Origin of the sequence: Vibrio sp. V15_P4S5T153 (assembly GCF_963874485.1) — a bacterium.
In the GTDB taxonomy this organism is placed as follows: Bacteria; Pseudomonadota; Gammaproteobacteria; order Enterobacterales; family Vibrionaceae; genus Vibrio; species Vibrio anguillarum.
In genome coordinates this window covers 1-115,343 of record NZ_CAWNHR010000018.1, presented here as the reverse complement: position 1 = coordinate 115,343, position 115,343 = coordinate 1, and the positions used below count along the sequence as shown (strand labels likewise).

General features: G+C 46.0%; 98 protein-coding genes and 6 pseudogenes (1 of these 104 running past the window's edge). 73 read left to right on the top strand and 31 right to left on the bottom strand.

Annotation, left to right across the window (positions count from 1 at the left end):
* The 6 genes from AACT42_RS16055 to AACT42_RS16030 all read right to left on the bottom strand — a co-directional run.
* Positions 1-3,784 carry the beginning of a hybrid non-ribosomal peptide synthetase/type I polyketide synthase gene (locus tag AACT42_RS16055; RefSeq protein ID WP_094133872.1) on the bottom strand. 8,120 nt of this gene lie to the left of the window's left edge, so the window shows 3,784 of its 11,904 coding nt (coding positions 1-3,784); the start codon lies at positions 3,782-3,784; its stop codon lies off the left edge, out of view.
* A gap of 74 nt (positions 3,785-3,858) precedes the next feature.
* Positions 3,859-10,047 carry a non-ribosomal peptide synthetase gene (locus AACT42_RS16050; RefSeq protein ID WP_094133871.1) on the bottom strand — a complete coding sequence of 2,063 codons (6,189 nt, stop codon included), beginning with the start codon at positions 10,045-10,047 and terminating at the stop codon, positions 3,859-3,861.
* Positions 10,048-10,158: 111 nt separating this feature from the next.
* Positions 10,159-11,427, bottom strand: a complete 1,269-nt coding sequence (locus tag AACT42_RS16045) for an MFS transporter (RefSeq protein ID WP_094133870.1) — start codon at positions 11,425-11,427, stop codon at positions 10,159-10,161.
* 4 nt (positions 11,428-11,431) lie between these two features.
* Positions 11,432-13,375 (bottom strand): TonB-dependent receptor, encoded by a 1,944-nt coding sequence (locus tag AACT42_RS16040; protein ID WP_094133874.1) that lies wholly within the window; start codon positions 13,373-13,375, stop codon positions 11,432-11,434.
* A 373-nt stretch (positions 13,376-13,748) separates the two neighbouring features.
* Entirely contained in the window at positions 13,749-14,627 is an 879-nt protein-coding gene (locus tag AACT42_RS16035; RefSeq protein ID WP_017044472.1) for a helix-turn-helix transcriptional regulator, read from the bottom strand.
* A 261-nt stretch (positions 14,628-14,888) separates the two neighbouring features.
* Positions 14,889-15,869 carry a helix-turn-helix transcriptional regulator gene (locus tag AACT42_RS16030; protein WP_017044471.1) on the bottom strand — a complete coding sequence of 327 codons (981 nt, stop codon included), beginning with the start codon at positions 15,867-15,869 and terminating at the stop codon, positions 14,889-14,891.
* Between the two features lie 330 nt (positions 15,870-16,199).
* On the opposite strand from AACT42_RS16030, the gene AACT42_RS16025 reads away from it, so the two are divergent.
* The gene (locus AACT42_RS16025; protein ID WP_094132327.1) at positions 16,200-16,508 is read left to right on the top strand and encodes a hypothetical protein; all 309 of its coding nucleotides are present in this window, start codon (positions 16,200-16,202) and stop codon (positions 16,506-16,508) included.
* Positions 16,509-16,866: 358 nt separating this feature from the next.
* Here AACT42_RS16025 and luxN read toward each other — a convergent pair whose 3' ends face one another.
* The 4 genes from luxN to AACT42_RS16005 form a co-directional block, all read right to left on the bottom strand.
* A complete protein-coding gene (gene luxN / locus AACT42_RS16020) occupies positions 16,867-19,446 on the bottom strand; it encodes a quorum-sensing autoinducer 1 sensor kinase/phosphatase LuxN (protein ID WP_094132329.1) in 2,580 nt (859 codons plus the stop codon).
* On the bottom strand, positions 19,439-20,641 hold the full coding sequence (gene vanM / locus AACT42_RS16015) for an acyl-homoserine-lactone synthase VanM (RefSeq protein ID WP_094132331.1): 1,203 nt from the start codon (positions 20,639-20,641) through the stop codon (positions 19,439-19,441). The genes luxN and vanM overlap by 8 nt, the downstream gene beginning before the upstream one ends.
* Positions 20,642-20,903: 262 nt before the next feature.
* A complete protein-coding gene (locus AACT42_RS16010) occupies positions 20,904-21,752 on the bottom strand; it encodes a universal stress protein (protein ID WP_088733490.1) in 849 nt (282 codons plus the stop codon).
* A 10-nt stretch (positions 21,753-21,762) separates the two neighbouring features.
* Complete coding sequence (locus AACT42_RS16005) at positions 21,763-23,253, bottom strand: SulP family inorganic anion transporter (protein ID WP_094132332.1); 1,491 nt, start codon at positions 23,251-23,253, stop codon at positions 21,763-21,765.
* A gap of 294 nt (positions 23,254-23,547) precedes the next feature.
* Here AACT42_RS16005 and AACT42_RS16000 point away from each other — a divergent pair, with 294 nt between their 5' ends.
* From AACT42_RS16000 to trmY, 7 genes are all read left to right on the top strand, one after another.
* Positions 23,548-23,877, top strand: a complete 330-nt coding sequence (locus AACT42_RS16000) for a metalloregulator ArsR/SmtB family transcription factor (protein WP_094132334.1) — start codon at positions 23,548-23,550, stop codon at positions 23,875-23,877.
* A gap of 84 nt (positions 23,878-23,961) precedes the next feature.
* On the top strand, positions 23,962-25,020 hold the full coding sequence (arsB, locus tag AACT42_RS15995; RefSeq protein ID WP_094132336.1) for an ACR3 family arsenite efflux transporter: 1,059 nt from the start codon (positions 23,962-23,964) through the stop codon (positions 25,018-25,020).
* 351 nt (positions 25,021-25,371) lie between these two features.
* Positions 25,372-25,713, top strand: a complete 342-nt coding sequence (locus AACT42_RS15990; protein ID WP_013868027.1) for a metalloregulator ArsR/SmtB family transcription factor — start codon at positions 25,372-25,374, stop codon at positions 25,711-25,713.
* A gap of 21 nt (positions 25,714-25,734) precedes the next feature.
* Positions 25,735-26,736 carry an ArsJ-associated glyceraldehyde-3-phosphate dehydrogenase gene (locus tag AACT42_RS15985; RefSeq protein ID WP_094125353.1) on the top strand — a complete coding sequence of 334 codons (1,002 nt, stop codon included), beginning with the start codon at positions 25,735-25,737 and terminating at the stop codon, positions 26,734-26,736.
* Between the two features lie 12 nt (positions 26,737-26,748).
* The gene (locus AACT42_RS15980) at positions 26,749-27,246 is read left to right on the top strand and encodes a cyclin-dependent kinase inhibitor 3 family protein (RefSeq protein ID WP_094132338.1); all 498 of its coding nucleotides are present in this window, start codon (positions 26,749-26,751) and stop codon (positions 27,244-27,246) included.
* Positions 27,247-27,288: 42 nt separating this feature from the next.
* A complete protein-coding gene (arsJ, locus tag AACT42_RS15975) occupies positions 27,289-28,521 on the top strand; it encodes an organoarsenical effux MFS transporter ArsJ (RefSeq protein ID WP_094132340.1) in 1,233 nt (410 codons plus the stop codon).
* A gap of 79 nt (positions 28,522-28,600) precedes the next feature.
* Complete coding sequence (trmY, locus tag AACT42_RS15970) at positions 28,601-29,200, top strand: tRNA (pseudouridine(54)-N(1))-methyltransferase TrmY (protein WP_013868023.1); 600 nt, start codon at positions 28,601-28,603, stop codon at positions 29,198-29,200.
* Here the strand turns inward: trmY and AACT42_RS15965 are convergent.
* Positions 29,197-32,073: an HD domain-containing phosphohydrolase gene (locus tag AACT42_RS15965; protein WP_303396167.1), complete on the bottom strand. Its 2,877-nt coding sequence runs from the start codon at positions 32,071-32,073 to the stop codon at positions 29,197-29,199. The genes trmY and AACT42_RS15965 overlap by 4 nt on opposite strands.
* A gap of 189 nt (positions 32,074-32,262) precedes the next feature.
* Between AACT42_RS15965 and AACT42_RS15960 the strand changes: the two genes are divergently transcribed.
* Complete coding sequence (locus AACT42_RS15960) at positions 32,263-33,006, top strand: phosphatase (RefSeq protein WP_088733483.1); 744 nt, start codon at positions 32,263-32,265, stop codon at positions 33,004-33,006.
* Between the two features lie 97 nt (positions 33,007-33,103).
* Complete coding sequence (locus AACT42_RS15955; protein WP_013868020.1) at positions 33,104-33,490, top strand: cytochrome b562; 387 nt, start codon at positions 33,104-33,106, stop codon at positions 33,488-33,490.
* 46 nt (positions 33,491-33,536) lie between these two features.
* On the opposite strand, the gene AACT42_RS15950 is transcribed toward AACT42_RS15955, so the two are convergent.
* The 4 genes from AACT42_RS15950 to uhpT all read right to left on the bottom strand — a co-directional run bounded on the left by AACT42_RS15950 (position 33,537) and on the right by uhpT (position 38,621).
* On the bottom strand, positions 33,537-34,871 hold the full coding sequence (locus AACT42_RS15950; RefSeq protein ID WP_094132344.1) for an MFS transporter: 1,335 nt from the start codon (positions 34,869-34,871) through the stop codon (positions 33,537-33,539).
* Between the two features lie 19 nt (positions 34,872-34,890).
* Complete coding sequence (gene uhpB, locus AACT42_RS15945; RefSeq protein WP_094132345.1) at positions 34,891-36,426, bottom strand: signal transduction histidine-protein kinase/phosphatase UhpB; 1,536 nt, start codon at positions 36,424-36,426, stop codon at positions 34,891-34,893.
* The gene (gene uhpA / locus AACT42_RS15940) at positions 36,426-37,031 is read right to left on the bottom strand and encodes a transcriptional regulator UhpA (RefSeq protein WP_026028260.1); all 606 of its coding nucleotides are present in this window, start codon (positions 37,029-37,031) and stop codon (positions 36,426-36,428) included. Before uhpA ends, uhpB begins: the two co-directional genes overlap by 1 nt.
* 195 nt (positions 37,032-37,226) lie before the next feature.
* Positions 37,227-38,621: a hexose-6-phosphate:phosphate antiporter gene (gene uhpT / locus AACT42_RS15935; protein WP_017048964.1), complete on the bottom strand. Its 1,395-nt coding sequence runs from the start codon at positions 38,619-38,621 to the stop codon at positions 37,227-37,229.
* Between the two features lie 343 nt (positions 38,622-38,964).
* Here uhpT and AACT42_RS15930 point away from each other — a divergent pair, with 343 nt between their 5' ends.
* Positions 38,965-39,330: a hypothetical protein gene (locus tag AACT42_RS15930; RefSeq protein ID WP_176429113.1), complete on the top strand. Its 366-nt coding sequence runs from the start codon at positions 38,965-38,967 to the stop codon at positions 39,328-39,330.
* A 29-nt stretch (positions 39,331-39,359) separates the two neighbouring features.
* On the opposite strand, the gene gloA2 is transcribed toward AACT42_RS15930, so the two are convergent.
* Together gloA2 and AACT42_RS15920 are read right to left on the bottom strand one after the other, a co-directional pair.
* The gene (gene gloA2, locus AACT42_RS15925) at positions 39,360-39,743 is read right to left on the bottom strand and encodes an SMU1112c/YaeR family gloxylase I-like metalloprotein (RefSeq protein WP_088733477.1); all 384 of its coding nucleotides are present in this window, start codon (positions 39,741-39,743) and stop codon (positions 39,360-39,362) included.
* Between the two features lie 9 nt (positions 39,744-39,752).
* Positions 39,753-40,676 (bottom strand): LysR family transcriptional regulator, encoded by a 924-nt coding sequence (locus AACT42_RS15920; RefSeq protein ID WP_094132348.1) that lies wholly within the window; start codon positions 40,674-40,676, stop codon positions 39,753-39,755.
* Positions 40,677-40,851: 175 nt separating this feature from the next.
* Between AACT42_RS15920 and AACT42_RS15915 the strand changes: the two genes are divergently transcribed.
* Positions 40,852-42,048, top strand: coding sequence for a glycine C-acetyltransferase (locus AACT42_RS15915; protein WP_094132350.1), 1,197 nt, complete (start codon positions 40,852-40,854; stop codon positions 42,046-42,048).
* Positions 42,045-43,076 (top strand): L-threonine 3-dehydrogenase, encoded by a 1,032-nt coding sequence (tdh, locus tag AACT42_RS15910; protein ID WP_019281861.1) that lies wholly within the window; start codon positions 42,045-42,047, stop codon positions 43,074-43,076. Before AACT42_RS15915 ends, tdh begins: the two co-directional genes overlap by 4 nt.
* A gap of 336 nt (positions 43,077-43,412) precedes the next feature.
* Here the strand turns inward: tdh and AACT42_RS15905 are convergent, their stop codons facing one another.
* Together AACT42_RS15905 and AACT42_RS15900 are read right to left on the bottom strand one after the other, a co-directional pair.
* On the bottom strand, positions 43,413-44,048 hold the full coding sequence (locus tag AACT42_RS15905; protein WP_094132352.1) for a LysE family translocator: 636 nt from the start codon (positions 44,046-44,048) through the stop codon (positions 43,413-43,415).
* 79 nt (positions 44,049-44,127) lie between these two features.
* Positions 44,128-44,838 (bottom strand): type 1 glutamine amidotransferase, encoded by a 711-nt coding sequence (locus AACT42_RS15900; RefSeq protein WP_094132354.1) that lies wholly within the window; start codon positions 44,836-44,838, stop codon positions 44,128-44,130.
* Positions 44,839-44,944: 106 nt separating this feature from the next.
* On the opposite strand from AACT42_RS15900, the gene AACT42_RS15895 reads away from it, so the two are divergent.
* Positions 44,945-45,715: a helix-turn-helix transcriptional regulator gene (locus AACT42_RS15895; RefSeq protein ID WP_094132356.1), complete on the top strand. Its 771-nt coding sequence runs from the start codon at positions 44,945-44,947 to the stop codon at positions 45,713-45,715.
* A gap of 175 nt (positions 45,716-45,890) precedes the next feature.
* Here the strand turns inward: AACT42_RS15895 and AACT42_RS15890 are convergent, their stop codons facing one another.
* The gene (locus AACT42_RS15890; protein ID WP_088720794.1) at positions 45,891-46,346 is read right to left on the bottom strand and encodes an HPP family protein; all 456 of its coding nucleotides are present in this window, start codon (positions 46,344-46,346) and stop codon (positions 45,891-45,893) included.
* A gap of 98 nt (positions 46,347-46,444) precedes the next feature.
* On the opposite strand from AACT42_RS15890, the gene AACT42_RS15885 reads away from it, so the two are divergent.
* Positions 46,445-47,005 carry a TetR/AcrR family transcriptional regulator gene (locus tag AACT42_RS15885; RefSeq protein WP_088720793.1) on the top strand — a complete coding sequence of 187 codons (561 nt, stop codon included), beginning with the start codon at positions 46,445-46,447 and terminating at the stop codon, positions 47,003-47,005.
* A 329-nt stretch (positions 47,006-47,334) separates the two neighbouring features.
* Here the strand turns inward: AACT42_RS15885 and AACT42_RS15880 are convergent, their stop codons facing one another.
* The 5 genes from AACT42_RS15880 to AACT42_RS15860 all read right to left on the bottom strand — a co-directional run bounded on the left by AACT42_RS15880 (position 47,335) and on the right by AACT42_RS15860 (position 50,649).
* The gene (locus AACT42_RS15880) at positions 47,335-47,565 is read right to left on the bottom strand and encodes a hypothetical protein (protein ID WP_094132358.1); all 231 of its coding nucleotides are present in this window, start codon (positions 47,563-47,565) and stop codon (positions 47,335-47,337) included.
* A 446-nt stretch (positions 47,566-48,011) separates the two neighbouring features.
* Positions 48,012-49,235 (bottom strand): site-specific integrase, encoded by a 1,224-nt coding sequence (locus tag AACT42_RS15875; RefSeq protein WP_094132360.1) that lies wholly within the window; start codon positions 49,233-49,235, stop codon positions 48,012-48,014.
* Entirely contained in the window at positions 49,217-49,399 is a 183-nt protein-coding gene (locus tag AACT42_RS15870; RefSeq protein WP_094132362.1) for a hypothetical protein, read from the bottom strand. Before AACT42_RS15870 ends, AACT42_RS15875 begins: the two co-directional genes overlap by 19 nt.
* 13 nt (positions 49,400-49,412) lie before the next feature.
* On the bottom strand, positions 49,413-49,667 hold the full coding sequence (locus tag AACT42_RS15865; protein WP_094132364.1) for a hypothetical protein: 255 nt from the start codon (positions 49,665-49,667) through the stop codon (positions 49,413-49,415).
* Between the two features lie 268 nt (positions 49,668-49,935).
* Positions 49,936-50,649, bottom strand: coding sequence for a S24 family peptidase (locus tag AACT42_RS15860; RefSeq protein ID WP_094132366.1), 714 nt, complete (start codon positions 50,647-50,649; stop codon positions 49,936-49,938).
* Between the two features lie 75 nt (positions 50,650-50,724).
* On the opposite strand from AACT42_RS15860, the gene AACT42_RS15855 reads away from it, so the two are divergent.
* The 11 genes and pseudogenes from AACT42_RS15855 to AACT42_RS15805 all read left to right on the top strand — a co-directional run bounded on the left by AACT42_RS15855 (position 50,725) and on the right by AACT42_RS15805 (position 60,265).
* Positions 50,725-50,919, top strand: coding sequence for a Cro/CI family transcriptional regulator (locus tag AACT42_RS15855; RefSeq protein WP_094132368.1), 195 nt, complete (start codon positions 50,725-50,727; stop codon positions 50,917-50,919).
* A 31-nt stretch (positions 50,920-50,950) separates the two neighbouring features.
* Entirely contained in the window at positions 50,951-51,208 is a 258-nt protein-coding gene (locus AACT42_RS15850) for a hypothetical protein (protein ID WP_094132370.1), read from the top strand.
* Positions 51,208-51,372: a hypothetical protein gene (locus tag AACT42_RS15845; RefSeq protein ID WP_000532438.1), complete on the top strand. Its 165-nt coding sequence runs from the start codon at positions 51,208-51,210 to the stop codon at positions 51,370-51,372. Before AACT42_RS15850 ends, AACT42_RS15845 begins: the two co-directional genes overlap by 1 nt.
* Before the next feature lie 165 nt (positions 51,373-51,537).
* A complete protein-coding gene (locus AACT42_RS15840) occupies positions 51,538-52,506 on the top strand; it encodes a helix-turn-helix domain-containing protein (protein ID WP_094132372.1) in 969 nt (322 codons plus the stop codon).
* 63 nt (positions 52,507-52,569) lie between these two features.
* Positions 52,570-53,388, top strand: a complete 819-nt coding sequence (locus tag AACT42_RS15835; RefSeq protein WP_094132374.1) for a TIGR02642 family protein — start codon at positions 52,570-52,572, stop codon at positions 53,386-53,388.
* A 211-nt stretch (positions 53,389-53,599) separates the two neighbouring features.
* Positions 53,600-53,701, top strand: a pseudogene (locus tag AACT42_RS15830) (transposase); the annotation flags it as partial.
* Positions 53,702-53,833: 132 nt separating this feature from the next.
* A complete protein-coding gene (locus tag AACT42_RS15825) occupies positions 53,834-54,679 on the top strand; it encodes a hypothetical protein (protein WP_094133155.1) in 846 nt (281 codons plus the stop codon).
* On the top strand, positions 54,672-56,369 hold the full coding sequence (locus AACT42_RS15820; protein WP_000609063.1) for a terminase: 1,698 nt from the start codon (positions 54,672-54,674) through the stop codon (positions 56,367-56,369). Before AACT42_RS15825 ends, AACT42_RS15820 begins: the two co-directional genes overlap by 8 nt.
* Positions 56,366-58,441: pseudogene (locus AACT42_RS15815) on the top strand (portal protein). The gene AACT42_RS15820 and the pseudogene AACT42_RS15815 overlap by 4 nt, the downstream one beginning before the upstream one ends.
* Positions 58,442-58,601: 160 nt before the next feature.
* Positions 58,602-59,009 (top strand): LexA family protein, encoded by a 408-nt coding sequence (locus AACT42_RS15810; protein WP_094133154.1) that lies wholly within the window; start codon positions 58,602-58,604, stop codon positions 59,007-59,009.
* Complete coding sequence (locus tag AACT42_RS15805) at positions 59,009-60,265, top strand: Y-family DNA polymerase (protein ID WP_094133153.1); 1,257 nt, start codon at positions 59,009-59,011, stop codon at positions 60,263-60,265. Before AACT42_RS15810 ends, AACT42_RS15805 begins: the two co-directional genes overlap by 1 nt.
* A 300-nt stretch (positions 60,266-60,565) precedes the next feature.
* On the opposite strand, the gene AACT42_RS15800 is transcribed toward AACT42_RS15805, so the two are convergent.
* The 3 genes from AACT42_RS15800 to AACT42_RS15790 all read right to left on the bottom strand — a co-directional run bounded on the left by AACT42_RS15800 (position 60,566) and on the right by AACT42_RS15790 (position 63,638).
* Positions 60,566-61,195: a bifunctional 4-hydroxy-2-oxoglutarate aldolase/2-dehydro-3-deoxy-phosphogluconate aldolase gene (locus tag AACT42_RS15800; RefSeq protein WP_094133152.1), complete on the bottom strand. Its 630-nt coding sequence runs from the start codon at positions 61,193-61,195 to the stop codon at positions 60,566-60,568.
* Between the two features lie 10 nt (positions 61,196-61,205).
* A complete protein-coding gene (locus tag AACT42_RS15795; protein WP_094133151.1) occupies positions 61,206-62,162 on the bottom strand; it encodes a sugar kinase in 957 nt (318 codons plus the stop codon).
* A 69-nt stretch (positions 62,163-62,231) separates the two neighbouring features.
* Positions 62,232-63,638: a PTS transporter subunit EIIC gene (locus AACT42_RS15790; RefSeq protein ID WP_412767348.1), complete on the bottom strand. Its 1,407-nt coding sequence runs from the start codon at positions 63,636-63,638 to the stop codon at positions 62,232-62,234.
* A 285-nt stretch (positions 63,639-63,923) separates the two neighbouring features.
* Between AACT42_RS15790 and AACT42_RS15785 the strand changes: the two genes are divergently transcribed.
* The gene (locus AACT42_RS15785; RefSeq protein WP_094133149.1) at positions 63,924-65,123 is read left to right on the top strand and encodes an enolase C-terminal domain-like protein; all 1,200 of its coding nucleotides are present in this window, start codon (positions 63,924-63,926) and stop codon (positions 65,121-65,123) included.
* A gap of 36 nt (positions 65,124-65,159) precedes the next feature.
* Here AACT42_RS15785 and AACT42_RS15780 read toward each other — a convergent pair whose 3' ends face one another.
* Positions 65,160-65,876 carry a GntR family transcriptional regulator gene (locus AACT42_RS15780; protein ID WP_094133148.1) on the bottom strand — a complete coding sequence of 239 codons (717 nt, stop codon included), beginning with the start codon at positions 65,874-65,876 and terminating at the stop codon, positions 65,160-65,162.
* A gap of 478 nt (positions 65,877-66,354) precedes the next feature.
* Between AACT42_RS15780 and AACT42_RS15775 the strand changes: the two genes are divergently transcribed.
* The 45 genes and pseudogenes from AACT42_RS15775 to AACT42_RS15555 all read left to right on the top strand — a co-directional run.
* Positions 66,355-66,666 (top strand): phage holin family protein, encoded by a 312-nt coding sequence (locus AACT42_RS15775; protein ID WP_094133147.1) that lies wholly within the window; start codon positions 66,355-66,357, stop codon positions 66,664-66,666.
* 68 nt (positions 66,667-66,734) lie between these two features.
* Positions 66,735-67,253: a glycoside hydrolase family 108 protein gene (locus AACT42_RS15770; protein ID WP_094133146.1), complete on the top strand. Its 519-nt coding sequence runs from the start codon at positions 66,735-66,737 to the stop codon at positions 67,251-67,253.
* A 9-nt stretch (positions 67,254-67,262) separates the two neighbouring features.
* Positions 67,263-67,421 (top strand): hypothetical protein, encoded by a 159-nt coding sequence (locus AACT42_RS15765; RefSeq protein WP_176429089.1) that lies wholly within the window; start codon positions 67,263-67,265, stop codon positions 67,419-67,421.
* A 4-nt stretch (positions 67,422-67,425) separates the two neighbouring features.
* Positions 67,426-67,602, top strand: coding sequence for a hypothetical protein (locus AACT42_RS15760; protein WP_176429090.1), 177 nt, complete (start codon positions 67,426-67,428; stop codon positions 67,600-67,602).
* Between the two features lie 94 nt (positions 67,603-67,696).
* Entirely contained in the window at positions 67,697-67,918 is a 222-nt protein-coding gene (locus AACT42_RS15755; RefSeq protein ID WP_000835321.1) for a hypothetical protein, read from the top strand.
* A gap of 2 nt (positions 67,919-67,920) precedes the next feature.
* The gene (locus tag AACT42_RS15750) at positions 67,921-68,499 is read left to right on the top strand and encodes a hypothetical protein (protein ID WP_094133145.1); all 579 of its coding nucleotides are present in this window, start codon (positions 67,921-67,923) and stop codon (positions 68,497-68,499) included.
* An 11-nt stretch (positions 68,500-68,510) separates the two neighbouring features.
* On the top strand, positions 68,511-68,771 hold the full coding sequence (locus AACT42_RS15745; protein WP_094133156.1) for a hypothetical protein: 261 nt from the start codon (positions 68,511-68,513) through the stop codon (positions 68,769-68,771).
* A 117-nt stretch (positions 68,772-68,888) separates the two neighbouring features.
* Positions 68,889-69,893, top strand: coding sequence for an ATPase (locus AACT42_RS15740; protein WP_094133144.1), 1,005 nt, complete (start codon positions 68,889-68,891; stop codon positions 69,891-69,893).
* A gap of 62 nt (positions 69,894-69,955) precedes the next feature.
* Positions 69,956-71,161, top strand: a pseudogene (locus AACT42_RS15735) (phage capsid family protein).
* 14 nt (positions 71,162-71,175) lie between these two features.
* Complete coding sequence (locus AACT42_RS15730; protein WP_094133143.1) at positions 71,176-71,556, top strand: hypothetical protein; 381 nt, start codon at positions 71,176-71,178, stop codon at positions 71,554-71,556.
* Positions 71,557-71,613: 57 nt separating this feature from the next.
* Complete coding sequence (locus AACT42_RS15725; protein WP_094133142.1) at positions 71,614-72,078, top strand: hypothetical protein; 465 nt, start codon at positions 71,614-71,616, stop codon at positions 72,076-72,078.
* 2 nt (positions 72,079-72,080) lie between these two features.
* On the top strand, positions 72,081-72,680 hold the full coding sequence (locus AACT42_RS15720) for a hypothetical protein (protein ID WP_094133141.1): 600 nt from the start codon (positions 72,081-72,083) through the stop codon (positions 72,678-72,680).
* On the top strand, positions 72,680-73,309 hold the full coding sequence (locus tag AACT42_RS15715; RefSeq protein ID WP_094133140.1) for a phage adaptor protein: 630 nt from the start codon (positions 72,680-72,682) through the stop codon (positions 73,307-73,309). Before AACT42_RS15720 ends, AACT42_RS15715 begins: the two co-directional genes overlap by 1 nt.
* Complete coding sequence (locus AACT42_RS15710) at positions 73,309-74,526, top strand: hypothetical protein (protein WP_094133139.1); 1,218 nt, start codon at positions 73,309-73,311, stop codon at positions 74,524-74,526. The genes AACT42_RS15715 and AACT42_RS15710 overlap by 1 nt, the downstream gene beginning before the upstream one ends.
* Positions 74,523-75,272, top strand: coding sequence for a hypothetical protein (locus tag AACT42_RS15705; protein ID WP_094133138.1), 750 nt, complete (start codon positions 74,523-74,525; stop codon positions 75,270-75,272). The genes AACT42_RS15710 and AACT42_RS15705 overlap by 4 nt, the downstream gene beginning before the upstream one ends.
* An 8-nt stretch (positions 75,273-75,280) precedes the next feature.
* The gene (locus tag AACT42_RS15700; RefSeq protein ID WP_094133137.1) at positions 75,281-75,661 is read left to right on the top strand and encodes a hypothetical protein; all 381 of its coding nucleotides are present in this window, start codon (positions 75,281-75,283) and stop codon (positions 75,659-75,661) included.
* Between the two features lie 74 nt (positions 75,662-75,735).
* The gene (locus AACT42_RS15695) at positions 75,736-77,343 is read left to right on the top strand and encodes a hypothetical protein (protein ID WP_094133136.1); all 1,608 of its coding nucleotides are present in this window, start codon (positions 75,736-75,738) and stop codon (positions 77,341-77,343) included.
* Positions 77,343-79,157 (top strand): phage tail tip fiber protein, encoded by a 1,815-nt coding sequence (locus AACT42_RS15690; RefSeq protein ID WP_237666831.1) that lies wholly within the window; start codon positions 77,343-77,345, stop codon positions 79,155-79,157. The genes AACT42_RS15695 and AACT42_RS15690 overlap by 1 nt, the downstream gene beginning before the upstream one ends.
* Positions 79,158-79,165: 8 nt before the next feature.
* Positions 79,166-79,348 carry a hypothetical protein gene (locus tag AACT42_RS15685; RefSeq protein ID WP_094133135.1) on the top strand — a complete coding sequence of 61 codons (183 nt, stop codon included), beginning with the start codon at positions 79,166-79,168 and terminating at the stop codon, positions 79,346-79,348.
* On the top strand, positions 79,338-79,730 hold the full coding sequence (locus tag AACT42_RS15680) for a hypothetical protein (RefSeq protein WP_094133134.1): 393 nt from the start codon (positions 79,338-79,340) through the stop codon (positions 79,728-79,730). Before AACT42_RS15685 ends, AACT42_RS15680 begins: the two co-directional genes overlap by 11 nt.
* Positions 79,731-80,381 (top strand): hypothetical protein, encoded by a 651-nt coding sequence (locus tag AACT42_RS15675; RefSeq protein ID WP_094133133.1) that lies wholly within the window; start codon positions 79,731-79,733, stop codon positions 80,379-80,381.
* 3 nt (positions 80,382-80,384) lie between these two features.
* Complete coding sequence (locus AACT42_RS15670; protein WP_094133132.1) at positions 80,385-80,753, top strand: hypothetical protein; 369 nt, start codon at positions 80,385-80,387, stop codon at positions 80,751-80,753.
* Between the two features lie 2 nt (positions 80,754-80,755).
* Positions 80,756-81,016: a hypothetical protein gene (locus AACT42_RS15665; RefSeq protein WP_032479232.1), complete on the top strand. Its 261-nt coding sequence runs from the start codon at positions 80,756-80,758 to the stop codon at positions 81,014-81,016.
* Positions 81,016-82,491 (top strand): ATPase, encoded by a 1,476-nt coding sequence (locus AACT42_RS15660; RefSeq protein WP_094133131.1) that lies wholly within the window; start codon positions 81,016-81,018, stop codon positions 82,489-82,491. Before AACT42_RS15665 ends, AACT42_RS15660 begins: the two co-directional genes overlap by 1 nt.
* A gap of 242 nt (positions 82,492-82,733) precedes the next feature.
* Positions 82,734-83,168, top strand: coding sequence for an aegerolysin family protein (locus tag AACT42_RS15655; protein ID WP_000312686.1), 435 nt, complete (start codon positions 82,734-82,736; stop codon positions 83,166-83,168).
* 444 nt (positions 83,169-83,612) lie between these two features.
* Entirely contained in the window at positions 83,613-84,131 is a 519-nt protein-coding gene (gene hcp-2 / locus AACT42_RS15650; RefSeq protein ID WP_001142950.1) for a type VI secretion system effector Hcp-2, read from the top strand.
* Positions 84,132-84,221: 90 nt separating this feature from the next.
* Positions 84,222-86,240, top strand: coding sequence for a type VI secretion system Vgr family protein (locus tag AACT42_RS15645; protein ID WP_094183025.1), 2,019 nt, complete (start codon positions 84,222-84,224; stop codon positions 86,238-86,240).
* On the top strand, positions 86,240-87,286 hold the full coding sequence (locus tag AACT42_RS15640; protein ID WP_094133853.1) for a DUF2169 family type VI secretion system accessory protein: 1,047 nt from the start codon (positions 86,240-86,242) through the stop codon (positions 87,284-87,286). Before AACT42_RS15645 ends, AACT42_RS15640 begins: the two co-directional genes overlap by 1 nt.
* Positions 87,279-88,814 (top strand): PAAR-like domain-containing protein, encoded by a 1,536-nt coding sequence (locus tag AACT42_RS15635; protein WP_254918671.1) that lies wholly within the window; start codon positions 87,279-87,281, stop codon positions 88,812-88,814. Before AACT42_RS15640 ends, AACT42_RS15635 begins: the two co-directional genes overlap by 8 nt.
* A 34-nt stretch (positions 88,815-88,848) precedes the next feature.
* Entirely contained in the window at positions 88,849-89,769 is a 921-nt protein-coding gene (locus AACT42_RS15630; RefSeq protein WP_094183024.1) for a hypothetical protein, read from the top strand.
* Positions 89,770-89,799: 30 nt separating this feature from the next.
* A complete protein-coding gene (locus AACT42_RS15625; protein ID WP_094183023.1) occupies positions 89,800-90,720 on the top strand; it encodes a hypothetical protein in 921 nt (306 codons plus the stop codon).
* Positions 90,721-90,782: 62 nt separating this feature from the next.
* Positions 90,783-91,088, top strand: a complete 306-nt coding sequence (locus AACT42_RS15620; RefSeq protein WP_094183022.1) for a hypothetical protein — start codon at positions 90,783-90,785, stop codon at positions 91,086-91,088.
* 330 nt (positions 91,089-91,418) lie between these two features.
* Positions 91,419-92,339 carry a hypothetical protein gene (locus tag AACT42_RS15615; RefSeq protein ID WP_094183021.1) on the top strand — a complete coding sequence of 307 codons (921 nt, stop codon included), beginning with the start codon at positions 91,419-91,421 and terminating at the stop codon, positions 92,337-92,339.
* Positions 92,340-92,401: 62 nt separating this feature from the next.
* Positions 92,402-93,688 (top strand): hypothetical protein, encoded by a 1,287-nt coding sequence (locus AACT42_RS15610; protein ID WP_094183020.1) that lies wholly within the window; start codon positions 92,402-92,404, stop codon positions 93,686-93,688.
* A gap of 226 nt (positions 93,689-93,914) precedes the next feature.
* Positions 93,915-94,241 carry a polymorphic toxin type 15 domain-containing protein gene (locus AACT42_RS15605; RefSeq protein ID WP_254918670.1) on the top strand — a complete coding sequence of 109 codons (327 nt, stop codon included), beginning with the start codon at positions 93,915-93,917 and terminating at the stop codon, positions 94,239-94,241.
* Positions 94,238-94,930 carry a GAD-like domain-containing protein gene (locus AACT42_RS15600; protein WP_094183019.1) on the top strand — a complete coding sequence of 231 codons (693 nt, stop codon included), beginning with the start codon at positions 94,238-94,240 and terminating at the stop codon, positions 94,928-94,930. Before AACT42_RS15605 ends, AACT42_RS15600 begins: the two co-directional genes overlap by 4 nt.
* A gap of 64 nt (positions 94,931-94,994) precedes the next feature.
* Positions 94,995-95,672: a GAD-like domain-containing protein gene (locus AACT42_RS15595; protein WP_094183018.1), complete on the top strand. Its 678-nt coding sequence runs from the start codon at positions 94,995-94,997 to the stop codon at positions 95,670-95,672.
* Positions 95,673-95,736: 64 nt separating this feature from the next.
* Entirely contained in the window at positions 95,737-96,429 is a 693-nt protein-coding gene (locus AACT42_RS15590; protein ID WP_094183017.1) for a GAD-like domain-containing protein, read from the top strand.
* A gap of 64 nt (positions 96,430-96,493) precedes the next feature.
* The gene (locus AACT42_RS15585; RefSeq protein WP_094183016.1) at positions 96,494-97,177 is read left to right on the top strand and encodes a GAD-like domain-containing protein; all 684 of its coding nucleotides are present in this window, start codon (positions 96,494-96,496) and stop codon (positions 97,175-97,177) included.
* A 116-nt stretch (positions 97,178-97,293) separates the two neighbouring features.
* The gene (locus tag AACT42_RS15580; protein ID WP_094167953.1) at positions 97,294-98,526 is read left to right on the top strand and encodes a hypothetical protein; all 1,233 of its coding nucleotides are present in this window, start codon (positions 97,294-97,296) and stop codon (positions 98,524-98,526) included.
* A gap of 390 nt (positions 98,527-98,916) precedes the next feature.
* Complete coding sequence (locus tag AACT42_RS15575; RefSeq protein WP_337247235.1) at positions 98,917-105,243, top strand: Eco57I restriction-modification methylase domain-containing protein; 6,327 nt, start codon at positions 98,917-98,919, stop codon at positions 105,241-105,243.
* 42 nt (positions 105,244-105,285) lie between these two features.
* A pseudogene (locus tag AACT42_RS15570) lies at positions 105,286-110,142 on the top strand (helicase-related protein); the annotation flags it as partial.
* A gap of 59 nt (positions 110,143-110,201) precedes the next feature.
* Positions 110,202-111,968 (top strand): PLxRFG domain-containing protein, encoded by a 1,767-nt coding sequence (locus AACT42_RS15565; RefSeq protein ID WP_337247234.1) that lies wholly within the window; start codon positions 110,202-110,204, stop codon positions 111,966-111,968.
* A 281-nt stretch (positions 111,969-112,249) separates the two neighbouring features.
* Entirely contained in the window at positions 112,250-112,477 is a 228-nt protein-coding gene (locus AACT42_RS15560) for a hypothetical protein (RefSeq protein WP_094133936.1), read from the top strand.
* A gap of 160 nt (positions 112,478-112,637) precedes the next feature.
* A pseudogene (locus tag AACT42_RS15555) lies at positions 112,638-112,799 on the top strand (L-threonine 3-dehydrogenase); the annotation flags it as partial.
* 335 nt (positions 112,800-113,134) lie between these two features.
* On the opposite strand, the gene AACT42_RS15550 reads toward AACT42_RS15555, so the two are convergent.
* Together AACT42_RS15550 and AACT42_RS15545 are read right to left on the bottom strand one after the other, a co-directional pair.
* Positions 113,135-113,689, bottom strand: coding sequence for a hypothetical protein (locus tag AACT42_RS15550; protein WP_047687708.1), 555 nt, complete (start codon positions 113,687-113,689; stop codon positions 113,135-113,137).
* A 326-nt stretch (positions 113,690-114,015) separates the two neighbouring features.
* Entirely contained in the window at positions 114,016-114,369 is a 354-nt protein-coding gene (locus AACT42_RS15545; protein WP_094133933.1) for a hypothetical protein, read from the bottom strand.
* Positions 114,370-114,645: 276 nt separating this feature from the next.
* On the opposite strand from AACT42_RS15545, the pseudogene AACT42_RS15540 reads away from it, so the two are divergent.
* A pseudogene (locus AACT42_RS15540) lies at positions 114,646-115,299 on the top strand (ATPase); the annotation flags it as partial.
* Positions 115,300-115,343: the final 44 nt, after the last annotated feature.

Sequence of the window (115,343 nt, the reverse complement as noted above, 5' to 3'; positions counted from 1 at the left end):
GTTCCGCGCGAGCAACTCGCAGCAGAGACATCAGTGCCACTTTCTCGGCAGCAACACTTTGCGTTGCATCTGTCGCCATGGCTTGTGAGGTCAAAACATACAGCGTTGTAAAATCAGCGCTTAGTGATTGGATGACTTTTTCAGCGCACTCGACAAGCTCACCATCAGGCAATACGAACAGGCTGACAGTCTCATTGACACGGTAAATCTCCCCTTGACACTGTAGGGCTTGTTGGAGATCAGACTCACTAACGTTGAGCCTAGCTTGGCTCGCGGCGACTGGCAGCCACTGCCACTCATAGCGCTGATGGGGGCTTGGTAACAGCGAGTGTGGTTGAGAATCATCAAAGTTTGGGGTTTGAATCTGACCTATCCAAGCCCATTCTCCTGAAGTTAAGCATCCTCTTAATTGGTATTGGACTTGTCCCCAGAGTTGAGTCGTTCTGTGTACAACCAGTTGCGTTATTGTTTTAGGGTCAAGAGATGGCGCTGCAACAATCAACCAGTCGCTACGCTCTTCTTGTACGAAACTCGGCATATGCAGGGTGATGAGTTGATGCCAGTCTGTTTCTGTTGGTGTCATTACCCAATCTACATAGAACAACTGCGTTTGATTGCTGAATGGTATTGCTAGGTTTGGCTGAATCGAAGGAGTCAGTGGACTGAGCAAACGCTGTTTTATTTCTGCCACTTGCTTTTTTAGTTGCAGTGGCGAAGTGTGATAACAACGTAATACTTGCTTAAGGCGCGCCGGAGTCTCGCATAAGGCTCGGATATCGCTCAATTGCACTGTCGCTGGCTCTTGATTGGTGGCCAAAGCATCACGCAGCCATTGTGCAACCACGTCTGTGGTTGGCAAAGACACGGCGGTGAATTGATAACACTGATGCCCTTGTTGCAAGTAGCCGTGTTCAAGTAAAGAGTTTAAAAGTGTTGTGATCAGATCTCGATGTTTTGGTAGCAAACGTCCCCCTCGGATCAGATCGCGCAGGGTAAAACGAGGCTGAGCCGTACAAGAGTGAATCAAATCGCGGATCACACAACAGCGCAGCATCGGATAGAGAGCCGCGATTGTGGTGGGTGGCGGTACACTCAAGGTTTGCTTAGGCAGTGCAGTTTCGATTGTTTTGACATCGGAGGTTGGATACCAATATCTCTGTTCATCGAACACATACAGAGGCAATCGACAAGGTCGACCCTGCAGCGCGAATAGCGCGGACCACTTATTATTGCAGCCCGCGACAAAAAGAGCGGCTAAGAGTTCAGTTTCTAAACGCTGTGTAGGGATGCTAGGGTGAGAGGTACCTAGCCATACACAATCTGTTGACCATGTTTCACGTTGCCCCATGGCTGTGAGGTGTGCACTTGGCCCCATTTCGACCAACAGCTTAGCCTGCTTGGCTAAGGCTGACTCTATTGCACGCTGGAATTGTACAGTATCGCGGACATGACGGGTCCAATACTCAGCGTTGAACGATGCCGCATTATCGGCGACCTGTCCTGTGACACTAGAAATCAGAGGTATAGTACCTTGCTTTGCGGTTATGGGAGCCGCAAACTCATGAAACGACGCTAGGATTTCATCCAATAGGCGTGAATGTGCGGCGCAGGATACGTCTAACTTTTTATAACGAATGGCATGCTTATCAAGTTCCAGTATCGCGTTGTCGACATCCCGTTGATGGCCAGAATATACCCAATGCTGCGCGCCATTATGCGCGGCCAGATCGAGTTCGCGCAAAGCCGGTATCGTCTCTAATGTGTTTGGCTTAGCGAAAATCGCTAACATAGAGCCCGCTTGGCGTTGCGCACATAAGTGCATCAGCCGTCCTCGTTCGCTGACAAGCGCAATCGCTTGTTGGTGAGTGAGGTATCCTGACACCACACAAGCAGCAAATTCACCTACCGAATGGCCCATCACCATATCTGGCCTAAACCCTTTACTTTGCCAGTGAGCGGCCATCGCGATTTCAAAAGCGACAATCGCTAATTGTGCGTAGTCGGTACGTTGGAGTAATTCTGTGCGGTGACCGAATAACGCATCAGTAAGCCGTATTTCTAAGCTGCCGAGCGCATATTGTTGGCTCAGTTCGATGCTGTCACGAAATGCGGCGCTGCGGTGATATAACTCTTGTCCCATATTGGCCCATTGGCTGCCTTGGCCAGTAAAGCACCACACCACCTTGCCTGTTGCTGAAGGCTGGCCAACATGTAAATCACGGCCAGCTTGCCCTGTTAGCGCGAAATCACGTAGGGCCTGAATTGCCGCAGAATTGCAATCAATTGCCAGTCGATAGGGGAGATCTAATGCTCGCTTTAACATGGCGGAGTAAGCAATATCACTGTGGTGTGTTGGCTGTTCTAAGCGTGTGGCATATTCACCGGCCAGTTTACGTAGCGAGGTTTCACTATTGGCGGAGATCAGTAGTTTTGCATTTTCGGATCGAGGATTGAGGGGCGTAGTATCCGCCAGCTCAGGGGCCGATTGCACAATCATATGGCAGTTGGTACCACCGATACCAAAGGAAGAGACCGCCGCAGTGCGAGTTTCGTTCAGCCAATCAATGGTAGTGGTCGCAAGCTGGAAACCAGAACCTGTAAGCTCTAGAGCCGGGTTAGCTTGAGAAACGTTGAGTGAGGCCGGGATTTTGCGGCGCGATACCGATAACACCGTCTTGATTAAAGAGGCGATACCTGCCGCTGTGTCCAGATGCCCGAATCCGCTTTTTACTGAACCCAAAAAGCAGGGTTTGGCTTCAATGCTGCGTTGATAAGCTTGTTTGATGGCTCGAACTTCGATAGGGTCACCGAGTTTAGTGCCTGTACCATGAGCCTCGATCATCTCCACTTCATCGGGTAATACATCAGCCAAATGCAGGGCATCGGATAGTACTTGTGCTTGGCCTCTTACCGAGGGCGCGGTAAACCCCACTTTATCCTGACCATCGTTGTTGATAGCACTACCGCGTAACAACGCCAGAATAGTATCACCATCGCGTCGCGCATCCTCCCAGCGTTTGAGCACCACACAGCCTAGCCCGTGACCACCAAAAGTACCATTGGCATCAATATCAAAGGGGCGACACAGCCCATCTGGAGAAAAGATCATACCGGGTTGGTACAAGTAGCCTGAGCTTTGAGGAAATGACACCGCGACACCACCCGCAATCGCCATATCGCATTCCCCCGAACGCAGACTTTCGCAGGCGAGGTGGCAGGCGACCAAAGAGCTAGAACAAGCCGTTTGAACAGTAAACGCAGGACCCGTTAAGTTAAATTTATGGGCGACTCGCGTGGCAAGGTAATCTTTATCGTTACCCAATAAGGCTTGTAGCCCCTTGACTTGGCCAACTTGAGTGACATCAAAGTCGGCAAAAGAGGGGTAGGTACTGGTACGAATCGAGCCGAAGACACCAGTTTTCGATTGAATGGCGTTTGGTGCATACCCTGCATCTTCAAGCGCATGCCAAACTATCTGTAAAAATAGCCGCTGTTGGGGATCAATAGAGAGAGCTTCAGTGGGCGAATAACCAAACAAGCTTGCATCAAAGTAGTCTGGATTATCAATAATGGCACCGCTTGGTACGAAGTTCTCTTGCGCGGAGAGCGAAGTGGTTATTCCAGCCGTTTGTAGCTCTTGTTCCGAAAAATAGCTTTGCCCAGAAATACCATTCACCAAGTTGTGCCAAAATTGCTCCGCATTTGGTGCTTTCGGAAAGCGGCAAGCCAGTCCAATGACGGCGATGGGGTCACTGTTGCCAAAGCAAGGGTCGAGAGTGTTCATGGTTATCCTCGTAATTCAGTTGCAGGGTGATCAGTTTCGCCACCCTGTTGTGCATTTGATAGATTCTGTTCACGTCAATCGATGTGAGGGGATGACGTGGCTCGTTGACGACGGTTGGCTTTTCGATCGCTCACTCTTTGTTGCCTGCTTTTCAATGCTTCGTTTGAGCTATCGACCTTTTCCGCCTTCGATAACCAAGCCGCGATTAAAGCCGGAGAGGGGTAGGCAAAAAGGTCGGTAACCGATAGCGGCATCGCCAGTGAATGTAAGGCGGTGTGTAGTTGAACCAGTTGCAAAGAGTTAGCCCCCGCATCAAAGAAGTTTTCTCTTTCGCTGATCGGTACATTCACAATCTGCTGAAACTGTTCGCGAATGGTTAAAATGGTTACCGGGTCGCCGCCGACTGGGGGCAAGATCGCTTCGTGGTTATCAAGCTTGCTTGGGCTGGGAATCAATCGAGTTACCCCTTGCGGTGCGGGAACCAGCAAGTTTAATGGCTGTGACCAAGACTCTGGTTGAGTCGCCAGCGTTTGCAACAGAGAGAGGTACTGGCTGAACATCTGTTCCAGTAAGGGCTGAGGCAATAATTCCTCGACGGCATCCCAGTTGAGGCAGAGTTGTCCTGAGGACTCATAGACTTGGTGATCCAACCATACCTGAGGGGTTTGTGATAGACCTCCTACCGGTTTAAGCCAACCCGAATCAGAGAGGAAATCGCGCTCAGAAGTGCCCAAGGCGCTGGTAAACACCACCGGCATAGTGGCGCTGGTACGCTGCTGCTGACGAGCCAATTCACGCATCACCCACACCGCAGAAACTTGGCTGTGTTTGAGATCGTTGACTAGCTGGTGTTGTAGACGCTGCAGGCTCGCGAGCCAATGCTGATCAGGCTGCCATGCGAGCAGCAGTAGGGTGGTGAAATCGCCCATGATCTGCCCAATATTTGGATGGACATCAGGTCTATCAAATAAAGTGAGGTTGAGGGTGAGTGCTTGCTGATCGCTCCAAGCGGAGAGGACACTGGCATATGCATTGATCAAGAGAGCCGATGGTGTGACTTGGTGTCTGGCGGCCAGCTTTTTCAAAGCTTGCCACTCTTGTGGAGACAGTGAGCCTGCGGCACGAATAAACTTAGGCTTGTGAATCTGGTTTGGATCACTTTGCAGAGGCAAAGCCGGGGGCGCAGGCAGATCGGCCAAGCGCTGCAGCCAATATTTTTTCGCCGTTGAACGTGTTTGCTCGGTGACCGCTTGTTGCTGCCATTCAACATAATCTCTAAAGGTGATCGCAAGCTCTGGTAAAGCAAGGTCGGGATTGTGGTAGAGCGCTTGCAGCTCAGAAAAGAAGATCTGCATGCTCAAGCCATCGAGCATCATATTATCGAGATTGACAAAAATTCGCGCCTCGCCGTGGGAAGCGCTAACCGCCTCAACCGTAAACAGCGGCCATAGCGCACTATTTTTTACCTGATGGGCTAATGCATCACGCAGGGCATTGGCTTGAAAACCATCAATATCATCCAATAAATGACAAGTCAGCGTAAAAGCAGGAACCTGAATCAAAACCTGCTGTTGATGATCACGCACTACGGCACGGAGCATATCGTGGCGCTGGATTAAGCGATTCATCGCTTGGTTAAAGCGCTCAACATCCAGTTGTTCAGCTCGAAACTCAATAAAGAATTGAGAGCTTATTTCTCCAAGTGCAAACCCAGATTGACGACCAACCCAATAGGCTTGCTGCACTTCCGTCATTGGGAAAGGCAGAAAACGCCGGCTGGGCTGTGCGACTAAAGGAGCAAGCGGGCTTGATTCATCAGCCGTCATTTCAATTAAACTGGCGGCGAATTGTGACAAAGTGGGATGGCTAAACAGAGCGGTTAAATCCGCCTGGTAACCCTGTTTGCGTAATTCCCCCATACAACGCGTTGCCAGTAAACTATCCCCTCCGATCAGGAAGAAATCACTGTCAGCTTGTAAATCTGAGCGATGAAATAACGCCTGCCAGACTTGAGCGACGATTTGCTCTTTGGTGGTCCGTACGGGTTGAGATTGTTCTTGCTGACGGCTGGTATCACGAGTGGATTCCATTAACGCTTTTCTATCGACTTTGCCATTTGTCGTGAGTGGCAGAGATTCAACAAAGGTAAAGCGTTTAGGCACCATATAAGCCGGTAGTAGTGAACTGAGTTTGGCGGATAATTGGCTGCTATCAGGGCTGAGCAAGACACGTTGATTTCTGAGCACATAAAGTCGTTGCTCTGTGGCCAGTGCCTCATGTTGTAAGTACAGTTTGGCGAGCTCAAAGTGGGTTGCGAGCTGCTGGTCCGATAAAAGAGTCGGGGCCTGTTGTAAAACCTGAGCACTGATCAAACTGGCTTCAGGTAAGCTTGCCATCTCATTGACCAACAGCATGGCTTCCGGCTTGAGTAATCGGGTGCTGTGTTGCAAATAGTCAATAGGGTTGGTTTGGCGGTGCAACACATTATTGAGTAGCACTACGTCAGCTTGCCCAACAAGTGTATCCAGATGAGTCAGTGAACCATGTTGGATTGTGACATGGCTAAAACGTTGTAAACGTTGTGCGGCACGTTGGGTGAAGCTTAATGAAGAGTCTAAGGCATAGTAATACAACTTTTCAGGACCGAGCGCAGAACAGATATGCTGTGCCAACAAGCCACTGCGCGCTTCGGTTTCAATCAAGACGATTGGTCTGCACAGTTGCTCTGCCAAGCTCGATATCGCCTTGATTGTGTTTGACAGCAAGGCTTGAAACGCTGGCGTTTTGAAGAGCATCACCTCAGGCGCAAGATCTGTCTCCAGTATCACAAAAGGGTCTGCTTGGCCGGTGATGATTTGTTGCAGCAGTGGGCTGACTTGAGAAAAATTTATGCAAAGTGCGCTGGTCTTTGGTTGTGCACTAGATTGAGAGACGAGTTGATAGTAGTGTTCAGCGCCTTGTTGCTCGGTGGTGGCGTAACCTCTAGAGCACAGCAGTTGCCACCACTGCTTAAAGAGTTCTAAATAGGGTGCACAGACACCATAAGATTGGGCGAGTTTGGCTAAAGGTTGAGCTTGCAGGCTATTAGGCAGCGTCTGTAGTAAATGCCAAGATAAGAAATCCGCAACCTGAGATCCGGTGTCCTCAATGTCGGTATTAGGCTGCATTTCGAAAAGCGTTGCATAATCTTGTGGCAGCCGTGGGTCGGATTTTAATTGCGAGCAGAGCGTGGTTCCTTCGAGCACCACCACACATTCCAGTTGTTTATCTCGGCTGCCGGCGAGCTCAGTGGCCAGAGTGACGCCATGACGCACACCTTGAATACGATTCAAGGCTGCATCAATCTCTCCCAGCTCAATGCGATGGCCCCCCACTTTGACTTGGTTATCTTTGCGGCCAAGGAACTCAAGAGTGCCGTCAGGCCAATAACAGCCCATATCTCCTGTACGATACCAACGTTGGATTTGATGGCTATCTGGACAAACAGCATGAACAAATTGTGTTGCTGTTCGCGGTTCATCATTCCAGTAACCTTGAGCAACCCCAAGACCCCCAATCCAAAGTTCACCTTGCACCCAATCAGGGCAGTCTCGGCCAGCCTCATCCACCACTCGATAAGCTTGATTGGTCAATGGGTAGCCATAAGGGATGGATCGCCAGTGCGGTTCAACGTGATTAACCAGATATTCGTTTGACCAAATCGCCGCCTCCGTTGCGCCGCCCATGGCACTGAAGGTACCGAGCGGACGGAAAGAGCGGTAGCGGCCGGGTAGCGAGAGATCAATCCAATCACCAGAGAGCATCACTGTTCTCAGTTGTTGCGGTGTGTTGAATTTCATCCCCTCGCAAAAAGTGAGGAACATGTCGAACAGCGCAGGCACACTATTCCAAAGCGTGACACTATGCTGCGTGACCAGTGAATTCCAAGCCATAGGATCACGAGTTTGCTGCTCTTTAGGTAGCACTAAGGCTCCGCCGGCCGATAACACACCGAAAATGTCATAAACCGAGAGGTCAAAATGCAGTGCAGCAACGGCGAATATTCGATCGGTATGGCAAACACGATGACGTTGGTTGATATCAAGACAAGTATTGAGCGCAGATTGGTGGGAGACTACCACCCCTTTCGGTGTCCCAGTTGAGCCGGAAGTGTAGATAATATAAGCCGCTTGCTCGGGTTGACATGAGTATGGCGATGTCTCAAGAGCAATATCGCCATGGGTTTGCCAATCAATGTGAGTGGCTGAGCTCCATGCAAACTTTTGCGCGCAGGTCTCACAGCGCAGCACAATGCGTACATTAGCACTCTCTTCAATCGCTTGACGACGGCTAAGAGGCTGATTAGGGGCAATAGGGACATAAACACCACCGGCGTGCAAAATAGCCAAAACGGCAACGATTTGTCCAACCCCTTTTTCCATACTGATGGCGACATGCTCACCACTTTGCATTCCAGCGTTGAGCAGTGTCTGGGCTAGCTGTTTGGCTTGGCTTACCAGATCGTTATAACTTAGGATTTGTTCCGCAGCGATAAGGGCGGTGTTGCTTGGGTTGGCTTGCGCTTGCTCAAAAATTCGCTGATGCAGTAAACCCTGAGGCGGCTCACTAGAGGTCTGATTACGTTCAGCCCGGATTTGGCGTTGGCTGGTTGGAAGCAAGTCTGGTAAGGGTGACCGCCATGCTGCTTGTCCTTGTAGTGTATGCTCAACCAACTGAATAAAGGCGCTAAACAGCGTATCCAGTAGACCTTGCGCAAACAGTTCATCCACCCCATCCCATTGCAGTGCAATACCATCACCTTGCTTAGATGCAACAAAATCGAGCCACACTTGTGGAGTTTGTGAAATTCCCCAACCGAGTTCACCCAGTGGGCTATGGGTATCATCACCAAATAGTGAATGGTTAAGATTACTAGTGAATACGATAGGGGCTCCGTAAGGATGGCTACCATGGCGTTTTAACTCACGCAACACCTCAACGCCAGACACAAAACGGTGTTCATAAATCTCAGCAAAACGTTGTTGCTGGGTTTGGCAAAGCTCAGCCAGACTGGCTTGGTTAATCTCGGTCGGTAAGAGCAGAATGTTAGTAAAGTCCGCGAGCATCTGCTGGACATGCTGGTTAAATGGGTGACAGTCAAATAAGGTTAGGTTAAGCAACAACTGGCTTTGCCCACTCCAACGTGACAGTACTGCTGCAAACAAAGTGGCAAGAGTCATGGTCGGTGTGACCTGATTGGCGGCGCAGAGCGTTTGCAGTTGTTGCCACTGAGTTGGATTTAACCAATGTTTACGCCGATGGAAAGTCGGTTTTTTAACTAAGGATGGGTCCTGCACTAAGGGTAAGTTGGGCGCAGGGGGCTGCAGGGGGGATTGCGTTTGCCAAAAATCATTAGCCGCCTTCTTTTGCGCCGCAAACTCTTGCTGTTCCTGCTGCAAATAACTGCAAAAATCATAATCGGAAGTATGAGTAGGCAAGGTTTTGTTTTGTAAGAGTAGCGAGAGCTCATTGAAAAACAAGCTAAAGCTGGAAGCATCCATCACCAGCAGATCAATGCTGACATACAGACGCCGCCGCTCATGAGAGAGTAAGGCAATCTGAAAATCGAAGGTTTGCCCATGTTCTACATCCAACACTTGATGACTCAATTGTTCACGAAGCGTCAGCATGGCTTGTTCAGCGTCATCATCGGTTAAATGACGTAAGTCGTGCACCGTAATATGGTATGGGGCGCTAGGCGCTTTCCAGCATTGAGTACCATCATTTTGGAAATGCACACAGAGCATGGGATGGCGTAGACGTAATTGATTCAGTGCCTGTTCAAGCGCGGAGGTTTCAAGACCGACACTATTAAACTCCTGATACAGATGACAACCATTGCCACCTAAGGCTTGCTGCGGATCACGGCCAATATAATAAGCCAGTTGTACCGAGGTCATTGCAAAGGGTGTTCCCTCTCTCATAGTGGGTAACAAGTTGGGTTGGCGTTGTTCACTGACCGCGCCAGCATTACCTGTGAGATTACCCGCGAGCTTGCTTTGAATAAGCTCACCAATTTGTGCCAATGTTGGATTTTGGTATATTTCTTTTAAGGTGAGCTTGCATCCGGCTCTGCGGCATTGATTTACCATACGCATCATCAGCATTGAATCGACCCCCAGCTCAAACAGATTGTCTGTTGCACTGATCGTGTCAATGGAGAGGCCTAATGATTGGCAAATTGCCTCTCGAAAGGTGGATAAAATCAGGTGTTGTTCTGACATAAGACATCATACCCCGGCAAATTTTAGGCAAAACTCTCCCGCCTGATGAACCGTGTCATCATGCAGAAAGTTAATGGAATAGCCCGCGTTATCGCGGGCGAAGTTTAGAAATTAAGCGTGTTCAGAGACATGGTAAATATCCTTATTGCCTAGCCTTAGCTGGTAGGCGTGAAATTGATACAGTGTCAGTAGGGCGCAGAGAGTAACGGAGAATGTCAGCAGGTAATGAACTTGGTAACCAAATTGAGCAATCACCCAGCCACACAGCATCGCCATTAGTATCGCGATCAACATATCCATCGATTGGAAAAGAGAGAAATCAACGCCTGCTTGATTACCATAGGACCATTCCATCATTAGGGTATATAGAGCAACAAATTTGGCGGCAACCAGAACCGTATTGAGTACATACAGCCCCTCTAGGCCATAGGTTAGCGGTATAATGTGTGCTGCATAGAAAGTGAATCCACTATATATCAACGCCTCCAACCCAAGACAAAAGAGAACAATGCTGATGGCGCTCACTTTTTTCATCAACCAACCACTTAGCCCTATCCCGATAAATGCGGTGATAATACCGCCACCAGCAACCAACAGACCAAGTGCTTCCAGTTCAATACCTTGATCGTATAAAAAGGGCATCATCATCGATTGCACCCCCCGAGTGCCTAACTGGCAAAGCGCGACTAATCCTAAACCCAAAGTTACCTTGGGGTTAGTAAGGGCTGCTTTCAGAGATGGATGGTGCTCATGATGAAGGTTTTGCACTGTTTTCAGTTTGCCAAATAAAGAGGTAGTTGGTAGCGACATGAAAAGGAGCAACGCCATCAGCAGTAGAATGGCATTTTGCCAACTGACACTGGCAGTGAGGTAAATGAATAAGCCGCCACCAAACACGGCCCCTAGATAAGCACCACCCACTTGCATTACATTGCCAAAACGTCTTTGATCGGCAGGTAACGCATCAACCGCTAAGCCATCCGTGGTGATATCAGCAAAGGTTGAGAGTAAAGCCAACATGAGTACGCCAACAAATAACAGCGTTTGGTCACTGATCACGGCGTTAAATGAGAAGGCTCCTAAAACCAGTAGCATACCGGTTTGCGCCAAGCCAATCAGGTAAGCGTGACGGGTCAAAGTGATGCCCTGTTGTCGAATGCTCTCCACATAAGGTGCCCAAAGAAATTTCAGGGCCCACGGCAGCATAGCTAAGTAGAAAAGCCCAATCTGAGAGGTAGAGATACCTTCTGAACGTAGCACTGCAGGGAGACCCTGCAGTGTAAACATTCCAATCAGGCTTTGGGTGGTATAAACCCCCGCTAACAGACTGAGCAAGGAAGCTTTGCTCAGCGTGGAATGTTTGGCTGTTTGAAAACCCATCCTATTACCACTCAAGTTTGATGTTAAGTCCGACTTCACGGCCGACCCCGTAGTTACTCAAGGCTGCGCTGGCGTTTGGCATTGCGAACGAATAGGTTTTGTAATCTTGATCGGTCACATTATTGCTAAACAGGCGCATGGAAAGGTGTGGGTTTGCTTGGTACTGAATGGCTAAGTCGACTAAGGTGTAACCCGCTTGTGACAAGGTGTTTTTTTCATCGAAAAAGACGCTTGAGGTATAGCGAGCATTCGAGGAAAGGGAGACTGCGCCATTAAACCAAGCTTGTGGTAATACATAGTCTATCCCCGCTACCAGTGTGGTTTTAGGTGCGTACGGTAGCGTGTTCCCCTCAATATCTTGATTCCCCGATTTGAAGCTTGATTTACCGAAAGTACCGCCTAGATTCAAGGTTAAATCATCCGTGGGATAGAAAGCGAGCTGCAGCTCTAAGCCTCGGCTTTGCGCTTCCCCTAAATTACGCAGCACTTGGCTACCAGGAGTCCCAGTATAGAGTTGAATATCATCCGTTTCTATCCAATACAGAGCCCCGCTTAGATCAACCATGTTGTCAGCTAAGCGAGTACGCCAGCCCAACTCTCTATTAAGGGATTTCTCAGCGCTGTAGCCATTTTTATCGCCGCTACTGCGTGGCTGTAAACTGAAGCCTCCGGGACGATAGCCACTTGATATGGAAGTAAACACCCGAGAGTCCGGTGTGATTTGCCAACCTAAAGCGGCTTTGGGGGATAGGGTGTTTTCTGATTTATTTTGTGCGTAAGCATCAATCATCCAGGACGGATTACCACTGTAATCCGCACGAGTCGAAAGGTGAGTGGCACGCAGTCCTAAAGTGAGGTCAATCTGTTCATTGAGCGCATAAATGGCTTGGCCAAACAGAGCGTATTGAGTTGCTTCAACCTGATTTGTGACTTGGGAGCCTACGCCAGATTTTGCGTCGAAGTCGCGTTGTTCAAAATAAGCACCAAATAGCGTTGATAAGGCATCGCTGACTTGCGTATTGGCACGTAGCTCTTGGCTAAAAGTATTTTGGTCTTCTTGCCAAGCTCCTCCAATAAACTGGCGATAGATGTTACGGTTTTGATAAGCCGTAACACTGGTCAATTGAGTTTCACCTAAATCGTAACCCATTTGCAGCGCATAGCTGTTAACGATACGTTTGAGCTGAGGGATCGCTTGGCTCGTCATTTTTTGGTCAAATTCAGCTTGGGTGAGATACCACTCTTCATGGCTATCCAGATTGCTATTGGCGACTGATAAGGTCAGAGTGAACGGCGAGTTGTGTGGTAAATAGTGTAAGCGAGCTAACCCACTGAATTGTTGACTATTATTAGCATCTTTCTGCTGACTTGGTAGGTGTTCAATGTTGCCATTGTCTTTGATTACGCGCAGTGCGATATCGGCGGAAAGCGAGTCATTGAGTGAGAGAGCTGCCGAAGCATTGAGTTGCTCATTGAGGTTACTGTAGCTCGCGCTAGCAACGGTTGTGTTCTGTCCAACGGTTTTTTTTGTGATGATATTGATAATACCACCTTGAGCATTACCACCGTACAAAGTGCCTTGCGGGCCTCTTAGCAGTTCGACGCGCTCAACATTAACAAGTGGTTGAGTTAAAAAGGCGCTGTCTTGCAACACACCATCAACATACAAGCTAATAGTGGGGGAATAATAATCCGGTGAACTGATGCCACGAATCGTCGTGTTGGCATAAGTACGATTACCGCGAGTTTGGATCAATAGACCCGGGAACACTTTCTCCAAGTCTTGAACTTGATCGACTCCGGCTTGCTCAAGCTCTTCTCCTGTTTTAATCAAGACCGAACTGTCCATCTGTTCAAGAAGGGTCGACTGCTTGCTCGATTCTACCACCATGACATCATGGCCACTTTCGAGTGCGAAAGCGGTTGAAGTGAACATAGTTAAGGTCATCGCTAAAGTTAATGGTGAAAGTTTAAGGCTGTTCCTATGCATCGAATCTGTTTCCTGTGGTATCCATATTGAACTTATAGTGCCGATTCTGTCTTTTACCTGCTAACTGAATAAGGCATAAAAAGAGCGTGAATCGACGTTTATGATTGTTATTTTAAACAAGCTTGAATAGATCGGGTCGTCTATTTTTGAACTTAATTAAAATTAAGTATTTAATTTTGTTGGTTTTTATTTTTTTTCTGGTTTTGTTTTAGATGAGTTTCAAACAAATAACTGTCAAAGTGATAGCTGGTGGTGTTGGGCCAGAAATAGAGGATCGCGGTATGGCTCATGACGCTTTTTGGACCATCTTTTTAGGCGTGAGAGCACCCTGTTATGCTAGGTATTTGGATGGCGTGCAACCGAATTCTTTTTTAAAAGCGGCGGAAAAATGTCCATGATTGGAGTAACCCACCTCATGAGCAATATGCGAAATAGTGTAGATTTCTGCGCTGAGTAGTTCAGCCGCTTTTGTCATTCTTTGCTGAGTGATGTACTGATGAATGGTGGTATTTAGTTCTTTTCGAAACCCCTGTTTGAGAGAGGTCTCATTGGTTCCAATTCGCCGAGCCAGTTCGGTAATGGTGGGTGGCAAAGTGTACTCACTATCAAGAATCCCCATCGCTTTTTCTAGGAGATTGTGATTATCGCCTTGTTGTTGAGTGCTGTCATCGCAGACTAGATATCGGGCTGCATCACTGATGAATGAGTAGCAAAGCTGGCGTTGAATCGCGCTGTTTTGATTATGGGTCTCTGAAAGTTTTACGGCCATAAATTGCAACGCAGCAGAAGCTGTTCTGATTAGAAAAAACGGCTCTCGACGTCCTAACTTATCTGCTAGTGGCTCACTTATTTGCATGACGTTGATGTACTCAAGCAATAGAAGTCTTGGGACTTGCAGTGCAAATAACTGAGTGATTTGCGGCTGATAGCGACAGAAGCCATGACGTGTATCGGAATAACAAAGAGCAATAGTGTTGGCCGGAAAAATCTTTGCCGTATTTAAGCCATTAATTTGATAGTAAACCGCATTCCCTAAATTCAGCATGATCGTCACACTGTCGTATTCGGTTTTATCGGCTGTATCGAGTTGGGTAGGTGTTTCAAACCTTCCCTTAAATTGGCTCATCACCATGTCATCATTGATCACACAGCAACGTAACGAAAATTCGCAATGTTCATGCTTAAAAACGATATTGCCATTGGTTTGCATGGACTCTTCCAGTAAATCCAAATTAAATGGAACTCGATAGTAAGGCATAGTGAAATCACGTCCGATTGGTTTATGAGAAAAGTTATCATTATCATGATTATCTGTCTAGGGAGTGATTGATGATGGCTATTCAACTGTTCAACAAAAAAGCGTATTCAACAAAATGCGCATAAAAAAGGCACAAGATGACTTCACCAGCACGACTGCTGTTCTGTTAGGAAAGAGAAACCTTGACTGGTTTAAGCTTTATTTATCGATATTTTAGGGACGTTGACGATGTTTCCGATATTGTAGAGGGTTCTGCCCAAAGTGTTGTTTGAATAGTTTGCTAAAGTGAGAAGGGCTGGCATATCCCACTTGATAAGCGATGTCGATAATCGGACGATCGGTCTGTTCTAATGATTCAGCTGCTATTTTCATTCGTGTGTGTTGAAGAAGTTTGGAAAATGTCGTATTAAAAAGCACTTTAAAACCGCGTTTAAAGCTGGTTTCATTCGTGCCTACTTGTCGACAAAGCTCGTTTAAGCTCCAATTTTTTTCTGGTTCTGAAGCAATCATCGAGTGTGCTTTGCGTATCCGATTTAAGGTTCGACTGGAAAGGGATGAACACTCACTGTCTTTTTTGTTGCTTTTTATCATCTCAAGCTGGCTGAGTAGTTTGGCCAAACATTGATAAGCCTGTGAGACGGCATACAAGCTACCGGCACCCGTTTGGTTGGTTAAGCCAGTTTGCAACTGGTTAATAAATTGCTGAATTTCAACACTGGTATCAAAGACAAAACGGCGTTTTTCCGTTAAAGGATTAATACCATTGTCACGCAAACTCTCACTCATTTGCTGGTAAATAGTCGCGAGAAGTTGGCAGTCAAAGCGCATATCGGCAATCTCGACGTAACTCTCTGTTTCACTAATGAATACGTCGTTAAAGGTATTAACTGAGAAAATCAGTACACTTTTTCCGTTGTGTAAACTGATGGGCTCATTATCATGACTGTACCAAATGAGCTGCTCGCCTTTAATTACGGTCAGTAAACGTAGGCAGTATCGTTCAGAGTGAGTGGTCGGTTCATACGACGTACAGCCACCATATCCCGATAGCGTATGTATATTGCAGCCAAGGCATCCCCCAAAAGATTGACAGGCAAGCGGTTGTCGCGGAGTCGGCACGCTTGACTGATGGCTTAAGCAACGTTTCGGTAAGCGTATGGATGTGGAGTTTGGTTTTAAATCAACACGATTCATTTTAGATACCATTCAAAAATGCTTGGGTCGGATTTGCCCCTAGTGTTTCGTCTGTGTAATGAAAAGCGTGCCACGCAAAGAAGTCATGAGTTCTATCGAGATCTCTCATCGTTATTATTATTCGTTTTATAAAACTGAAAGTTATTTTGTGGCGTTTTATGATTACCGTCTGCTCAATTTGGAAGTGATTTTTCATGATTAGGAGTCTGAATTGAGTAGTGGACTGGCGTGACTATGCTGCAAGAGCGAACAAATTAAGGAACCATGTTTGTCCTCAATCTCTGCCGTCTTCTATACTATGGATAGAAGTGTCATTTTTTAGGGGAAGAAATGCCAAGTAAATTCAATACTCTGATAGGAGTTGTATTGCTTTCTCCTACCTTGACTTTCGCCAAGATCAATATGGCTGAAGTGAATGCCTATGCTTACGAAGGATTGGCGGATATGTGTGCCAATTCGCGCTCTCTCTCCAGAGATCAGCAGAAAGAGATGCAGGCTATCTACCTCAAGATCAAAAATCAGCGTAAAGAAAGCTTACCCGCCGATGATGATTTTGCCCATTATGCTGCGAAACAGTTGTGGGACATCCATAGTACCCCCCACTACGAAGAGTGTATTGCGCTGTTAAAAAGAAAATAATTGCCTAGCAAGAAAAAAGCCGCCAAAAAATAGGCGGCTAAAAGTGTGCAAGCAAAGGTGTTGTTCAAGTCGAACCTGTCTTTCGCTACAAACAATAGACTGAAAAGGTGCGGTGCTCAACCCTGTCGTTCATGAAATGAGATTTGCAACAAGGTGCATATGTAATTGTTGCATGTATAACTTGCATGGGTTCATTAGATATTCAGCTAGAACCACTTGGGATAGCTCAGGTCAAGGCTTGGCGAGTGTAGGTAGTAGACGGTTTATAATAGATTATGCGGTTTTAAAATGTCAGCCAGCACTGAAATGGTTTGGGTACTGGCTGAGTTTTATCTAGATGTTGGTATCTTCAATCACGTCAAATAACCGTTCCACTCTTTGCTGTATGAGCATTGGGTACAACGTCTTTATTTAACCAATGGCTGATTACTTGCTGTAACGCATTTAATGACGTCGGTTTCTCTAAACGACCGTCCATCAGCTTGCTAATCATTTCTAGCTCACGTTCGCCAGATTCACCTGACAGCGCAATGATCGGAACCTGCGGAGAATGCGCCTTAATGATTTGGCTGGCTTCAAAACCATTCATAACTGGCATTTGAATATCCATCAAAATCAAATCGATGGAATTCGCTTTAAAGATTTCTACTGCATTTTCACCGTTGTTTGCCTGCAAGTTGTTAACACCAAGTTGGTTCAGATACATTTGAACTAGTGAGCGTTGTACTTCTTTATCGTCAACGATGAGCACCGTGGGTGCTTTGTTATTGATTAGAAATGATTTATCGATTGGTTGTATATTGTCAACGGTTCTTTGCTCTGTATTAGGTTTAGGTTGTTGCCAACTTTTGAAATCAGGAGTACGAAGCGAGTCGGCTTGGGGAGCATTGGGTACCATAGGAAAGTATAAGTGGAATTCCGTAAACTCCCCCAGTTTCGATTTGCATTCAACTCGGCCGCCAAAAGAGCGCATGACACGCTGGCAATAGCCGAGCCCCAGACCGCTGCCTCCGCTTTTTTGATAAGAGAAAAAGTCATCGAAAATTTTATAAGAAATGGCGTCGTCAATCCCCGGGCCTGTATCTCTGAAGATTAAAATATTTTCATAAGTACCGATTTGAGTTGTGATCTCAATTTGGCTATTTGGGTAGGAATCAAAATAATAAATGGCGTTACGAATCAAGTTGAAAATAACAAAGTTGAATAAGGTTTCATTAAGTTTTGCTACGAAGTCATCTTGTTGTGGTAAGTGAATTCGCTCAATTATTTTCTCGTTCTCAAAGCCATATTGACTGACCGCCTGATCAACGGCTTTGTGGATCGACGTCATCGTAATCGGTTCGTGTTCAGGCGAACTATCGCTGACCTCGCGCAAGATAATATCAATCAACTGCCGCCCACGTTGAATAGCCGCTTGGCCGTTCTCAATATCCTGTTTAATTTGTTGTGCGGGCGCTTGACTATCAATATGTTGCTTTAAAATTTCAAAATGCAATTGTACTTGAGCGAGCGGGTTACGCATTTCATGCGCAATTGAATTCGCTAATGCACGACTTTGGCAGACACGTCTATCCGCTTCAATAATACTTTGTATTCGGGTTAGCAAGGTTTGAAGTGCAGCGATTTCTTCATTAGAAAACATCTGATTATTGATTTTGTGTGGCGAGATTAATAAATGTGTGACCAATTTGCTGTGGCCAAACAGTGGCATAACCAACGCTGTATTGTTTGAGCTCATTTTGTCATAAAGGGCTTTGATCGAGTTTTTTGCCGCGGTTTTGTTGTCTAATTTTTCAAACAATTCATCAAACACTAGTGCGGTTTGTTTGGATGAAAGGTAACGTTCGTAGACGGTTTCGTTATAGTTACTATTAACGAACTGCAGCTTATCATCGGCGATGTATAATAACTGGCCTAAACGGCGCATCGCATCATCAATTGACCGCTTGAAATCGTCTTCCAAAGCGAGAATTTGCTCTACAGGAGTCTGCTGATTGCCGTAAATGAGTAAAGAGGCATAACGGCTCAAGCGTTTGTAGAGTGGATTCCAAGTAATACCAATAAGTGCACAGAGTGGTATTGCAATCAGCCATTGGTTGCTGTCGGTGAGAGGGATGAAGATCGCGCCGAGCGGTATGAATAAAACCCCACATACTAACGCAGTATTGAGACACAGGTAAGCAAGGTATTTCACACTGTAGAAGCGTGAAGTGATAAGAGCATAGCCAACAAACATCATTTCGCTGATGGAGAGTGCCGGAGGTAGCCAAGAGAGTGAGAAATCTTGAAAGAAAAAGGTGATTCCTATGTGGATAACTAGTGTTGAAAGCATGTATACCAATATACCTGCAATAATATAATTGGTTTTGGCCAGTGCTAACTTACTACTATTGGTTCGCATCACGACCAAGTTGAATAACGTCAGTATCACTGAACATAGCATGGCATTAAAGAAGTAAGGCGTATGGGGCCCAAATTCAATGACAAACTCGCTCGGTCCGACAATATCAACATGTTTCACCGTGAGGTTAGATTGCAAGTTAATAAGTACGGAGTAGGCCGCTATACTAATAAATATCAGCCGTTGCCAAAGGTGTACTTTGCCTTTTCTTTGTTCGGCAGAGAGCTGACATGAGAAATAGTAGGCAAAAACAAATGCAAGGGATGCAGAAATATTGGCAATTTCTGCCATAAAGATTGCTCTATTTACACCAAGCTCAACTAGCCAATCAGTATGGAAATATGCATTACTTCCTATCCAAGCGATGATACACGAGGAATAAGCGATGTAGGAGGCGTGGTGTGTGCCAAAAATTACTTCATTTTTTTGTTTAAGACGATAGCAATAGTAAGTTAACCAAACGAGCACCATGGCTACTGCTGCGATAAGCGTTATCGCTTTGGGATAGAGAATTGGATCTAAGTTGAGGTTAAGCATACTCTTTCTCTTTCCTTTTGGTTAAATCGTACTTCCTACGCTGAGAAACTGCATGTCGATAGTCACGAAAATTGGTATCACTGAAAACCTTATCCATCCTTTCAATAATCCAGAATCCACGATAACTTTGTTTTCCGTTATTATTTAAGTCGTTATATCCAGAACAGAAATACGATTTTGGTTCGATAGTTTGATAAAAATTGAGTATGAAAGGTTGTTCGATAATGGTGAAACCAATTTTATACCCCATTTGATTTAGTATTTGGATGAGTTTTTTTTGAGCAAGGTAGAGAAAATAGAGCTTTTGTTGAGCGTTACCACTGACGGTTAAACGCAGCACTTCACAGACCGCTTGCGTACCAGTCAATTGTCGCCGAAATTGATGATCGAATTCTGGGAGAGAGTCGCATTTCGACAATGCTGGTTTGAAAAGCTGTAATTCCATCAAAACATCGTAACTATGATCGGGTAAACAGAATTGCCACTGTTCGTTACTGAATTGCTGTGCGTAACTAAGCCAAGTCTGATTTACTGACCAATCTTGTACCAACATGGAAGCGACCAGTGTGGGAGATGCTTCGTTATTAGGATGCTTGAGTAAAACAAAGTGCTTCCCTTTTTGTGATAAGGACAATAAAGGCAGCATCTCGTACCACTTTTCGCCTTTAATAAATAGCTCAAGATTGCTCAAGGTGATCGCATCTTTGATAGGCATTTTTTGCGGGTGACTGGGCGTTGTGACCCAAAGTTCAGAATCCTCTATCTGGTCGATCAAAAAACCACGGTAGGCACAGTCTTTAAGTGGCAGTTCGATACGATGAGGAGCATCCGCTTCGATAGGGAATAGTGTTTTTATAGCCGCAATTTCGCATTCACACCAGAAATCTAGCCAATGCGAATAACACTCGCTGACGGCTTGCTCAAGATGTGCTATCTCTTCATCTAATGTATTCGGATAGCGCCGGATGAGCTCTCGGTAGTCCATCAATTCAAACAGTATTGAGAAGCTTTTATTGTGATGTTCAGGAAATAGGTTGAGTAATTGGTTTTTGCGGTGCTCTGTAAGGGCGCGGAAAAGATCAGCTCGTTGCTGTGGTTGATAAGTATTGATGACGAACTCTACCAGAGCCCGCTGTTTTTTTTCAATAGGCAGACTGCTTGTCAGCCGTGAGCCTAAAGATGATATTATTTTCATAGAGTTAACCTAGCCTAGGTTTATTTAATTATTTTTTATTAGTTTTATTAGATAGGCTCCAGTAAATGAGACTTTGATTTAGGAGGGTATTTGGCGTCACGTCAGTTAGTAGCAGTAACCGCGATTTTATTTGTACCTAACATCCTAAGTACCAGTTGCATATCCGCAGCAAGTTTACTACTTGCACTTACCCTCCACAACAGCGTTTTATAATAAAAGCCTTCCGAAGAAGGCTTTATCTATATGGTTAATTTATCAATTATTATCGTATCAATAGCATCGGTACGCTTGATTCGGCTAAGAGCCGAGTGGTGTTACTGCCAACAAAAAACTGACGAAGTTTAGAGTGTCCAAACGCGCCCATGACGATCATGCCAAGTTGGTTTTGTTGTTGGTACTGAAGAATCGCCTTATGAACTTCGCCAGATAAGCACGCTTCCACAACGTGAATACCATTCGCACATAATTTCTCGGCGGCAGCTTTAAACGCGCTCGCTTTATCGTGGTTATCTTCCACCATCACCAAATGGCACTCCAGCCCTTTTAGCAGCGGTGTTTTAATCGCTTTATCCACTAATTTCTGGCTAATTTCACTGCCATCAAAGGCTAATAGATAGCTTTGTGGTGGCGTAAAATCACCCGTTGCCACTAAGGTGTGCGACTTCATTGTACGCACGATACTCTCTAATTGAGATCCAACGGCCATGGCGTCGTTTTGGTGCACTTCACCTGATTTACCGACCACCAATACACGAATTTCGTTTTCAAGATCAAGCAAAGTTTCTAACAGGTTGCCGTGCTTTTGCAGTTTACGCACATCTTGTAAACCTTGTTCATGAGCTTTGGTTTCTAGCTCATTGAGTAACGCTTTACCGTGCCTTAAGGCCAGTTTAGAACGCTTTTCGTCTAGTTCAATAAGCTCTTTCAATAGCTGTTCTCGGCTGCCTAAACCGATGTTACCAGATAACTCACTTTCGGTTTGATTGGCCGCTTTATCAAGTACGTGCAGTAAGGTTAACGGTGCTTGTAAGCTTTTGGCGGCCCACACGCTTAAATTGGCGACCGACTGTGAATAAATCGATCCATCGATGCAAGCAATAATATTGGTCATAATCTGTTCCTTAATGTCCGCCCATCAGCTTTTCAACTTCTTCTGGCTTACCATGCACGCCGAATTTATCGACAATCGTTGCTGTTGCTTCATTCATACCGATGATGTTTACATCGGTCCCTTCGCGTCGGAATTTGATAACAGCACGATCTAGCGAAGAAACCGAAGTAATATCCCAAAAGTGCGCTGCAGAGAGGTCGATAGTGACACGCTCTAAGACCTCTTTGAAGTCAAACGCGTTCATAAATTGATCTGACGAAGCAAAGAAGACTTGCCCAACAACACGATAGGTACGCTCTTCTCCATTTTCAGAGAGTTCACTTTTAACCACCATGAAGCGGCCAATTTTGTTAGCAAAGAAGAGAGAAGCAAGCAGCACGCCTACAGCGACACCGATCGCTAAGTTATGGGTTGCAACCACAACAACGACGGTCGCGATCATCACAATGCTGGTAGAAAGTGGGTGAGTTTTGAGATCCTTTACCGAACTCCAAGAGAAGGTCCCAATGGAAACCATGATCATTACTGCCACTAAAGCCGCCATCGGGATGAGCTTGAGCCAATCACTTAAAAACACCACCATAATGATCAGTAAAATACCGGCACAAAAAGTAGAGAGCCTGCCGCGTCCGCCAGATTTAATATTGATGATCGATTGACCAATCATCGCACAACCGGCCATGCCGCCAAGAAAGCCAGTGGCAATGTTGGCGATACCTTGGCCTTTACATTCGCGATTTTTATCACTGCTGGTATCGGTTAAATCGTCAACAATGGTTGCTGTCATCATTGATTCTAATAAACCGACAACGGCCAATCCGGCTGAATAAGGAAATATTATCCATAAGGTTTCAAGGTTGAGCGGAACATCTGGCCATAAAAATATCGGCAAAGTATCTGGTAATTCACCCATATCGCCCACAGTGCGAATATCAATGCCAAAGCTGATAGCAATCAGAGTTAAGGCGATAATGCACACTAATGGCGAAGGTAGCAATTTGCCAACCACAGGAACGTAGGGGAATAGGTAGATAATCGCCAGCCCACCGAGCGTCATGGCATAAACGTGCCATGTTACATTGGTCAGCTCTGGTAATTGCGCCATAAAAATCAGAATCGCCAGCGCGTTAACAAACCCCGTCACGACCGAACGTGATACAAAACGCATCAAATCGCCCAGTTTGAGGTAACCGGCCAGTATTTGTAGAACCCCGGTCAAAACAGTGGCTGCCAGTAGATATTGCAAGCCATGCTCTTTGACTAAAGTGACCATCAACAGCGCCATTGCTCCAGTGGCTGCTGAGATCATGCCGGGTCGTCCACCGACAATTGAAATGATCACGGCAATACTGAATGAAGCGTAAAGGCCGATTTTAGGGTCTACACCTGCGATGATAGAAAAGGCTATTGCCTCAGGAACTAATGCTAACGCAACGACAGTGCCAGCTAGAACATCCCCTCGCACATTGGAAAACCAATCGCGCTTAATATTTTGTAGCATACTTGATCTCTAAAAAATGAAATAAAAAGGTGAGTTGTGAGAGGTAAAGATCAATCTAGGGCGGCGTAAGCAGCATTCGCAACGTCTCTTAGTTGATTTTTAAAACGTGATCCTAATCATTGATGTGGTATAGGTCAACCAAACGATCGTTATTTGTATTGCAGTAATCATTTCTCCCGTTATCACGCTGCTTTTCAAGCGCCGCCCGTCGTGCACGAGGCTAGTTCTGGTGTTTGACTTCCACTCTTTTGCTCCTTACACTAAAACACATTCGATATTCCATATGTATTGTTTATGTGCCGCAGTTTATCTTTTTATAAATCCTTGTCTGAAGAAACGAGGCTTAAATCCTTGCTGTTGATGAAGCACAAAGGGCAGTTGTGTGTGTGTGATTTAATGAATGCGTTGCAATTAAGTCAGCCCAAAGTGTCTCGTCATTTAGCTGAACTGAGAAAAAATGAGCTAGTGATTGATGAACGTCGCGGCAAGTGGGTGTACTACCAAATCAATCCTGAGCTGGAAAGTTGGATGGTGCAGATATTGGACATCACGCTGAACCACAATACCGCATTGATTGCGCAAGAGCTAACGCGTATTGCTGGCCCATCTTGTCAAAATGAATGAAATTTTAGCGTTGCTATTTCGCCATGGCTGTAAGTAGAAAGTTGTGCGCGGCTCCCTTTTTAGACTGACCGAGAGATGTGATGTATGAGTGAATTACCTGTCTGCGCAGAAGCCTCTGCAGCCGAAAAAATGAGTCTTCTCGATCGCTATCTAACCTTGTGGATTTTCCTTGCGATGGGGCTCGGGGTAGCGATCGGTGTCTTCTTTCCGCAAGTGGCGCAATGGAATGAAAATATGTCGGTCGGTTCGACCAATATTCCGCTGGCGATCGGTTTGATTTTGATGATGTATCCACCACTGGCAAAAGTGAATTACAGCCTACTAGGTGAAGTGACTCGTGATAAACGCGCCATCACACTCTCTTTAGTGATGAACTGGATTGTCGGGCCTATCTTGATGTTTGCATTGGCGATCATTTTCTTACGCGATTATCCGGGTTATATGGTCGGACTGATCTTAATTGGTCTGGCGCGTTGCATCGCGATGGTATTGGTGTGGAATGATATCAGCGGTGGGAACAAAGAGTACGGCGCAGCGTTGGTGGCGCTCAACAGTGCATTTCAAATTGTCACTTACAGTTTTATGGCGTGGCTATTTATTACTGTTTTGCCGCCGTATTTTGGGCTCGAGAGCTTTGTGGTTGATATTACCATTCTCGATATCGCAGAAAGTGTGCTGATTTATCTCGGTATCCCATTTTTAGCTGGCTTTTTGAGCCGCAAATGGTTGGTGGCCGCGAAAGGTGAGCAATGGTACAACGAGGTATTTATTCCGCGTATTTCACCGATTACGCTGGTGGCACTACTAGCGACGATAGTTTTGATGTTTAGCCTGAAAGGCGAGATGATCATTGAACTGCCGATGGACGTGATACGCGTTGCCATCCCTTTAGTGATTTACTTCTTAGTGATGTTTTTTGTCAGCTTTTTCATTGGTAAAAAACTGGGCATTCCTTACGATCAAAATGCCTCAATTGCTTTTACCTCATCAGGCAACAACTTTGAACTGGCGATTGCGGTCTCCATTGCCGTGTTCGGTTTAAATTCCGATCAAGCATTTGCGGGTGTGATTGGGCCCTTGGTTGAAGTGCCGGTGTTGATTGCCTTGGTCAACGTCGCGCTGCGTATGAAAAAGAAATACTAGCGCTCTCTGAGTCCGAACTTCAGGATATTTTTCTCATTAAATTTCATAACCGTAGACTGTTTTAAAAATGTGAAATGTTTGTGAATGAGTTAGAAACGTCATCTATGTTCTGCTACGCACGAACTCTTGATCCCAATGTTGCGATGCATCGGGGTATGATAGGCGTATCAAAAATAGATCTATTGGGAAATCGATTGTAATCAAAATGCCACAAAAGCCCTGCAACATACCATCAGCTATTTTACTGCTCGCTTTAGCATTGTTCTCTAAAGTCAGCGGTAACTTTTCTATTGACAGCGATTTCTTTTTATATAATACATATGCATATCCGCATATACAGAGATAAGTAAAATGCTACCTCATCAGTTTTTTAAATTGCTGTCCGATGAAACGCGGGTGCGCTGTTTACTCATGATTGCACGTGAGCAACGAGTGTGTGTCGGCGAGTTGACACAAGCGTTAAATGAGAGCCAACCGAAAATTTCTCGCCATCTGGCTCTACTTCGTTCCAGTGGCGTGGTGGTTGATACAAGGCAAGGTCAATGGGTGTTTTATCGGTTATCGGACCAACTACCCGGATGGATGAAAAAACAAATTCAAGGGCTGGTGGAATCCAACTGCCTGAAAAAAGAATACCAACAAGATATGCAAAGGCTGGCAGAGATGGAATCTCGCCCAGAATGCTGTGTTTAGAAGGGATAAAAGGAAATAAAAATGTCTATTAAAGTCGGAATTAACGGATTTGGCCGCATTGGTCGTTTAGCATTAAGGGCGTCATTTGATTGGCCAGAGATCGAATTTGTGCAGATCAACGACGTTGCGGGTGACGCGGCGACCTTGGCTCATTTGCTCGAATTTGATTCAATACAAGGCCGTTGGCATCACCAAGTGACAAGCGACGGTAATGCGATCATTGCCAACGGTAAGGTTATTCGTACCTCACAACAAAAAGCGATCAGTGATGTGGATTGGTCTGGTTGTGATGTGGTCATCGAAGCTACGGGAAAACACCGCAAGTCTGAGTTTTTGAATCAGTATTTAGCACAAGGTGTCAAACGCGTGGTGGTATCGGCTCCTGTGAAAGAAGCGGGGATTGCCAATATCGTGGTTGGGGTCAATGACCACATCTTTGATCCACAAATACATCAGATTGTTACGGCCGCTTCTTGCACCACCAACTGCATTGCGCCTATCGTCAAAGTGATTCATGAGCAACTGGGTATTGAACACTCATCGTTTACGACCATTCACGACTTGACCAACACGCAAACCATTTTGGATGCACCGCATAAAGATCTACGTCGTGCGCGTGCTTGTGGTATGAGTTTGATCCCAACAACTACAGGTTCTGCGACAGCGATTGTGGAAATCTTCCCCGATCTGAAAGACAAAATTAACGGTCACGCGGTGCGTGTGCCGCTGGCCAATGCCTCGTTAACTGACATTATTTTTGATGTGAAACGCGATACCAGCGCGGAAGAAGTCAACGCGCTACTTAAAGCCGCTTCAGAAAATGAGCTCAAAGGCATTCTCGGTTTTGAAGCGCGGCCATTGGTATCGATTGATTATAAAGGCGACCAACGCTCAACGATTGTCGACGCACTCTCGACCATGGTGGTGGGCAAGCGCATGGTGAAAATTTACGCTTGGTATGATAACGAAATGGGTTACGCAACGCGTACCGCAGAATTAGTACGCAAAGTCGGTTTGGCATAAAGGAGCAAAGAAATGACACATCCTACATGGGAACTGCCCGTTACAGAAAACAGCGCTGGTTTGGTATTGACGCCTTGCCCGGGGACAAAAGATCTGCCTCTGGTTGAGAGTATTGAACAATTGAAGTCTCAAGGTGTTACCGTTGTGGTGACGGCTCTAAGTCATGAAGAGATGCAAGAGAAAGGCGTTGGTGACTTGCCTAAAGTGGTTGAGCACGCGGGGCTGCAATGGTTTCATGCCCCAATTGAAGATGATTGCGCGCCCGACCATCAGTTTCAAACGCATTGGCAAAGTATCTCCCCGTCACTTCATCAGGCGCTTGCCAAGGGAGATAAGATTGCCATGCATTGCATGGGTGGATCGGGTCGTACTGGTTTACTTGCTGCTCATTTATTGCTGGAGAAAGGTTGGGAACTGCAAAACATTATTACTCAAGTTCAATCATTAAGACCGGGTGCGTTTACCAAAGATGTACAAGTTGAGTACATCAAACAATTTGTTAATCAATAACAGTCCCAAAGAGCTGCCTTAGGCGGCTCTTTTGCAAAGAGAGTGATTATGCTGTCTCAACTCAAGCAAAACGTTCGCCAGTACATACTAGTGACTTTTAATTATTGGAATTTTACCGTCACTGACGGCGCGCTGCGTATGTTGGTGGTGTTGTATTTTTATGATTTGGGTTATTCGACCTTAGCGATTGCGTCTTTGTTTCTCTTTTATGAATTTTTTGGCGTGGTGACGAACCTGATTGGCGGTTGGCTTGGTGCGCGTTTAGGGCTGAATCGCACCATGAATATTGGCCTTGGCATGCAAATATTCGCGCTCTTGATGCTTGCTGTACCTGCTGCATGGTTAACCATTCCTTGGGTGATGGCGGCGCAGGCGTTATCGGGCATCGCAAAAGATCTCAATAAAATGAGTGCAAAAAGTGCGATCAAAACGTTAGTCCCTGAAAATGCACAAGGCGCACTCTACAAGTGGATAGCCATTCTTACGGGTTCAAAAAACGCTCTAAAAGGGGCCGGCTTTTTTCTCGGTGGCGTCTTGCTCTCTTGGATCGGCTTTCAATATGCGGTAGCGGCTATGGCGGCGGTATTGCTGTTGGTTTTTATCGGCAGTTTGCTTAGCTTGCAAGCCGATATTGGCAAAGCCAAAACCAAACCGAAATTTTCAGAGATTTTCTCCAAATCGCGCAGCGTGAATATTTTATCGGCGGCTCGCCTATTTTTATTTGGCGCGCGAGACGTTTGGTTTGTGATTGCCTTACCCATTTATCTGGGCAGCGTTTTTGGTTGGGATCACAGTGCCGTGGGCGGCTTTTTAGCGCTGTGGGTGATTGGCTACGGCGTGATCCAAGGGTTTGCTCCTAAAATAACGGGCAGTGCTTCAGACCAAGTGCCGGATGGGCGATCTGCGCTCGGTTGGGCGGCGCTACTGGCGCTGATTACTGGTTTGATCGCCTACAGCATTCAAGCGCAGTGGCATCCGGAAGTCGTGATCATCGCGGGGTTACTGCTTTTCGGCGCGGTCTTTGCGATTAACTCATCGCTGCATTCCTATTTGATCGTGAGCTATGCCAAGGGGGATGGTGTATCGCTTGATGTTGGTTTTTACTACATGGCAAACGCGATGGGGCGTTTAATCGGTACCGTGCTTTCCGGGTGGGTTTTCCAACTTTGGGGATTAGCGGCGTGTTTGTGGGTTTCGTTTGGTTTTCTGCTGCTGACCACTCTCATTTCATTGGGGCTCCCGAAAAGCAAAGCTGTGTTGACGAGCGAACCGTAGCTTCACCAGTAGATCACTATTCCAGTAGATGGAGATTGTGATAGAGTCCGTGCTTTATTGAATGAATTGAGTCAGTCACATGAGAGCTTTTGTTGTAAGGGCCCGCGCCGCTTCCACGGATAAACAGACTTTTTTAGCCTCTGTTGGGCAAGAAGCCCACACCGAAATTTTGGCCCACGTACTCATGAACGCTATTTTTACTGCGCAGTCGCATCGTGATGACGTGGTGGTCTACTTAGTGCTGGAAAGTACGCAAGATTTCTCGCGGACTTTATGCTTTGAGTCGAGCCAGTTGCACAATATCGGTGGCTTTCACGAGCAAGCCTTGCTGACCAAAATAGGCCACGCTTTAGACGTTTCCGTGGGTATGGGCAAAGAGCAAACCCGAGAGGTCGAGCAAGGACTCACGGTTGAAACCATCAGTTTTGAAAAGTTGGTGCAACGCCTTTCTGAAAGTTACCACTTGTATTTACTGGATAAAAAAGGCGAAAGTGTCCGTGAGCATCAATTTTCTGACGACAGCTGCTTTTTACTTACTGACCACATCCCGATGCCGAAAAAAAGTTGGAACAGTTTAAAGCGCCTTAATACACAGAAAATCAGCCTTGGGCCTCGAATGCTGTTTGCCTCGCAGTGCATTGTGCTGATCCAGAATGAGTTAGATATTCGCGGTCTTTAAAAAGTCTTTTTCAAACTCATTTTTACTTTTTTTATCTGTGCTTCTTTATCAATTGGGCTGTGCTGATCGGAGTGTAAAAACCGATCCGCATAGTCTTGATAAATCTCTTTTTCTAAAAAGAGTAAGTAAAGCTTCGGATCAATATGGCCTGTGGTGGCCATGGTGGTCATGATCGCGATCGATTCGCTGAGCGTTTTTGCCTTTTTATAGGGGCGATCGCTAGAGGTCAGTGCTTCAAACACATCGGCTATTGCCATCACTCGAGCGGGGATGGAAAGCTGCTCTTCACTTAAACCTCTTGGATAACCCGCGCCATCCATTCGTTCATGGTGGCTTCCCGCAATATCAGGAACGTTTTTCATATGTTCAGGATAAGGTAGCCGCTTGAGCATCATGATGGTTTGCACAATGTGATCATTAATCATAAAGCGTTCTTCGTTAGTGAGCGTGCCACGGCGAATGGACAAATTATAGAGCTCACCTCGGTTATAGCGCAGTTCTCCCGGTTGTAAAATAAAGTTTTCTTGCCACAGATCTTGTGGACGGCAACCGTTCACCCAGTGCAACTGGTGTACGGGTTTATCATCAAGCAAGCGCTCCATAGTGGGCAATGGTTTTGACTCTCCTGCACGTTGGTTCTCTATCCAAGAAGTACCGAATTGATCATCTAAGGTCCGTTTCCACTCTCTTTGCGCAATTCGCTCTAAGCGGGAAAGGTCATCATCGCTCATAAACTCACTGCCAATATTACATTGCGCGACGAAAGCAAATTCCTCATCGAGGATTTGTTGGTTCGTCAGCAACTGCTGCTTGAGATCTGGCTCGTTCTTGCCCTGCGCAACACCTTGCCAGTAGTCCGTTTCAGCTTGACATTTGAGCAGCTCAAAACGCATTCTAATTTCGTGAATTCTGTCGTAGATCGTTTCTAATTTGGTTGCTTTATCAATCACATATTCAGGCGTGGTCACTTTTCCACAATCATGCAACCAAGCGGCGAGAGTGAGCTCTTCCCACTCTTCATTGGTCATGGAAAATTGTGGGAAATAGGTGCGATCGTTTTCCGCCGCTTTAGTGATCATTTTTGTTAATTCAGGAACTCGCTGACAATGGCCGCCCGTGTAAGGGGATTTGGTATCAATGGCTGAGGCAATCAATTCAATAAACGAGTTGAGCATCTCCTTTTGCCGTTGCATTTTGTCGATATTGTCTTTAGCGATTTCGGCAAAACTGAGCAGCTCTCGTAAAAATGCATGTTTGTCTTGCTGATCGGGAGTGATGGCCCGTTCGTAGCCTAGGTTTAATACGCCAACCAACTGCTTGTCTCGGTTGAGCAGTGGAAAAAGATAAAGATCAGAATTATACAGCTCATCTTTATGCTTACGCATCGAATTATCGGTTTTAGATAAGTGAACCGTTTGGCCTTTGCGCAGTTCAGAAAGTAGCCACGGCATCTCTTGAGACAACTGATTGATATCAAGCTTAAAGGGAATGATGGCGTGGTTTGCTGCGGTGATAAATTGGTTATTTTCGTTGGCATAAGTGTAGAGTAAAATAGTTTCAGCTCGAGTGATCAAATAGCTTTGATGGGTAATCGTTTTGGCTAACACACCGAATTCTTGGTTGCTGGCGGTTTCGCGTAATAGTCGCAGCAAGTCGTGCAGTGTATGCTCCATGAGCTCTATCGATTGGGTTAAATTGGCAACTTCACGGATCCGGCTTTTTGGGTAGCGTGTCTTTTTAAATTCAAAGCGCGTGATGTTGTCGGTCAATTGCACTAGGTTACCTAAAGGGCTGGCGAGCCTTTGCGCCACAAAACCAACCACTGCAAAAGCGATAGCGAGCATGATTAACGCGACAAAAATCTGCTGATCTCGCATCGAGAGCAAATCTGCGATCAAATCGTCTTGCGGTACCGCTTCTGCCAGCAACAAGCGTACATTGTCGTTTAAAAGTACCGGCGTTAACGTCACCGACCACGTTGTGCCATTCATATTGACCGTTTCATACAAAGTTTGGCTGCTGACCCGATTCAATATTGGTGCAAAAGTACTTTGCTGCAGCTGCTGTGCAATCTGTGAGGGATCTTGTTGTAGCTCGAACTTAGTATTGTGTTGGGCGATTGGTCTAAATTGATTATCGAACAAAATGAGCTGAGCACTGTCAGAAAAACCTATCGTACTCATCTGTTTTGACAGTGAGTCCAGCGTGAAATCAGCGCCAAGCACACTCTTACCATCGGCCGATTTACGTGACAGTGTGACGCCACTCGTTTGTAGGAAGAAAAAGAAATAAGGTTCCGTTAAGCGTATCGCGCCATCTTGACTTGCCGAGGTAAACCAAGGACGCACGCGAGGATCAAATTTATTATTGTTATCTTGTTTGTCGAGCAGGCTTTTAAGGTTCTGGTCTAAATAGATAAAGCGGTTAGTGCCGTCAACTTGAGTGTAATGAGCCAATAGCTGAGCTTGCGCGGGGGCATCAAAACGCTGTTTGGCTTTATCAAAGCTCAGCGAGCGAAATGTAGTGCAAGCTCCGGCTTCGTCACAATAATAGAGCGCGACCAACTGTGGATTACGTTGGAAGGTCAGCCAAACGGTGGCGAGTTGGCGTGGGTCCGAGATGACTTTATCCGGTTGATCAATTACGTTACTAAAAGCTAAAAAATCGAGCGTGGTCAAGATAGGCGCTGCACTTTGTTTAAATGCTGATTCCAGTTTTTTGCTGTTTTCGCTACTTAATCCTTGTGCACTTACCGTCAGTAGTTGCTGACTATGGTGATAACTTATGCCAATCAATACAATGCCGATCACCATGGCGAGCACTAAAAAGAGACTCGTAATGTGAATGCTCAGTGAGTAACGACGTCGTTTCATAACCAACTCCGAATTGGATGACATTGCTAAGTATTGTTCAATGTGGGTAAGTTGCAAAAAACCATTTCACATCGGTGTGTGTTTATCCGGTCAGAAAGTGTCGATATGGTGAATATATCGCCCTTAGATTGAAGTGCCATCAGCGAGGCTGTTACACTGAAGCATCGCTGTTGGAATGGAATAATTAAAATGAATCTTGTCGTTGATACTCATACTCACACTTATGCAAGTGGTCACGCTTACAGCACGCTTATTGAAAACGCGCGTTCAGCTAAAGAAAATGGATTGGCAATGTTTTGCACAACCGATCATGCGCAGTCGATGCCTGGAGCGCCGCACTATTGGTTCTTTTCCAATCAACGTATTTTGCCGCGCTTTTTAGACGGTGTTGCCATTATCCGAGGAATTGAGTCTAACATCATGAATCGTGCTGGCGAGATTGATGTTCATCCTTCGGTTGACCAAAACTTAGATTGGGTGATCGCCAGTTTTCATGAGCCCGTATTTCAGCCTGCCGATAAAGCGGCGCATACCGAAGCGTTAATCAATGTGATTAAAGGTGGACGAGTTGATGCGCTAGGGCACTTAGGTAACCCTAATTTCGATTTTGATTTTGATGAGGTGATCGCCTGCGCCGCCCAGCATCACGTTGCGATAGAAATTAATAACAGCACCTTAAAAGGACACAGCAGGGTAGGGAGTGTCGATCGCTGTTATGAAATTGCTAAGGTGGCGAAAGCGCATGGTGCTTATGTTACCACTGGCAGCGATGCCCATTTTTGTCAAGATATCGGCCAACTTCAGTTGGCCAGTGAACTGCTTGAGAGCGTTGGTATTGCTGCTGAGAAAGTGATTACGCACAGTGTCGAGCAGTTTCTGGCCTTTTTAGCACTGCGCGGGCGAAAAGCGATCGCAGAATATCAAACACTATAAGCCGTAAAGAGGTCATAAAAATGACAAAAATTTGTCCCTCTTTTATCTTGAGATCCATTAAACTTGGCACTTCTTGCCAGAATAAAAAGAAATAATTATGAAAAAAATAATGATACTAACAGCTTGCGCATTATTTGCGGCTAGCGTGTCGGCGGCTAATGTTGACTTAAAACAGAACATGAAACAAATGAAGCTTGAATTTAAACAAGCGGCAGAAGCGACCAGCGTTGAAACAATGCAAGCACCCATTGAGAGATTAAGTCAGTTGGTTGAAGAGTCAAAACGGGGAAATTATCCACCGGAGAAGCAAGATCTCTATTTAGAAGGGTTTAATAAGCTTTCCGTGGCATTAGACAAAATCGAAGTGGATCTTGAGCAAGGAAATTTAGAACAAGCTCAACAAACGCTGCGGACGGTAGACGAACTGCGTGTTGAATACCACGAGCAGCGTAACCCAAGTATCTGGAAGCGCTTATTTGGTTAATTAGCTTTGTGGCCCCCTCACGATAACGTTGGATTGGATATAACGTTCAATGGTTCGTGGGGTGGTCACTGCCTGAAAACTGAGCTTGTAAGAAAGGCAGCAGTAGTAAGCCGATCACAGCGGCGCAAACAGAAATGGTGACAAAAAAACCTCGCCATTCGAATTGCTCGACAATAATGGCTAACGGGTAACCGGCGAGCGCTGCGCCCATATACGCAAATAACCCCACAAACCCAGTTGCTGCGCCAGCCGAATCTTTGTGAGAACACTCCGCGGCGGCCATACCAATTAACATTTGTGGGCCAAAGACAAAAAAGCCAATCGTAAAAAAGCCAGCGGCTTGGAATACAAACCCCGTTAACGGCATCAGCCACAGCGCTGCCACCGAAAGAAAAATGCCCATTGAAAAAATCAGGTTCATTGGCCCACGGTTGCCGCCAAACAGTTTGTCTGAACCCCATCCTGCGACTAACGATCCAATAAACCCACCGACTTCAAACAGCGAAAGCGCGCCATTAGCCGTGATCAAATCATAGCCTTGTTGCTCGGTAAGGTAGATATTTCCCCAATCATTGATGGCAGTACGCACTATGTAGACCAGTACATAGCTCAAGGCGAGTAACCAAATGTACTTATTTCCTAACACATATGTGTGCAAGATCTGTTTAGTGCTAAGGCCGAGGCCTTCATTTTCTTGCGCCAGTTCAAGGGCGTCATTACGCCATTGACCAACGCTGGGTAAACCTTGGGTCATTGGTTTATCACGCAATCGCCAACATAAGAAAACCCCACCAATAACGGCTAAACAGCCCGGCACAATAAAACCTTCGCGCCAACTAAAATGGAAAGTGAGAAAGCCAACCAGTAATGGGATCAACGCGCCCCCCACGTTATGAGCGGTATTCCATAACGCCCACCAAAAACCACGTTCAGAGCGCGAATACCAAGTTGTCAGGAGTTTAGAGCAAGAAGGCCATCCCCAACCTTGGAACCAAGCATTGAGCACCCAGAGTAAGATGAACATACTGATTGAGCTTGAAAAGCCAAACAGAATATTGATAAAACCCGTTGCCATTAACCCTAGGCCCATAAAATAGCGCGGGTTGGAGCGGTCCGACAAAATCCCGGACAGAAATTTTGAGATACCATAGGTGATGTAAAACAACGTGCCCATGATGCCAATATCACTCTTATCTAAACCGAGGTCAGCAATCATCGCGGGCATGGCGTAATTCAAACTTTTACGCGTGAAGTAGAAAAGCGCATAACCGACATACATCGCCATCATGATGTGAAAGCGCCAATAACGGTACTGCTGGTTAACCTCTTGCGCTGATGCAAGAAGCGGTTTCGGTGGTTGAGAGCGTAGAAAATTTATCATAGTGCTTTATATTCCACGATTATAAGTGGGGCAGTGTGACGGTAAGCTGAGTGCCATTCTTGCTTATATCGTGGTTGGCTGTTGTAGACTGACAGTGGCTAATAATCTGAAAGTGGCCACCCAATGCCTCGACTCGCTCACGCATCCCCCGTAAACCAAAGCCGTTCAGCTGCGCTTGTGCTTTGAAACCGATGCCATCATCGTGAATGCGCAGTGTGACATCACTTGCTAACGAAAACTCAATCACAATGTGGCTAGCTTCTGCGTATTTCAAGGCATTATTGAGCGCCTCTTGGCACAATCGATAAAGGGTCACCTTGGTGGCGTCACTTAACTTTTGCAGTTGAGCGGTTGAATTCCCCGTCCAAACCACTTGAGTTTGAATGCCGTGCGTCTCAAATTCAAGGTCACGCAGCAGTTGATCCAGTGCTTCGACTAGGCCTAAATCATCTAAGGTTTTAGGGCGTAAACGGGTTAGCAAACTTTTAGTTGTGTCATAAACATTTAAAGAGAGAGACTCAATGGTTTTAGCACAATGGCTGGTGACGGGCTGAGATTCGACGCGTTGAATAATGCTGGCTTGAGTACGGATAGCGGTAATGTTTTGACCGATCTCATCGTGCAGCTCGCGAGCAATATCACGCCGAACAGATTCTTCAGCTTTGACTAATTGGCGGGACAAATTTTGGTTACGATCAAGCTGTTGGCGCAGCTTGGTGTTGAGATCTCTTTGTCGCTGCACACCCATTCCCAGCAAAATGCCGGTTAAACTTTGTGCTGAAAGAGAGAGCAGGAGATCAGTGATTTCCATATTAGAGACACCACTACGAGCCGCGATCAATGCAATGCTATTGAGCAGCGTACCGAGCAATGCACCTTGCCAGCCGTAGCGAAAAGCGAGCAAAATGATCGGGATGGCTAAACAAAATGGCGCAAAACGCCGAAGTTCATCAGGTAAACCAATTTGCAGCGCAATGCTTAAAATAAATAGTAAAGAGTAGAGTAAGACGTGACGCGTGCGAAATTCGATATGACGAGAGACTAAGTTCGCCGTCAGTGGAACCCAAGTGCTTTGGAAAAGATAATTCCATATCAAATAGCAGCTTGGCACAATCATTAAGCCAGCTGTGATGCTGACTAACATCACCATTGACGCGGTATGGCCGTGGTAGGTGGTGGCCAGCGTATTAATGATAGCGCTGGCGAGGATCAACCCGCCCATCACAATAAAGCGACGCCACTGACTTCCGTGGTAGTAGCGTTGGGCGAGCAGGTTTAAGGGCAGCGTTGCGATACTGGCGGCGAGTACTGTCAGCCATTGAGGTTGTTCCATTAGCATGGCGAGCGCAATCGTCAGCCACCATTCTGCACCATAAATCGCGGGCCAGTAACGTTGTGGACTGTGCAGCGCAGTGCCTAAACGCAGAGCAAAAGGAAAGAAGAAGATCGCCAGTTCCGGATCGTTGACAAAATAGTAGGCGATAACCCACAAGCAAAACCAACTGCAAGAGAGCAGAAACCAAGCGCAGAGTGACGTAATAAAATAGCGTGGCATTAGAATGAGTCAGAAAAATATTTCGCTAAGGCCACGTTATTGCTCACACCTAACTTATCCATTGCATTGGCGCGATGGACATGAATGGTTTTGTGGCTAAGTCCAAGCTCATTGGCGACCGCTTTCACATCCAGCCCGGCAGCCAGCATTTCACTGATTTGCCGTTCACGTTTGGTCAACTGTGCCAATAGCTTTGCCTCGCGCTTGGGGGAGGTGAGTTTAAGCGCAATATCGGGTGTTAAGTAGCAACCACCGTGGGCGCTGGTTCGTACGGCTTGGATAAGTTCATCTGGGCTACATCGTTTGCTTAAGTAGCCTCTTGCTCCAGCCTCCAAGGCTTTTTCGACCATGGCCGCGGAATCGTGAACGCTCAGCATAATGCACGCTATCCCAGAGGGTAGATCTTGAAGCAGCGACAGCCCGCTTTCATCAGGCATTGAAATATCAAGAATACAGACGTTTGCCCCCGTGCCGGGAAGCCCTGCGCGCGCTTCGGCTGCCGAGCTAAATTGGCCGACCACTTGGATGTCGTCTTCAAGGTTCATGAGTTGGGCAAAGCCTGAACGTACCACGATATGGTCATCCACTAGTGCTACTTTGATCATCACAATCCCCGCTGTTTATATTGCCTGAGTAAAAAGGGAGCTTAAACTAACGCCACAGAGACAATTAAACAAGCAATATATCCCTTTGCTATGGATGCCATTGTAGAGGAGTCTAGCGCGTCAAAAAGGAAGGGGTGGCACAATAAAACGCGACACACTCATAAAAGAGAATATCGCGTTTGATTTTGCTGGGAGCTAAGCGGCAGCTGCGGCCAGCTTTAGCCTTTTCTCATGGCGGATCTTACGCTCTTCTGCGATCGCGACAAAAATCAGCAGCACGATACAGATCATCGCTGAAGTGTCGAGCGCAGCAAAGGTGCCCTTCCAGCCGGTGAGGCCAAAAATCGGTGTACCGTCGGCGATCATACCTAGGCCAAGTTTGGCAAAACTATCACCAATTAAGTAAGCAAAGGTGCCCTTAACGCCATCGGCGACACTGATCGCTTTTTTCGGCACAAAGCCAACCGCAGCAACACCAATCAGTAATTGTGGGCCAAAAACAAGGAAACCTAGCACAAACAGTGACCCGAGATACATAAACTCGCTGGTGGCGTGCTGATAGAATTCGAGCGCAACAATGATGAGTCCCAGAGAGACACAGGCGACCAAAGCTCGGCGGCCATTAGCAAGATCGGACAGATAACCCCACATTAAAGTGCCGACTAATGCGCCCACTTCAAAGAGAGTGAAGCCTGAAATGGCCGCTTCTTTTGACAAACCAAGTTCTTGATAGGCATACACAGTAGACCACTGGTCGATGCCGATACGCACGATGTAGAGGAAGATGTTGGCAAAGCAGAGTAACCAAATCACTTTGTTTTTCAAAATGTATTCAACAAAGATCTCACGTTTGGTCATTTGGTTTTCTTCCGCAGCAATATCTTCCTCGCTGACCGCTTCATCAAACAACTCTTCGACCGTACCTAAACCGTAGGCTTCAGGAGAGTCACTACCGTAACGCAAACCAATGAAACCCACCACTAATGCGATGATCGACGGGAACACAAACATGCCCACAACATGACCATTAAAGAGATAGTTTGCACCAAACAGTGCTACGCCTGCCGCACCTGCGCCGCCGACATTGTGCGACATATTCCATAAACCCAAGTAGGTGCCGCGTTTATTTTTGGGCGTCCATTTGGTGATAGTGGAGTAGCTTGATGGCCCACCAGTACTTTGGAAAAAACCGCTTAGCGCATAAAAAGCAACCATTAGGAAAATGCTGACGCTTGAACCGCCCATGCTCATGCTAAATCCAAGCATTGCAATACCAGAAAGGATCAGCATAAAAGGTAGGAACTGTTTCGTGTTCTTGCCATCGGCGTAGTAAGAGACCACTGTCTTACCAATCCCGTAAGTGATGGAGAAACCAAGACCAATCAGCCCTAGCTGTGTCATCGACAAGCCGTAGGTTGAAATCATATCGTTTTGTGCAACGTTGAAGTTTTTGCGCACTAAATACATCGCCATGTAGCCAATAAACACCACAAGGTATGATTGTAAAAATGGTTTGAACCACATTTTACGGCGTTCTGCTGCGGGGAGATCGAGGGTCGGTAGCCGAACCTGTTGCAAAAGTTTTAGCATGTGAAATCCTTAGAAAATCACGTCAAAGAAATCTCTGCTGTCAGTCAATTCACACCAGAGTCGAATGGCTAGCAACCGTCTGGCTGCATCATAGAGTGATTGTAAAAATCGGCTTGGCGATTGACTTGAGGGCATGGCCTAACTGAGTTAGGAATATTTCCTAGTTTGGGTGGATTGATAGACAAAGCGTGAATGGAGTCACATTGATATGCATCTTGAAACGTCGTCTTTAAGCTAACGATTTGTAGCGAACTTGAGGGTATTTGTTAAGTTTTAGCGCTGCCGCACTGTTATTTTTATCATTGCGTTATATAGTGTTGACAAGAAAAAATTGAGTGTTGCTATGATTCGCCTAAACCGTTTTAACAGAATAATGTTGCTCACCAGCGCGCTCAGTTGGGTGTTGGTGTCGCTTATGCCTGTAATAAACGCGCATGGCAATACGGCGGGGGTTTGGGCCACACTGTGCACCATTAATGGTTTTGAGCTGGTTCAAATTGAAGAGGGAAAAGTACAGACACAGCATACGAAACCCTGTCCCTTTGCTCATTTCTCCACCTTTCATCAAGATTCACTTCCAACGACACCTTTACTGACACGACTGAACTTGTTTGTTTCAGACAGCTACACTTTTTTGGCTCTAAGTGTACGATTTGAAAAACAAGTTCCTCGTGCGCCACCATTATTTAATCTGTTGTACTGGAGTTAGAAAATAGCTTTGATCCCTTCCTCTATTCACTATTCAGAATAAAGCTCTAACGGTAAACCATCTGGGTCGGCGAAAAATGTGTATTCGCGACCAGTGAACTCATCAACGCGGATGGGCTCGACGATGACGCCTTTTTCCTCTAAATACGCTTTGACTTCACTGACACTGTTCACCACAAACGCTAAATGTCGTAGCCCTTGAGCTTCAGGGAAGCTTGGTCTTGGTGGTGTATTTGGAAATGAGAACAGCTCAATTTGTCCGCCATCGGGCAGAGCAAGATCCAGCTTGTATGAATCGCGAGCGGCGCGGTAATTTTCAGCAATAACAGGCAGCCCTAAGATCTGAGTATAAAACGCTTTGGAACGTGCGTAGTCTGAACAAATAATTGCCGCGTGGTGGATTCGTTTTAGCATGATTAACCTTTATTTTTTGAGTTGGCTGACCAAATGTTCAGTGACGTAATCAATGAACACCCGCAGCCTTGCTGGCATGTACTTGGTTTGCGGATATTGCATGGCAATTGAGCCGTAGTAATTACTTTTGATCGTCCAATCGGCTAATAGCCGGACGACGCTGCCTTCAACGAGCGCTTGCTGAATGACAAAATCATGGAAGATGCCGATACCTAAGCCATTTTTCACGCCGTTCAAACGCATTTGTGAGTGGTTTACTGCATAGCGGCCTGAGACGGCCACTGTATGGAACTCATCTTCTTTATGAAAATCCCAGAGATGGTCACGCTCGGTTTCGGCAAGATACAAGCAGTCGTGATCCGTTAATTCGATAGGGTGGGTGGGCATGCCTCTGGCCTCTATATATTCTGGGCTGGCGCACAACACTAAGTGGGTTTTGCCAATTTCACGCAGTACCAAGTTTTCATCTGGCTTATCAGTCAGTTTAAACGCCACATCAATATTGTGTTTGAATAAATCGATCGCACCATCTGCAGCTCTCAGCTTAAGTTGAATTTCAGGGTATTGAGTTAGAAAAGGAAGCACAAGGGGTTGCAGAACTGAGTTCAAAAATGCTTCAGGTGCCGCAACAGTGAGTGAACCTGAAGGTTCGGTGTGGTCAGAGGTGGAAAGCTCAACCGCTTGCTGCGCAGCGTTGACCATCAACAGACTTTGATCATAAACGCGCTTTCCTGCCTGAGTGATTAAGAGCTGGCGCGTGGTTCGCTCAAATAACTTCACTGATAGCGCTTGTTCTAAACGGGTAATCAATTTACTTAATGCCGAAGGTGTTACCCCCAGCTTTTGAGCTGCTGCCGTAAAGCTACCTTCATTGACGACGAGAATGAAAGCCGCTAAATCAGGCAGCAGGGCGATAAGACGATGCGTGATCATAATTGTATTTGTGCCTGAAGTTCACGAATGGTTTTCCATGTCATGGGATAATAGTCGTAAATGGGATCAACTAAAATACCATTAAGCAATTTTACAGTGTAAATGAAGGGTCTATTTTTCGTTTAGGCTGCCCTACACCATAGCTATTGCGCTATATAAAAATAAGGACGTAGCAATGTCTTCTGCATTTTATCAACAGATCCAAAACCAGCTTGAGGAAATCAAAGCGGAAGGTCTGTATAAATCTGAACGTGTGATTACCTCGCAACAACAAGCGGCGGTCGAGATTTCTACTGGTGAAGAAGTGTTGAACTTTTGTGCCAACAACTACCTTGGTTTGGCTAATCATCCTGCGCTGGTTGAAGCGGCGAAAGAGGGGATGGACAGTCACGGCTTTGGTATGGCTTCGGTGCGTTTCATCTGTGGTACGCAAGATATCCATAAACAGCTGGAACAGAAACTCTCTCAATTCTTAGGGAAAGAAGATACGATTCTTTACACCTCATGTTTTGATGCAAACACCGGTTTATTTGAAACTATTTTAGATAAAGAAGACGCGATTATCTCTGACGCGTTAAACCATGCCTCAATCATTGATGGTGTGCGTTTATGTAAAGCGATGCGTTTTCGTTACTCCAACAATAACATGCAAGAGTTGGAACAGCAGTTGATCGCAGCCGATGCGGAGGGCGCTCGTAATAAGCTCATCGTAACGGATGGCGTGTTCTCAATGGACGGTGTAGTGGCTAACTTGCCTGCCATCTGTGACTTGGCGGATAAATACAACGCCTTAGTGATGGTGGATGATTCTCACGCGGTTGGATTTATGGGTGCAAATGGCCGTGGCACGCATGAATACCATGATGTGATTGACCGTATTGATATCATCACTGGCACACTTGGTAAAGCCATGGGTGGCGCATCCGGCGGTTACACTTCAGGCAAGAAAGAAGTTATTGATTGGCTTCGTCAACGTTCACGTCCTTATTTGTTCTCTAATTCGGTTGCGCCAGCGATTGTTGCAGCATCGATTCGCGTGCTGGATTTACTGGCAGAAAGCGCTGCGCTTCGCGACCAACTTTGGGATAACGCCGCGCACTTCCGTACTCGTATGGAAGGCGCGGGGTTCACTATGGGGGGGGCGGATCACGCCATCATCCCAATTATGCTCGGCGATGCTATCGTTGCAGCAGAGTTTGCAGAGCGAGCACTAGCTAAGGGCATTTATGTTGTTGGTTTCTCGTTCCCTGTTGTGCCCAAAGGCCAAGCTCGTATTCGTACACAAATGTCAGCCGCGCATAGCCGCGAGCAACTCGACCACGCCATTGATGCGTTTATTGCTGTTGGCCAAGAAATGGGGCTCATTAAATGAAAATTAAAGCATTATCCAAACTCAAACCAGAGCAAGGCATTTGGATGACCGAAGTGCCAATGCCTGAACTTGGTCACAACGATCTGCTGATTAAAATTAAGAAAACCGCAATTTGTGGCACCGATGTTCACATCTATAACTGGGATGAGTGGTCACAAAAAACCATCCCAGTACCAATGGTGGTTGGCCATGAATACGTCGGTGAAGTGGTTGGCATTGGTCAAGAAGTTCGCGGTTTTGAATTAGGTGATCGCGTGTCTGGCGAAGGTCACATTACTTGCGGCCATTGTCGAAATTGCCGTGGTGGTCGTACTCACTTATGTCGTAATACTGTGGGTGTTGGTGTGAACCGCACTGGTGCATTTTCTGAATACTTAGTTATCCCTGCGTTTAATGCTTTCAAGATCCCAGATGGTATTTCCGATGATCTAGCCTCGATTTTTGACCCATTTGGTAACGCTGTACATACTGCATTGTCATTTGATTTAGTCGGTGAAGATGTGCTGATCACTGGTGCTGGTCCAATCGGTATCATGGCGGCCGCAGTGGCGAAACACGTTGGTGCGCGCCATGTGGTGATCACTGATGTCAATGAATATCGTCTTGAGCTTGCACGCAAAATGGGCGTGACACGCGCCGTGAATGTTGCGGAACAAAAGTTAGAAGAGGTCATGAGTGAACTTGGCATGACAGAAGGTTTTGACGTCGGCCTTGAAATGTCAGGCGTACCGAGTGCCTTTAGTTCTATGCTGAAAACCATGAATCACGGTGGTCGTATTGCTTTATTAGGTATCCCACCTTCAGATATGGCGATCGATTGGAACCAAGTGATCTTCAAAGGTTTGGTGATCAAAGGTATCTATGGCCGTGAAATGTTCGAAACTTGGTATAAGATGGCAAGCCTCATTCAATCTGGCCTCGATCTAACGCCAATCATCACTCACCATTACAAAATTGATGACTTTCAAACGGGCTTCGATGCTATGCGCAGCGGGCTTTCTGGCAAAGTTATCCTTGATTGGCAGTAACCGAAAATCTTTCCACATAGCGCTCCGTAAGGGGCGCTTTGTTTTTGGCTAGCACTGTTTTTATAAACAGTAAAGTGGAAGATGCGACCCAATTTAGCCCCTGCTATGGTCCCATTTTGGTCCCATCTCACTTTTTGATGGGACCATTTTAAGTTTGTTTTGGTCCCATTGTCACAATACGGCAGAAGTGAGGTATTCCTAAGTAATAATTGGACAAAAATTAGCCAGATTAGTTCGGCTTGACACAAGTTTGGACACATGTAAGTTATCGATTTTGCTAAATTAGCATTTAATGCATTACTTGAAGTATAGCAAAGTGCTCATTCGTGACACTTATTAGCGACTGATGATTAATTTCAATCCTAATCCTCCCATCACTGACCCAGACAAATAATCAATAAATTGTTTAAATTTTAAGTACGCTTGACGAGGGCGTGAAGCAGATAAAACTAAAGCTACAATAAGATACCATCCTGCATTACTCAAAAATGTGCAGATTGGAACCACAATATAGAAATACGTAGGTATATTTTGCGGTAGCAGTGTTGTAAATACGCTGGCAAATACGATGGCTGTTTTGGGGTTGCTGAGTTGGGTTCCTAAACCTAATAAGTACGAACGAAATAAGGAAATGTCTTGGCATCGAGTAGCATCTATGGACTGTAACGGAATTCGAGCTGATCTCACAATTCCAAATGCCAAAAACAAGAGATAGCATCCGCCTGCAATTTTAAATATTGAATAGCTTACCGGCATCAGGCTAAAAATCGTTTGTAATCCGAGTAAGGCGGCAACCGATAGAACTAAAGCTCCCGTCCCCATACCTAACGCGGTAAAAATCCCATGCCGTCTTGAAAGTGAAATTGCTCGTCTGGCAACAAAGATAAAGCTGGGACCCGGACTCATAGCGCCGAGAGTAAGCGCTCCAGTGATTGCCAATATTGGCATGTATGTTTGCAAATCAAGGTCCATGTGTTTCCTCACTAACTATCTATAAAAAAACCAGCTCAATGAGCCGGTGATAAAATAAAAAGCTACCAGAAACTTAACTTTATGCTTGATAGGCTTTCGCTAGTTTATCCAAAAATTCGTGTAGCTTTTGGTTCATCTCATCATAGTCATGATTCATTAGTACTTCAGGCTCATCAACGAAACGATAGTTTGCTGCCTCGCTGAGATCATCATTTTCTATCAGCAACGCTACAACATCTTTAGTCAATTCCATATGACACTGAAAACCAAACACAAAATCGCTATAAGCAACGATTTGTCGAGGACAGCCTTCACTGTACGCAATGATTTTGGCGTCTGGAGTCAGTCCCGGCATGTCGTTGTGCCAATGCCCCACTTCCAGAACGGTGCCGAAATGGTCAAACAGTGGATGGGTACTGCCGTCTTTGGTTAGCGTGATAGGGAACTTACCAATTTCGCGTTCAGGACTATGCTCATAGTGAGCACCTAATGCTTCACCAATGAGTTGAGATCCCAAACAAATACCAAGTACGACTTTTCCTGCATCAATCGCTTTTGTAATTACCGCCTTTTCACCTTTGGCATCGAAATGAGCACATTGTTCGATAGTGGTCACAGGATCTTGTGGGCCGCCCATGACAATCAGAAAATCGATATCATCTACTTTTTCCGGAAGAGAGTCACCGTCATAAACCCGAGAGTAACCCGTTGAATGGCCACGAGTTTTAGCCCAAGACTCATAAGCTCCCGGAGCTTCAAAATGTTCATGGATGATAAAGTGAATGTGCATCATTTAGTCCTTTTGTTTTTTGATAACAATTGACTGATGATGTTATATCAAAACAAACTGGCGTAATTTATAATGACTGACAATTAATGTAGACAAGCCGCCATTTATGCAAGCTAATGATTTAATCAGAGATTTTCCAGATAAACAATTTATAACTAAAACGACTATCATGGCTTCTGGTTATATTGATGATTTCCATTCACACCCATGGCACCAAATCGTCTTCCCACGTCAAGGTTTGTTACAATCAGACATTAGTGATAAAAGTGGAATAGTCCCTCACAATGGTATGCTCTTTATCCCCGCCAATACCATTCATAAATCTGTTGCAATTACAGACACAGAATTTTTAGCGATTTACCTCAACCCTAACAAACATGTGCAGTATGGAAGTGAGCCGAAATCCTGTCAGGTAAGCTCCTTCCTCAAAGAGTTGATATTGCTTTTATTTAAAAGTGATACGCTCTCACAGCCGGAATCCAACTTGGCACATTTGTTAACAGTCTTACGAGATCAAATCGAGGCAGCAAAAAGTTATGAAATACCACTTCTCATCCCTACGGACAAACGCCTTTTATCTATTTTTCTACAGCTTAAACAGCAACCTGACTTACCGTTTACGTTAAAAGAATGGGCAAAAAAAGTCGGAGCATCTGAGCGCACATTATCCAGATTATGTGCGAAAGAGTTCTCTCAATCATTTGCTCTGTGGCGACAAAATATAAGGCTGGTTTTATCTCTGCCATTATTAAGCTCGAAAATGAGCATACAGGAAATTGCTATGGAGTTGGGATACGCATCTGATTCATCCTATGTACAGGCTTTTAAAAAGCTGTTCAATCAGACACCAAGAAAATACCGCACTGCAAACCTATAAACGAGTACAGACTCTCTAATACACGGATTACACTACTTTTGGGATTATTTTTAGTATAGCAAAATCAAGAACCATCTCTGATGCACTATCTGAGACGAAACTCACTTTGGGGCAAAGGTGAGTCAATTCAGTTGTAGCTATATGATATAGAACTGAACTCACCTAATATTCTTTGTTAATTATTCAAAACAAATTTTTGCCTTAAAACTCCCACACTTTTACCGACCAAAACAATAACTATTGCCCCCATGAGCACTGGAGTAATCAAAAATCCCCAACTGTGTCCCGATAACATTATTAACAATGGGTTAGCGCCTGCGGGCGGGTGTGTGGTTTTAGTAACTAGCATCAAACTGACGGCTATTCCTGTAGCCAAAGCTAAGCATATAGGCGTTACACCGACAAACTGAACGAAGAACACTCCGACGAAAGATGTTAATAAATGCCCTAGAATCACATTCTTAGGCTGAGCCAACGGACTATCCGGAACACCAAACACAAGTACCGTAGTTGCTCCAAATGGTGCCATCAATAGAGCTATATCGTAAAAGGTATGATCAAAATATGACAATGCACCAATGGCAATACTCGCTCCAATCCCAGCAATAATTGACAAAATAATATTATTCATACGTAGTTGCTTCCTTCGTTAGTAGACCGATTTGTCTACTACTATAAAATAGACAGATCGGTCTACTTGTGTCAACATAGTTTTAAAGGAGAATGTATATGAGTAAAAAACGTCAGATATTAATCGACACAGCGTTAGAGCTTTTTTATCGAAACGGAATCAATTCCATTGGTATCAATGAAATTCTGAAATCATCCGGAGTTGCGAAAAGAACCTTATATACGGATTTTGATAGTAAAGAGGCTTTGATATTGGCGGCTTTGCACCAACGCCATGAACGTTTTATAGACTGGCTAGAGAGCAAGCTTTCAGACTCTGATTCTGATACAGACATAATTCAAAACTTATTCAATGCATTAGCTAGTTGGTTTGACAACCAAGAACCTACACTTGGCGATTTTAGAGGGTGCTTTTTTATTAACACATCCGCCGAGTTTAGCGATACAGATAGTGAAATTTCTCGTTTTTGTAACCAACATAAACAGCAGGTACGCCGAGTTATTCAAAGACATCTTCATAGTAAAGATCCTTTATTATTGGAATCAATATGCGTACTAAAAGAAGGCGCTATCACAACGGCTTATATGAGTGGTGACAGCCATACAGTGATAAAACATTGCCTTGAGATATTAAAAGCGCTTCAAGAACGCTTGAACTAACCAACTCAAGGCGCATGAGTTATGGAATGATAAATGACCACTTAAACGATAGGATCACTTCTCTATTCAGGTGTATTAGAAATAGTAGGCCAATGACTGTTATATGTAGCTAGTCCATAATTTGAGGCTAGATGAGAAAGGGGCAGAACCGAGCTAGCTCAGCGTTGGACATTTCTGAGTTAATTTTTATACCAAACTCCTGCCTTTCGCACTTCCAAAGCCCAAATGACGCTAAATATTCTTACTTGTAACAAGACCATTTAGGAGTAGCTTTGCGTCAATCAGCTTTAAAACAGCATCATCGAGCAATGGTCTATACATGTATTTCCTTATTCATCAAACAAGTCCATTTTGCTCAATGCAGAGCCTTTTATGATATTGTCTGAAATAGTGGATGGTTGATCGTTTACGTGTCTAAGCAATTCGTTTTGTTGCTCAATAGATAGTTTGCTCAAGCGTTTTTTGGCTCTATTGTAGCTCGCTGACAAGTAGTATATGCCTAGCGCAATTATCACAACTGCAAGCAGAGCAATGAGATATAAATAGTTATAGTTGTACATAGAGTTTCATTACTTATCTTAATTTAGGAGCCTATCAACAAACTCATTTGTTGCTGAAAGCGGTAACGGTTTTCGCTCACTGAACACATCATTGATATGGTAAATCGCCTTGGTCTTGTTACTAACCGAATTAGCTAACACCTGTTTAGTAGAGGCAATCAGCATACCATAGATGCAGAAAACCGTAATTGATTTAGCAGGATAGTTATGATTGTACATGGTAAAGTTTAGTTAAATGAGATGCTTTTTATAGATACACGATAATAATTCAGATCAGGTTTTGCAATTTGCAAACCTAACCCATTAGGTTTGCTATGGTAAATTTCAATGACAAAAATTAAGTGAATCTTTGCTTAAACACGTTTCGGGGCAAAAATTTGCTATTATACCCACTTGTTTGGTCATGTATATCTTTCGCTAGAGTCAAAAAAACCGCCTCTCGGCGGTTATTGATTCCTCACTTTCTCTAGCTCTTGCCATACCCGTTCGGATTCTTTCTTGTTCGATTCAACCAGCCATTTACCGTAGACCCTTGCGACCATGGTGATATCTGCGTGGCCCATTTGTTGTGCCAAGTAACTTACGTTGACGTTAGCGTGAGTGATCATCCAACTGGCGTAGGTGTGCCGAAGTTGATACTGATTACGGTAATGGACGCCTCCTTTTTTACACAGTGCCGTCCACATTCGGCCGAGCGCACGTTTGCCGTAATAGTCATATCCACTGACCTTCTGCTCCCGAACGACTTTGGGATTAAACACAAAACGCAGAGACTCTTTTCTGTAGGCCTGACCGGGTAATTCGACATCGTACTCTTTAGGCTCGAACGAGTAGGTTAAATATTGTTGAGCTTTTAAAGCATCTAAAGCTGGTGGCAGTAGGTCAACAAACCGCTCTTTGTCTGTTTTGGTGGTTTTTAATCCGCGCATATCATAAGTCGAACGGCGGATATGAATCGTTTTATTCTCAAAATCCACATCCTCCCACGCCAGTGCACAAAGCTCGCCACTGCGTATGCCACTATAGACAAGCAAGGTCACGATATTGCGGTGCTGCAGTTGGTGGCAGTGTTTCAAAATGCTGTCGATCTCCGCCATCGAAAAGGGTTGAATATCGACTTCGCTTTCTTTCACTCTTTGTAGAATCTTAGACAAATCGCGACTGACGTATTCCATCTTATAGAGCCAAGCGAGGAAGGCGTTGATTGTCACCAAATTTCGGTTAATTGTACGGCCAGTTTTCCCTTTAACTAGCTCTTGGCGAAACTCCGTTAATGTGCGAGGTGAAAGAGTGTCACTACTTCTTGTTTTTCCGTATATTTTAATAAAGTCCCTTAACACCCAATCATATCTTTGCAACGTAGAACGGCGGATATCGTGATCTTTGTAGTCAAGGAACTGCTTGGTAAGTTGCTGTAAATTCTTTGCCTGCGGCACACCTGATGCGTGTTTCGACTCGGGAAAATGGGCGGCATAATTGAAAGTACCTATCTTGATTTCATATTGAATTGCTTCCCGCTTCTGTTTAGCAAAATTAATGTTTTGCTTTGTTGGAGGTAGGCCTAAGGATTCTCTACGACGGTTGCCCATGTAATAAAATGAAATTCTCAGAGAATTCCCGCGGATTTCTACTCCTGATGGGAGATTATCGGTTACTGCATTCGATGCCATTTGTTCCATTCCTCAATATCAACCATCCAAGTACCGCGGATTTTTTTCACGATTGTTGATGGATAAAATCCTTCGCGTGCTTTATGCCTCAGCGTTTTAGTGCTTAGGCCAATCACTTCGGCTGCTTTTTTGAGAGTGATGATGGAAATTTGCGATTGACTCATATTGCCTACCTTTCTATTTCTTCTTGTTCACCAATCTTTTTGGTGGCGTGCATTGCTCCAAGCTTTTAGCTAGCGGAGCTGCGTCATTGGCAAACATGTTGAGAAATGACGGTGTAATCGTGATTTCTGCTGGGCATTCTTTGCTTACTCCCCAGCTATCGTCGGTTGGATAAAGAGTTAGCGAGATTACTGAACAAAGTAAGCGTTCGCTAAAGTAAGGTGGTGAAGTGGTTACTGTTCCGTATTGGGTATCAATGGTTGCCGCCATGGATAATTCCTCGCAATAAGTGATTGGTGGGTCAAAAGACCGTTTAATCAGGAATCACGCGCTATTGGAATAGCGGTGGTTAGATAACTTATATTTAATGTTAGTTATCTAATTTTGATATTGCAAGATAAATGTAAGAAAACTAACTAATGGGTGATGAATCAAGAATTCTTAAGATGCGAATCCTGGATAAGTAGGAAGGAACGATGAGGAATCACCATCCTTGGCTGAGCGTGTAGAATGACGTGTTGGGAAGGGGGATCAGGAATTACAACAGAACTGAATACCAGAAAACCCTACCTACGATAGAGATTTGTTGTTCAGCTACTTGCTCTTGTGAATACTCTCTAGGAGGGTATTCGATTTCATTAAAACTATAAATTCTTAGTCCACCACCGGGCAGGTGATAGAGCTTTTTGATAAACAGTTCTCCGTTGTGATTAATGGCGTAAATCTTTCCATCAATGAGAGTTTTATCACCACAATCAATACCTACAGTGGAGCCATTTGGTAAAACGGGTTCCATGCTATCGCCTGAGATAGCGACACAAACTGCATTTTCAGGGGAGACGTGATATCGGCGCAAAGTGGACTTGGCAAATCTTAATCGAAAGCCATTATCTGACTCACTATCATTGGCGAAGCCATTTCCTGCCGATAGACGGACATCGGACAAGAAGGGAACCGCAACCTCGTCGTCACCGAGGGGAGTATTACTATCCCAGACTTGCATGTTACCGAGCAGTTCAGGATTACCAACTGTTGAGTCTTGATTTCCCTTGCCGGTTTGTAGCCAAAGCGGCTCTACTCGTAACTTTTTGCACAGAGCAATTAAGTTCGAGCCTTTAGGTGTGGTTTCATTTCTCTCCCAGAAAACAAGAGACGTAGGCGAAACTCCAATACTGGAGGCCACTTGTTGTTGAGTTAGTTTGAGTTCTTTTCGAACTCGGCGAATACGCTCGCCAATCGTTTCTTTCGTCATGTTAGATATCTTACATTCACTTGCATTAAGTTTTCTAATAATATTTAATATTAGAAAACTAATAATGAGTGAGTTATGAAATCCTATCTACCGCCTATTAAGACCGCAGATGTCATTAAGTTCTTTGGGTCCAAACAAAAAGTTGCTGAAGCAGTCCAAACGACACATTCAGCCGTTAGCCAGTGGGGAGAATTTGTACCGGATAGCCGAGTCTTCGAATTTCATTTTTTGATGAAGACCAAAGAGTGGAAGCGAAGCTGTAACAATTAAACTTTTATCCTTTTGATTTATGGTGATTTTTATGAGAACAAACTCATTTTGGGTCACGGTGGAGCAGCTTGCCTGCATCACAGTGAATACCTGCCGAGTAGCGTTATCGCAGGGGCAGGAGACATTAACTTTCGAAAGAGATCAAATTCAGCGATTGAAGGATAAGTGTGAGCATTACCTTCGGGTATTGGATGAGGAAAGAGAGTTGGCTTTAAACCGCGGCAACGGTTTAAAGCCGAGTGAAAAGTCTTGCGAGGAAATTTCACATACCACTTCGGAGAAGCAGTGATGGGAAGAATAGCATTAAGAGCTCGGATTGAGAATCTTCAATGGCGTTTGTTCAAGGTTGAGAAAGGTCAGCAAACCGAGATTACCTACGACGAAATGGCTGACCTTTATGAAGCTAAGCGTCTGTATGTCAAAGCTGTCTATGAGGGATTGGTCCGTGGTTAGAAAGATGCCATGTTTTCCGTACCGAATGCTCGGTGAGTGGATATGGTTGGTGGCAAGCTTACTTCATCACTTTCTGATTGCGAGGGAACGGGCTTTCTATTGGCCATGGGTAACTATTCGTAGACGGCCAGTAGCTTTGGATAGATTGATCATTGAGGTAATACGATGTCCGTTAAGGTAATGAGCTACGTTTGGGATATTTCTCTTTTCAAAGGCTCTGACAAACTCATTATGCTTTGTCTGGCGGATCATGCTGATGATGCCGGCGTGTGCTGGCCTTCGATTGAAACCATCGCCCGTAAAAGTGGTGTATCTCCAACTACAGTCAAAGCAACCTTGAAGAAGTTGGAAGCGGGGGGCTGGATTGTGAAACGAAACCAGTTCAAGAAAGCCGATTCAGGTCGATTAGTGCGTTCCAATAACCAATATCAACTGCCCGTGAAGCGATTGAAATTTACCGCCGATGAACAGTCGGATTTCGAACAGACGGATTTCGTCCATTCAAAACTCGAACATTCGAAATACGAACAGACGAATTTACCCGAGGGGGTAGGTCAGATTTCGGCTGGGGGTAGGTCGGATTTCGGCTATAAACCATCAATAGATCCATTAATAGATCCACCAGAAGGCGATGCGCCGCTTTTCAGTGCTCAAACTGATCCTATTTTGGATCCGGTTGTGTTTGAGATCCCACTCAAAGGTAAAAACGTTTCGTATCCGGTGACCCAATCTCAGTTGGTGGAATGGCGCTCGCTCTATCCTGCCGTTGATATTCGCCAACAGCTTCGCAACATGATCGGTTGGTGTCAGGCAAACCCAACACGCCAGAAAACCGCGCAAGGGGTCCAGCGATTTATCCACGCTTGGCTTTGCAAAGAGCAAGACAAGGGGCGAATCGTCGCGGTGTCTCAAGCTGCGGCAAAGCCCATTGATGATGCGCAGTTGTTGAAGCGAAAGATCCAGCAAATTGAAATCGATATTAATAACGAGAACGTCGCGCTGATTTCATTTAAACAGCGTAAGTCCGCGGCATCAGAGCAGGCTGCGCAATCAGCTGAGCGTAAAATCAAGGCTATGATGGCTCAACGAGAAAGTTGGCTTCGAGAGCTTTCGGTGCGAGCGAATGAGTCTTAATGTGTTGAGCCCATACCGTTTTGCCATTTTTAGACCATATTCTCAGAGTAAGGAGTCACGACAGTGAGTAAAAAGCTTGAGCTTTTAACACTATTAAGCGCCGCAAGAACCATGAAATGGGAAGAGTCTGTCAGTAAAAATGGACCGACCAAAGAGCAGCTTCTCGGTGCGATGGGCTTAGCGCAGCGCGATAATCCTATCGGTATGGCAATCCTTAATGCCAAATACTTGCATTGTGCTTATTCGTTGGTGGTATTGAGGGATTTTCTTGGATCACTGGAGGTTCATCGCTTAGAGATCAGTTTGGCTTCGAATGAGCTTAAACATTTGCATTATCTGGTCATGGCGGATGTGTTGAATGTTCCGATAGACAGTCAGCAAGCTCGTCTGGCTTCGGTTTGGCGTCGATACAGCGCCTACGCAGCGAGGACCCAGAAATCGATTGAAGCACTTAGCAAAGCCATGCGCTCGATGGAGCGAGCAATTGAGATCAAAACCAATCCATTTGAGAGCCGTCGTTTGCAAGCCAACATTGCGTCACACCAAACGCGTATTGACGCGCAGAAGCAGCTATTGGCCGATTACGCACAGAAAAAGGCGGCAGAATCCGCAAAATGTCCACGTTGCAAAGCAACAGGCGTTATTCCCAAAACGCAGCGACCTTGTGAGAGTTGTGATGGCGTAGGTGAGTTTCGAACGACTGAAGCGGATTGGAAAGCCTCATTTTTGGGTGCAGCTTTGCCGGCTCACAAAGAGCTCATCATTCGTCATTGGCCTGCGATTGTTCACCTACTGCAAGAGTGGAGAACGCAATTGTATCGGCATGAAGCCGAGGCACTTTCGACGCTTGAAAAGCGCTTATCTGCTGAGTTTGAAGATTGAGTAAACTCGAGTCGCTCATTGATATGACAAGGTAATTGCGGTAGATTTTCCAACAATAGCGAGGCTGCATCTTTTGATGCGGCCTTTTTTATTGTCATCCCTAAACCACCGCCTTGGGCGGTGGTGATTGAACCTTGGGGCTATTGCCCGAAGGAGTGCCCATGCTAGAAGTAAACCACTTATTCACCACAAGTAAGAGGAAACTAAAAACATGGGCGATTATAGAAGTTCATCACATGTATATTGGCGTTGCAAATACCATATAGTTTGGACTCCGAAATACAGATTTAAGATCTTGAAAGGGAATGTAGGTNGATCAAGAATATGAGGCGCAGTTAGAGTTGAAGATAAACTAGCAGTGCAGGGATGCCCCCTTATAGGGGGCTATAAACCAAAGCCGCCTTCTAAGAAGGCGGATTTTTACTGCTCGCAATTCGGAGCCTTAATGGTGGCAAAACGAGATTGGAAAGCGCTGCAACAAGAGTACAAACTCGCGTTTGAACAAACAGGCATCACAATCAAAGCGTGGTGTGATCAAAACCAAATCAATTACAACACCGCGCGTCGATATCTGCAGGTGTTGAATTCGCCACTCGAAAACAGCGAAAACTCAGCAAAAAACGTTCAATCCCCACGTGCTATCACTTCTTCGCCCGATGTGGAACGGCTCGCTCAATGTGATCAGTTAGGAGAGGGTAGGGAAGAAAAGGTTTTTAAATCAAAAGGTAAGGGTGAAAAAACATCAGTGATCAGTGAAAGTGATCAGTTTACTGATCACGTGACTGATCAACACTCACCGAAACCGACCCATGCGCAATTTTTACAGCGTGTTTTGCATCTAGATACGACTCATCAACGCGATGAAAGTGGGCGGTTTATTCATGGCAACCAGTGCTCAACCAAACACAATGGCTATGCACAGCGCTTAAATGATCCAGATGCCATTTTTGATGCAGCAAACTCGGACATTGACCACGAGATTGTGTTTTGTCGGGCGCGGGTGCTGAAAGCCATGGAAACCTACCAGAAGATTGGAGCAGAGCTTGGTAAGGAGGAGTTGGCGCTGGCTGAACGCGTCAAACTGTATGAGCTCTACGTCAGCACCGACAACATTGTTGATAGAAACATGGCGCGCGTGGAATCTCTACTAAGAACCAAAGCACAGGTAAAGAAAACAGAATTGGAAGCTGAGCGTATTGCACAAGAGTCTGCTGGGCTTGGAACTGCGATTGCCGACATTGTGCAAGAAATTCAAGAGATGGGGTCGGACGGGTTCGTACTGAATGATTAACCTTGGTTCCGTCCCTCAAGAGAAGATAAGCGCGCAGGATCGCGCTTTTCTTTTTTCTCGGCTGAGCAATAAGTGGTGGCGGCTCAATCATCTTTACAAGATAGAGAATGAAGATGGCGAGCTGGTGACGTTCAAGCTTCGCCCTGCCCAAGCACTGCTGTTTAAGATGATGGGCCATCGCAACATTATCCTAAAAGCGCGCCAGCTTGGTTTCTCGACCGCCATTGATATCTACCTACTCGATGAAGCGCTATTCAATAAACGGCTTAAGTGCGGCATCGTCGCGCAGGACAAACAAGCTGCGGGGGAGATTTTCAGAACCAAAGTGGAAGTGCCTTATGACAACCTTCCGGCATGGCTCAAGGCGGCAATCCCAACCGAAGAGCGTAAGAGTGGAGCCAACGGTGGGCGCATGGTGTTTAAGAACGGCTCAAGTATTCAGGTTGCCACCTCCTTTCGCTCCGGTACTGTGCAGCGCTTGCATATTTCTGAGCATGGCAAAATTTGTGCTAAGTACCCGCACAAAGCCAAAGAGGTGAAAACGGGTACGCTTAACGCGATTCACCAGAATGCGATCTGTTTTATTGAGTCCACGGCAGAAGGGGTCGGGGGCGATTTTTATACCATGTGTATGCGCGCTATGGAGCAAGCCAAAAGTGGGGTAGAGCTGAGCCGCGAGGATTATCAGTTTCATTTTTTCGCATGGTGGCAAGATCCGAAATACCGCTCAAAAGTGCCGATGAATGGGCTCGTTGTACCGAAAGTGATGGCTGAGTACTTTACCGGAGTCGAAAAATCGATGGGCTGCCAGCTCGATGATGAGCAAAAGCAGTGGTATCTCGAGAAAGAAGCCATGCAGGGCGAGGAGATGAAACAGGAATTCCCGTCCACGCCGCTGGAGGCGTTTTTAACCTCAGGGCGTCGGGTGTTTAATCCTGTCCATATTATGGCCGCGGAAGCGGATGTTCTTGCCCCGTTCTTGGTCTATGACCTTGAACCTATGACGGGAAACCTAACTCGGGTGCACTCGATAGAGAGTCACGATCCGCTTCGCATGCAGCGTAATGCGATGAACCTTTTGCTGATGTGGGAAATGTTCGATGAGGATGAAGAGTATGCACTGGGTGTGGATATTGCCGAAGGGCTAGAGCATGGCGACCGCAGTAGTATCGATGTTGTGAAAAAATCCGATGGTGAGCAAGTGGCCCACTGGTTTGGCTATATCGATGCTGAGTTATTGGCTTATCTGGTTAAACATATCGCGATTTTATACGGCAACGCTTACGTGATGCCTGAGCGCAATAACCACGGCCATGCCTTTATTCAAAAGCTTCGAGAAATCTACCCCACACCTTACATCTATTCAGAGCAATACCTAGATCGCGACAACGATGATGAGACGGTCAAGCTCGGCTGGTTAACCACCAAACAATCCAAACCTATCCTCACAGAAGGCATGAAGACGCTCTTTCAAAACGGCGTCTCTGGCATTCGTTGGATGGGGACTATTTCGGAATACCACAGCTATGTGTACGACAAAAAGGGAGCGATGAACGCTCAGGAAGGGTGTTTTGATGACCAAGTGATGAGTCATATGCTCGCCCAAGAAGCCCGTGCACGTATGCCAAAGCGTGTGAAGTCAGAAGACCTCAAACGCGATCCTTCTAACAATCATTGGCAGACCAAATGATGCAACACGCAAAACTCGATACTTTTATGCTGCGTATACTCTCCGATATTGATGGCCAACCTGACTGGCGCAGCGCTGCTAAAGTTGCTACAGCGTACTACGATGGCGATCAGCTTGATCCGAGAGTCAAAGATAAGCTTAAACAGCGTGGCCAGCCCACCACAATCCATAACCTGATTGCGCCGACCATTGATGGTGTCCTCGGGATGGAAGCCAAAACCCGCACCGACCTTTTGGTGTGCGCAGATGATCCCGATGAACAAATGGAGCTGATGGCGGAAGCCGTGAATGCCGAGTTTTCGGATGCGGCGCGGCTAGGGCGGCTTGATAAAGCACGCTCAGAGGCGTATGGCTCACAAATCAAAGCGGGCGTTGGCTTTGTTGAGGCATACCGTAATCCCAACCCGTTCGGGCCTAAGTACAAAATCAAACTTATCCCTCGTGATGAAGTGTTCTGGGACTGGTTCTCCACTGAACCGGATTGGAGCGATTGTCGCTGGGTGATGCGTATGCGCTGGATTGATATTGATGAACTCGCGAGTTTGGTTCCCAATAAATCTAAGGTGCTGGAATACGCGAAAAAGGATTGGCGTGGGTTTGTTGATGTTGAAAACCTCGAAGGGCTCGATCCACTGTTGACCAGTGCGCATGAAGCGTTTAATCACTGGTCACGCGATCATTCGGAGTACTTATCCCATAACCGTGAGCGTATTCGTTTGCAGATTGTGTATGTGCGTCATATTGAACGCAAAGCCGTGCTTGAAACCCAAGATGGACGAGTGATGGAGTTTGACCCGAACGATCTGACTCATGCGATGGCACTGGCGATGGAGAGAGCCACACTGCGGCAGGCTCAAGTCAGTCGGATTAAAGAAGAGTGGTACGCCGGGATGTATCACTTATTGAGTCGTGATTGTGCCGCGCCTAATGGCCTGTTTCCCATCGTGCCGTTCTGGGGATTTCGCAAAGACGCCAGTGGTGAAACCTATGGTCTGATTGCTCGGGCCATTCCGGCGCAAGATGAAGTCAACTTTAGGCGCATTAAATTGACGTGGTTACTGCAGGCCAAACGAGTCTTAATGGATGAAGATGCCACCAATATGAGCCAACAACAGATTTTAGAAGAGGTTGAACGACCCGATGGCCTGATTAAGCTCAACCCACAGCGGAAAAACCAAAAATCCATCAGCGAAGTGTTTCAGGTTCAGCAAGATTTCAATATCGCCGCGCAGCAATTTAATGTAATGCAGGATTCGATGAAGCTTATCCAAGATACCATGGGTGTTTATGGTGCTTTCTTGGGGCAAGAATCCAACGCGACCAGTGGGATTGCGATTGCCAATCTGGTTGAGCAGGGGGCGACAACGCTTGCCGAAATCAACGATAACTACAACTTTGGATCGCAGCTATTGGGTGAGCTGCTACTGGGTTACATCCTTGAGGATATGCGTGAGCAGCACAATAAAGCGATTGTGATCAACCGTAATGACAAGCGAAAGCGCAAAACTGTAGTGATGAACCAAGTCGATGAACAAGGGCTACTGACCAATGATTTAACCCGCTTACGCGCCCATATTGCGCTGGCTCCCATTCAGCAAACCGCTGCTTACAAATCGCAGTTGGCAGAGCGAATGATGATGATCACCGCGCAGTTGCCGCCAGAAGTACAAATCACCGTGATTGATTTAGTGCTGGAGCTTACCGATGTGCCGAATAAGCAAGAGTTTATGGAGCGTGTCCGAGCGGCGCTGAATATTGAAAAAGAGCCGGAGGATATGACAGAGGAAGAGCAGGCCGAGTTAGCCGCGCAAAAGTAGCAGGAGCAACAACTTCAGCAAAAGCAGCTTGAGTTGCAGATGCGGGAAATGGAGGCCAAGGTCCTCAAACTGGAAAGCGAAGCAAAGAACATCATGGCCAAGGCGCAGCGCGAAGAAGGTTTAACCGATAGCCAGCGCTACGACAATGCCAAAACCAAGCGGATTTTGCAAGAAATCGAAAACCTCAATCTCGAAATGACTCAAATGCAAAGCCAGATGCTGCAAACCGTGGAGGCAATGATTGAACAGATGTAGCAGGTTAGATTTGAAAGTGTATTGATTACAGACAGTTGGACAAACGCCTCTCAAATGCTCGCTGAGAGGATAGGAAATTTGTAACTTAGTATCGTTTTTAAATTGCTTTTTCGCGATTTCAATATAAAAATAATACTGTATATAAATACAGTAAAGTTATATGAAAGTCATACCTATTTACGCAAGTGCGGGCATCACAGGTTTTGAAAGTCCTGCAACTGAATACAAACAACTCTCCATTGATCTTGATGGTTTACTTATCCAGCATCCGAGTGCCACTTTTATTGGTAAAGCGAGCGGCGATTCTATGCAAGGAGTGGGGATATTTGATGGCGATTTGCTGATTGTTGATTGTCATCTTGAAGCGATGAATCACGATGTGATTGTTGCGAATTTTAATGGAGAGTTTGTATGTAAGATCCTCGATATTCGTCGTCGATTATTGCTCTCTGCAAATGAAAAAATGCAGCCTGTCGCTATCCACGATTTTGATACCTTCTCTTTAGAAGGCGTTGTGGTTAGCTCCATTCGTTTCCATCGAAGTAATCAGATATTGAGTGATCAGTGATGTTTGCTTTAGTTGATGCTAACTCGTTTTACTGTAGTGCTGAACAAGTCTTTCGTCCGGATTGGCGAGGAAAGCCCATCATAGTGTTATCAAACAATGATGGTTGCGTTGTGGCTGCGAATCGCCAAGCAAAGGAAGCGGGTGTTGAGAAGTTTAAACCCTACTTTCAGGTTAAAGCGCTTTGTGAGCAAAAAGGCGTTATTACACTTTCATCAAACTATGAATTGTATGCCGACTTATCGTCAAAGATGATGCAGGTGATTGGGAGATTCGCGCCCGAGCAACACATATACAGTATCGATGAGTCTTTCCTTTCATTTGAGCATAGCTTTCCTGCCATTCGTTCTCTCAAAGAGCATGGTATGAAATTACGACGAGCCGTCTGGCGTGAGTGCCGTCTTCCTGTAAGTGTTGGCTTTGGGAGTACATTAACACTCGCGAAAGTGGCTAACCATGCCGCAAAAAAATTGGATGCTTATCAGGGTGTTTGTGTACTTGATAATGAAAAAGAGCGTCAAATAGTGTTATCTCAATTACGAGCAGTTGATGTGTGGGGCATCGGCCGTAAACTTGGACAGCGCCTACAGCTAATGGGCATTAAAACCGCTTTACAACTGGCTAACTATCCTCCCGCCCTCATTAGGAAAGAGTTTAACGTTGAGGTTGAACGTACCGTTCGTGAGCTGAATGGACAAAAATGCAAAGGATGGGATGTAGCTCGAGCCGATAAGAAACAAATTTTTTCTACGCGTAGTGCAGGGCAGCGAATTACAGATATTGAGTCGTTGAAGCAGGCCTTGTGTAAACATGTCAATATTGCCTCTTATAAGGCCCGTCAACAAAAATCACTCTGCCGAGTCATGCTCTGTTTTGCAAATAGCTCTCCGTTTGACGAGTATTCGGTTGTACGTAGAGCGATTCATAGATTTGCTTATCCGACATCTGATGTGACGCAATTGACCCAGATTGCCTCTTTATTGGCTGAGCAATTGTTTCAGGAGGATATTCGGTTTTATAAGATTGGCGTGGGTTTGCTTGACCTTGTTGATGGGCAACATGAACAACCAGATTTATTCAATCCTAATCCGAACAACCCTGCGTTGATGCATGTTTACGATACTCTAAATGGTCGGTATGGGAGTGATACCCTTTTTTTGGCGGTACAGGGTATTACTCAGAAATGGGCAATGCGGCGTGATATGTTGACCCCGCAGTACACCACGCGTTGGCAAGATTTGCCCAAAATCAAATGCTGATAATATGAGTTAGGTTCTACATGGATTGCTGCCTGAACGTCTTTGCCAAGTAATAAGTCAGTCGAGTGGCGCTGAATCATTTTTGCCCCTTTTCTGTTTAGAGTTGTTACTCATAACATGTCGGTTCAGCCTCATTTGAATAAATATTACTAATGCTTATATGGTTTGGTTACTCTACTATTCAGAAGATTAAGAAATTAATTCGATGATAAAGCTAACGTTCACTGTCGATAAGATGCAAAAACGCCTCCATCTTAATCAGAATAGAGGCGCTTGAAGGAGCAGTGGGGGATAACTTAATTACTCAGAAACGAGGGCAACCGCTTCGCGAGTGAGCTTAGCCAGTTCATCCCATTGGCCAGCTTCAATCAGCTTTTTATCAACCATCCATGAACCTCCACACGCCAGCACTCGTGGCACAGCTAAGTAGTCTTTGATGTTGGCAGGATTGATTCCACCCGTTGGCATTAATCTCACGTTCGTGTATGGCGCCAGCAGTGCCTTAACCATATTTACACCACCTGAGGCTTCCGCAGGGAAGAACTTGAGTGTGGTTAGGCCCATTTCTAATGTCGCTTCAATGGTGCTAGGGTTGTTGATACCCGGGACGATATCAATACCAATCTCTTGGCACGCTTTTACAGTATTTGGGTTAAAACCCGGTGACACTATAAACGTTGCGCCCGCTTCTTTTGCTGCCATCGCTTGTTGTTTATTTAGCACCGTGCCTGCACCGATCAGCATGTCAGGTTGGGCTTCACGCAGGAGTCGAATCGCTTCTACTGCCGCTTCTGAGCGAAAGGTAATTTCTGCTGCTGGTAGGCCGTTTTCCGCCAACACTTTACCCAGTGGGATAATGTCTTGTGCATTATCAATCGCAATAACAGGGATAACTTTCAGCGCTTGTAGCTGCTCGTTTAAGTTAGGCATTGTTTTGTTCCTATTTGAATCTATGCTTTGCGGCGTCTGTGAACGCCTTAGAGATGATGGCGCCCTTATGCTGAATCACTTCACCAGCCAGCACATTACCATTATGGCAAGCTTGTTTTATGTCGCCGGTTTCAAGGTATGTCGCTAAAAAGCCGCCATTAAATGAATCACCAGCAGACGTTGTATCGACCACATTCTCAACCACCGTTGTTGACACATTATAGGGTTCATTAGCGCCCTGTTCCGAGACTAAACAACCGTTAGCACCGAGTTTGACGATGACCGTCTTTGCCCCAAGAGCAGTGAGCCGTTCGCAAGTTTGTAGAGGAGTTTCATCTCCCCAGATGGCTTGCTCATCATCAAACGTTACTAGGGCTAAATCGGTTGTTTGATACATAAGGCGATAAGCAGACTGAACGGTTTGATGATTGTCATCAGGCCAAAGTGCCAGTCGATAATTGCTATCGAAAGCGATTTCGACACCCGACTCTTTTAACTGCGCCAGTAACTCCAGCATCTGCGCCCTATCTTGCTTAGGTAAGATCGCCAAGCTGATGCCGCTGACAAACACCATATCTGCGCTTTTTAAAGATGACGTCACCTGTGCAAACTCAGGGTGCTGAACGAGATACTTAGCCGCAGATTGGTCTCGCCAATACAAGAAGGTTCTTTCACCTTGCATGTCGAGCTGAATCAAGTACAGCCCGGGTGAACGCTCGGTATCGGTCAGAACTAAGCTGGTATCAACGCCCTCTTGCTTCCAGCGAGCCGTCATTTCTTGGCTAAGAGCTTCACCTCCCATGACCGTGACATACTTCACTGACAGTTCAGAGGTTGAGTGTCTTTGACTTCGGCATAGATAAATCGCGGCGTTTAAGGTGTCTCCACCGAACGTCTGCTGCATCTCCCCAAACGGTTTTCCGTTCAGTTCAATCATGCATTCCCCAATGATGGCAATTGTCTTCATCGCACTATTTCTTTATGCAAGTCAGGCCAGCCAACCTAAGCTGAGCAGGCCTGATGTTATATTGAAGGATTATTTGTTGTCTAAGCGAACAAACATCATGGTCAGGATAAATGACAGAGTAAACACGCCAATCACACCCATCACAGCTTGAATAAAGTTCTGTGTACCGCTCGCTAAGTACGCAGGAAGACTGAATACTGACGATAGAATGTAACTTGTTAGGTGCGTATCGATAGTTACTGAGATAGCGCCCATAATACCGGTTGCCAAGCTCGCCATGAACAGCGCTTTGGTGTATTTAGTCAGCGTACCGAACAGTGCTGGTTCAGTAATACCTAGAATCGCTGTCACGCCAGAACCTACCGTCATCGAAGACTGCTCTTTAGACACACTGTTACGCTGTTTGTACCAAATCGCCATCGTCGCACCTGCAATTGCTAGGTTACCCAGACACATGATTGGCATTAACAGGTCTTTTCCGTAAAGCGCAAAGTTATTTAGGCTGATTGGCGTCATGCTGTGGTGAATACCAAACACAATAGTAATTGGACGAGTTAAGCCGAACACAAAACCTGTCAAAGTTGGTGAGATTTCTAGTAGCGAGCTAACCACCCAGCCAGCACCATTACTTACCCACATGCCAGCAGGCGCAACCAGTGAAAGGACAACAGTTGATGTGACGGTAAAGGCTAGCAGTGGCGTAAATACCGGTTTTGCTGAGCTCGGAACCAGCTTATCCACCATCGGAGTGATCTTAGATAGCACCCAGACCGCAAGGATCGCTGGCACAATCGCACCACCGTAGTTCATTAGCTCAATTGGTACCACTCCAAACACGTTAAGCTCGGCTTTGCTGCCAGCATCAGACAGTAAGGCAGCCTTTTCTACTAGCTTTGGAGACATCATTGCCGCTGCAACCGCCAATGCAATGTACTCATTCACTTTGAACACTTTGGCTGCTGAGAACGAAACCAGCATAGGTAAAAAGAAGAACACAGCCACAGAGATAGAGCGATAAAAGAACACGGTATCGGAAGATTCCGAAATCACATTGGTAGCAATAAGCCCTGATAATAGGCCCATTAACATACCTGCACCGGCAATGGCAGGAACGACCGGACCAAAGATGCCTGCGACGATGCGCATTGCGTTTTGGAACAGTTTACCTTTCTCTTGTTCAATCTCTGCGTCTTCTGGCGCTGCACTTGCACCGGATAGCGCTAGGTACCATTTCTCGACTTCAACGCCGATGATCACCTGAGTTTGACCTTGTGCGAGAACCACACCTTTCACGCCTTGAATGGCTTCGAGTTTTTCTTTATTCGCTTTTGACTCATCGACCAATTTAAAACGCAGTCGAGTCATACAGTGAGTGATGTTTGCTATGTTTTCGTTACCGCCAAGGGCTGCAACCAATTCTTGTAATTTCATGCTAAAGCTGTCTGCTTTCCCTAGTGCACTATCGCTGATAGCCATGTTAGTTTCTGTCAATTGCATCATACATTCCTATGTGCTGGTCTGCTCATTTACTGCGATAATCTTAGCGATTGAGCATTTTTATCCAATCGACAAAACAGTGATAAAAATCACAATAAAACAGCTTGAAAATTAATTTTGGCCGTTTTTTAGCAATTGGTTCGTTTTTTTATCCTAATTCTAAATAGGAACGAACCAGTTAATTTTCAGTATAAATTACCGCTTGAAATCTGCATTTTTTCACGCTTATATAAAATAAATCCTGTTGATCGAGCTAGTTTTAAAGTGAATAAAAATATCATTTCAAATGTTGAGTGTATGATAACCAAACCTGACCGACACAACCTGATTACCGTTATTGTTGAAACGGAATCAGGGATGAAAGGTTTTGGTTGTGCTACTTTCCAGCAACGACCATTGGCGGTAAAAACAATGGTTGATGAATATCTCAAACCGTTATTAATTGGTAAAGACGCTAATAATATTGAAGACCTATGGCAAATGATGATGGTTAATGCTTATTGGCGTAATGGACCAGTAATCAATAATGCTATTTCAGGTGTTGATATGGCGCTGTGGGATATTAAAGCGAAATTAGCTAACATGCCGCTACATCAATTATTTGGTGGTAAAGCTCGTGATGCAATTCAGGTCTATACCCATGCAACAAGTGATACAATGGAAGGGCTGTATGAGCAGGTCGAAAAATACCTAGCGCAGGGCTACAAACATATTCGCTGCCAGTTAGGTTTTTATGGTGGTGTGCCAGAAAATATCCACACGGCAAATAACCCAACTGACGGGTCTTACTACGACCAAGACCAGTATATGGAAAACACGGTTGAGATGTTCAAATGCTTGCGTGAAAAGTATGGCAATCAATTCCACATTCTTCACGATGTCCATGAACGCCTGTTCCCAAATCAAGCAATTCAATTTGCCAAACGAGTAGAACAGTACACGCCATATTTTATTGAAGATATATTGCCGCCAAACCAAACTGAGTGGCTGGATAATCTTCGCAGTCAAACCAGTGTTTCGCTAGCGCTAGGGGAGTTATTTAACAACCCTGAAGAGTGGAAACAACTGATCATTAATCGCCGTATTGACTTCATTCGATGCCATGTCTCTCAGATCGGGGGGATTACTCCGGCATTGAAACTGGGTCACCTATGCCAAAGCTTTGGAGTGCGCATTGCATGGCACTGTCCACCAGATATGACACCAATTGGCGCAGCAGTGAATACTCACTTAAACGTGCACCTACATAACGCTGCGATTCAAGAGCACGTTGAATACAATGCTAATACACAAGCGGTATTTCCTAATGCTGCCGAGCCTATCAATGGCTATTTATATGCATCAGAGTTGCCAGGGATCGGGGTTGAAATGAACCAAGATGCTGCACAAGATTTCCCGGTCACTTATCGTCCTCATGAATGGACTCAGAGCCGACTGCCTGATGGCACTATTCATACGCCATAGCGATAGGCTCACTTCATTTAAATAGAAAAACGACCGCTAATCGCGGTCGTTTTGATCTCGGTAATTTAAACTCTCTGGGTTAAACTTGGAGTGGTAAGTACACTGGTAGTTGATATCAATGATGTCACTGACGACAAACACCTCACCAGAAGTGAGAAAGCCACGATTGGTGATGTTCATTGCTGAACTAGAGCGCTTACATCCCAATAAATCTGCATCTTCCTTTGAAACACTGATCGCTTGGTAGGTCGTGAGGTAGCTGTCGATTTCCAACCCCAACGAAAGTGCATGCTTCTGAAGAGAGCTTTCGATAATATTATCGTTCACCACTGGGAATAATTTCACGGGCAGCCTCGCCTCTTCAATCTGGGTGACTTTTCCTTGAATTAACCTTAAGCGTTTCACATTCCAAATATATTCATCTTCTTCAATTGAGAATACTTGCATTTCATGTATGGTTGGTAATCTCTTATTCAATTTTATTTTCTTATAAGAAATTTCACCAAATTTATTCTCAGTTACTGAGTTGTATATTAATGGTGAATCTATACTCGAGGTGTTTACATAATACCCCGAGCCAGCTTTGGATTTAACCATACCAATTGCTTCAAGTTTAGACATTGCCTTTCTCACCGAGAAACGGGAAATGTCATATTTTTCAGCTAATTCTCTTTCTGAAGGTAATTTTACATCAATAATATTTTGGCAAATCTTACTGATTATATCTTGAACAAGTTCTTGGTACTTTTTCATGGAACGCTTAATGTTTGGCGGTTCATTATAATTTAACGCATCTGGGCTACTTTCTCCATGAAGCAAGCCTAAAATAGAGATTTAGATCAAATAGGCAGCTCATGATGAACTGCCTATTTACTAGAGGTGTTTGCCTGCACTCATGCTAGTGAATCGCGGGCATAACTAAGATCGTAGCCACCGCAGTGGATAAGGAGACTTGGCTAGTTGCACGTAGGCTGGTCGCATAATTGTGATACTGGAAGTCATCCGAAAAATCAGAGTGCTCTACGGCTCGTAACTCAGAATTGTCCAGAGACGCGCTAAAAACGAGACTTCCCGAGTTACTTCCCTAAATTCATTTCCTCATCTTCAACAGTTGAATTCCCAACCAACTTGCGGTAGATTTTCCAACAATACCAAAGCTGCCTCCGGGCGGCTTTTTTTGTTTCTGAGCCCTGTCATTGGCGGGGTTTTTTATTGGCTGCTGGGAGTTGAGATGCCATTGAAAGAGCCGGAGAGCTGGACCCAACTCCAATCCATAGGCCTTGCGCTGATGGCGATTTGGGGAGGGCTGGTGACTTACATCATCGATATTCGCAAAAAGAATCGTCCCTTTCGTTTGGTAGAAGCGCTGATGCAAATCATCGTCTCTGGATTTGCGGGCGCATTGTGTGCTTTGGCCGCAATGTACTTTGAATGGCCGCAAGAATTGGCGGGGTTTGCTTGTGGTATCAGTGGTTACGCTGGCTCGCGGATCCTTGCCATTTTTGAGCGCAAATTTATTAGCTCTATCTCAAATCAGCCTTAAACGCCGAATGCTTTGTATTGCCCTCACATGCTTGGTTGGATGTGGGGGCTTTTTATTGGAGAAAAGTCATGTTTGATGTGGTGTTTGAACGTCTAATGCCCCACGAAGGCGGCTTTCAATGTGACCCCAAAGATCGCGGAAACTGGACTGGAGGACGTGTCGGCGTTGGTGAGCTGAAGGGCACCAATCGTGGCATTGCCGCGATGACTTACCCACATCTTGATATCAGAAGCCTCTCCTACGAGCAGGTGAAGGCGATTTACTTTGAGGATTGGTGGCAAGCGTTCGGTATGGCGTATTTTCGTCCGGCGATGCAATACCAACTCTTTGATGCTGCGGTGCAGCATGGTTGGCATCGTGCCGTGAAAATGCTGCAAAACGCAGTGGGTGAAAAGCCTGATGGCATTATCGGCCCGAAGACGCTGTTGGCGACACAAACGATGGATCTCAATGATCTACTGATGCGCTACATCGCTTATCGCATCACGCTTTACACCAAAGTCTCGACCTTCAACGAATACGGGCGAGGGTGGATGCGCCGAATCGCGCAGTGTCTGCTGTTCGCCGCAATGGACAATGACCTTTAAGGGGAACTTATGGATAAGCTAGGTCTTATTTTTAAAAACCGCAAAGTGATCCGTGCGCTGGTGGCGTTATTGGCGGCATTGATGCTGTCATTGGGCTACCAGATATCGCCGGAGTTTCAATCGCTGCTGTCACAGGCGGTGTGTGAAGTGATGGAATGTATCGAGTGACATCATGAACGAGTTGTTATCCCTATTGATGAGGCTACTAAATGCGATGTTGGATTCGATTAATCGGTCGCGTAAACAAGCGGCAACCGATTCTCCTAGTGAGCATATTGCTAATGGTGGTCTCGTGCAGCGTAGTGAGAAAACCTTCGCCGATGTGGCCAACCAACCTGACCGTGATTGAGCTCGCTGATGGCGGACTTTGCCTTGACCGAGCTTCGGCAGAAAAGCTTGCCGCATTTAAAGCGGAATTAGAGTCGTTGTAAGCGGGAGTATTGATGAAAAGTATCGCGCATGAACTTACGGTATTGGTGGATAAATCCAAGCCGTTTCGTTCGTTATTGGTAAAAGCTGAGGTGGGTGGCTCCGTCGAGCTGCAATATGAGCTCGATGGTGAGCGGATCACCGCACAAACCTTTACTGCGACAGGTCACTATGAGCTGGTGATCTTGCGTAGCGGGTACCTTGTTCCAAATAATGCCCACTTTTCCTTGGTGTAAGCATGGTCGATCAACAGCCACTTTGGGTACGCCGAGTCTTGGTGAGCCGCGAACGCTACGCCCCATATTTTGATGGTTTAACGCAATATGCCGTATTGGATAAACCTATGGTTTTCAATGGTGATTTTGATATTTCTATTGAGGCCGAAGGGTTAAGAAACGACAGTTTTCAAGCGCTCTTTTCTGGAGAGACGGTCGATAACTTCTTTCGATTGCTTCAAGGTGGCAGTGGGATCCAGTGCTATATCGGTGGCGCAATTGTCTCTTGGTTGACCAATCAGTTTGATGCGTCTAAGCCTCATCATTACCGGCTGAAACGGGTGGGGTCAGTGGCCTCAATTGGGGTTGATGGCGAATGGAAAGTCAGCCGTGAAGGTATTCAAACGCCGCTCACCGTCACTCGTATGATGCGCTCTTGGACCACATCACTTTTCACAAGAGGGCAGATCCGCGAGCTCATCATTCAAGGGGCGGTGTATCCCTTGGATCAGAAAGAGAGTGCCATTCAAAGAAGCCAGCCAGATAACGGCAATTCGCTGACCATTATCAACCATACCAAAGCGATGTGGAGATGTGTGTGAGCCTCTATCAGATGTATGCTTTTCTTTCGATGCCCGAGTGGCAAATGCGCTTTAAATCCCGATTTCCTGATGCGGTTGAGGTTCAGGGCTATAAACTGGCGGTGTTTTTGAATACGGAAAAGGAGGTGCTGATGCGTCAGGCGAGCCAAGCTGTCGAACTGGAGGCGAGCGCCATTATCACCGCACTGGCCACACAAAGTCACGCCAGCATGATCTGTGATTACGCTGCCGCCATGCAGGTTTGCCAGTATTTCGAGTCCAGCGAGCAATAGTCCCCATGAATATTCAATGCCGAGCCTAGTGCTCGGCTTTGTTGTTTTTGTCGCTAAGCGTTTTTTCGAGAGCGCTTAACCGCACAGACAGCGACACGTCTAATCAAAGGAGTCACCATGAATACCCATCAAGACACGATTGCCGTCACTGGTAATGAAACATTGGAAGAGCTGGAAGCTTTGCTGGAATCGATGGAAGCGGAAGAAAGTCGCCCAACAGTTGAGAAGGAACAAGGTGCTGACGAGCACCTTGCTCCCTCTTCACAATCGCAAAGCGTGGAAGGTTTAGACGGCGATACCGATGCAGCCTCGCCAACTGCAGAGCCTAACGCAAAGCCAGACGGTATTCTTGCCAAAGACCAAAAGCACATTATCCCGATGGAGGTGCTCGAGCGAGAGCGGCAAGAAAAAGCTCAGCTTCGCCAAGAACTTGAAGAGTTAAAAGCGCATTCAGCGCAGCTTGAAAAAGCGCAGCGCATGATTGATGTGCGTAATAAACAACTCGAGGAATTGGGCGTGGCGCCGGCTGACTTACCGGAAGATGTCACCATTGATGAAAAAAAACTTGCCGCGTTGCAGGAGGATTACCCCGAGCTCGCCCCTTTCTTTTTGGCTATGAATAACAAAATTGAGGCGTTGGTTTCCAGTGGCACGGTGGCGGCCTCGACCACACCACCGGTGACTGAAAGCGCCGCGCCAGTCGACAACGCTGAGTTGACGACGGCGCTGCAAGCGAACGCAGATTTGCAGTCGTGGATGAGTGAAGGTGGGGCGCGTTGGAATGCCGCGCAGCAAATTGATGACCATTTAGCCTCAAGTTCTGAATGGGCGAATCGAAGTTACGCCGAGCGATTTCAAGAGGTAAGTAAGCGGGTACGACAGGCGTTTGGTGATGAGCCAAAATTGTCAGCCCAAGAGGCTCTGAGCGCGGCGCAAGAAGCAAGCAGTAAAGCGAAAAACGCTTTGCCTGCGTCACCCAGTGAGCTTGGCAATACTCATCGTGCGGGTGATTCCGATCTGATGAACCGGGTACAGAGTGCTAACCACGAAGAGCTGGGTAAATTGTTTGACTCACTTAGTGAAACGCAAATCGAGCAACTGCTTTATAACGCTGGATTCTAAACCCGTTTTTCAAACACCGAGCCTCAGCTGACACGCAGGGGCTTTTTTATTGGAGTGAAAGTATGACGACCATTACTGACGGCGTGAAGTTACAGGAAACCGCGCTGTTCAAAGCGACCCTGCGCAATCGCTCGTTTACCAACATGTTGACCGAAGATGCGCCGTAGAGTGTCACCAGTAATAAAAAAGGCAATGAGCAAACCTCACCCCATGCTCCCATTGTACGCTGCGCCGACTTAAGTAAATCGGCAGGGGATGAGGTAGAAATGCAGATTGTGCATGGTTTGACGAAAAAGCCGACCATGGGCGATCGCCGAATTGCCGGACGGGGTGAAAGTTTAGAGTTTGCGGACTTCTCACTGAAAATCAACCAAGGCCGCCATCAAGTGGATTCTGGCGGTAAGATGACGCAGCAAAAGACTCGCCATCCACTGCGTAAACTCACTCGAGCTTTACTGCCAGATTACGTGAATACGCTGCAAGATCAGGTTACGACAGTGCACCTTGCCGGAGCGCGGGGGGATTATGCGACCGATGACATCATTGTGCCTTTAGAAAGTGATACTGAGTTTGCCGAGATCATGGTCAATGATGTCTTGCCGCCAACGTATGATCGTCACTTCTTTGGGGGCGATGCAACCTCCTTTGAAGGGCTCGATGCGGCGGATATTTTCTCGATTGAAACATTGGATAATATCGGTCTCTACCTTGAAGAGATGCCTCATCCACTACAGCCAATCCGTTTTAATGACGACAAGATGGCGGGCGATGAGCCCTTCTATTTACTGAGTGTTACCCCACGTCAATGGAGTGACTTCTATACCTCAACCTCAGGTAAAGATTGGCAAAACCTCACTGCGAATGCGATTTCCCGCTCGCGTAACTTTAATCATCCGGTGTTTCGTGGCGATTGTCTGATGCGGGGCAATATCTTGGTGCGCAAATACAAAGGCATGCCAATCCGTTTTAATCCTGGTTCTGTTGTCTCGATTTCCAATAACGATAAAGCAGCCAGTGTGCGTCAAGTCAATGCGGCGACCACCATAGATCGCGCCATGTTACTGGGTGGGCAGGCGTTGGCATACGCGTGGGGAAAAACGCAAGGTGGCCAATCCTTCCGATATCACGAAGAAGATGTGGATGCGGGTAACCGTACCGAAGTCACGGTGTATTGGATGAATGGCTCCAAGAAAATTCGCTTTAAAGACAAAACGGGTCGCGTGAACGATCACGGGGTGATTGCGCTCGATACGGCTGTGAACCTGTAGTGGAGTAAACGTGAATGACTCATCGACAAAGTGAAACCTTTAACAACCGTGTCTACGTTGGGGCGCACGGCAATTTATCACTTGAAGAAGGAAAACTCAGTGCCAAAAACACGCCTATCGGCACGGTATTCGCTGTCTTGGAGCTGCCGATTGGTTTAAAGCTGACGGGGGTACGTCTGGTGACCAATGGGCTTGGAGCCTCGGTCAGCGTCGATATCAAAGTCAACGATATCGCCTTAGCGCTTGGGGAAGCGGTCGCCAATAAAGTCGCCAAGCAGATCCCGATCAAACCCGTGTACCTCAAAGAAAAGGGCATCCTGAACGTCACCATTAAAGGTGGTGTCGCCACAGGCGAGCTTCTCATCTTGCCGGAGTACGTCAACGTTGGGTATTAAGCCCAGCCACTGTAGAGAGGGAGGCAAGGAGCCTCCTTTGATTTTTGGGAGAGAGTGATGACGCATAAAATTGCTGTGGTCTATATCGGGCCTAAGCCAAAGAAAAAAGATACGGTCGCTGGCTCTAGGCTGGTGTTTCCGCGCCATAAGCCGGTGTTGGTTGAACAAGATTTGGCTTATCAGCTACTGGATTTTCCGAGCGTATGGATAACGGAAGAGGAGTTAGAGGATCATCTGAAGCTTCTTGATGAAAAGGCCCAAGCGATCGCTCATCAAAGGGCAGCGCAAGAAGTGATGCAAGCGGCTGAGCAAAAAGCGGCTTCCATGGTTGTCATGCTAAATGGTGAGGAGTTGGATCTCGATAAGCTCAACTCAGCCAAGTTAAAGACGCTGATCGCTGCTAATGAGCTCGATATAGCACCCAAAGGCGCGCAGGAAGAGGTGACAGAGTTTCGAGTAAGAGTGCGCGATTATCTGCGTCGCATGAGTGAAGAGAGTGAACCGGCAAACCTCGCGGAGTGATTATGGAAACCGTCGCTATCGAACAGTTTGTGCCTACCCTTCGGCAATTGGTCAATGTCGCACTTGCGCCATTACTGCACAGTGCTTTGCTGCAAGCTGGGCAAGAGTTTTGCCGAGAAAGTGGTCTTGTGCGCTATGAGCGTAAGCTTGAAGGTGTGAAGGCTGAGAATGTGATTGCGGTGGTCGGTAGTTCCGATTTGAACGAACCCGGCAAAGGCAGTTACTTGGCCAGTGAAGTTATGGCGGTTCTCGATAATGAAGGCGCGGCACTGATAAAGGGTGTGAACTACCGCCAAATGAACCGTGATGTGTTGATGTTCTTAACGGATTGTCAGCGTGTCTCGGTGCATTGTTCTGTTGAGCCGCAGCTTCACTCCAAAACCTTACCTAAAGTGCTTTTTGATGAGTATTGCCAAGCGGTCTGCTATGGCGCAGCGCATATTTTGATGTTGCAACCGGATAGCGATTGGCATAACCCGAAGCTGGGTAATGAGTATCGCGCATGGTTTATGGATGCGCTACGTAAAGCTAAGCGCTTTAGCCTCGAATCAGGTGAGGTTCAGTCGTTTTCTAATCCCATTCGTCAGCGAGAGTTTTTCTGATGCCTACCTCTATCAAAACCATCATTGACCGGATTTCGCGTGATCTGATCGATGCGAGTAATGTTCGTTGGTCGCGCCCTGAGCTTATCGATTTTTTGAATGATGCGATTGCGGCGATTGTGTTGCGGCGTCCAGACTTGACGCGCAAAACGGTGACGATCGATGTTGATAGCTTTACCGTGGGTTTACCTGTGGATTTATACAAGGTGTTGGCCGTCAATCATATCAATCTGATGGCGGCGCAGTACGTGGATATTAATAAGCTTAATCAGCTTTATCCGAACTGGCGCACAATGACCGGTGAGCCAACGTGCTGGACTCGTAATGAACTCGATGAAAAAACGCTGTTTTTGTTTCCTGCCCCTGAGTCTACCGCGACTGTTGAGATTGTGTATTCCAGCGCGATGAAGGTGGACGCCGAGAGTGATGATTTTCCGATCACTGAAATTTATGAAGGTGTGGTATCGGACTATGTGATGTACCGCGCCTACAACAAAGACAGTATGAACCCTTCTGATTCGCAGCGCGCTCAACTGCATTTGCAAGCCTTTGCGACGGCGCTGGGTGAGAAATCTTCATCCGATCAGTTCATTGTGCAGATGATTAAACAAAGCGAGGTGGCACGGTAATGAGTGAGCCTACGGTTCAAGATCTGGTTCAGAGCGTTGATGCGCAGACTAAAGTTGGAGCTGAATTATTAGAAAAGTACACTCAGGCACTTTTTGAACTCAAAAGCAATGTAGACGAATCCAATAAAATTATTGAAGTTGCTAGTCAACATGCTGAAAGTGCGTCTTTATCTGCTCAATTATCACAGCAAGCCCAATTAAAAACAGAAGAGCTAACGCATTTAGCATTGTGGAAAGAATATCGAGATAGCTCCGCTCAGAGTGCTGTAACTGCATCAAATGCTGCCGAAAACGCTCATCAATCACTTAATGAATCTCAACAGGTTTTCAATGTTTTTGACAGTCGATTTCTTGGTCCTAAAAATGAAGAGCCGACGCTGGATAATCAAGGAAAACCTTTAATAATAGGCGCGACATATTTTCATGATTACGGCAACAATGTAGGTGAGCAAAAGTTTTGGAATGGTCAGGCTTGGATAAGCCCTCAGAAAATTACAACAGATAATGCAGAAATCTCCAACCAATATGCACAAGTTGCAACTGACAATGCTGAAATGGCAATCATTGCTGCTGAAAAGACAGCTCAGGATGCTGTTGTTACACGCGAAGAACGGCACTTGGCACAGCAAGCGGCTCAGACGGCAACGCAAAAAGCCTCGCAGGCTGAGCAAGATGCGACCGTCACATCACAAGATCGAAGTGCGGTTTCGGCGGCAAAATTGAGCGTTGATGAAAATGCACAGCTTGTCTCTGAGAAATCTATGCTCGTTGAGCAGCTAGCATCGCAGACTGCGCAAAACGCGGAGGTCGCAACAGAGCAAGCTGTCATTGCCACAGAGCAAGCAAAGCGAGCTGAAAACTTAGTAGAGTCAGCGACAGGTGGGTCGTTACTCAAAGAAGCTAACTTATCTGATCTAGCTTCTGCAACCGATGCCCGAACAAACCTGAGTGTGTACAGTCAGCAGCAAGTGGATAATCGACTCGCAAAGAAAGTCGATACCCTTGCGCTCGAGTTAAGCGCAAGTACTTTTGCGTATGAAAACGGTAGGTTAACGCAGCAGGTAATTGAGCACGGTGACGGCCAAGAGGTTATCACTTACACGTATACGGACAACGTACTCACACAAACCATCAGCATAAGAAACGGTGCTACTAAGACAACCACCTATACATACACTGACGGGCGTTTAGTAAGCATAGGAGTAACAACCGAATGAGCTTAGAGCCAGTAATTCTTAACGAGGTACAGCGAAAAGCGGCTGAAACTCAGATAAAAATTGATACACAGACGCAAGCGGTAATTGCAGAAATCGCGGCTAAAGCTGACGAAATAAACGTACATGTAAGTGGTGCATCAAGTGGTGTAGCATCTCACATCACTCAAGAAACAGATAGAACACTAAGTGCAATCGACTCGCAAGCCACAGCAATTACAGCGGCAGTTGAAGTCAGTCGTGACGAAGTTAACTCGACTACTCAAACAGCTAAGAATGATGTGAAGTCACATGTAACTAGTGAAGCAAACAGAGTTATAGCAGCAGCTCAGTCGGGGGGCGATAAGTACGGTCATGAAGAAATCATTGGTGTCGTTAATTTAACTAGCAGAACTGTCAAATTATCAGCTCCGTTTATAATAACTCCTCCGTCATCAGATAGCTTCATCAGAATCACTTTACTTGAAACAAACTCCGGCATCGGTAAAAAAATCGACCTTGGACGTGGTGTTTTTAACTTTACGATAACTGACCGAGGGCAATCAAATAATTACCTATTCGGCGTTAATAATTCATTTAGAGTCGGCGGTAGAGCATACAGCAACTCCGCAAGCCTAGCTGCGAGCGATGCTATGAATCCCTTGCAGCATCTCGATGGAGCACTGGGACTCCCCGTTAAAATCTATGGATATTCAGATAGCAACAATTCAGTGGTCTACGTCGCTTATCAAATCATCAGAGTTAGGTAGAGGTTAGTATGTTAGAGATATGGCAAAACGAAACGTGGGTTGATGGAATACCTGCGCCGGGACAGCGTTGTCGAAAAGTAATAGCAACAACCGTTGGCAATGCTTATGAAGAGTTCATTTTTAGCAGCGAATCTGAGCTAGAAACAGACCTAACAATCTTAAAAGCTGAAAAAATTCTAGCAATCAAGGCAGAAGCTGAACGCAGAATTAATTTGCTTGAATGGCGTTTAGAGCGAGCTAGAGAGCGTGAAGCTCTTGGCATTGTAGGCTATGAAACGGTTACTGATATTTATCAGTTAAAGGAAGCTATTAGACAATGGTCTAATCAACGCGAAGTTGAATTGATGCGGCTTGAGTCCATCGAACAAGTGAGCGAGTTTACTTTTTAAAAAATCTATAACGAAACAGTCATAGGGAAGCAGCCATTAAATGGCTGCTTCCCTATTTTTTTAGGATGTGAATTATGCGCATTGAAATCGCTACGATGAAAGGCGAAATGCCTCGCCTTGAGCCACATTTGCTGCCTAATGAGGCAGCGGCCTTTGCGCTCAATTGTACTTATGAGCGCGGTGTGGTTGCACCGATGAAAAGTGATCTGGCGGATGTGCTATTGCCAATTGATTCGCCAAAAACGCTCTTTCTCTATGCGCATACGCATTGGTTTACGTTTTCTAAGCCGGTGAGTGTGATTGCCAATCCGATGGCGCAAGATCCTTATCAGCGGGTGTATTGGACTGGACAAGATAAGCCGAAAGTGACCGCGCAAGATATTGCTGTGACACAAGGGGTTATGCCTGCGGCGTGGTATGACTTGGGGGTGCCAAGACCTCTTGGTAAGCCGGTTGTGACGAAGGTGGATGCCTCGACCGGCGAGAATCCGCCAGAGGGTGAGTTACCCGCTTACGATGATGAAGATCGCCTATACATTCAAACCTATGTGACGCGATTTGGGGAAGAGGGCGCACCGGGTGAGGCGAGCCAATCGGTATTGATTGAAAAGCCGGGTTCAACAGTGACGATTCAGCTCGCGCCGCTCTCTGCGAATACCCACAATGTGACCCATACCCGCTTGTACCGTTCGGTGTCTTCCAGTGGTGAGGGGGATTTTTTATTGGTAGCGGAGCTGCCAATTAGTCAGACGCAATACATCGATGCTGCCCGTAATATCAATGGTCCTTCGCTTGAAACGTGGGAATACGATATGCCCGATGCTAATTTGCAAGGTTTGTGTGCAATGGCCAACGGGATTTGTGCGGGGTTTGCGGGAAATGAGGTGATGTTTTCCGAAGCCTATTTGCCCTATGCGTGGAGCAAGAGTAACCGTGGTATCACCGATGATGACATTGTGGCGATTGCGCCGATTGAAACCTCGTTAGTCGTGGCCACGAAGGGCAAGCCTTATCTCTTTTCCGGTGTGACGCCTAGCATGATCACAGGGATGCGTCTGAATATTGAGCAGGCTTGTGTGAGTGCAGCATCAATGGTGGTGATTAATGGTACGGCAATTTACGCCTCACCGGATGGCCTAGTGGCTATTTCGTCGTCGAATACGTTCGTGTTGTCTGATGCGATTATTGATCGAGTCACTTGGCAATCTTTCAAGCCTGAAACCATTAAGGCGTGGGCAGTGGAAGGGCAATACGTGGCGCAATGTGAAGGCGGCGGTTTTATTTTTGATTTGGTTAGCCAATCTTTTACGCGGATCAGTCATCGTTGGGCGGCGGCTTACCATTACTTGCACAAAGATGCACTGTATGTAGCGAAGGGCAAACAGCTTTCTCAGTGGCGTAATGGTTCTGATGTGATTGCTATGGAGTGGATGAGTAAGAAATTCATTGTACCGCACAGTGCGTTAGTGACTTGTGCGCGTATTCAATGCCCAGCGCCTGAATTGTTGGCGGTGAGCTTTATTGCCGATGATGTGGAGATTTACTCTTTGACGTTTGGTGAGCTAACTAATCAGCCAGTTCGTTTGCCGCCAGTGCGCGCTTTTCAGTGGCAAGTTAAAGTGACCGGTTCGGTGAAGGTTGAGCGGATTATTCTGGCGGATACGGTTTCGGAGTTGTACTGATGGCGGGCAATACTAAAAGTCCATTTCGAGCTGGGCGCTCTCTCGATGCGTTATATGAAAACGTTGAGATTTTAACAGGGCAGCGAGGCAATGGCCGTTATCGCGCTGTGACTGAAAAAGATGTGGCGGCGATTAAAGGCACGATGAATAAGGTTATCGTCGGCGGTGGGAGTAATGCCGGTGATAGTGTTGTTGAGCCGCCTCACGCGCCGAATAACGTTGAGGCGTTTGGCGGGTTCTCTGCCATTTTGGTGCAGTGGGATACTCCACGCTTTAAAGGCTTTGCGTATGCCGAGGTGTGGCGAGCGGGCACAAATGACTTTTCTCAAGCGGTATTGATAGCGACGACGCCTGCGAATGTGTTTTCTGATGTCGTCAATTTGGGTAGCCATTACTTCTATTGGGTGCGCTTTGTTAATACGAATGATTTAGCGGGTCCTTACCATGATGTGAATGGGGTCGCGGCGGAAACCTCACAAGATATTGCCGGTGTGGTGGATGAGTTAGCGGAGCAGTTAAAAAGCTCTGAGCTTATCCAACACATGCAAAAAGAGATTGATAATAAGGCCGCGCAAGATGCTCTCGATTCGCTTGATGAAGAATTGGCGGCGCTTGATAAGGAAATGGCGGAATCAGGTAAGCTGATTGGCCGTATCGAGACTATTTTGCAAAATGTCAGTCAGGTGCTGGCATTGCAGATTAAACAGCTTAATGCGGCTTATATTTCGAGAGACTTGGCGCAGACAGTTTCGACCAATGCCAAGATTGTTGAAGTCTCTAAAGTGTCGTCTGACGCGACTCAGGCGTTGGCACAGAAAATTTTGCGGTTAACCTCGGATTTTGAGACGGCAGATAAAACGACGAATGCTCTTTTGTCTGAGCTTCATCAAACGGTAGCAAATGCAAATTATGCAATGTCGGAGCGAGTCAATAATCTAGAAGCCAATGTTGACGGTGCAAAAGCATCGGTAGCAAATAACTCAAAAGCGATTGCTAAGATTAATAGCGATGGCAGTTCTGCATTCCAAGCGATGTGGTCGCTAAAAGCACAGGCGGGAAATATTAAAGCGGGGATTGGCTTAATTGCAAAGTCTGATGGTTCAAGTCAAATCGCTGTAAGTGCCAGTCAGTTTTTTGTCTACGATCCGAATAAGCCAAGTGCTCTTGTGCCTACTTTTTCTATTGATAAGGGGCGAGTAGTTATTCCAAAAGCATTAATTGAGAGTGCAACAATACAAATATTGCAAGCTCAAAGTATTGTTGCGGATGCGGTGAAAGCTGGAATTGAAATTTCATCTCCTATAATCAATACAGGTCAACTGCGAGGTGGTGATGCTGGATTCGGTATTGGGGGGGATTATGAGGGGTATCATACGTTCATTTATAACGATGGTACGTTAAAGACGAATCGACTCATTGTGCCAGAGGGCTACATCGGTAGCTTGCAGTTAGCAAGCGGTGCTGCAACTAGCGTACATAGTGCTGATACAAGAACATCAAATCGTGTGTTCTTAAATTTGAATACTAAGATTTCCGGCAGGGCAGTAATTACATTCAATTCTTTCGTCTGGCCGACTCACAACAGCGCTCCTAGCTCTTACGCTGCAACTTTTCGAGTTAAGCGTGTGAATGATGGTGCTGTCATTTATGAACGTAAACACTTATTACGTTCAGAGTTCTCATATTGTTTTACAGCGGCGTTATCTATTGATTCTTCATTCTTAGGATTGAATGCGGAGGTTATTACAGATCTCCCTACTTCGCCTAATTTTGGAGTTGAACTTTCTGTAATAACGCTCCTAAGTCTAAGGTAAGTGTTTGTATGTATATATACATCTACAATTTAGCGACAGGAAAGGTATTGCAAGTGACGTTTTCACTGGATTTTGAAGCAGAGCCGTACCAGAAATTTTTTGAATCTCTCGGCATATCTATCGGTTTTGCTCACTCTGAAATCAATGCCGAAGCACGTATTGTAAACGGAGAAGTCGTGTTTGATTTATAATCAATCTTACGATAAATGGCGTGATAGTTTATTGCCAATTATCCAATCTGCCGCTCAAAAAAACCAGCATGATTTTGTAGAGGATGTGGATCGCGCCTTGCTTTCGGGTAAGGCGTTTTTGTTTCTCTCAGAGGAGGGTTTTTTTGCTTTACGCCCTTTCGATGGCGATAAGGTATGTGTGGTGTTTGCGTGCTCATTTAGCCACGGTTGCACCGTAAAATATCAGCCGATCATTGAAACGTTAAGCCGTGCGATTGGCGCAAAGTATATTGAGTTTGAAACCGCGTTAGTCGGTGGGTTTGAGGCATTATGCGCCCGACTAGGGTATGTAAAAGTGGAACAAATCGGCAATGTAACTCGATGGCGAAAGGAGTTAGTTTAAATGGGTGGAAAAAAAGATAACGGGGTAAAAGAAACCGCCGCAGAAATTGCGGCATCGCAAGTTGCGGTAAAAGAGTGGAAGCTTTACAACAGTGAGTTAAAGGAGTTTGAAGATATCTTCATTAAGCGCGTCAATAACTTTAATTCAGACGCGAGCATGGGCGATGTTAAGCAGGCGGCAGACTTGAGCTATAACCGTGAGTACGGCAAAGCGCGAGAGGCGACCGCAGAGAACCTTGTGGCCTCCGGTGTTGATCCAAGTTCTGGCAAGTTTAATGCGACCTTAAGCAGCCTCGCCACTGACCAAACACTTGCTCAGGGTGATACGGCAAACCGCGCTCAGGTGAATGAGCAGGATAAGTATGTGGTGGGTAAGCAAGATGTGGTCGCAGTGGGTGCTGGCCAGAAAGCCGAGGGCTTGGTGGGCATGGAAGATACGGCGCGGCTCTCTTTGAAAAAAGCGACAGAGGATGCCGCTACGGCGTTTAATCGACGTAGCGCGAATGCTCAGGCTGTAGGGACGTTAGCGGGGATTGGAACCAGCATGTACATGAACCGTGCCAAGCCAGATACGAGCTTTGTGAATGTCGATACCAAGACGCTGAAAGGTCAGGCGGGCATGGATCATAACTATGTACTCAACAGAGGGTAAGCGATGAGTTCAGGAATTGCGGCAAATAATTTTGCCAATATTACTAATGCTATGTATCAAGACTGGTTAGAGCGATTTTATCCGCAGCAGAAGCAGCTTTTAGAGCAAACGCAAAACGGCGAGCTGCTTAAGCAACAGCTTGGTCGAGTGGATGAGAACTTTGCTAGCGCTCAAAAGAGTGCCACGCTGGCTAATGCTAACCAAATGGCGCGTTTTGGCGTTAAGGCGGAAGCAAACCCAAACGATCAAGCAAGGTTATCTCTAGCGAATGTCACCACGAAGAATAGCCTACGTGAGAATGAGCAAGAGCGTGCGATGAGTGTGCTCAGTGGCGGAGCGAAAGGTAAATTATCACAGCTTAGTGTGGGGTAGTTATGGGATACAGTTTATTGAGTTTGGGTGCGGATACCCGTAAACGTGCGCTGGCAGGAATGCAAGAGTCTGCCCAGCGTGAAGAGCAACGCGAGCAAGCCAATCAGAGCCTCAAGGAAGCGGAGCGTACCAAGCGTTTATCCAGTGTGACGACGGGAGCAGGCATGGGCATGATGGCGGGGATGCAAGCGGGTTCCGTCGGTGGTCCTATGGGCGCGGCGATTGGTGCAGCAGCAGGGTTAATTCTAGGGGAGCTTTTCTAATGCAGTTAGATACACGCAGCGCCATTGATGGTGCAATTCGCGGATTTCAGGTCGCAGAAGGTTACTACCAGCGTCAGGCGGATAATGAACGCCGTGATAAGCTTGATGCGCGAGAAGAGCAGCGCTATCAAGATGGTCAGGCTAGACTCTCCCAAATTGAAGCAAAAAATGATAAGCGTTATCAAGATGGTATTGAGTATCGTAATGCTCAGACGGAAAAGGAAGAGCAGCGTTATCAAGATAACCTGAAACGAGAAGGTGAGGATCGCGCTCAGCGTAATCGGTTACTGGACGTTCAGATTGATGCGCATAAGAGTGCCAAGGAACTGAGTCAGTACCAACTCAATCAGCAAAAGAAAATGACTTACATGCAGGAGAATTTGCCGCTTATCCAATCTGGCCTCAAGCGCTATATGGAAACCGGTGAACTTGATCCGTTATTTGAGCAGGAACACATTAAGGGCAGTGCTTACGACCCACGCCGATACACGCCTCGTGTCGTTCAGGCGGCTTTTGATATTGAATCAACCATGCCTAAAGTGCTTGATGGCTCAATTTCATACAAAGATTCGCAATTCACAAAATCGATGGGCGTGTTGCTTGAGCGCAATGTGAAGCAAGGGATTGGCGATAAAGATCCTGAATCGGGTAAGGTGATTAAGGATAAAGAGTATCTGCGTCATGATTTTGTTGCCGATATTGACCCAAATCGCGAAGGCGATCAGCCGGGTGTGGTGGTCGGTTTGAAAGTGACGTATGAGGACGGTACGACCAAAACCGCGCCAGTAACCGAAAGCCGTTTGGCAGGTAGCCAAGAGGCCATAAAAGTGATCCCGCTCGATGCGTTAATGAAAGACGTAACAGGCCAAATCCATATGGCTAAGCAGTTTTTTACCAATGATCACTACGCGAATTTGTTCAATGTGGGCGATGCTAAATCACGCACTGAGATCGATAAGCAGTGGCGTGAAGCAGTGACAGAGCTTGAAAAAGACCGTACTGCAGCGCTGAATGACTTGTTGGAACCCACACCAGAGCAAATTTCCGTGGTTAATGCTCGCTTTGATGAAAGAAAATCGATGATTAATCAAGTGTATGGACGATTAGGTGAGAATCAATCCAATCGTGAAGTCGGAAATGCCGCGCAGAAATGGGCAGGCGAAGACCCACAAAAGCGCCAATTCATCAATGAGCTCAGTCAATCCATGAATCTCACAGAACTGACACCCGAAGCGTTGGAGCATAACTATCAGCGAGTTCTGACAATAAAGGCGAATCACGAAGCCGAATTGAAGAAGCAGCAACAGTTAGAACGATTACGCCAAAGCCAGCAATCTCAAAAAATTTATGAGGATTCAGGGGGGTATGGTGCTGCTCAGCCAACCGACAATAGAGATGCGATGAAGTATGGCAGCCACAGTCTACTGAACCGCCATGAGTGGAATACTACGCCGAATGGAGAGTTGAAGTTTTAGAATTTCAGTTTTTTAAATTCAGGTTGCAGATTGAAGGATTATTAACTTTTAACATGATTGCACTTGGTTTCATAAAGGTTGTGTTAGTGACAACAGAAAAATAAAGATAACGAGAATAATGAGAGAAACGGACTAGATTGTTTAGTGAAGTGCTCGTTGCTACATACTGAAGCGAGTACAGCACAAAGTTTATCTTTTGGATAAACATAAAAACTTAAACGTCAAATGGAAAGGTAACTCTCATGGCATATGCACAATGGGTAACAATTACGATTTATGCAACCAACTATGATGTGACGCTGAAAAATGTGAGTCATTCTTGGGGCAAGTTTTATGACTCAAAACAGATCGGTGCTGCTGGTGGTAGCAAAGATAACGAATATGAGCCTAGTGCGATAGATGGACACATTATTGAAAGAGGCACATCGTTCTCGATTAATGCTTGTGGTCGCTCGGATGCGTCATCAGGTACAGAAGGCTCATTCGAACTATACGACGGTTCAACACATGTTGGGACTTATTCTTGGGATTGCCCTTGGGGAAGTAAAACAAACACTTCAACTTGGACGCCATCAGGCCCTCAGCCTCCATTGAATAAGTACATCACGTCTCAAACAGGCGCAAATTTAGACTCCGGCGCGCTCGGCACTGTCATCATTCAAACGACCAAAATTTAATACCGGACTTTTTAGTAATTGATAGAAAAAGCCCAAGCATCACATTAAGAAGGATGCTTGAGCTTATCGCACTTCCTCTCCGAAATTGAGACAACAAAACAAAGGCTTTTGTTGCTCACATTGATTTAATCTCATCTATGGCAACTCTTCTGAATAGTTATTTTCCAGCATGCCACTTCTTCACACTTTCTACTACATGTCGGGTTGTCCACGTGCAGTAAAAACAGGTTCAGTTACTCACTTAACCGAGTGATTTTTTGCCTGCTAAGCAAGATCTTGCTCAGCGTTGGGCAACTTTTTGCTTTGTTGATGGGGTTATTTCTATAACTTATTGATTTTGAATGGTGTGAAAGTTGGCATCCCACTTGCTCTTTCTATCGCGACGGTGCGCAGAGCGCGTTAACGCTTTCATTTATTTAATGATTTTTTAGAAAGGAAATAGCTATGCCAACTCCATGTTATATCTCTATCGAAGGCCAAACTCAGGGTCTTATCACTGCAGGTGCATGTACTGCTGACTCTATCGGCGATTCATTCGTTGAAGGCCATGAAGATGAGATGCTGGTTCAGCAGTTTGACCACGTAGTGACGGTACCGACGGACCCACAATCTGGCCAGCCGTCAGGTCAACGTGTACATAAACCGTTTAAATTTACAGTGTGCTTGAATAAATCTGTTCCACTTCTATACAACGCATTATCGTCTGGTGAAAAGTTGAAGTCTGTTGAGCTAAAGTGGTACCGCACCTCTATCGAAGGCAAACAAGAAAACTTCTTCACTACTAAGCTGGAAAACGCATCTATCGTAGACATCCACTGTGAAATGCCACACTGCCAAGACCCAGCAAAATCTGACTTTACTCAGAATGTGACTGTGTCTCTGTCTTACCGCAAAATCACTTGGGACCACGTTAATGCGGGCACGTCAGGCTCTGACGACTGGCGTAAACCAATCGAGGCGTAATCCTCATCTCAGCGTGAAGATTAGGTCAGACCAGCGTGGTTGGGAACAGCCTAGCTGGTCTTTATTTTCCATATAAAAAAGGCACAGTTGATGGCAAAGTTAACATTCACCCTAACCGTTGATGGATTACCTGAAGAAACATTTGTAGTTACAGGCTACCAAGGCAAAGAATCTCTCTCGGATTCACGTTTTGATGTTTCTCAAGCTTGTTATGGTTTTCGCTATAATATTGAGCTAGCCAGTCGGCAACCGAGTATAACAGCCCAACAAGTGGTGGATAAAGCTGGCCAACTGGTCATGAAATGTAACGGCGAGGCAGTGCAGTATGTCCACGGCATTGTTCGCCAATTCTCCCAAGGTGATATCGGCCATCACCATACCTCGTATTCACTTGTCTTAGTACCAGCCCTTGAGCGATTATCACTTCGCCACAATAGCCGTATTTTCCAATTCAAAACAGTTCAAGACATCATTAGCCAAATTTTGCAGGAAATGGGCGTCATAGACTTCAGTTTTGCGTTGAAAAGAACCCTTTCCCAGCGTGAGTTTTGTGTGCAATACCGAGAAAGTGACTTGGCATTTGTTCATCGCTTAGCGGCAGAAGAAGGTATCACCTATTACATTGAACAGGCTGATGGAAAGCACACAGTTATTTTTTTTGATGACAACACACTCATTTCTAAGTATTCGGGGCTTGTGCCTCACAACGGTCTATCTGGGGGACAAACCGACAATCCTTTTGTTTCTCAGTTTCTCATTGAACATCAGAGTGAGCCTAGCCATCTTACATTTAAAGATTACAGTTTTAAGAAGCCCAATTATGGCTTCTTACAAGAAAAAACAGGTTCCGATCTGAGCTTTCAACAAAGCAGTTATGAGTACTATGATTTCCCCGGTCGATATAAGGATGATGGTGCAGGGAGCGCTTTCAGCCAGCTTCGTCTAGAGTACTTACGTCGAGAGTCGAGTTTGGGGAGTGGAAAAAGTAATCATCCCGCTCTTCGGGCTGGTACGAAGTTTGATTTAAGTGACAACCTAGAGGCGAGCGCCAACCGTGATTGGGTCGTGGTTGAAGTGACTCACCAAGGTACACAACCTCAAGCTCTAGAAGAGGATGGAGGCCATGGAGCCACCACCTATTCAAACCAGTTTACCGTTATACCAGCTAATAAAACGTGGCGTGCAACACCTCAGCCGAAGCCACAGGTTGATGGCCCAATGATAGCGAAGGTGGTTGGCCCAGCAGGTGAAGAAATCTACTGTGACGAACATGGTCGAGTGAAAGTTCATTTCCCATGGGACAGAGAGAGTAAGCAGAACGAACATAGTTCATGTTGGGTTCGTGTATCTCAGGGCTGGGCTGGGGCTCAATATGGTTTTATGGCTATTCCACGTATTGGCCATGAGGTCATCGTGTCGTTTCTGCATGGCGACCCGGATCAGCCCATTATCACTGGCCGGACTTATCATGCGACGAATACCTCTCCATATCCGCTGCCCGCGAACAAAACCAGAACTGTCATTAGGACAGATACTCATCAGGGTGAGGGTTTTAACGAAATTCGATTTGAAGACCAAGCAGGCCAAGAAGAAATCTTTATTCATGCCCAAAAAGACCAAAACAATGTAGTTAACAATGATGAGACCACCAAAGTGGGGCATGATCGCAGTGAGAATGTCGGACACGATGAAACCATTACGATAGGAAACAATAGAACTGAAACTGTTGGTAATAATGAGACCATCACGATTGGTAACGACAGAACGGAAACCGTCGGGGGTAACGAGGTCGTAACGATCAAAGGGAATACTGCAGAAACCACTGCGATCGCCAAAGCTGAAACCGTGGGTGCCGCTAAAGCACTTACTATTGGAGCGGGCTACCAAGAAACGGTTGGGGCGTCAAAAAACGTCAGCGTTGGTCTGACCTACACAGAGCAGGTTGGTATATTGCGCCAGCTCATTGTGGGTGAACGCTATGAAGTGGTGTGCGGTGACAGCAAATTGGTGATGAATGCTGACGGTACCATCTTATTGACTGCAAAGAAAATCTCGATTTCGGGACAGGATAAAGTCGAAATTGATGCGAAGGTTGTTGAGGTAAACTAATGGAGCTAAAGAACCATACTCAGTTTACCGTGCAGCATTGGCTCACGCTTTCTCCTAAAGGGGCGAAGCTAGGTAACGTCCTTATCAAAGGGCAATTTAATATTCGTGTCGATGCCAGCAATTCCGTCACGCTGTCAGGTCCAATCCCTGCACCAATATTGGCGCAAGACACGTTTTTTGGAGAGCCTAATGAAAGTAGTGTAAGAGTTGAGTCTGATTTCTCTCCATTAAAACCGACAACAGACATTACAGCGAACGCCACAGCGTATGCGCCAAACCAAGTCCCTTTACCTCAATGGACTGCGGGCATTTATCTAGATGGCCTTCCTCCTGCAATGCTGAATGTGTACGGTCCTAGGCATTGGGAGCGAGTTCTGATGGTTCCCGTGTATTCAGAAGCTGAGCCGTGTACCCACGTGCCTATTCGTTTTGAAAACGCGTTTGGCGGTTATTGTGAAGCTACGGATACGGTCTCCGAGTTCAATCCTATCGGCAAAGGTTTATTGCCCGTTGGCGAGCCGCTCAAAAATCAAGATGTTCATCAACTTGAGTGGGCTGATCATCGTATCGACGAGACCCAGGCAAGAAAACCACAACCAGCGGCTGGCTTTGGGATCTGCCATCGAAGTTGGCAGCCGAGGCTCTCCTATGCAGGTACTTACGATAAAGTTTGGTTAGAGAATCATCATCCACTGTTACCGCAAGATTTTGATCGCAGACACTATCTCGCTGGTTGTGAAAGACTGCGTCCCAAGACCTTTCTTAAAGGGGGGGAGTCTATCACCTTTACTCACTTAGATCCCCATCATCCCGTGGTGGTTGTCACCGTCCCAGAGTACCAGTTTTTATGGGAAATTCAGTTGGCGGGAGGAGAAAAAGGGGTTGGACAGTGTCACCTAGATACCTTGCACTTTGATATCGAACAAGGGCTTCACAACGGTGTTTTGACCGCGATTTGGAAAGGTGTTTGGCCTGCGCAGGAGTTGCCTAAGAAGATAAGAGCGATTCAACTGCGTTCAAAAGGCGAGGAGAAAGCGAATGGCTAACCAATTTGCGGCTCGTAAAGACGGAGATTATAAAGTCATATCAATGGCGCCCGATGTGTGTTTAACCCCTATCGGGTCGAGCCAAGTTCCCGTCCCCTATCCGATTACGATTGCTTTAAACAGTTCCAATAATGAAAGCCAAAACGTTTACTTTAACGGTAACCCTGCCTTTATTTTGTCATCCGACAGTGTAAAAACCCAAGGGGATGAAGCAGGTACTGGTAAAGGGGTGAAATCGGGGACGAAAGGTGCCAAAGCAGAGCCTAAAGATCACTCGAGTTCATTTAAAGTGAATGGTAGCCCGGTTATTCGTGTTAACGATCAGTTTTACATGAACAACAAAAACACCATTGGCATACTGGTTCATTGCCCTCCACCACCTACAGACAATATTCAGGATGAGGGTGTCGTTGAGCCCATAGAGACAGAGGAACTGGATTTTTTTGAACAGTTAAACCAGCGCCTCGAGAATGCGTTAGAGACCGCGTCTAACAAACTAAACGAAGCGTACAACTATGCGGTTGAACTTGATGAGGAATACAAAATTGTTGCGCGCACGGAGGGGCTTGTAACCGGAGCTTTTGGGGTTGTTGAAATCGTCAGTGGTGCAGCGGCCATTATCTTCCCTGAGCCAGCAACGACAGCGGGAGGAGTTCTGCTGGTTGCAAATGGCAGCGATAATGCGTGGTCAGGTTTTAGTCAAGCTTGGTCAGGTGAATCACAACAAACATTGCTTGAGAAAGGTGTAGGTAAGGCTGCGAACATGATGGGTGTGCCAGAAGAAACGGCACAATTAGCCATGGCTGGTGCCGCGATACTCTCCAACCCAACTAAAATTGTAACGAAAGGCGATGACGTAATAGAAACCGCTTGGGATATTGGCAAAGCGCAAAAGAAAGTAGATAAAATAGACGCCCCCAAGAGCAGCAAGGCAACCTCAAATCAAGGGTCAAAAGAGAAAGACGCCTCACCCAAGAAAGAAGAGGGCTCTGACGGCGGAAAAGTCAAAGGTAGCAAAAAAGTGACCAAGCGGCGTGGAGACTGCGCTGAACATCTTGTGGAACAACATATGTTAGCAAAAGGCTACAAGAACCTGATGATAGGTGATAAAAAGGCCACAGATGTACTGACCAATGGCAGCGGCCATGGGCTTGATCACCTCATGTTGGATCAATCAGGTAATCTGGTAGTGGCAGAGACCAAATCTAATAAAGCAGGGCTGAGCAAGAACCAGAGAAAAGGAGGTTTAGAATATTTAAAACAACAGGTCAAACATATGCAAGAGGGACTAAAAGGAAAAGGGCGTTATAAGCAATTTAGTAATCAGCCTGGAGAAACGCGAAAGGAAATAAAAAAAACATTAAAGAGTATGAAAAAGGCTATTAGAGATGAGGCTGTAAAGTCTGAATATTATCAAGTGCCTCTAGAGCCAGATGACGATAAAGATAAGAAAGCCTATACACCGGTTAATGACAAAAAACGCTGCCGAGTGAAAAAGGGTAAAAATCTCGTAGAGAAAGAATGGTAACACATTGAGAATATATAAAATAAGGTGAATGATAATGAAAGAAATTGCACGAAAACTTAAAAAGAAGATAGCCGAAACAAAAAAAATTGATCAAAAAAACCTCACTGCAGGAAGCTTTTTTCTGGAATCACACGAAGAAGACGTAGAAGAGTTACGCGATGAGTTTCAAGCGTATTTGAATGGCAACGCAACACACACACTCCGCTATTACTGGGCATCGTTACAGGAATTAGTGGATTTGCCTATTACGCTAGGCATGATGCGCTCACTCTGCAATCAGCACTTAGAGGTAGCGCCACTTGCACAAGCGGCGCAAGCTGGCTATTGGTGGCTGGTGTTAGGCCCTGAAATTGCAGCTCACTATCATACTGAAGATAAAAAGGCCGCTGATATCTGGCTCTTGGATGCCTATCGCGTGATTAGCTACCTCATTCTCACCGGACATAAAAAAGAGGCCGCAGAAGCTTCAGAAGTGGTCGTCGGAGCTCTTAAAACGCCATTCTTAAACGGTGGTTCTGATTGGTATACTCACCCATGGTTTCTGCTCCAACTTATATGCCGTTGGCAAAATGTAGAGGTAGATTTAGAAGGGTGCGATATTCCTTCTGATATGGGCGTATACAATGCGGTACTTTCCCAATGGGATACGACGGATGTCGAGACAGTGCAAGTGCTGGTTAATCAAATGGCTAGCTATCATATGGATACAGCTCGGTCAGACCGAAATGATGATGAAATCAATGATTTTGGAGACAGTGATTTTTGGTTCTTCCCGTATGAAATCTTAACGTGGCTGCGTATCCGTGAAGAGATGGGGCTACCGAACCCCGAGGTTTATGAACACCCGCTGATGCAACAACCGCTGGCCGCCATGCCACCTGCTACGCCTTTCCCGAAGGATGAGCTATTGGAGCGCGTGGTTGCCAAACTGAAAGCCGACCACGGATTAAGCTAGCGTGGCAGATAATACAAATGGATAAGCACCATGGACGCCGTTGCACGGAAACTCAAAAAAAAGATAACCGAAACAAAAAAACTCGATCAAAAGAACTTGATGGAAGGCAGCAATTTTCTACGTATTCATAATAGACGAGTTAAAAGGTTATACGATGAATTCAACGCCTATCTTGAGGATAGAGGAGATGACTATCTATCCTTTTATTGGTCATCGTTACATCGTTTAGTAGACTTTCCGATAAAGATAGGCATGATGCGCTCGCTCTGTAATCAGCACTTAGAGGTAGTGTCGATTGCGCAAGCCGCGCAAGCTGGCTATTGGTGGCTGGTGTTAGGCCCTGATATTAGAGCCCACTATCATACTGAAGATAAAAAGGCCGCTGATATCTGGCTCTTGGATGCCTATCGGGTAATTAGCTACCTCATTATAACTGGGCATAAAAAAGAGGCCGCAGAAGCTTCAGAAGTGGTAGTCGGTGCTCTTAAAACGCCATTCTTAAATGGTGGTTCTGATTGGTATACTCACCCATGGTTTCTGCTCCAACTTATATGCCGTTGGCAAAATGTAGAGGTAGATTTAGAAGGGTGCGATATTCCTTCTGATATGGGCGTATACAACGCGGTACTTTCTCATTGGGATACGAAGGATGTCGAGACAGTGCAAGCGCTGGTTAATCAAATGGCTACCTACCATATGGATACAGCTCGGTCAGACCGAAATGATGATGAAATCAATGATTTTGGAGACAGTGATTTTTGGTTCTTCCCGTATGAAATCTTAACGTGGCTGCGTATCCGCGAAGAGATGGGGCTACCGAACCCCGAGGCCTTTGAGCACCCATTGATGCAACAACCGCTTGCGGCCATGCCACCTGCCACGCCTTTCCCGAAAGATGAGCTATTAGAGCAAGTCGTTGCCAAACTGAAAGCCGACCACGGATTGAGCTAGCCTCGGTAATTAGAAATTATAATTAAATAACTGCAAGTTTCGATAATGCTGAGAGTAATAATATGCCGATTAATACGCTAAAATTTGTAGCTCAAGTCGCTTTAGAAATGATTGAATTAAGGCAGTCAGAAGAGCTTTCTGATATCGAAGTCGCTATCGAAGTAGAAGAGCGTTATATCGCTTTAATCGAACGGTTGTCGGATAATGAGTATTTGCTAGGCTCGATTTCATCACTTATTGATCAAGCTGAAAACAAAGAGCTATTGCTCAGTAATGAGATGATGAGCGAGGTGTTTTTTCATCTAGTAGAAAACCCAAGTGGTCAAATCTTGACTTCAGACATTAAAAGGAATGTGAACCAAAAATAACACAAACAGTCCTTTATAAATTTATATTACCAATTTGCTCTTTAACAACATGGATGTTGTAAGGGTTTAGGTTTTTAGCCTAAGCCCTTACCTTAAAATACAAAACCGAAGTGGTCAAATCTTGACTTCAGACATTAAAAGTAATGTGGACCAAAAATAACACAAACAGTCCTTATAAATTTATATTACCGTTGGAACCCGATGACGATAAAGATAAGAAAGCTTATACTCCCGTCAATGACAAAAATCGTTGTCGGGTGAAAAAGGGAAAACGTCTCGTAGAGAAAGATTGGTAATAGATTAAGAATATAGAATGAAAGGTGAATAAAAATGAAAGAAGTAGCACGAAAGCTTAAAAAAAAGATAACCGAAACAAAGAAAATCCATCAAAAAAATCTCGCCGAAGGCAGTTTTTTTCTGGAGTCACACGAAGAAGATGTCGAAGAGTTACGCGATGACTTTCAAGCGTATTTGAATGGCAACAGAACACACACACTCCGCTATTACTGGGCATTCTTACAGGAATTAGTAGAGTTGCCTATTAAGCTAGGCATGAAGCGCTCGCTCTGCAATCAGCACTTAGAGGTGGCGCCACTTGCGCAAGCGGCGCAAGCTGGCTATTGGTGGCTGGTGTTAGGCCCTGAAATTACAGCCCACTATCATACTGAAGATAAAAAGACCGCGGATATCTGGCTACGTGATGCCTATCGCGTGATTAGCTATCTCATTCTCACCGGGCATAAAAAAGAGGCCGCAGAAGCTTCAGAAGTGGTCGTCGGAGCTCTTAAAACGCCATTCTTAAACGGTGGTTCTGATTGGTATACTCACCCATGGTTTCTGCTCCAACTTATATGCCGTTGGCAAAATGTAGAGGTAGATTTAGAAGGGTGCGATATTCCCTCTGATATGGGCGTATACAATGCGGTACTTTCCCAATGGGATACGACGGATGTCGAGACAGTGCAAGTGCTGGTTAATCAAATGGCTAGCTATCATATGGATACAGCTCGGTCAGACCGAAATGATGATGAAATCAATGACTTTAGCCAGAGTGATTTCTGGTTCTTCCCATATGAAATCTTAACGTGGCTGCGTATCCGTGAAGAGATGGGGCTACCGAACCCTGAGGCCTATGAACACCCGCTGATGCAACAACCGCTTGCGGCCATGCCACCTGCCACGCCTTTCCCGAAAGATGAGCTATTAGAGCAAGTCGTTGCCAAACTGAAAGCCGACCACGGATTGAGCTAGCCTCGGTAATTAGAAATTATAATTAAATAACTGCAAGTTTCGATAATGCTGAGAGTAATAATATGCCGATTAATACGCTAAAATTTGTAGCTCAAGTCGCTTTAGAAATGATTGAATTAAGGCAGTCAGAAGAGCTTTCTGATATCGAAGTCGCTATCGAAGTAGAAGAGCGTTATATCGCTTTAATCGAACGGTTGTCGGAAAATGAGTATTTACTAGGCTCGATTTCATCACTTATTGATCAAGCTGAAAACAAAGAGCTATTGCTCAATTATGATATGATGAGCGAGGTGTTTTTTCATCTAGTATGTCGAACTTTGCAATCCGATTGGATTGATGCATTGTTTAATCTTATTGAAAGTGGTGATTATTCTATCGATGTACTAAACCTCGTTTTTTATTTACCGTTAGAGCACCTTGAATATGTGTTTACGCTGGCGATGAAGTATGGAGAAACGATCAAGCTATGGGTTGTCGGATGGTGTATTAGAAATAATAGGTTAGATCTCATCAACGTAATGGATGTGACAGCCGATGACAATGAGTGCCAATACGTAGCTCAATTTATCATACAAAAACATTGTAAAGATAACCCTCATTATTTAGACGAAAAGTTATTGTGTAATGATTATGATAGAAAGATGAAGATAATTTTTTCACTTGGCTTATACAGTAGCGATAGAAATAAAAGTCTTAGTTATATGAAGAGTGACGAGTGCTTGACTAGCCTATCAACGAACTCAAGCGACTGGTTGGCCTTTTCTGGCGGAAACAGCGAGCTTCGCTATATTGAATCAATAGTTGAACGTTTTCTTAGTGAATATAACAGTAATGGCACAGGCGATGATTTAAGAAAAGTGATGATATTAACTGATGCACTAGTAAACTGGGGCGATTTAAAAGTGATCCAATGGCTTTATAAGGTTTTTATTCCGCATTCCCATCCAAGGATAAGGGGGCTAGGTCTCATTGCGATGTCTCAATTTTTTAGTGAGAGGGCACAGAATGAAATACAACATTGGCTTTCTGATTTTAAAAAAGATAAAGATAGTTTAGGTACCTTTCCTTTATTCAGTACCATAGAGGCAAAGTTATTTTTACATCAACTGGAAGTGCGTAGTTCTCAACCACTCATCGCTGAAATAGATAGATATAAGGCAACCATGAGGATGAAAAAAACAGCTAAAGTTCGTGCTATGCTTGATGATATTGGGTATGCAGACGTATTGTTGGCGAATAAGGTTAGACTATATGTTTATCTTTTAACCGAGCAGTTTTATCCACTTGATGAGTTAGGGAGATATTCACAGTTTATAAGACAAAAAGAGCAGATAAAGGCGTGTATTTAAATTTAACGTAATCTTTTCCAGTTCCCTTTTGATACAGGACCTAAAAAGTAGAGTGTTCTGAAGGGGCACGAGTTTCCCTTCCCAGAGCCACAGATTGTCATTGTGCACAAGTACCATGTGACCAATACGTTGCCTTTTACGTTTTGCCCGACCATAGAACCCAAACATTGTTGCGCACGCAAACATATCTGAAAAAGCGGTACAGAATAAATTAAAAGAGTTTGGGATGATGGAGGACGCAAAAAATCAAGCGTGGTCAAAAGAGACAATCATACGAAATGTGACCGCGATGGCGGACAGTCAGCATGAAATGAGGTCGTTAGCCGCATTACATAACCCAGATATGGTCGCAGGTGGTTTAGATAAAATCACAGGCTTCGGCGACAAAAATATCAACAGTATGATTGGGGCATCTTGGAGCAGCGGTAAGGAAAATTCACGCGTAAGCTTGCTAGACAAACAAGCTTGTAAAGAAGCAAACGAAAAGGGTAACGGCAGTAAAAAAATGAATGTTGAATTAGTCCGTTGTGCAAATAAGAGGAAGAAATCATGAGCTTTAAATATCAATGGTCTGAAGTAATGCAAACTGAGTTTGATGAATTTGAACAAGAAATGGGCGTGCATCGTGGTTTCCCCATAGTTTCCAGTACACCTGTACCTGTTGAAGTTCTTGAACAATACAACGGGGTGCTACCCGAGAATTTGCTTGCCTATTGGGAGCGCCATGGCTGGTGTGGATACGATAATGGGATGTTTTGGACGGTAAACCCTAACGACTATACCGAAATTATTGAACGTCTATCTGCGATCAGTCAGTTAGATGATCCATCAGAGAACTTTGTGATAGCCAGAGGGGCGTTTGGGGATCTGGAAATCTGGAATCGTAAACGAGGCAATGCTATGTATTACAGCCCAGTGATAGGGCTGCTGTATCAGTGGCATATCGATGTAAAGCAAGAACAAACTAAAGCAGAGCTCGAGTTAGATATGGCCTACTTTTTTGGGGGGGGGTCAGGTTCTGCTCAAGACCAAGAAGATGAATATGAAGAGCCTTTGTTTGAACGGGCTTTAGACAAGCTCGGCCCTTTGGCGGAAAACGAAATGTATGCGTTTGTACCAGCGACCTGTTTAGGGGGGAAGTGGCTGCTAGAGAATCTGCAAAAAGTAGATATCACAACACATATAGAAATGTTAATGGATCTAGAAGAGCCGAGAATTAATGTCATGCGTAGGGTGGGTTAATGGGAGCCAGAAATAAGAATAACGACCTAATAAATCTATTACTTTTCAATATACGGAAGAATTAATGAGCTTTAAATTTCAATGGTCTGAAGTAATGGACAGTAAGTTTGAGCGGTTTCAACGATGTATGGGGACAGCTTTTGTATCCCAAGAAGTGCCATTACAAGCTTTAGAGCATTACGAAGGGATCTTACCAACTAACTTATTGGCCTATTGGGAGCGCTATGGTTGGTGTGGTTATAACAATGGCTTGTATTGGACAGTAAACCCTGACGACTATCGAGAAATTATTGAGCGTCTATCTGCGATCAGTCAGTTAGATGATCCATCAGAGAACTTTGTGATAGCCAGAGGGGCGTTTGGGGATCTGGAAATCTGGAATCGTAAACGAGGCAATGTTATGTATTATAGCCCAGTGATAGGGCTGCTGTATCAGTGGGATATCGACGTAAAGCAAGAGAAAACCGAAGCAGAGCTCGAGTCAGCTATGGCTTCTTTTTTTTGGAGAGCTTCAGGTTCTGATCAAGACCAAGAAGATGAATATGAAGAGCCTTTGTTTGAACGGGCTTTAGACAAACTCGGCCCTTTGGCGGAAAACGAAATGTATGCGTTTGTACCTGTGACTTGTTTAGGGGGGAAGTGGCTGCTAGAGAATCTGCAAAAAGTAGATATCACAACACATATAGAAATGTTAATGGATCTAGAAGAGCCGAGAATTAATGTCATGCGTAGGGTGGGTTAATGGGAGCCAGAAATAAGAATAACGACCTAATAAATCTATTACTTTTCAATATACGGAAGAATTAATGAGCTTTAAATTTCAATGGTCTGCGAAAATGCAGCAAGGTTTTGATGAGTTTGAAAATACAATGGGTGTGCATCGTGGTTTCCTCATAGTTTCCAGTACACCTGTACCTGTTGAAGTTCTTGAACAATACAACGGGGTGCTACCCGAGAATTTGCTTGCCTATTGGGAGCGCCATGGCTGGTGTGGATACGATAATGGGATGTTTTGGACGGTAAACCCTAACGACTATACCGAAATTATTGAACGTCTATCTGCGATCAGTCAGTTAGATGATCCATCAGAGAACTTTGTGATAGCCCGGGGGGCGTTTGGGGATCTGGAAATCTGGAATCGTAAACGAGGCAATGTTATGTATTATAGCCCAGTGATAGGGCTGCTGTATCAGTGGGATATCGACGTAAAGCAAGAGAAAACCGAAGCAGAGCTCGAGTCAGCTATGGCTTCTTTTTTTTGGAGAGCTTCAAGTTCTGATCAAGACCAAGAAGATGAATATGAAGAGCCTTTGTTTGAACGGGCTTTAGACAAACTCGGCCCTTTGGCGGAAAACGAAATGTATGCGTTTGTACCAGCGACCTGTTTAGGGGGGAAGTGGCTGCTAGAGAATCTGCAAAAAGTAGATATCACAACACATATAGAAATGTTAATGGATCTAGAAGAGCCGAGAATTAATATCATGCGTAGGGTGGGTTAATGGGAGCCAGAAATAAGAATAACGACCTAATAAATCTATTAATTTTCAATATACGGAAGAATTAATGAGCTTTAAATTTCAATGGACTGCGAAAATTCAGCAAGGTTTTGATGAGTTTGAAAATACAATGGGTGTGCATCGTGGTTTCCCCATAGTTTCCAGTACACCTGTACCTGCTGAAGTTCTTGAGCAATACAACGGGGTTCTACCCGAGAATCTGCTTGCCTATTGGGAGCGCTATGGTTGGTGTGGTTATAACAATGGCTTGTATTGGACAGTAAACCCTGACGACTATCGAGACATTGTTGAGCGCCTATCTGCGCTTAGTCAGTTAGACGACCCGTTGGAAACCTTTGTGATAGCCCGGGGGGCGTTTGGAAATCTGGAAATCTGGAACAGCAAGCGCGGTAATGTGATGTCTTATTATCCGGTGATAGGGTTACTTAATCAGTGGCATATTGACGTTAAGCCAGAGAAAGCCGAAGAAGAACTAGAGTCGAGTATGGCCACTTTTTTTTGGACAGCTTCAAGCTATCGACATGACCAAGTCGATGAATTTGAAGAGCGTCTGTTTGAGCGAGCTTTAGACAAACTCGGCCCTTTGGCGGAAAACGAAATGTATGCGTTTGTACCAGCGACCTGTTTAGGGGGGAAGTGGCTGCTAGAGAATCTGCAAAAAGTAGATATCACAACACATATAGAAATGTTAATGGATCTAGAAGAGCCGAGAATTAATATCATGCGTTAGGGCGAGTCAATGGGAAATAGAAATAAGAGCAACGACCGATAGGTGTGTGTTTCTTATTTTTATTTCACTCAGCCTCCTCTCTTCTTATTATTGATGTCAGTTTTGAGTTTTCTTAAATGCCTGAAAATACAGTAAAATACTATAATAACAAACTCAATGAGTACTTTGATTCATCCAAAGCCAACATGGCTGACATCGCACTTTCCAAGTTAATTGATGATGAAAACAAATTGCTCAATTTGGGAAAGAAACTATCAAAAAACGACTTTGTTTTAAGTGAACTACCCAAGCTTATCACCAAAGAAGAGACTGCTTTTGCAGCATGGCTTATTGCAATGCTGACCGATAAACATGAGGTTTTAAAGCTCTGCATTAACGAACAGGTGAATCATAGGGACTTTAACCTCCAATCGGAATTGATTGCTGCTTTTTCTTTCGTGACTGAGCAAAAACGAGAACGTACTTATAAGCTGCTAACGACGATTTTTTCAGGTACGGACTCAGAAGTTAATGCGTATCTCTATCTATTTCTTTTGAGTGCCCAGACCAATGATATTATTTGGTTAGAAAAAGCATGGCGTTATTTGCAGCCTCGTCTTTCGATTGAGCCAACGCCTTTAGTCCAAAGACTTAAATTAGGTTGGCTCAAACTGAAAGAGCTTCAGCCCTTGGAGCAGATTTTTGATGCGTCGGAGAGTTTAGAGCAAAGAGAAGATGCACTGTATTGGTTATTATTGGCGAATAGCTCTTTGTCTCGTGAGCAATTAAAAGAATACATTTTCAGCGGTAAAGTGTATTCGCCAAGGCTGTTTCAATTTTTACCGCAAGGGCATGTGGACGAGCTAGTTAAAGCCTATCGATCTATTGAAAATGAGTCTGTTGCAAGAAAGGTAATGTATGTAAAAGGCATGAATGCCGTAGGCGATGCCTCTCTGAAGAGTTTTTTCTTCAAAATCGCTTCCATTTCTGAGGGGGAGCTACTTCGAGCTGCTCATCAATCGATAATGAAGTTTATTCCCCAAGGTACTAGCATTTATCAGCAAGCACTTTCACTCGATGAGAAATTTGATACTGAAGAGGTTTTACCTTCCTCGGATGAAGTTATCTTTTTTTGGCGGAACGTGAGAGGGAGTATTGATTTAGGAGTGAGGTATGGTGATGACGGGGTGTTTGATATTCGGTCGTTGTTTGCCAAAGCAAAATTTACGCCTTATCGAGAGCAGCTAACAAATATTTTAATGGACACACGAGTGTGGACGGGTCTCGAATTTGAGTTTAATCACTACGCAAAACTCTCCGAGCAAATGGAACAATGTAAAATCATTGAGCGAAAACTAGAGCACATTTAAAGTAACTCTATCACACGCTTAGTATGCACCTTGGTGATTATGTGCATTGGTTTAAGCGATCTAAAAGCCTCTTAAACCCAAGCATATTGAAATCCTAACCATTTAGGTTGTCAATTTTCCGTTACTGAGCTCTACTAAGAGTGGTTCGGCGATGGAACCTATCTAGCAGGACATAAAATCCACATCACGCGGATAAAGTTTGAAATCTCAGATTTCTGGATTTCCCCATGAATTAAACGCTTTTTAGCAGAACTCGGCCTACATTTTCACGCTCTCAGTAGTTGTATATTCAAAAATGTGGTAGCGTTTCCCACACTAACAACAGTCTATTAATTAAGCCGCTGCCCTTCGGGGTGGCGGTTTTTTTATGCCTGAAATTTGGAGCCGCACATGCAAGACAAGAAGTTATTGGGCTATGAACTTTCACCAAAATCGACCATTAATGCCACTACGGATATGAGTCAGTCTGCCTTTTTACCGAAAGGCTTTCAGTTTGAAGCCCCTAAAGCGCCGCAACGTAACTACGATGTGACGTTAGGGGAGACCGCTAAAGCCGTCGGTAGTGGCGCTCTGCGTTCACTGGCTGGCCTTGGCGAACTCTCGGGGAACTTCCTTGGTGTGGGTGAGAGCTTTCGAGATTTGATGTCGTCTGGCTCGGATTCTCTGCAAGAGAGTATGACTCAAGATGGCCGTGACGCCCTGAACTCCCGTATCTTTGAAGAAAACGAAAATGGCAACCCGACGTTTGCCGAAGGTGCGGCGGATATCGATGTGTGGGCGATGAAAATCGCTGACGGGCTAGGTTCGCTGGCGGCCAACTTTGCCGGTGGTGGTTTTGCCGGTGCGGGTGCAAAAGTGGCACTGCGCTCAACCATTACTAAATCGATGCTGAAAAAGGGCATGACAGAAAAGGCGGCGCAAGCCGTGGCTGATAAAGCGATCTCTCGAATGGCGGCCACCGGCGCGGGTGCAACGGGTGTAGGAACGTCGCTCGGTGGCGCAAGCATGGATGCGCGTGACGCGGTAATGCAGATGGATAGCTCATGGCTCGCGGATAACTCGGAGTATTTTCAGCAATCCTTGCTCCGCCTTGCTGATGATCCGCAATATCAGGGGATGAGTGCGACGGAGTTATTCGATCTCACTAAAGAAGAGACGGCCAGTTATGCCAGCTTGCAAATGTCTACCGACCCGACCGCCGTAGCGGCCTCTGTCGCCGGTGCGATGGGTGATAAGTATTTGTTTGGCGCATTGCTGGGCAAGATGGGTAAAAAGGGTGTGGTTGCTGGCGCAGCGAAAGGCGCACTCACCGAAGGCGGCACGGAGTTTATTGAAGGCTATGGTCAAACTTATGCCCGAAACCAAGTGACCAATGAGGTGACGGGACAAGAGATTGACCCTACTACCGGTGCGTTGGTGGATGCCTTGGAAGGTGCGGTGATCGGTGCTGCGCTCGGTGGCCCCATTGGTGCTGTCGGTGGGTATAGAGCTAAAGGGCAATCGACTGAGAATAAGCCCGCGCAAACGAACCCACAGAATGTCAGTGATACTCAAGAGCAAGAGATAGCAGAACAAGCCTCAGGCGACGCTCAGGCGATGCCGACTCCCCCTCATAATGGGGATGCACCAGCGCAAGCGGCCGCAATGAATGCCGATGAGCCAGCATTGAACCCACAAGGGCAATACGATGATTTGCTGCAAGGTGCGCAGCAAAGACAAGCGGACAATGGCAAAGATGCGACGATCCGTTCCAGCTTTGCGCAAAGTCGCCAAGCGCTCACTGAGCGTGGTGTGCTACCTGAACGCAACGTTTACCAAGAAACGATTGATATGGCTCGCGCCGTGGACCCAACGCGGGCAGCGGAGATTGAGCAATTTCTGAAAAGCGAAGAGGCTGACCAAAATCCAGAGTTGACCGCACAGCTAGAGCGAGAGTACGAGTCTCTTGCGCAAAAAGGGCGTGATCTCGATATCGACCCGACGTTAACCCAAATTGAACACCGCCAAAACCAAAACCGTTTGGACATGGCCAAGCGTGAAAAGCCGCACCAGCGTATCGAGCGCAAGCAGAATGAGTATCAGCTCGATGATACGGTAAGCTCACGCAAAGCAGCGATTCGCGCAGAAATGGAGCCTCAGTTACTCAAGGAAGACCGCAATAAGCCTGAGCTTCTAGAGCGTATGGTGGAGCTGGAATACGCCCGCCGCTACCCACAGCCTGAGAAAGCGAAAGCAACCGGCGATCAGGATAATGGTTTAGCGCAGTTTAAGTCTGCCCGTTTTGACCGTGATACGGCGCAAGCGGCGATTGAAGCGAAGGCCCAGGAGAGTAAAAACGCCGCGCAATTGGCCGCCGCACAGCGCGAAAGAGACAGCCGCCCTGCTTCACCGGATGAGAATCCAGCATGGTTTGGTGTGCATCCTGAATCGGGTGAGCGCACGACTCGCGCTTTTATGCGTGATTTGGCCAACCAGAAAGGACAGGCTCAAGCTTCTGAACGCCAAGCCGATCTCGATGCGCGCCGTGAGCGTTTAGGTCAGCCGGTATCGAGCTTTGTGGAACGCCCTAACTCTATGAAAATGCGTGAACAAGGCAAGAAGCCTATTCGTGACTTTGCGGGGATTGCGGGAAAAACGTCAAGAATGTCGAAGCGTTTACGCAAGCGCTTAAGTCGTGCTAAAGGCTTTGATACTTATGCGGTTTTAGCGGAATTTCAAAACCATGAGAAGCGCCTCGCCGCCTATGAAGAAGCCGCCCGTCGCCGTGCTGACTATGAGGCGAATCTGCCTGAGAATATCGAGCGTCGTAAGAATGCCGAAGCGCTGTTTAAAGAGTTTGTTAGCGATACAGAGGCGCGTACCTTTGCTGAGAACGAAATCACTCAGACGATCAAACGAATTAATGCGTTAGTTGATGCCTCTCCACAAGGTTCGGTATTAGAGCTGGACGGGCAAGCCAGCTCATTACCCGTTATTAAAAAACTGATGGTACACAGCGTGCGCAATTTGGCGAATAAGTTTGTGGGTAAAACTGCCGCGATGATGAACGCCGCCGCGCTTAAGCGTGAATCCGGTACTCAACCTGCGCAAAGCTTGGACGACAGCGCCGTTGGTCAAGCAGAAGAAAAAGCACCGACCAATAAATATGGATTTTGGCCTACTTCTGCAACAGAAATCGTTGCTGGAGTCGAGCACTTAGGACAAGCTCAAGACTCTGATTACCTATCAAAACTCGCGGATGACGGGTATGAGTTTGTTGTAGGGAAAGGTGATGGGACTTTTAATCCTAAAAACACGGCTGCCGCACGCAAAAATCCAAGTGATTATGTCACGACTCAAGATCCGAGAGGCGGTTATGTTCTTTGGCGCAAGCCGCTCAATGAGCGCCGTGACCAAATCTCGCAACCGGCGGAAAAGTTGGATGATCCCGATATCATTCGACAAGCAAAAGCGGTGATCCGCGAGGTTATTGATAACAATGGTGGAGCCAAACCCAAGCTTAAAGGTGTGCGCGAAGCTTATCGAGATAAAGGTTTTACCGCAAAGGCGCTGCAAGAAGCGCTAGGCGATAAGTCCCTTGCGGATTTCGAGCGTGAGCAAAAAGAGAGCTATACCGAAAGGTTATCTGCTTTATCTGAACCTTCAATTCATTCTGGCCAAGAAGTACCACTACAGTCAAAAGGAGATATCGACCATGGCAACGAAACCTCAAATACAGCAAGACTTGATGAAAGATCTTCGCCGCAATCCGAAGTACAAGAAAATGAGCAACGAGGAACTGACGCCAATCGCTCAAGCGTTAGCGAAGAAGACGCGAGCGCGGGAAGACGAGCTAATGAGTCTAGGCGTACATTACCTGACAGCACAGAGCGAAGCGTATCGAGAGACGCTATTGAACGCCTAGCGCTCGATGAGGTGGATAACCTCGCCAATGGAACTGCTACAGAAAGGATCGCCGCGAATATCGCGGCGATTCGCTTAATGAAGGATCTCACTCAGTCAGGAATGCCCGCGACGCTTGAGCAGAAAAAGGTACTGGCACAGTATGTGGGATGGGGCGGCCTCGCTTCTGTGTTTGATAACACGAACACTTCCAAATCACAGCAAGCCGCGCACCAAGAGCTAAAAACGCTGCTGACCGAAGAGGAATACAACAACGTTCGGATGAGTACCCGTAACGCCTTCTATACCTTAGAGGCCGTAGTGAAAGGCATGTGGAGTGGCGTGAAAGCGTTGGGTCTTGGCAACAGCCCGATGAATGTGGTCGAGCCATCGCTGGGTTCAGGTAACTTTATTGGTTGGCAACCGTCCGACATGCGCGATCAATCGCGCTGGTTTGCCTCCGAACTCGATCCTGTGACCGGCAATATTGCCAAGCTTATCTACCCTGAAGCCGATGTTCAGGTAAAAGGATTCCAAGAAACGCCGTTTAAACACGGCGTTTTTTCTTTGGCGATTGGCAACCCGCCTTTTGGTAGTCAGTCTATCCGTGACAACAAGAACCCTGATATTTCAGGCATGGCGATCCATAACTATTTCATCGCGAAATCAAGCAAGCTTTTGCATGAAAATGGTTTGCTGATGATGGTAGTGACAAACCGCTTCCTCGATACGCTGAACAAAAACCACAAACAACTGAGCCAAGAGCTGGATTTTGTCGGCGCGGTGCGCCTGCCGAATACGGCGTTTAAGAGCAATGCTGGTACGGAAGTGACCACGGATATCGTGGCGTTTCGCAAGCTTAAGCAGGGGGAAACGGCCAAGAATACCGTTTGGACGGACGTAGACGGCGAGGTGAACGGTTTTCGTGTTAACCAGTGGTTTGCGCAAAACCCGCAATACATCCTGGGCGAAGTCGCGCAAGGCACGATGTACCGTGGGGATGAGAACGAATCGACGGTTAACCCTGTTTCGCAACATGCGAACCTTGAGCAGTCAATCAGCAAAGCGCTGGCCTCACTCGCACAAGGGCAAGATTTAGCGTTAACCCCTGAAACCAAAGATGCGATTGCCGGTGAGGTGATGTTGGCGGAATCCGACCTTGCGATTGGCGGCATGATGGTGAACGCCGACGGCAAGGTGATGCGCCGTGGCGACGATCACCCGACGAATGGTGCTCAGGTTTATGAAGTGACGCCCGATTCGATTTGGAGTGATGACGGGTGGCGGTTGGATTTAGCCCGCCATTATGTGGAACAAGGCGATAAAGCACGCCTACAACAGTTCGCGGACAACGAGTTTCTGAATAAAGGCAAAATCAAAAGTGATTTTACTGGCTCAAAACTCAAAGAGAGCGCGGTCAAGGCGGTGCTGGCTTACCTCACCGGACAGCAATCCAAAAACCAAGCTTTGAACGCGCTTGATGACGTCATTGATAACACGCGCCTTGGTCCTAATAAGTTTCGCAAACTGAAAGCGATGCTGACCATTCGCAATAGCGCACTGGCACTGCTGCGCGCCGAGAAAACCGGTGCGGGGGATATCGAGCGTCTGCGTCAGCGCCTGAACGTGCAATACGATGAATTTGCTCAGGCGTTTGCGACCAAAGGCAAAAACAGTAAGCCCGCGACGCTGACTGAGAGCTTGAATCTTCTCGATGGCGATACAGGGATTGAAGCGGGCTTAGATAGTGTCAGTGACAGCGGTGAGGTCACTAAGAGTGATCTCTTCTCTAAACGTTTGCTCTTCCCTTACAAGCGCCCTGAATCAGCCAACAATGTGGCGGATGCGGTCAACTACTCGATGCGTGAACGCGGTAAGGTCGATATCGAGTACGTGAGCGGTTTGCTCGGTCTTGGCCATGATGAGGTGCTGGCGAAGCTGACCGAAGGTGAAAAGCCGTATTTGTTGATGAACCCTGAAACGCAAAAGTATGAGTTCATCGACGACTACTTATCGGGCAACGTGAAGGCGAAGTACCAAGCGGCGAAGAGCTCAGGGTCAGACACCAACCTGAAGCTTTTGGAAGCCGTGATTCCTGAAGACAAAACGCCAGAGCAAGTGAAGCCCTCTATCCGTGCAACATGGATTGACTCTGATGTATTTGAACGCTTTGCCGAAGCGCTAGGTTATAAGGCGACGGTGAATGTTAACCGTCATATCGGGGCTATTTCAGTGTTGGGCGAGGCGGGCGGCACACTCAGTGCATTAGGCTCACAGTTTAAGCATGACCGTGCCACACTGGCGGATTTATTGAACTCTGCCGCCAATGGTAAATCACTGGTGATTTACGACACCAATGGCAAAGAGCGCACCAAAAACGAGAAAGCGACCAAGGAAGTTAATGCGCTGGCCAACAAGCTCGCTTCGACGTTTGTGACGTGGGCGAAAAGTGATGCGCAGATTGCTAAGCAAATCGCCGATAACTTTAACGAGCGGATTAATACCCACGTTAACCGTAAATACAACGGGCGTTTGTACTTGCAAACCGTGGGGATGAACCCTGCGGTCGATATGCGTAAAACCCAGCTCGATGGCGCGCTTCGCATGATCCAGAGTAAAAATACCTTACTCGATCATACCGTGGGGGCGGGTAAAACCTTTACGGCCATTACCGGCATGATGGAGCGTAAGCGTCTTGGTCTGAGCAAAAAGCCGATGGCGGTGGTTCCGAACCATATTCTAGGCTCCTTCCATAAAGATATTTTGAAGCTCTACCCGTCGGCTAAGGTGCTGGTCGCGGATGATAAAGCCTTTACGGCCAAGAAGCGTAAGTAGTTTTTCTCACGCATTGCGACCGGCGATTACGATGTGGTGTTGATGGGGCATAGCCATTTGCGCGCCATGCCCAATGATATTGAGCATTTTCGCACGGTGATTAACGAGAAAATTGACGAACTGCGCAGCGCACTCGAAGAGGCGAAAGCCGAAGCTAAGCAGTCTGGGCAGCGTGGGGCGACAGTCAAACAGATTGAGGACTCGATTTCCCGTCTGCAAGACAAAATCAAAGAGAAAGAGGAAGCGCTGAGTAAGAACGCTGACCAAATCGGGTTTAGTTTTGGGGATTTGGGCGTGGATTACTTGGTGGTTGATGAGGCGCACGAGTTTAAAAACCTGACTTACGCGACACGCACTGACCGTGTGGTGGGGATGAACGATCCGAAAGGCTCTGAAAAGGCGCTCGATTTGCTCATCAAAACCCGCAGCATTCAGGGCTTAGAGAACGGTGGCGTGACCTTTATGACCGGTACGCCGATTTCTAACAGCTTAGTCGAGGTGTACACCATGATGTATTACCTTGGCCACGACACGCTGAAAGAGCTGAAAATGTCTTTCTATGATGCGTTCGCTGGCTCGTTCTTCAATACCGAAATCACCTTGGAATACACGCCAACCGGCACGGTGAAAGAACGCAGTGTGTTGAAGGGACTCAATAACATGCAGCAACTTTCGACCCTGTATCGTCAGTTTGCCGATGTGATCACCCAAAAAGATATGGTGAACATCTTCCGTCAGGATGTGGAGGCCAAGAACAAGGCGACGGGCGAGAATAAAGCGACCCGATTCCCTATCCCTAATATCAAAGGCGGTAAACGTCAGCTTAACATCGCACCGGCGACTGAGGCGCAGCGCGAGTACAACGACTATCTGATTGCCCGTATGGAGGCGTTTAACCAGCTCAAAACCAAAGAGGAGCGGATCGCTTACGCTAAGATTGATAACCCACTGTGGGTACTGACCGATGCGAAAAAAGCCTCGCTCGATGTGCGCTTGGTGGACCCGACCGCACAGCGTGACCCAACCGGGAAAGTGGCTCGCGCCGCCGAGCGGATCAAATCGATTTACGACCAGTGGCAGGACGATAAAGGTACACAACTGGTGTTCTCCGATATGGGTACGCCCGCGAAGTACGCGATTGCAACGGTGAAATCAGACCTTAAAAGCTTGGCTGAAACGGTCTTAGGTAAGGGTAAAGCGGCAGCGTTTATTTCCAGTCGTTTGGACATCTACGAGGGGGAAATGCCGTACTCGCAAACGCTGAAAGAGTTGGTTGATAAGGTGAACGCTCAAGCGGAAACCGGCGAGATTGATGCTGACCAGTACGAGAAGCTGGAAGAGCAGATCCGCGAACTGACCGCCTCTACCATGACGGCGGATACTGGCTTTAGTGTGTACGATGACCTGAAAGCCTCGCTGATGGAAAAGGGGATTCCCGATGATGAGATAGCGTTTATCCACGACTACAACACCACGTTGAAAAAAGAGGCGCTGTTTGATCGCGTTCGCCGTGGTGAGGTTCGGGTATTGATTGGCTCATCGATGAAGATGGGCGCGGGAACCAACGTGCAAAATCGTTTGGTGGCCTTGCATCATATGGATGCGCCTTGGCGTCCGTCTGATATGGAGCAGCGCGAAGGGCGAATTGTGCGTCAGGGCAATGAGTTTTACCAACGTGCCGCGAACGCGGGTAAATCGGAAGACTTTGAGGTTGAGCTGATTGCGTACACCACTCAAGGTTCGAGTGACCCTGTGATGTGGCAAATCCTAGAGCGTAAGGCGGGCGCGATTGAGCAGTTCCGTAACGGCGAGCTAGATCAGTTTGTTGAAAACAGCAATTCGGATGCCGATAGCTACGCGGAGTTTAAAGCCGCGTCAACCGGCAACCCTATTTACCGCTTGAAACTGGAATCGGACGCGAAGCTTTTAGATTTAGACAGCTCTTACACGGCGCAAGCCAGTTCGATTGGCGCGGCCAAGCGTTTTGTAGAGCATTTTGACGATGAGAAAGCCGCCATTGAATTGCGCCTTGAAACGCTGCGTAAGGCCGATATCACGGAGTTTGATGCCGAAGCGTTCACCACGCTGTACCGTGATGCACAAGCCGATTATTTAGCGGCGGATAATGAATACGATGCGGCGATGGCGATTTACTCTGAGCTGGATGCGAAAACCCGCAAAGAGCGCGGCTTGAAGAAACCGCGAAAGCCTAAGCGACCAATGATCCATGAACTCGATGATGAGTATTCCATCGAGCTGAATAAGACCATCATTCAGCCAGCGATTACGGCGGTCGAGCAATCTCGGCGTTGGCAAGGGGAAATCAAGCTGGGTAAGCAATTGGGCTTGGTGATGGACGTGGATTATTTCACCCATGAGGGAACTAAAACGCCATTGATTGATGTGCGCTTGGTGGATGGCAAAGGTAAGACCATCGACTATATGGCGCGAGGGATGCAAAGCAGTTCGATTGTGCAATCGCCTAAGCTGATGAATGCGCTGCACCTCAATGCGATTGCCACGGCGTTAAATGGTGAGCAAGAGCGCTTCGAGAGAAAGCTGCAAAGCTTGCAAAGTACGCTCAAGGATTCGCGCCAGATTGCCAAGATAGATATCACCGCGCTCAAACAAGAGCTGGATGAGGCGAAAAGCCGCAACCTATGGTTGTCGGTAGAGGCCTCGATGGCCGATATCAAAGAAGAGCTACGCCGCAGTGAAACGCCTAACAAGTTTGTTGACCGTGAAAAGCTGCGCAAAGTGAAGCGCTCCACCTTTGATCCGAACTCTATCCGCCCTGAAACGGTTGAGCATAACGGCCAGCGTTACCAGACAGTGGGTGTGCGCATTCCTTATCCCGGCTGGCAATACGATTCAGTGATGCCAGCGCTCGATGCTAACGGGGATTATGTGCATCTTCTTCTTTCACACAACTCAAAAGTGGGGGAAGCGCCGGTACTGTCTGAGGTGATACCGCAACCGACTCAAACGCCCAAAGCGGAGTATGCGTTTTTAGCTGAGGCTAAAGCGCGCCATGAAGCGCGCCAAATTGAAGAGGCCAAACGCGAGATAGGCTCGCCAGTGGATGAGCCGTCGAGGGATTCAGCGGCGAGTGATGGCGTCGTCTTGTTTAGTCGTACCAGTACGAATGCAGGGCGTACCGGGGTGAACACCGGAAAGATAGCCGGTGGTATCACTGTGAAACGGAGCACCATTGATGCGGTGACTCGCACGGCGCTCGGCAAGCTCGGCCTCAAAGACTTCACGCTCCGCTTTGAGACGGTGGATACGGAGGCGGATCTTCCTGATTATGTAAAAACAGCCATAGCCAAGAATGATGCCAAAGGCGAAGTGTACGGGCTTTATGACACCAAAGAGCACAAAGTCTGGTTGGTCGCTGAAAAACATAATTATGCCTCAGAGGTAGAAGAAACGATTTTCCACGAAGTGGTTGGTCACGTTGGATTAGCGCGATTGCTCAAAGAAGGTAAGGCGCAACCGGATATGAATACCCTAGCCTTAAGGTTAGGCGGCATCAAAGGGATTCAACGGCTTGCAGAGAAAAATGGTGTGGATTTAGCACCTTACTTAAATTCTGCGCAGACGCTCACTAAGGCAGATGCCGAGGAAATTCTGGTACAGGAGCTGGTGGCGCATCTTGCTGAGCAGCGAAAGTTTGCGACGCCTATTCAACGTTTATTGGCGAAAGTGCGCGCTATGCTGCGTTCGTTATTTGGTTTTATTTACTCCCCTGAGTTTAACAATAATGAATTACTGACCTTGGTGTTCAAAGCAAAGGAGCAGCTAAAAGCGCCGCCGCCAAAAGATAAGGTGACAAGACCTGAGAATAATACGCTGTTTTTCTCTCGCTCAAGATCGCAGGGCGCGCCAGCGGATACGGCAACTACTTCAAACCAGATGAGCGCCGATGAGGCCCTGGCGCAAAAGCAAAACGCTTTGGTGAGTAAAATCAAACAGGCGCTGTATGGTGCGCCGGTGATTGGGCAATCGCTCGATGCGCTTGGCCGCAACAAATACGCGATGTTGACGCTGCGCCAGATGGGGGAGGTCTCCACCGTTATTGATAAGCCTTTGGGCAAGATGATTGACGCCTACCAAGATGAAATCAACGCTATGGTGGTGACACAGAACATGTTGGCCGAAGAGGCGGCCAAGATAGCCGAAGACCTTAGCGATTGGGCTAAGGCGAACCCGAAAGAGGCGGGTGAACTCTTTGCTTTTGCGCATGAGGCGACCTTGGCGGATGTGGACCCGTCTGAGGCGTTCCAATCCCGCGAGGAAGAGCTGAAAGAGAGTATTGCTAAGCAAGAGCGGATTTTGAAAGAAGAGGGCGGCTTAAACAGTGAACGTGGCTCTAAGGCTTGGAAAACCCTTCAAGAAGAGCGAGAGCTTTTGAAACAAGAGCCAAATCGCCGCAAGCGCCATGTGGAGTTACGCCCCAAATTTGCCCGCCTCAACGCTGAGCAGAAGCGCCGTTATCGCCAGATGCGCGATCACTATCGTGCTCAATCTGAGCGGATGAATAAAGCGCTGGAAGAGAACATTGTACGAGCGGTGTTTGATGCCAAGATCCGTAAAGCGATGCTGGCCGAGTTGCGCCAGCGTCACGAGCGCGCCGCCAAAGGGTTATACTTCCCACTGTCACGCCACGGTGATTATTGGATTGACTTTGCCGATGAGAACGGCGAACGCCAATTTATGATGTTTGAAACCAAAGGCGAAATGGAACTGGCCGCCGAGAAACTGCGTAAGGCGGGCTTTTCTCTCAACTCTGGTATGAAAGCGCAATTTAATGCGGTGCAGAAGGCGTCGCTGCCGTTTGTGGCCGATGTGTTGCAGTTGGTAGAGCAAGCGAACATGCACACACCGGCGAAAGAGTCGCTGAGTGATGAGATTTACCAGATGTATTTGCGCACCTTGCCCGCTCGCCCGCTCGCTCGATGCGCCGTAACTTCATTCACCGCAAAGGCGTTGCCGGTTTTAGCCAAGATGCGGTGCGAGCACTGGCTGACCAAGGCTTTAGACAATCGCGCCAGCAGGCTCGCCTCGACCATATGGATATCCTGGATAACCACCTCGATAGCATTCAGAAGTACGTGCATGAGCTGCCGAACAATGTGGAAGCCGACCGTGTGGTGGAAGAGCTGAACAAGCGCCATGAATGGGTGCGCAATCCTTCCCGCGCTGGTTGGGCGCAAAAGCTTACCAGTTTGGGCTTTGTGTGGATGTTGGGTTTAACGCCTGCCGCAGCAATGGTGAACTTAACCCAAAACCTTCAAGTCGCCCTGCCTATTTTGGGTTCCCGCTATGGTATGGCGGAGTCTTCCAAAATGATGAGCCAAGCGACGGCGCAATACCTGAAAGCGGCATTTACCCGAAACCGCCCGAAAGGTCAGGGGATATTGGGAAGCGTGCTCACCGATGGCGAAAAAGAGGCGATGCGCCGTGCGGTTGCGCAGGGCGTGATTGATGTTACGCAAGCGGCAGACTTAGCTGGTTTGGCAGAGAACCCCAACGCGAAGTATTCAGGGACTTGGAACAAAGCGATGAACATCATTGGTTGGGCTTTCCACCATGCCGAAGTGTTTAACCGCGAAGTGACCTATATTGCGGCCTATCGTCTTGCTATGAAGAAACACGGCGACCATGAAAAGGCGATCGCAGATGCGATTAAAGATACGTGGGATAGCCATTTTGACTACTCATCGATTAACCGTGCGCGCTTTATGCAAAGCGATATGGCGGCAGTCGCCCTACAGTTTAAGCAGTACAGCCAGAACATGACTTATTACTTGTGGGCGAACCTAGCCAAAGCGTTAAAAGGGGAGACGCCCGAAGTCAAATCGATGGCACGTAAACAGCTTTTAGGAACGTTGGCCTCGACCTTCTTTATTGGTGGTGCGGGTGCGTTGCCATTGTGGGCGATCACCACGGCGATTGAAGCGGCGCAAGAGATTGTGGGGGATGACGACGAGCCGTTTGATGCGGAAACTGAATTAAAACGTATGCTGGCCGAAGCATTTGGTAAAGAGAACGCAGCGTTAATCTGGCATGGCGCTTTACCAAGTATTTCTGGCCGTATCTCACTCAATGATTTGTGGGTGCGCAGCATTAACCGTGATGTGGATGCTTCTACTGCGTACGTAGAATACATGAAGCAAGCGTTAGGACCGGTGATTGGTGGTATTGGTGTTTCATGGGCGCAAGGCTTGGCCGATATTTCTAACGACCAATTTGCTCGCGGTATCGAGCGTATCCCGCCGAAAGCGATTAAAGACGTGCTTAAAACCGCTCGATACATCAATGAAGGTGGCGTGACGACGAAGAACGGCGACGAGATTGTGAGTGATCTAACGGCCTTTGAGCTGCTTGGACAAGCGTCTGGTTTTGCGATTGGCCGTGCGAACCTTCAGTATGATGAGAACAATGCGATTAAGAATTATGAAACCTTTATCGTTAAGCGCCGCCAAAGCTTGATGAACGCCTACTACACGGCCTATCGCCTGAAAGACGGTGAAGCAATGAAGTCGGTGATGGTGAAGATCCGCAAGTTTAATCAATCGCAATATGGTAAGCGCAACCCTATCACTAGTGAAATCTTAAGGCAGTCGCTGAAAGTGCGAGCTCGCAAGCGTTCAATTACGCAAAATGGAGTTCCGGTGAACCCCAAAATGAATTCACTCGTTATGCAGTATGATTATTTCTGAGTGCTGGGCCTATAAGGTAGTATTTAGCCAATGATGATCTAAATGCTCATGTCATGAATAAATACCTTTGGTTCATAAGGTTATCGTAAGATAGGCTCCCTTTGAAACTCGGTAGTCTGACAAAATTCCGCGAGTAGGCTAGGGTGTTTAATGTGAAAATTTTTATCAAATGGGTTTTGCTCTTGCTCGTATCTACCAGCTTAGCTCTAGTGATATTGGGAACGTTATTGTTCAAGTTGGAGTCTTCTCATACTCCAGATGACGCTCAGGTTATTGGGCGTATGCTTTGGTTTCCAGAACCCACGGCAAAAGGGCTTAGTATTGTAGAAAGCCGTCACCCTATTTACAGGATTAGGGTCACTTGTGGTTCGCCCGATGAAATTTGTCATGAAGGTCAGTTTGCGTATAAAGGCAACAAACTCAGTGGCATCGAACTGACAGATTTTGCGAGCTACTTAGGGGAAGAGATCGTATTAAAAAATGGCGAAAGTTTAGAACCTGTAGAGTAGAGAAGAGATTGTAACTTACTGATTTAATATACTATCGATGGGATTAATCAGTTTTTAGGCAGTAGAAATACAAGGGTTTAAACTTATAGCCCCATTTTAGCCCCAATGATGGTGGCCTTGCCGTTAATGCATTGATTTTAAAAAACAAAAATGAATGGTGCGCAATATGTTCGAAACTTGGTATAAGATGGCGAGCCTCATTCAATCTGGTTTCGATCTAACGCCGATCATTACTCACCATTACAAAATTGATGATTTCCAAACGGGTTTCGATGCTATGCGCAGCGGGCTTTCTGGCAAAGTTATCCTTGATTGGCAGTAACCGAAAATCTCTCCACAGAGCGCTCCGTAAGGGGCGCTTTGTTTTTGGCTAACACTGTTTTTATAAACAGTGAAGTGGAAAATAAAACCGTATTCAACCTTTCAAAAAGCCCCAATTTAGCCCTAAACACTTTCAAAAATTACACTGCTAGTCGCCAGTTTAGCCCCAAGATTTAGAATCAAGGTTTGCGGTATCTGTTCTTCAAAAGGCTAATGGTTGGTGTTTTTTGTTGCTCAAAATCGTTTTTGGATAATTTCGAGTTAAAGCCTTAACTCTAACGCGTCTGCTTCAGATAAAAATATCCATGGGTTAACGCCTCAAGAAGGGGCTGCCGGTTAGGCAGTCCCACTTGCTTGACTTGTTAAATCTTTGGTGAAGATAGAAACACCCTCATCGTTCTTCTTTGTGTTAAAGAAATTTTGATGAGGGAAGAGCTTGTTTTTCAATATAACCACATAAACAATAAGGCAGGCATTAATGACTACTCCTACCCAAACCCCAACAGGGTCTGCTTCGTACCCTTTGAATGAATCAAGAATTCCCTTAAAGAGGAAAATGCAAAGTATCAAATACCCAATCGACTGTTTTTTATAAATACAGTTTATAACTACACCAGGGATCAATAGCGCAAAGGCCAGAACCCCAAGTATTGCACCATATGGTAACTCAGAGAGAATTGGCGCTGCACCCAGTAAACCGAATAAAACCAGAACAGAATACATGCCAATCAAGATTTTGTTGGCTCTATTGTATTTCTCAGACTCTTCGGCATCGGGGTACATTGCTAGATATTTCGAAACCTTTTTTGGATTAAGTCCCTCGGCCAAAGCCTTCTCGAAAATAGACACCTTGTTTTCTCCTTCCTTGAGGAGACGTTTCACGATCTTCATTAATACTCCTTATAGATTTAACGCTAAGCTAACGGGCAATTATGCAATGCGAAAATGCTGAAGGCGCATTGCGCAATTGTCCCAGTGACCTCGTTGAAATTGAATTAAGCCATTTTGAATTTTGAAAAAGCCACAGTCTATTAAACCTATTGGGTCTTTCCATTCTAAGATAGCCCATTGATCATCCTAAAAAATGTTCTCCACGATACAAACCATCTTTGCATTTGGCGAACTCTTCTACAAACATTCTTTGAATTGCTTCTTTACCTTCAATAGGCTCAAGTGTAAGTAATAACATAGCGTGATGCACTTACCTGTTAACGCGATTACCAGTTACAAGTATCGTTTCGTTTTGGATCTAGCTTTAGGCTGGTTTCAGTGAACCACTTTGAGGTAAATCCATCAGCAGGAAATAACTCTGTTCTGTCGTCTGAGATCTTAAAAGTGAACTTGCCGTTCGAGTTCAACACGACGTAGTTACCGTCGTCTTTTACCTCAATTTGGTACAGTCTTGGAGCCATGCCAGCGTATACTTTGCCGCTATCACAGAAGATAGCTTCATCCATCAAAGATGACCCATCTTGGTTAACATAAACCCCTTTCAACCATTCACCAGCAAAACAACCATTAGTAACGAAACCCAGCGAACAAAGCGATAACAACAGCGATAATTTTTTCATTTTTTCCTCTATATACTCAAGTAACCTCAAGGTGCTTGAATATCATCACTTATCTATCCAAGTGGCTTCATCGCGAATAATTTAGCCACTACATATGAATCGCAATTAATATACTGATTTTATATATTCACCTCTAGTTGATTAAATAGGAATTTTTTTGTTTCCGAATTAAAATCACAAAGGAGGTGGGTTGTATTAGATACCTAATCTAATACTAACTTTTGCAAACCAAAATAGAGCTATATTGCCGATTTAATTTACAAAAAATCAAGAGCTGAATCGGGTAAGGTGATTAAGGATAAAGAGTATCTGCGCCATGATTTTGTTGCCGATATTGACCCAAACCGTGAAGGCGATCAGCCGGGTGTGGTGGTCGGTTTGAAAGTGACGTATGAGTACGGTACGACCAAAACTGCACCAGTGACGGAAATTCGTATGACAAGTGGTAATGAGGCGGTGAAGGTGGTACCACTCGATGCGTTAATGAAAGACGTGACAGGCCAAATCCATATGGCTAAGCAGTAGCGAGAGGCGGTGACAGAGCTTGAAAAAGACCGTACTGCAGCGCTGAATGACTTATTGGACCCGACACCAGAGCAAGTTTCCGTTGTTAATGCGCGCTTTGATGAAAGAAAATCGATGATTAATCAAGTGTATGGATGATTAGGTGATAACCAATCCAACCGTGAGGCCGGATCAAATACCGCGTAGAGATGGGCAGGCGAAGACCCACAAAAGCACCAATTCATCACTGAGCTCAGTCAATCCATGAATCTCGCAGAACTGACACTCGAAGCGTTGGAGCATAACTATCAGCGAGTTCTGACAATAAAGGCGAATCACGAAGCCGAATTGAAGAAGCAGCAACAGTTAGAACGATTACGCCAAAGCCAGAAATCTCAATGAATTTACGAGGATTCAGGAGGTTAAGGTGCCGCTAAGTCAACCGATGGTAGTGATTCAATGATGTATGG

Bases quoted from the DNA above. Each gene is read 5' to 3' on its own strand.
- AACT42_RS16050 (WP_094133871.1), bottom strand. From the start codon at position 10,047: ATGTCAGAACAACACCTGATTTTATCCACCTTTCGAGAGGCAATTTGC.
- AACT42_RS16045 (WP_094133870.1), bottom strand. From the start codon at position 11,427: ATGGGTTTTCAAACAGCCAAACATTCCACGCTGAGCAAAGCTTCCTTG.
- AACT42_RS16040 (WP_094133874.1), bottom strand. From the start codon at position 13,375: ATGACCTTAACTATGTTCACTTCAACCGCTTTCGCACTCGAAAGTGGC.
- AACT42_RS16035 (WP_017044472.1), bottom strand. From the start codon at position 14,627: ATGCAAACCAATGGCAATATCGTTTTTAAGCATGAACATTGCGAATTT.
- AACT42_RS16030 (WP_017044471.1), bottom strand. From the start codon at position 15,869: ATGAATCGTGTTGATTTAAAACCAAACTCCACATCCATACGCTTACCG.
- AACT42_RS16025 (WP_094132327.1), top strand. From the start codon at position 16,200: ATGCCAAGTAAATTCAATACTCTGATAGGAGTTGTATTGCTTTCTCCT.
- luxN (WP_094132329.1), bottom strand. From the start codon at position 19,446: ATGCTTAACCTCAACTTAGATCCAATTCTCTATCCCAAAGCGATAACG.
- vanM (WP_094132331.1), bottom strand. From the start codon at position 20,641: ATGAAAATAATATCATCTTTAGGCTCACGGCTGACAAGCAGTCTGCCT.
- AACT42_RS16010 (WP_088733490.1), bottom strand. From the start codon at position 21,752: ATGACCAATATTATTGCTTGCATCGATGGATCGATTTATTCACAGTCG.
- AACT42_RS16005 (WP_094132332.1), bottom strand. From the start codon at position 23,253: ATGCTACAAAATATTAAGCGCGATTGGTTTTCCAATGTGCGAGGGGAT.
- AACT42_RS16000 (WP_094132334.1), top strand. From the start codon at position 23,548: ATGTGCCGCAGTTTATCTTTTTATAAATCCTTGTCTGAAGAAACGAGG.
- arsB (WP_094132336.1), top strand. From the start codon at position 23,962: ATGAGTGAATTACCTGTCTGCGCAGAAGCCTCTGCAGCCGAAAAAATG.
- AACT42_RS15990 (WP_013868027.1), top strand. From the start codon at position 25,372: ATGCTACCTCATCAGTTTTTTAAATTGCTGTCCGATGAAACGCGGGTG.
- AACT42_RS15985 (WP_094125353.1), top strand. From the start codon at position 25,735: ATGTCTATTAAAGTCGGAATTAACGGATTTGGCCGCATTGGTCGTTTA.
- AACT42_RS15980 (WP_094132338.1), top strand. From the start codon at position 26,749: ATGACACATCCTACATGGGAACTGCCCGTTACAGAAAACAGCGCTGGT.
- trmY (WP_013868023.1), top strand. From the start codon at position 28,601: ATGAGAGCTTTTGTTGTAAGGGCCCGCGCCGCTTCCACGGATAAACAG.
- AACT42_RS15965 (WP_303396167.1), bottom strand. From the start codon at position 32,073: ATGAAACGACGTCGTTACTCACTGAGCATTCACATTACGAGTCTCTTT.
- AACT42_RS15960 (WP_088733483.1), top strand. From the start codon at position 32,263: ATGAATCTTGTCGTTGATACTCATACTCACACTTATGCAAGTGGTCAC.
- AACT42_RS15955 (WP_013868020.1), top strand. From the start codon at position 33,104: ATGAAAAAAATAATGATACTAACAGCTTGCGCATTATTTGCGGCTAGC.
- AACT42_RS15950 (WP_094132344.1), bottom strand. From the start codon at position 34,871: ATGATAAATTTTCTACGCTCTCAACCACCGAAACCGCTTCTTGCATCA.
- uhpB (WP_094132345.1), bottom strand. From the start codon at position 36,426: ATGCCACGCTATTTTATTACGTCACTCTGCGCTTGGTTTCTGCTCTCT.
- uhpA (WP_026028260.1), bottom strand. From the start codon at position 37,031: ATGATCAAAGTAGCACTAGTGGATGACCATATCGTGGTACGTTCAGGC.
- uhpT (WP_017048964.1), bottom strand. From the start codon at position 38,621: ATGCTAAAACTTTTGCAACAGGTTCGGCTACCGACCCTCGATCTCCCC.
- AACT42_RS15930 (WP_176429113.1), top strand. From the start codon at position 38,965: ATGATTCGCCTAAACCGTTTTAACAGAATAATGTTGCTCACCAGCGCG.
- gloA2 (WP_088733477.1), bottom strand. From the start codon at position 39,743: ATGCTAAAACGAATCCACCACGCGGCAATTATTTGTTCAGACTACGCA.
- AACT42_RS15920 (WP_094132348.1), bottom strand. From the start codon at position 40,676: ATGATCACGCATCGTCTTATCGCCCTGCTGCCTGATTTAGCGGCTTTC.
- AACT42_RS15915 (WP_094132350.1), top strand. From the start codon at position 40,852: ATGTCTTCTGCATTTTATCAACAGATCCAAAACCAGCTTGAGGAAATC.
- tdh (WP_019281861.1), top strand. From the start codon at position 42,045: ATGAAAATTAAAGCATTATCCAAACTCAAACCAGAGCAAGGCATTTGG.
- AACT42_RS15905 (WP_094132352.1), bottom strand. From the start codon at position 44,048: ATGGACCTTGATTTGCAAACATACATGCCAATATTGGCAATCACTGGA.
- AACT42_RS15900 (WP_094132354.1), bottom strand. From the start codon at position 44,838: ATGCACATTCACTTTATCATCCATGAACATTTTGAAGCTCCGGGAGCT.
- AACT42_RS15895 (WP_094132356.1), top strand. From the start codon at position 44,945: ATGCAAGCTAATGATTTAATCAGAGATTTTCCAGATAAACAATTTATA.
- AACT42_RS15890 (WP_088720794.1), bottom strand. From the start codon at position 46,346: ATGAATAATATTATTTTGTCAATTATTGCTGGGATTGGAGCGAGTATT.
- AACT42_RS15885 (WP_088720793.1), top strand. From the start codon at position 46,445: ATGAGTAAAAAACGTCAGATATTAATCGACACAGCGTTAGAGCTTTTT.
- AACT42_RS15880 (WP_094132358.1), bottom strand. From the start codon at position 47,565: ATGTACAACTATAACTATTTATATCTCATTGCTCTGCTTGCAGTTGTG.
- AACT42_RS15875 (WP_094132360.1), bottom strand. From the start codon at position 49,235: ATGGCATCGAATGCAGTAACCGATAATCTCCCATCAGGAGTAGAAATC.
- AACT42_RS15870 (WP_094132362.1), bottom strand. From the start codon at position 49,399: ATGAGTCAATCGCAAATTTCCATCATCACTCTCAAAAAAGCAGCCGAA.
- AACT42_RS15865 (WP_094132364.1), bottom strand. From the start codon at position 49,667: ATGGCGGCAACCATTGATACCCAATACGGAACAGTAACCACTTCACCA.
- AACT42_RS15860 (WP_094132366.1), bottom strand. From the start codon at position 50,649: ATGACGAAAGAAACGATTGGCGAGCGTATTCGCCGAGTTCGAAAAGAA.
- AACT42_RS15855 (WP_094132368.1), top strand. From the start codon at position 50,725: ATGAAATCCTATCTACCGCCTATTAAGACCGCAGATGTCATTAAGTTC.
- AACT42_RS15850 (WP_094132370.1), top strand. From the start codon at position 50,951: ATGAGAACAAACTCATTTTGGGTCACGGTGGAGCAGCTTGCCTGCATC.
- AACT42_RS15845 (WP_000532438.1), top strand. From the start codon at position 51,208: ATGGGAAGAATAGCATTAAGAGCTCGGATTGAGAATCTTCAATGGCGT.
- AACT42_RS15840 (WP_094132372.1), top strand. From the start codon at position 51,538: ATGTCCGTTAAGGTAATGAGCTACGTTTGGGATATTTCTCTTTTCAAA.
- AACT42_RS15825 (WP_094133155.1), top strand. From the start codon at position 53,834: ATGGTGGCAAAACGAGATTGGAAAGCGCTGCAACAAGAGTACAAACTC.
- AACT42_RS15820 (WP_000609063.1), top strand. From the start codon at position 54,672: ATGATTAACCTTGGTTCCGTCCCTCAAGAGAAGATAAGCGCGCAGGAT.
- AACT42_RS15810 (WP_094133154.1), top strand. From the start codon at position 58,602: ATGAAAGTCATACCTATTTACGCAAGTGCGGGCATCACAGGTTTTGAA.
- AACT42_RS15805 (WP_094133153.1), top strand. From the start codon at position 59,009: ATGTTTGCTTTAGTTGATGCTAACTCGTTTTACTGTAGTGCTGAACAA.
- AACT42_RS15800 (WP_094133152.1), bottom strand. From the start codon at position 61,195: ATGCCTAACTTAAACGAGCAGCTACAAGCGCTGAAAGTTATCCCTGTT.
- AACT42_RS15795 (WP_094133151.1), bottom strand. From the start codon at position 62,162: ATGAAGACAATTGCCATCATTGGGGAATGCATGATTGAACTGAACGGA.
- AACT42_RS15790 (WP_412767348.1), bottom strand. From the start codon at position 63,638: ATGGCTATCAGCGATAGTGCACTAGGGAAAGCAGACAGCTTTAGCATG.
- AACT42_RS15780 (WP_094133148.1), bottom strand. From the start codon at position 65,876: ATGAAAAAGTACCAAGAACTTGTTCAAGATATAATCAGTAAGATTTGC.
- AACT42_RS15775 (WP_094133147.1), top strand. From the start codon at position 66,355: ATGCCATTGAAAGAGCCGGAGAGCTGGACCCAACTCCAATCCATAGGC.
- AACT42_RS15770 (WP_094133146.1), top strand. From the start codon at position 66,735: ATGTTTGATGTGGTGTTTGAACGTCTAATGCCCCACGAAGGCGGCTTT.
- AACT42_RS15765 (WP_176429089.1), top strand. From the start codon at position 67,263: ATGGATAAGCTAGGTCTTATTTTTAAAAACCGCAAAGTGATCCGTGCG.
- AACT42_RS15760 (WP_176429090.1), top strand. From the start codon at position 67,426: ATGAACGAGTTGTTATCCCTATTGATGAGGCTACTAAATGCGATGTTG.
- AACT42_RS15755 (WP_000835321.1), top strand. From the start codon at position 67,697: ATGAAAAGTATCGCGCATGAACTTACGGTATTGGTGGATAAATCCAAG.
- AACT42_RS15750 (WP_094133145.1), top strand. From the start codon at position 67,921: ATGGTCGATCAACAGCCACTTTGGGTACGCCGAGTCTTGGTGAGCCGC.
- AACT42_RS15745 (WP_094133156.1), top strand. From the start codon at position 68,511: ATGTATGCTTTTCTTTCGATGCCCGAGTGGCAAATGCGCTTTAAATCC.
- AACT42_RS15740 (WP_094133144.1), top strand. From the start codon at position 68,889: ATGAATACCCATCAAGACACGATTGCCGTCACTGGTAATGAAACATTG.
- AACT42_RS15730 (WP_094133143.1), top strand. From the start codon at position 71,176: ATGACTCATCGACAAAGTGAAACCTTTAACAACCGTGTCTACGTTGGG.
- AACT42_RS15725 (WP_094133142.1), top strand. From the start codon at position 71,614: ATGACGCATAAAATTGCTGTGGTCTATATCGGGCCTAAGCCAAAGAAA.
- AACT42_RS15720 (WP_094133141.1), top strand. From the start codon at position 72,081: ATGGAAACCGTCGCTATCGAACAGTTTGTGCCTACCCTTCGGCAATTG.
- AACT42_RS15715 (WP_094133140.1), top strand. From the start codon at position 72,680: ATGCCTACCTCTATCAAAACCATCATTGACCGGATTTCGCGTGATCTG.
- AACT42_RS15710 (WP_094133139.1), top strand. From the start codon at position 73,309: ATGAGTGAGCCTACGGTTCAAGATCTGGTTCAGAGCGTTGATGCGCAG.
- AACT42_RS15705 (WP_094133138.1), top strand. From the start codon at position 74,523: ATGAGCTTAGAGCCAGTAATTCTTAACGAGGTACAGCGAAAAGCGGCT.
- AACT42_RS15700 (WP_094133137.1), top strand. From the start codon at position 75,281: ATGTTAGAGATATGGCAAAACGAAACGTGGGTTGATGGAATACCTGCG.
- AACT42_RS15695 (WP_094133136.1), top strand. From the start codon at position 75,736: ATGCGCATTGAAATCGCTACGATGAAAGGCGAAATGCCTCGCCTTGAG.
- AACT42_RS15690 (WP_237666831.1), top strand. From the start codon at position 77,343: ATGGCGGGCAATACTAAAAGTCCATTTCGAGCTGGGCGCTCTCTCGAT.
- AACT42_RS15685 (WP_094133135.1), top strand. From the start codon at position 79,166: ATGTATATATACATCTACAATTTAGCGACAGGAAAGGTATTGCAAGTG.
- AACT42_RS15675 (WP_094133133.1), top strand. From the start codon at position 79,731: ATGGGTGGAAAAAAAGATAACGGGGTAAAAGAAACCGCCGCAGAAATT.
- AACT42_RS15670 (WP_094133132.1), top strand. From the start codon at position 80,385: ATGAGTTCAGGAATTGCGGCAAATAATTTTGCCAATATTACTAATGCT.
- AACT42_RS15665 (WP_032479232.1), top strand. From the start codon at position 80,756: ATGGGATACAGTTTATTGAGTTTGGGTGCGGATACCCGTAAACGTGCG.
- AACT42_RS15660 (WP_094133131.1), top strand. From the start codon at position 81,016: ATGCAGTTAGATACACGCAGCGCCATTGATGGTGCAATTCGCGGATTT.
- AACT42_RS15655 (WP_000312686.1), top strand. From the start codon at position 82,734: ATGGCATATGCACAATGGGTAACAATTACGATTTATGCAACCAACTAT.
- hcp-2 (WP_001142950.1), top strand. From the start codon at position 83,613: ATGCCAACTCCATGTTATATCTCTATCGAAGGCCAAACTCAGGGTCTT.
- AACT42_RS15645 (WP_094183025.1), top strand. From the start codon at position 84,222: ATGGCAAAGTTAACATTCACCCTAACCGTTGATGGATTACCTGAAGAA.
- AACT42_RS15640 (WP_094133853.1), top strand. From the start codon at position 86,240: ATGGAGCTAAAGAACCATACTCAGTTTACCGTGCAGCATTGGCTCACG.
- AACT42_RS15635 (WP_254918671.1), top strand. From the start codon at position 87,279: ATGGCTAACCAATTTGCGGCTCGTAAAGACGGAGATTATAAAGTCATA.
- AACT42_RS15630 (WP_094183024.1), top strand. From the start codon at position 88,849: ATGAAAGAAATTGCACGAAAACTTAAAAAGAAGATAGCCGAAACAAAA.
- AACT42_RS15625 (WP_094183023.1), top strand. From the start codon at position 89,800: ATGGACGCCGTTGCACGGAAACTCAAAAAAAAGATAACCGAAACAAAA.
- AACT42_RS15620 (WP_094183022.1), top strand. From the start codon at position 90,783: ATGCCGATTAATACGCTAAAATTTGTAGCTCAAGTCGCTTTAGAAATG.
- AACT42_RS15615 (WP_094183021.1), top strand. From the start codon at position 91,419: ATGAAAGAAGTAGCACGAAAGCTTAAAAAAAAGATAACCGAAACAAAG.
- AACT42_RS15610 (WP_094183020.1), top strand. From the start codon at position 92,402: ATGCCGATTAATACGCTAAAATTTGTAGCTCAAGTCGCTTTAGAAATG.
- AACT42_RS15605 (WP_254918670.1), top strand. From the start codon at position 93,915: ATGATGGAGGACGCAAAAAATCAAGCGTGGTCAAAAGAGACAATCATA.
- AACT42_RS15600 (WP_094183019.1), top strand. From the start codon at position 94,238: ATGAGCTTTAAATATCAATGGTCTGAAGTAATGCAAACTGAGTTTGAT.
- AACT42_RS15595 (WP_094183018.1), top strand. From the start codon at position 94,995: ATGAGCTTTAAATTTCAATGGTCTGAAGTAATGGACAGTAAGTTTGAG.
- AACT42_RS15590 (WP_094183017.1), top strand. From the start codon at position 95,737: ATGAGCTTTAAATTTCAATGGTCTGCGAAAATGCAGCAAGGTTTTGAT.
- AACT42_RS15585 (WP_094183016.1), top strand. From the start codon at position 96,494: ATGAGCTTTAAATTTCAATGGACTGCGAAAATTCAGCAAGGTTTTGAT.
- AACT42_RS15580 (WP_094167953.1), top strand. From the start codon at position 97,294: ATGCCTGAAAATACAGTAAAATACTATAATAACAAACTCAATGAGTAC.
- AACT42_RS15575 (WP_337247235.1), top strand. From the start codon at position 98,917: ATGCAAGACAAGAAGTTATTGGGCTATGAACTTTCACCAAAATCGACC.
- AACT42_RS15565 (WP_337247234.1), top strand. From the start codon at position 110,202: ATGCGCCGTAACTTCATTCACCGCAAAGGCGTTGCCGGTTTTAGCCAA.
- AACT42_RS15560 (WP_094133936.1), top strand. From the start codon at position 112,250: ATGCTTTGGTTTCCAGAACCCACGGCAAAAGGGCTTAGTATTGTAGAA.
- AACT42_RS15550 (WP_047687708.1), bottom strand. From the start codon at position 113,689: ATGAAGATCGTGAAACGTCTCCTCAAGGAAGGAGAAAACAAGGTGTCT.
- AACT42_RS15545 (WP_094133933.1), bottom strand. From the start codon at position 114,369: ATGAAAAAATTATCGCTGTTGTTATCGCTTTGTTCGCTGGGTTTCGTT.